The organism is Pseudomonas sp. LBUM1644, from assembly GCF_059716195.1.
The window spans coordinates 6073551-6185013 of the sequence record NZ_CP166812.1 but is presented as its reverse complement, the minus strand read 5'-3'; the positions used below and the strand labels follow the sequence as shown (position 1 = coordinate 6185013).

The following is a 111463-nucleotide window of genomic DNA, read 5'->3' as shown; positions in this document are numbered from 1 at the left end:
AGTTTTTCCAGGTGACCCTCGACGACCAGCACCTTCAGTTGTCCGCCGGACAGGTCCTGCTGTGGCAAGTAGGCTCGACTGGTCAACAAACCTTTGTCGATATAACGGTTGGTGATGACCTTGAGCAGTTCATTGAGTTGAGAGGTGCCCAGGCATTGACCTTCATAGGACTGCGTTGCTTGTTTGCGATCAGATTCGGAAAGATGATCGGCGCCGTTGATCAAAATCTGCCGGATGGGGAAACAGCGACTATCGACTGGAGCACTCGGCTTTGTTGGCTCCGCGGTTTTGCCCGGTAACTCCTTCAGCTCATCGAGCCGACGCTGCTGCTGTTCCAACAACCGATTCTGACGCTCACGAATCAAATCCTGTTCGCCCGGCGTCGGGCCAGGCGCGGCCACCGCCGACCCCAGTCCACCCAGACACCCGAGCACTGCATAAGAAAACGACCTCATCCGGAGGTGTAATATCGACATGTTGAGTCCATTCGCCACTTGTTAACTTGCTGGATTTGGCCAAATAAGCCTTTGAAGGGCTTGCGACTGTTGAGTGAGTCGACAGACCCTGGTTGGGGGAAGTATTGGGCTTTGTAAAAAGCAAAAGATGTAGGACGTGTCTTGAAAGCTGTGCGGAAACATCCGGTCTGTGCTGGTTTGGCGGCGCTTTAAATTTCGAGATCTTTATCCGTGACTCTTCAACTTATCGAGCCACACAGCGCCGCAAGGCTTAGGCGCGGCCCCGAGCCCTCCATATCGTCGGCGAGGCCGGCGGCGATGGCGCTGATGGTCAGCTGATGTTCTGAGGCGATGACCAGAAGCGTTGCGGTTTGATTTAAGGACAGACGCTGAAGAGTGGCGATTACGCTTAGTTGATTCCTGTCAATTGCCAGGAGCTTGGTTGGTCAAAGGCCACGGTCTTTTAATGTGTCGAGTAGCCATGGTCTGATTGAACTACCTGTCTACTGGCGCCCTAAGCGCGGGGGCGCTGCCATGAGCGATGTGCCGCACCGACTCAACATTGAGTGAGCTTGTGCAAAGTACCGAGGCAGACAGGTACTTCAAGCCCAAGGAGACCAAACCGGACGCGTCCTACATGTATTCCGGAAACAGGGAAGACAACCGTGTTGGTTTTTTTCCTCCCAGCTGCGTGCCGGGCACGCTGATGATAAAAACCCCGATGGGCAGTGACACATCCATCGGGGTTATTTACTGCTTGGCGAGTTAGCAGGTTCGGCTTTGTTGTTTGGTGAGAATCGCCGCCATTTCTGGCTCGTCCAGATGATCCAGCGCTCGTTCCACCAACAAATGCACCCCGTCGGCCATGCGGCTCAGCGCCAGGGCTACGGAGCGGCGCGAGCCGTCTACATCGTCGGCGAGGCCGGCAGCGATGGCGCTGATGGACAGCAAATCTTCCGAGGCGTTGGCGAGGAGGGCTTCAGTGTTGATGTTCGGGCAGACGTTGAAGAGCTGGCCGTTGCGTTTCGGAGGTTTTTTTTCGGTCGGTGGGAAGTGGTGATCGAGGGCGTGTTCGGCAGCTTCATGGAGCTTGTTGGAATCGAAGGATTCGTAGGGCGATGCCGGATCTGTTTCCGGCGGATTTGGTGTGACCTTGAACATTGGCGTATCCCGATATGTGCATTTAAGGGACTGACACCTTTTCGCTTGCATTCGAATGATGGTGGCAGCCGTGCGCAGGTGTGCAAGACCGGGCATATCGGACCCCGGCAGACCCCAAAGGGACCTCCCACGCACAGCCGCCATATAGCGATCCAAAAAGCATTTTAGGGCTTAATGATTAGCGAGGCATTTGCGCGCCGATATGTACCGGACTTGCACGTCCGTGTCACCGTTTTTTGCGGTGACGAACAGAGGTTATCTGCCTATGTGGAGGTTGCATAGTTCATGGGTGGCTCGACTTTTCGAAGGAAAAGTCCGAGAAGGTTGAGGGGATTCGGTGCGAAATCGCACTCCACTTAAACAGCCGCTTGCATTACACCGGATCAGCCGAAAATATCGGATTTCATCATGTGTTTCGTAACCATTAATGACAACGAAATACATATTTCTGGCGAGGGCAGCGAGAGGCCGCAATCAGCCTAAACAGACGTTCGAGTATGAGCTGCTCCAGGCCATAAGCAGACACTGGGTTGACTCCCTATGCTTCTGAATAGCAGCATGCGGACCTTCAATCTCACGCTAGTACGCCGATGCAGGGATGCCGATGTTTGCAGATCTTGATGAGTTGCTGGAAAGCGTGCGCGACAAGCAATCATTCGTCGCGTTTATAGAGGAGCTTGGCGCTGATTTAGCCAGCGACCGTGTATTAGCGGAGCCGAAGCCTTGGGCTGGGAAGATGCTATGAAATCACCTATCACACAACGCGCTCCGCGCCGGACGGAAGTTTCCCTTAGAGTTTCAGCACTATGACCGGACTATTGACCCGCGTGTCAGCGTGGCATGCCCGTCGCCAAGCAAAGCTCAACAACGGTGTCGCTACGGCCAATCAACCGATGGGCGAAATTGGATCGGAGGCGCCGATTCGAACGAAGTCAGAGGATCGCCTTAGGAGGGCTGACTTCGCGGACCGCATAGCCCGCGTGCTCTCGGAGCTCAGTCCGCGCGAAGGCAGAGTATTCGCAATCCGCGGCGAATGGGGCTTTGGCAAGTCTTCCCTCAAGAACCTAATTTCTGAACGACTTGAAGCTAGGAGCGACGACACGGCCTGGCTTGATTTCAATCCCTGGCAGTGGGGCGACAGCAGCGCGATCGCTCGTGCGCTCTTCGGCCAAATAGCGGATCGATTGGGGGGCGAGAATTCCAAAGCAGAGCACGCCCGTGCCGAAGCGCTGCGACGCTACGGGGCGATTTTGACGGGAGCCAGCGCACCGCTTAAAAAAGCCAGTGGTTCCAATCATGTCATTTCGTCGGCTCTAACGAACGCTTCTGTGCTCTTTGTCGCTTCAGCCATAGGCTTCAATCTTCCGACAGTTGCGAAAATCGCGGCCGCTCTCGCTGCTCTTTCCGTTGGTACGTCCCTTCTCGGCCGCATGCTGTTGCATCTCGGAAAGGACCGCACTGGCGAACCGCTCGACAAGGTACGTGAAGCGCTGGACGCTCGTCTTCGCGAACTCCATCGACCATTAATCGTCTTCGTTGACGACATTGATAGGCTCGAACCCGAGCAAATCCGGGCTCTCCTCCGGCAGGTAAAGGCCAACGCCAACTTGCCCAATATTGTCTTCGTGCTGCTGTTCCAGCCCAGCATCGTAGAACGAGCGCTTGATCCGGTCGCCGACGGCGACGGTCGCGCCTTCCTCGAAAAAATCGTGCAAGCCAACTTCGACCTGCCCGCCGTACCGGTGTCGATCGTGCATCGTATTTTTTTGGAGGAACTGTCCCAGTTGGTGGACCGCTATGCGACCGAGACGAACGGTTTCTCGCAGACGCGCTGGGGTAACGCCTTGATCGGGTGTATCCAACCCCGTCTACGCAACATGCGAGATGCGCGTCGACTGATCTCGTCCATCGCAGTTCACATGCCGTTGCATGCGTCCGGCGAAGTCTTCGAAGTGAACATTGTGGACTTCTTGGTTCTGGAAGCTTTACGAGTCTTCGAATCAGACCTACACGAGGCGCTGTTAAAAGAAAGGGCGCTGGTTCTCCAAGAGCGTCGTTTCCAGGGTGACGGCCGGCAGGATGCGGAAAGAGCGGCAGCCGAGCGGTTTCTTGAGGTCGTGCCGGAGGAGCGTCGCGCCATCGCCCGAGACACGGTCAAGGAGCTGTTCCCGCCTCTCGAGTGGGCATTCGGCGGCACCAACTATGGTGACGGTTTTCATCTCAATTGGCTGGCGGCAAAGCGGGTTTGCTCGCCGCGCTACTTCCCACGTTACTTCGAACTCCAGACGGCACTCGGCGAAATGTCGGAACGTCGCTTCGTTGAGTTCCTAGATGCGACGGCGACAGATGCCGGTCTAGCTGCCACGATCGCAGAAGTCGAGGCAGACGGCTTGCTACCCTCGCTCGTTGCGAGATTCGACGAGTCCGTTGATCGCCTTCCTGTAGAGAACGCTCCTGTGCTGCTGCCAGGGATGTTCAGCATTGCTCAGAAACTCGTGGGCCTGCGTGGCGATTCCTTCAATTCTCCGTGGATTTCCGCATGGCGAGCGACTTCCTGGTTCCTAAAACGAATCCCGGAAGAGTTACGAGGTGATCTAACGCTCGAAGCGCTCCGCCGGACCAAAGCGCTATCCGTTGCTGCGATCCTGATTCACTTGAATGATCCCGCCGATCAGAAAGAAGGTAAGGCCAATACTTTTGATCCAGTGCTCGATCTCGATACCGTCGAGGCGATGAAGGGCTTATGGTTGCAGTTGATAAGGAGTCACGCGGCGGGCGGTTCCGCTTTGATTACCGCGCCTGATCTAATGTTCCAACTTTACCGATGGAAGGATTATTCGGGTTCCTTTGACGAGCCTCGTTGCTGGATGTTGGACGCGATCAGAACCGACGATGGCTTTGCAAGCATGGCCACTCGCATGATGAGCACAGGCAAAAGCCATTCATGGGGTGATCGAGTCTCCACAGTGCACAACATGTTCAACAGAGAGACGATCGAAAACTTCATCAGTATCGACGTGGCCAAGGCTAGGTGCGACGCGATCAATCCCGCCGATTTCTCGGAGCACGAGTTGTCCCTGAGAACTTTGCATAACCATCTCGAGATCTGGCTTGGAATAAAAGAGGGCGACCTTTTTACTGATAACGGGGCCTATTGATAGTAGGCAACGTACAACACTGAAGCGCGCCTGATTTCCTAGACGCATCCGACTGGCTCCTTATGGCCGATTCTGTTGAAAAAGTCGGCCTTGATTTCTACGGTAAAAAAAATACGCGTCTGAGATTGAAATCCTTACTTTGTGCAGAGGCTTCTGGGCTCAGATTTCACATAGCAGCGTGCAAAAAAGGCGTTTTCCCCGATCAATCTTCGAGCAGTTTGGACGGACCGACTCTTTCAACAGAATCGGCCGTTCTCTGCCTGTCACAGCCACAATGCGTACGCGTCTTGTTCGATCCAAACGGTTAGGTGAGTCTATGCAATTACGCAAATTAGGATTGCTACAACGTAGCGTTAAGAAGCGCAGTGGACTGATGTTTTAGTCAATGACTTGGTAGTCATCACCGTCAAAAATATCGCCATCTTCTTCTAATACAACCCGAAGATGGCGTTCTCACTCGAAGCCGCTACACTGCGCCGGCCGTTCATTTTTCTCTTGAGGCTGCACGCATGAAATTTCGTTTTCTTCTGTGGATGCTGGGTTTGTTGATGGGTAAGGCCAGTCGGACTAATCCTGCGTTTCAGCAACAGTTGGGTGACAAGGCGTTGGTGTTCCAGCTGCAGACGCTGGACGGGAAAGTGGCGCGGCATTTCTTTGTGAAGGATCAGCGCATTACCAGCAAGTCGGGCGTGTACGCCGAGCCGGCGTTTGCGATTGCGTTTAAAGATGCGACGTATGGCTTTGCCACGATGCAGGCGAAGAACAAGCAGTTGGCGTTTATGACGGGGATTCAGGACAAGTCGATTCAGATCAAGGGCAACCCGGCGCTGGTGATCTGGTTTCAGGGCTTGACTAAGTATTTGAAGCCGCGCAAGGCTAAAGCCAAGGTTTGAGTCGAGGATTTCCTGTGGCGAGGGGATTTATCCCCGTTGGGCTGCGAAGCGGCCCTGAAGCCTGAGGCCTCGATATTGTCTGACACACCGTGTTGGCAGGGTTTGCGACTGCTGCGCAGCCGAACGGGGACAAGTTCCCTCGCCACAATGGGGTGTGGTGGTTCAGATAGACCGGGGTGGATTCTTCGCGGGCAAGCCTCGCTCCTACAGGGATCACCAAAACCCTGTAGGAGCGTGGCTTGCCCGCGAAGCTTTTAGGCCTGGCTGAATTGCGAAGCGAGTTCGCGCAGGAGGACTTCAGCCTCAAGCACTTTGCTGACGACGTCGTTGGCTTTCTCACGCGTCAGACCGACGCGCTCCAGCAAGGCGTCGGGGATGTCTTCGTCCGGGCCGGAGCCGATGCCGCGACCGCGCAGCAGGCGCACGGACAGGCACACGAGGTTCGGGTATTCGGCGTAGGCGCCGTCGTAGGTGGGGTCGTGCTGGAAGCGCAGTGCGGTCGCCAGTTCGTCCGGCATGTCCCAGTAGCGCATCAGCCATGCGCCGATCTGTTCGCGACTGATGCCCAGCAGGTGTTGCTCAATGTAGCTGTGGCACAGGTGCGGGTTGACTTCCAGGTGACGGCAGATCAGCGAGAAGTGCGGCGGGAAGACGTGGGCCAGCAGCAAGTAGCCGAAGTTGTGCAGCAGGCCGGCGAGGTAGGTCAGGCCGGCTTCCGGGCGCTGGGCGCGCGGCATGGCGCGGGTCAGGCCTTCGATGACGGCGGCGGTGTAGATGGATTGCTGCCAATACGGCGTGGTGTGTTGCGGATGGTCTTTCGGCAGGCTCAGGGTTTTGCCCAAGGCCAGACCCAGCGCAAGGTTAATGACCAGGTCAAAACCCAGCACCCGCACGATCGCATCTTCCACCGAACGAATCTTGCCCGGCGACGCGTAGTACGGCGACGCCGCCCAGCTCACAACTTGTGCGGCCAAGGCCGGATCGGTTTCGACGACACCGGTGATGTCGTCGATGGTGGCGTTGGGGTCGACGCGCAGCTTGATGATTTTCTGCGTAGTCTCGGCCAGCGGTGGAATTTCGATGGTGGCTTCCAGGCGTTGCTGGATGCGCCGCGCGGTGAACGCTTGAACGGCCTGGGTGATTTCCTCGCGGTCATCGTCGGGGCGGTCGAGGTTCGGGCGGATGCTGGTCAGGTTTTCGCCGAAGTTGGCGGCGCTGGCCTTGGTCAGCATGGTCTTGAAGGCTTCGCTGGTGATTTCCAGCAGCACGCCTGGCTCACCCGAGTTGATCAGCAACTTCGGTTCGCGCAGCAGGCTTTCTTCGTACAGGCACGGAGAGCTGGTCAGCGCCGGCAGGCCGGGCAGCAGGCTCAGGCTGTGTTTGCCGAGCATTTTTTCCAGGCGTTCGGTGGGCACGGCGGTGAGGCGGCGGCCCGTGAGTTCGGCCAGGCGATTGAGGTCCAGCAATTGGCTCTGCGGGAACAGCACCATCAGTGCGCCAACGGCGTCATCGACCAGAACGGCCTGGACTTTGCGCGTGGCATTCAGGCCGTGGTGGTCGAGCACCTCTTCGTAGGCAATGCCTAGTTTGCCCAGCAGCAGCCGAATAACCGACGGAGCGTGCGGGGTGGCGGGTGCGAGGGCAACTTCGGTCATGATCTGTATCCGTTCTAAAACAATTGCAGGAGTATAACCAGCTTGTTTAAAGGCAGGGTCCAGAAACTGCGATGGTGCTCACACTTGGCCGTATTGCTGCCCGTGGCGCAGCCAGCGGTCGAGTAATGGGCTGACATGATCCGGCCAGCGTTCCAGCAGCGCCTGGGCGGCATCGCGCACGGCGGGCAGCAAATCGGCGTCGCGCATCAGGTCGGCGACCTTGAATTGCAGCAGGCCGGTCTGGCGGGTGCCGAGCATTTCGCCGGGGCCGCGCAGTTCGAGATCTTTTTCGGCGATGACAAATCCATCGTTGGTTTCGCGCATGATGCCCAAGCGCTGGCGACCAATCTGCGACAGCGGCGGATGGTAGAGCAGCACGCAATGGCTGGCAGCACTGCCTCGACCCACACGGCCGCGCAACTGGTGCAGTTGCGCGAGGCCGAGACGCTCGGGGTTTTCGATGATCATCAAACTGGCGTTGGGCACATCGACGCCTACTTCGATCACCGTGGTCGCGACCAGCAGTTGCAGGTTGCCGGCCTTGAATTCGGCCATGACCGCGGCTTTTTCGACAGGCTTCATACGGCCGTGGATCAGCCCGACCTTCAGCTCGCCGAGGGCGGCGGTGAGGTCTTCGTAAGTCGTTTCTGCCGCTTGGCAGGTCAGCTCTTCCGACTCTTCGATCAGCGTGCACACCCAATAGGCTTGGCGCCCTTCAGCGCAGGCGCCGCGTACGCGTTCGATGACTTCGACACGCCGGGTATCGGTGATCAGCACGGTGTTCACCGGGGTTCGGCCGGGGGGGAGTTCGTCGAGGATCGAGGTGTCGAGGTCGGCATAGGCGCTCATGGCCAACGTTCGCGGGATCGGTGTGGCGGTCATGATCAGCTGATGCGGACACATTCGCCCACCAACGCCTTTCTGCCGCAACGCCAAGCGCTGCTGCACGCCGAAACGGTGCTGTTCGTCGATGATCGCCAGTGCGAGGTTCTTGAATTGCACTTCGTCCTGGAATAGCGCGTGGGTGCCGACCACCATCGGTGTGCCGGTGGCGATTTGCTCCAGTGCGGCGACGCGGTTCTTGCCCTTGAGCTTGCCCGCCAGCCACGCGACTTCAATGCCCAGCGGTTCGAGCCAGCGCTTGAAGGTGATGAAGTGCTGCTCGGCAAGAATCTCGGTAGGCGCCATCAGCGCGACCTGATAACCGGCTTCCAGCGCCTGGAGCGCGGCGAGGGCGGCGACCACGGTTTTACCCGCGCCGACATCGCCCTGAATCAGCCGCAGCATCGGCTCGTGCTGACTGAGGTCGTAGGCGATTTCGTTGCCGACCCGTTGTTGGGCGCCGGTCGGGGCAAAGCCAAGATTGGCCAGGTATTTCGCCGGCAGCTTCGTGGCTTTGGGCATCGCCGGCGCGCGCAGCGAGCGCATGCTCTCGCGCAGCCGCTGCTGGGACAGTTGATGGGTCAACAGTTCTTCAAAGGCCAAACGGTGCTGCGCCCAGTGATGACCGAGGGCGAGTTCGTCGACGTCGGCATCGGCCGGTGGGTGATGCAGGTAGCGGATCGCATCGGCCAGTGGCGCGAGTTGATAATCGCGCGCCAGTTCGGTGGGCAGCCAGTCGGGCAGGCTGGTCGGGCCGAGCATCGTCAGGGTTTGCATGCACAACTGGCGCAGGCGCTGTTGGGTCAGGCCCTCAGTGAGCGGGTAGACCGGCGTCAGGGTTTCATCCACCGGCGGCGGTTCGTCGCCGGTAATGGCGCGGTATTCCGGGTGGTAGATTTCCAGCCCCGACGCACCGGGCCGCGCTTCGCCGTAGCAGCGAATTCGCGTGCCGCGTTTGAGGCCTTCTTTCTGCGCGTTGCTGAAATGATAAAAGCGCAGGCTCAACCCGCCGGTACCGTCCTGCAGCCGAACAACAAGGCTGCGGCGTCGGCCCATGACCACGTCGGCGCCGCTGACGGTGCCTTCGATCACGGCGTCTTGCCCGGGTCGCAAATGGCCGATGGGGACCACGCGGGTGCGGTCCTGATAACGCAATGGCAGGTGAAACAGCACGTCCTGGAGATTCTCCAGGCCGACCTTGGCCAGTTTCTCGGCCATGGCCTCACCGACACCCTTGAGTGCCGTCACCGACACTTGCGACAACTCGGTCATGACAGCGACTTAAGCCGCAACCACGGGCTTCGGTGGCTTGGCCACCGAGCACAGGCGAATGGAGTCAGCGAGAATCTCGATGGCTTTCGGTCGTGGGAAGCTTGCACGCCAGGCGATGGCCACGGTGCGGAACGGTACAGGCGGCGTCAGTGGGCGCACAGCGATGACGCCGGGGGCGTAATGGTGGCTGTCCACGGCCGAGAGCGGCAGGATCGAAATGCCCAGGCCGGAGGCCACCATGTGGCGGATGGTTTCCAGGGAGCTGGATTCCACGGTGGTGTGCTTGGCGCCGTCGTTGCCTTTGGCCAGCGTTGGGCAGGCTTCCAGCACTTGATCGCGGAAGCAATGGCCTTCGCCGAGCAGCAGCAGGCTCTTGTCGTTGAGCAGGGCGGCGTCGATGGATTCTTTTTGCGTCCACGGGTGCTGGGCTGGCATCAGGACGTAGAACGGTTCGTCGTAGAGTTGCAGGGTCAGTACATCGGCTTCGTTGAACGGCAGGGCGATGATGATCGCGTCCAGTTCACCGTTGCGCAGTTTGTCGCGCAGGATGTGGGTGAAGTTTTCTTCGATGTACAACGGCATCTGCGGGGCGACCCGGTGCAGTTGCGGAATCAGGTGCGGGAACAGGTACGGGCCGACGGTGTAGATCGCGCCGACTTTCAGCGGGGCGGTCAGCTGGTTCTTGCCGGCCTGGGCCAGTTCGCGGATGCCTTGGGCCTGTTCCAGGACTTTCTGTGCCTGGGCCACAATGCCTTCGCCGACCGGGGTCAGGCGCACGGCGCTCTTGCTGCGCTCGAAAATCAGCACACCGAGTTCGTCTTCAAGCTTTTTCACGCCCACCGACAGGGTCGGCTGGCTGACGTGGCAACGCTCGGCCGCGTGGCCGAAGTGCTGCTCTTGGGCGAGGGTAACGATGTAGCGTAATTCTGTAAGAGTCATAGCAAGCGTCCATGAAGTTGCGAGCCAAGCATACCGGCTGCAATCGATAGACGCACGTTATCAGACTGAGTGTGTCGAGTGACACAGGGCAATGCGGGTTTGCCCGCATGCGGATGGGCGAAAAGCAAAAAAGATCGCAGTCTTCGGCAGCTCCTACAAGGATTGATGTTCACCCTGTGGGAGCTGCCGAAGGCTGCGATCTTTTGATCTGCTGCTGTTTACCGCCGGCGTTCCAGCGAATAAACAAACGGTGCAACGATTTCGATGGCGCCATTGGTCAGCATGTCGGCCGGTGGCTTTGGCAGCGGCTGCGCGCGGCGGATCATTTCCAGGGTGGCCCGGTCCAGATCGGCGTTGCCGGAGCGGCCCACCAGTTCGAACGACAACACGTTACCTTCGGCATCCACCACAAAGCGCAGACGATTCAAACCTTCCTTGTTCCGCGCTTGCGCACTGGCCGGGTACTTTTTGTACTTGGCCAGGTGAGCGAGCAGGGTGCCTTGCCAGCTGGCTTTGGCCGCTTGCTGCGCGGCGGTCGGGCCCTGTACTGGCTGAGCGGATTTCTCCGTCGGCGCCTGGGTCGGTTGCACGTCGCTAGGTTTCTCCTCGGACGGCTTCTCCTTCGGCGGCTCCGGTTTTTTCTCCACAGGCTTGGGCGGTTGAGGCTTGGGCTTGGGCTTGACCGGTTTTGGAACGGTGATCTCGGCCTTTGGCACTTCAGCCAGCTTTGGTATCGGCAACTCTTCCACCGGGGCGGGCGTCTGTGGCGGCGTTATCACCTTCGGCGGTGCCGGAGGTGGCGGGGCCGGAACCGGTGCCAGCTCGACCATCATCGCCTGCGGCGGCAGCTCGATGGGTGGGCGCGCGGTCCAGTTCATCGCCAGCGCAATGGCCAGCGCATGGACGGCCAGCACCACGGCCAGGCTCCCGCTGTAACGCGTCAGCTTATGGCGCGTCGTGATCATTTCTTGACTGTCTCGAGTCCGACCAGACCCACCTTCAGGTAGCCGGCGGAACGCAGGTTGTCCATCACGCTCATCAGGTCGCCGTAATCCACGCCTTTATCAGCCTGGAAGAAGATCGTCGTGTCCTTCTTGCCCTTGGTCTTGGCGTCGAGTGTGGCGCCGAGGGCTTCGGCTTTCACTTCGTCTTCGCCGAGGAACAGGCGCTGGTCAGCTTTTACGCTGAGGAATACCGGCTTCTCTGGCCGTGGCGCCGGCTTGGCGCTGGAGGCAGGCAGGTCGACCTTGATGTCCACGGTCGCCAGCGGGGCGGCCACCATGAAGATGATCAACAGGACCAGCATCACGTCGATGAACGGCGTGACGTTGATTTCGTGGTTCTCGGCCAGATCGTCGTCTGCGCCTTCTCTCAAATGCAGGCCCATGGCCGATTACCCCACTTTCACCATGTGCGGTTGCGAGCTGCGCTCAGGCTGGTGGTCGAGGTCGCGGCTGACCAGCAGCAGGACTTCTGCCGACGCGTCGGACACTTGCGCCTTGTAACCGGCAATGGAGCGGGCGAATACGTTGTAGATCACAACGGCTGGAATCGCAGCCACCAGACCCAGCGCGGTGGCCAGCAACGCTTCGGCGATGCCGGGCGCCACGACGGCGAGGTTGGTCGTCTGGGTTTTGGCAATGCCGATGAAGCTGTTCATGATGCCCCACACAGTGCCGAACAGACCCACGAACGGCGCGGTGGAACCAATGGTGGCGAGCACGCCGGTGCCGCTGCTCATGTTGCGGCCGCAGGCAGCCACCAGACGCTCGAGACGGAAGGCGACGCGTTCCTTGATACCTTCTTTCTCGCGGCTGTTGGTCGACAGGCGCATTTCTTCCAGCGCGTCATGCACCAGCAGGTTGGCGAGGGTGCCAGCCTTGGCGGCAGTCGCGCTGGCTTCTTTAAGGGTGGTGGCTTTTTTCAGGTGGACGATTTCGTTGCGCAGACGACGCTTGGCGCCCATCAACTCGAAACCCTTGGCGATCCAGATGGTCCAGGTGATGATCGATGCGATAGCCAGGCCAATCATCACGACTTTCACGATAATATCGGCGTTCTGGTACATGCCCCACGGCGACAGGTCGTGAGCCATGCCCAGGGTGTTGTCGGCTTCGAGGACTTCAGGCACGTCTTCGGCGTTGGCGTCGACAGCCTGGGCCGGGTCGGTCGCGACCGGAGAAGCCGCTGGAGCGGCGTGATCAGCTGGAGCTGGAGCTGGAGCTGGAGCTGGCGCGGCAGCGGTGGCCGGAGCGGCTGGCGCTTGTGCGTCGGCGAAGGCGGCGACCGGTGCCAGCATCAGGCTGAGCAGCAGGGCGGCCACTGCGCTCCAGGCGCGAGGTCGTTTGGTTGGCGAAGCGGGGAGTTGATTGCGTGTCATGCTGGCCGGACCTGAGAAAGAAAAACGGTAGATGCTCTTCCAGGCCTCGCAAGGCCGAGAACAAAAGTGGCGGGCATTATTGCAATTAATTCTTGTTAACAAAAGTAATAGAGTCTCTTTTTTTCCTCCATTGCTAGCCGCTCGTCCTTTGCCAGCGCTAGTCCGTGCCTTTCCGATGGGAGTTTTCTGATGTCCGCACCCTCTGTTTTGATCGCCGGTTGCGGTGATGTCGGCAGTCGCCTGGCCACGCAATTGCTGGCTGCCGGATGGGAGGTTCATGGCTTGCGCCGTGACGTTTCTCGTTTGCCGGACGGTGTTATTGGCGTAGCCGGCGACTTGTTTACTGAAGACTGCCCGGCGACCTGGCCAGTCGGAGCGGTGGATTACCTGGTGTATTGCGCGGCGGCCACCGATCACGACGAGGCCGGTTACCGCGCCGCCTATGTCCAGGGCTTGCAGCATGTGCTGGAGTGGTTGAATGACTACGGGCAAGTGCCCAATCGACTGCTGTTTGTTTCCAGTAGCAGTGTTTATGGCCAACAGGATGGCGAGTGGGTCGATGAGACTTCGCCAGCGGTGGCGGCCGGTTTTTCAGGGCGTTTGATGCTCGAAGCGGAGCAAGTTGCCCTGAACAGTGGCATCCCGGCCAGCATCGTACGCCTGACCGGTATCTACGGTCCGGGTCGCGAGCGATTGCTGACTCAGGTTCGGGGGGGTTATCGCGTCGAGGTCGATCCGCCGTTGTATGCCAACCGCATCCATGCCGACGATGCCGCAGGTTTGATGGCGTATTTGCTCGAGGCGGATCGGCGCGGCGTGGCGTTGGATGACGTCTATATAGGCGTCGATGATGCACCGGCACCCTTGGCGGAGGTGGTGGACTGGTTGCGTGAGTATCTGGGTGTGACCGAATGGGCAAACGATGCGAGTGTGCGTCGCACTGGCAGCAAGCAGTGCAGTAATGCTCGGGCGAAGGCGTTGGGTTGGGCACCGAAGTATCCGAGCTATCGCGAAGGTTATGCCGCCATTCTTGAAGGCCGCTGAAATCAAAAGATCGCAGCCTTCGGCAGCTCCTACAGGTGTTTACATAACCTTGTAGGAGCTGCCGAAGGCTGCGATCTTTTCAAGGAATCACTGCTTTTCGAGCAACCACTTGCGTTCACCCGGTGTGAACGAAGGCATTTCATCCGCCTGCGCGGTGTTCACCGCCTGGAGAATCTCCAGCTCCTTGCCCTTGCGCGCAAAGATCCAGGTGTTGCCCTGGCCATTCAGTTGCAACCACATGTTGTCGTTGCCACTGCTCATCGACGCGCAATCGCCGGCCAGGCACAGTGCATAGCGATCCGCGCCCGGCAGGCCGGAAACCTGGCCGTCGGCCTGGAATTGCACCGTGCTGCCTTCACCGGGGCCGCTGACAACTTTCCAGCTGCCACCCATGTAGGACGAATACAGCGCACGCTCGAAACTGGCCCCCATCGGAGCGCCTTCCGGCACCGGGATCAACGCGCGGTCGAAGACCTGGGCAGGTTCATTGTCATTGGCGGCCTGGCTCAGTTGCTTGCCATCACGCTTCAGCTCGCTGGCGGAGCTGCCATAAAAGTCGACCTTCCAGGCGCCGGACTCTTCGCCCAGCAACTTGCCTTCGACGTTTTCAAAACCGTTGGTGTAGCGGGCCTGACTGGCCTTGGTGTTGATGTCCCATTCCAGGTTCGGGCCATAGGCCTGGAGCGCTTCACGCAGGGGGCCGCCTTTGGATGCGGCATCGATTGCCACCTGATTGATCCAGGTGCCGCTGATGTCACGGTCGGCAGGGTTGCTGGCACATCCGCCCAAGAGTAGGGCGACCAGCGAGAGAGCTAGCGCTTGGCGCATGGTGGAATCCTTTCAGATACGAAGTCGGCGCAACCTGCAAAGGCTGCGCCGGACGCATTACTCGATGACCAGAATGGCATCCATTTCAACCTGCGAACCCTTTGGCAGGGCGGCCACGCCGATGGCGGCGCGGGCAGGGTAAGGCTGGTCAAAGTACTTGCCCATGATCTCGTTGACCTTGGCGAAGTGGCTCAGGTCGGTGAGGAAGATGTTCAGTTTGACGATGTCCTTGAACGAACCACCGGCTGCTTCGGCCACGGCTTTGAGGTTCTCGAACACCTGGACGGTCTGGGCTTCGAAGCCTTCAACCAGTTCCATGGTTTTTGGGTCCAGAGGAATTTGACCCGACATGTAGACGGTGTTGCCAGCCTTGATCGCCTGGGAGTAAGTACCGATGGCGGCCGGGGCCTTGTCGCTGGTGATAACAGTCTTGGTCATGAATGACTCCTTGTAAGGGTGGCTTAGGCGCGCATGCGGGTGATGCGAATCACCCCGGTCAAGGCACGCAGTTTCTTGATCACGCGAGCCAGGTGCACACGGTCGTGCACGCTGACCACCAGTTGGACCACGCTGATGCGACCATCGCGCTCGTCCATGCTGATTTTTTCGATATTGCCGTCGGCCGCGTTGACGCTGCTGGCCAGCAGGGCGATCAGGCCGCGCTGATGTTCCAGCTCGACGCGCAACTCGACGTTGAATTCGCCGGTGACATCCTTGGCCCACGAGAGCTGGATGCATTTTTCCGGGTTGTGGCGGATTTCGCTGATGTTGCGGCAGTTGTCCAGGTGCACGACCATGCCTTTACCCGCCGACAGGTGGCCGACAATCGGGTCCCCCGGGATCGGTGTGCAGCATTTGGCGTAGCTGAGTACCAGGCCTTCCGTGCCACGAATCGCCAACGGACCTTCTGCGCTGGGCAGTTGTTCGCCTTCACCAAGCAGGCGGCGGGCGACCACATAAGCCATGCGATTGCCCAGGCCGATGTCTTCGAGCAAGTCTTCGATCAGTTCGAGGCGGTATTCGGTAAGCATCGCTTTGACGCGCTCGGCCGCCACCTTCTCCAGCGAGCTGTCAAAACCGTTGAGGACCTTGTTCAGCAGGCGTTCGCCAAGGCTGATGGACTCGGAGCGACGTTGCAGTTTCAGCGCATGGCGAATGTGTGTACGTGCCTTGCCGGTGACCACGAAGTTGAGCCATGCCGGGTTCGGCCGTGCGCCGGGGGCGCTGACGATTTCGACCGTGGAACCGCTTTGCAGCGGTTCGGACAGCGGCGCGAGACGACGATTGATCCGGCAGGCAATGCAACTGTTGCCCACGTCGGTGTGCACCGCGTAAGCGAAATCGACCGCCGTGGAGCCTTTGGGCAGCTCCATGATCCGGCCTTTGGGCGTGAACACGTAGACCTCGTCCGGGAACAGGTCGATCTTCACGCTTTCGATGAATTCCAGCGAGTTGCCGGCCCGTTGCTGCATTTCCAGCACGCCTTTGACCCATTGGCGGGCGCGGGCATGAGTGCCTTTGGGCTGTTCGTCGCCACTGGATTTGTACAGCCAATGGGCAGCGATGCCGTTGTTGGCCATCTCTTCCATTTCGCGGGTGCGGATCTGGATCTCGATCGGAACACCGTGCATGCCGAACAACGTGGTGTGCAGCGATTGATAGCCGTTGGCCTTGGGGATCGCGATGTAATCCTTGAACCGCCCCGGCAACGGTTTGTACAAATTATGCACAGCACCCAACACGCGGTAGCAGGTATCGACCTTGTCGACGATGATCCGGAACGCGTACACGTCCATGATCTCGTTGAAGGCTCGACGCTTGCCGCGCATTTTCTTGTAGATGCCGTAAAGATGCTTCTGGCGACCGCTGACCTCGCCCTGGATTTCATCAATGGCCAGGCAGTGGCTGAGGGACTCTTCGATCTTGTTGACGATTTCCTTGCGGTTGCCCCGGGCGCGCTTGACCGCCTGGTAGATCCGCGCGGAACGCATCGGGTGCATGGCCTTGAAGCCGAGGTCTTCGAACTCTATGCGGATGGCGTGCATGCCCAGGCGATTGGCGATGGGCGCATAGATTTCCAGGGTTTCCTTGGCGATGCGTCGGCGTTTTTCGCCGGACAGCACTTCCAGCGTGCGCATGTTGTGCAGGCGGTCAGCCAGCTTGACCAGGATCACGCGAATGTCGCGCGCCATGGCCATGGCCATTTTCTGGAAGTTTTCGGCTTGTGCTTCGGCTTTGGTCTCGAAGTTCATCTGGGTCAGTTTGCTGACCCCGTCGACCAATTCGGCCACGGTTTCGCCGAACTGCGCTTGCAGCGCTTCCTTGGCAATACCGGTGTCTTCGATCACGTCATGCAGCATCGCAGCCATCAAGCTCTGATGGTCCATGTGCATGTCGGCAAGAATGTTCGCCACTGCAAGAGGATGCGTGACATACGCCTCGCCGCTGCGGCGGCGTTGGCCGTCGTGGGCTTGTTCGGCGTAGAAGTACGCTCGGCGGACCAGGTTGACCTGGTCCTTGCCGAGGTAGGTCGATAAGCGATCGGCGAGGGCGTCTATGCTCGGCATGATGACTCCTGCCGTTCGCTGTGACCCTGCGCCGTGCTACGTCGACCAGGCATAGGCTTAGACGGCCTCGTTGGACTCGTCCTCGAACGCTGCGAACAGCGGTTCGTCTTCGACGATTTCAGCATTGGCGATGAACTCGTAGCTCATCAGGCCTTCAGCGATTTCACGCAGCGCTACGACGGTAGGCTTGTCGTTTTCCCACTGAACCAGTGGCTCTTTGCCGCCGGTGGCCAGTTGACGGGCACGCTTGGTGGACAGCATGACCAGCTCAAAACGGTTTTCCACGTGGTTCAGGCAGTCTTCAACGGTTACGCGGGCCATGGTATTCCTCGGAGCGAATGCAATATGCGCGCTGCCCGGGTGGGCGAGCGGACTCAACAGTTTAAAAAATCACCAGCGATTAGGGAAGCGCTGATTTTTTGACCAAGCCCTTCAACGCGCTGCAAGTGCCAATGTAAAGCCCTTGCAGCGGTTTTGGGAAGTGCTGTTTAGCTGAGCAATTCAGCCAAAAGTTTTCCGTTACGCTGCTGCTGGCGCTTCTGATGCAACTGGTTGGCCCGGAAAATCGCCTGTAAATCGCGCAATGCGTGGGTGAAATCGTCGTTGATGATCAAGTAGTCGTAGTCGACGTAATGGCTCATCTCGCTGACGGCTTCACGCATCCGGCCGTCGATGATTTCGTCGCTGTCCTGGCCACGGTTGGTCAGGCGCTGGTGCAAGGCCTGCAGGGAGGGCGGCAGAATGAAAATCGACCGGGCCTGGGGCATCAACTTGCGCACTTGCTCGGCACCCTGCCAGTCGATTTCCAGAATCAGGTCGTGGCCTTCGTCCAGTGTCTGCTGCAGGTGGCTTTGCGAAGTGCCGTAGAGATTGCCGAACACCTCGGCGCGCTCGAGGAAATCCCCGTGCTCGATCATCTTCACGAAGTCGCTGCGTTCGACGAAGTGATAGTTCACGCCGTTGACTTCACCGGGGCGCATGGCGCGGGTGGTGTGGGAGACCGAGACGCGGATCTCCGGATCAGCGTCAGTCAGGGCCTTGACCAGGCTGCTCTTGCCCGCGCCCGAAGGGGCGGAAATGATGTACAGGGTGCCGGTGCTGTGGGTCATGTCGGGGTTGCCTTACTCAATATTCTGCACTTGTTCGCGCATCTGCTCGATCAACACCTTGAGGTTGACCGCCGCCTGGGTGCTGCGCGGATCGAAGGCTTTGGAGCCCAGTGTGTTGGCCTCGCGGTTGAGCTCCTGCATCAGGAAGTCCAGACGCCGACCGGCAGCGCCGCCGGACTTGAGCACCCGGCGAACTTCAATGATGTGGGTGCTCAGGCGATCCAGTTCTTCGGCGACGTCGCTCTTCTGAGCGAGCATGACCATTTCCTGTTCCAGGCGCTGCGGATCCATCTCGGCCTTCATGTCGGCAAAGCGGTCGAGCACTTTCTGGCGCTGGGTGGCGAGCATTTGCGGAACCAGTTCACGCAAGGTCACCACGTCTTTTTCAATGGAGGTCAGGCGATCGTTGATCAGCCGAGCCAGTTCCGCGCCTTCGCGTTCGCGGCCGGCCTTGAGTTCTTTCAGGCCTTCGTTGAACAGCGCCAGTGCCTCGGCGTTCAGGGCTTGCGGGTCGGTGGCATCGCCCACCAGAACGCCAGGCCACGCCAACACTTCCAGAGGGTTAAGCGCCGCCGGGTTCTTGATCAGGCTGGCAATCGTCTCGGCGGCAGCGACCAATTGGGCGGCGCGCTCGCGGTCTACTTGCAGTGGTTTGCCGGTGCTTTCTTCGGTGAAGCGCAGGGTGCATTCCAGCTTGCCCCGGGAAATACCCTGGCGCAGCGCTTCGCGGACCGCGCCTTCGAGGTCGCGAAAGGACTCCGGCAGGCGCAGGTGCGGTTCCAGGTAGCGGCTGTTGACCGAGCGCAATTCCCAGCTCAGGGTGCCCTGGACGCCGGCTTTCTCGACGCGGGCGAAGGCGGTCATGCTGTGCACCATGGAGGTACCTCGCAATGCGGGTCGACGCGCAACCCAAGGTTTCACGGACCCGCTATCTGTGAATTAAAGCCGACAGGCAGCAAAGGCGCAGGATTGTAGCGCAGTGGGGCGGATGCGCCCAAACACACGGTGTGACAATAGGCTGCAGGCCGTCGGTAAAGCCTGTTCCAGGCTCATGCCAGAGCCTTCAATCGTCGGGCGGATTTTTTAGAAGTGCCCAGTCTTGGCGCGCGGCTCTATAATGCTCGGCAGTTTTCCGTCCCCGTACAGGTATTCCCTATGAAACGTCCAAGTGGTCGCGCTGCCGATCAGCTCCGCTCGATCCGCATTACCCGCAACTACACCAAACACGCCGAGGGATCTGTACTGGTCGAGTTCGGTGATACCAAAGTCATCTGCACCGTCAGCGTCGAAAACGGCGTGCCGCGGTTCCTGAAAGGTCAGGGCCAAGGCTGGTTGACCGCTGAATATGGCATGTTGCCGCGCGCCACCGGCGAGCGTAACCAGCGTGAAGCGAGCCGTGGCAAACAAGGCGGTCGTACCCTGGAAATCCAGCGTCTGATCGGTCGATCCCTGCGCGCATCCCTGGATATGTCCAAGCTGGGTGATGTCACCCTGTACGTCGACTGCGACGTGATCCAGGCTGACGGCGGCACCCGCACCGCGTCCATCACCGGGGCCATGGTTGCGCTGGTCGATGCCTTGAAAGTGATCAAGAAGCGCGGCGGCCTGAAAGGCGGTGATCCGCTGAAACAAATGATCGCGGCCGTTTCGGTCGGCATGTACCAGGGCGAGCCTGTGCTCGATCTCGACTACCTGGAAGACTCGGCTGCCGAGACTGACCTGAACGTGGTGATGACCAGCACGGGCGGCTTCATTGAAGTCCAGGGCACTGCCGAAGGCGCGCCGTTCCAGCCGGAAGAGCTGAGCGCCATGCTGGAACTGGCGAAGAAAGGCATGACCGAGATCTTCGAACTGCAACAGGCTGCACTGGCCGACTGATCGGACCGCTCCACACAAGGAGGACGCCATGAGTGACGAACAAGAGTTGCTGCCCACCCCGAGCAAAGAAGTTCGGCAATGGGCGATGTTTTGTCACCTGTCCGCCTTGTTGGGGATCTGGATTCCATTCGGCACGTTGATCGGTCCACTGATTCTCTGGCAGATGAAGCGCGAGATGGACCCCTTCGTCGATGCGCAGGGCAAGGAGGCGCTGAATTTCCAGATCACCGTCGCCATTGCCTCCGCCATCTGCTTCCTGCTGATGGTGGTGATTGTCGGCTTCTTCCTGTTCGGTCTGATCGCAATCGGTGCGCTGGTGCTGACGATCATTGCTGGCGTGAAGGCCAATGAAGGGGTGCCTTATCGGTATCCATTCACCTGGCGGTTGATCAAGTAGCACTGCGTAGATCCCAATGTGGGAGCGGGCTTGCTCGCGAAAGCGGTGGGTCAGTCAACTTAAGTGTTGAATGATCAGCCGCTTTCGCGAGCAAGCCCGCTCCCACATTTAAAACTCAGCGGCAAAACGCAGTGCACCGGAACTTGAATTAATTACCCTGTCGTGTAGGACTTTTCTTTTTTTAGAATTAAAACTTTTTCCCGTTGCAAAAGATACATGCCTGACAGACTGAGCCTCTGCCCAGATTTTCACTTGTATAACTATCTCCCCTACACTTCTAGTCACAACTGCAAAGCCTCCGTGCCGTGTATGAGCTTGGCAATGAGACTTGGCGGTTGATAAAGTTGCGCCAAGTAATATTTATCAAGAAATATTTCGATATGTTCTGACCATTGACGGTCCTTGAATCTAGTACTAACCAGCGTTGAGAGATCAACCTGTTCAAGAGGCGTGTCCAGGTAAAAAGTTCGCCCCCTGAATATATATCAAAGAATAACTCCAATGATTCAACTCGATTTTTACGGAACACTTGTGGCCGCCTCTTTAGTGCTATTGCTGGGGCGTGGACTTGTCACACGTGTTGGTTTCTTGCGGGCCTACAACATTCCTGAACCCGTAGCCGGTGGCCTGGTGGTCGCCCTGATTCTCTTGGCGTTTCGGGGCCTTGATCTCGAAGTCCGCTTTGATACTTCCCTGCAGACGCCCTTGATGCTGGCGTTTTTTGCCACCATTGGCTTGAGTGCAGATTTCGCCAGCCTGAAGAAAGGCGGGCGCGTAGTGGGGGTTTTTCTACTGGCGGTCATTGGGCTTCTGGTGGTCCAGAATGCCATGGGCATCGGGCTCGCAAAGGCCTTGGGGCTTGATCCGTTGATGGGCTTGTTGACGGGCTCGATTACATTATCTGGCGGTCACGGTACTGGCGCTGCTTGGGGGGCGACGTTCAGTGAGAAGTTCGGTCTGGCTTCCGCGTCTGAGCTTGCGATGGCCTCCGCGACGTTTGGCCTGGTGCTGGGTGGTTTGATTGGTGGTCCGGTCGCTCGCCTGCTCATTAAACGCGTTCAGACGCCCGGCTGTGAGCAAGATAAGCCGCGGCTGCCAAAGGGCTTTGAGCAGCCGAACAAAGAGCGCTCGATCACGCCATTTTCGTTTATCGAGACCCTTGCTCTGATCGCCGTCAGTTTGATGGCAGGATCCCTCTTGAATGGCCTGCTCCACGGCTCTGCATTTGAGTTGCCGACGTTCGTTTGCGTCTTGTTCATGGGAGTGGTTTTACGCAACGGGCTTTCCGCACTGGGTCTGTATCAAGTGTTTGAGCGTGAAGTCTCCGTGCTGGGGAACGTCAGCCTGTCGCTGTTTCTGGCGATCGCTCTGATGTCGCTCAAACTGTGGGACCTGGCTGCACTGGCTTTGCCGATCTTCATTATCCTGGCTGCGCAAGCATTGGTAATGGCGTTGTTTGCGATTTTCGTGACGTTTAGAGTCATGGGTAGTAACTATGATGCGGCGGTCTTGGCGGCTGGACACTGCGGTTTTGGACTGGGTGCAACGCCAACTGCCATCGCTAACATGCAAGCGGTGACACAGCGCTACGGACCTTCGCAAATAGCCTTTCTAGTGGTGCCAATGGTGGGGGCGTTCTTCATCGACATCATTAATGTCATTGTGATCAAGTTGTACCTTGCTCTGCCGTTTTTTGCCGCCGTATGAAGTTCAGGCCATTGAACCTGTGTTGATATAGTGCATACGAAAAATGCCCGTATCTTGCGATACGGGCATTTTGTTTATCCGACCAGTGCAAATTAAATGGTCAGCGTCCAGTCGTAGTCCACGATCAGCGGCGCGTGCTGCGAGAACCGTGGTTGACGTGGCAAGCGTGCGCTGCGAACGAAGCGACGCAGGCCCGGTGTCAGCAACTGATAGTCGAAGCGCCAACCGAGGTTGAGCATCTCGGCCTGTTCGTTATCCGGCCACCAGCTGTACTGGTCGCCTTCACGGCTGACTTCGCGCAGGGCATCGACGTAACCCATGTTGCCGACAATCTCGTCCATCCAGGCACGTTCAGGTGCCAGGAAGCCCGGGGATTGCTGGCTGTCGCGCCAGTTCTTGATATCCAGCTTCTGTTGCGCCACGTACAGCGAGCCACAGTAAATGTACTCGCGACGTTTGCGTCGCTGTTTATCCAGATAACGGGCGAAGTCGTCCATTAGCTTGAACTTCTGATTCAAATCTTCATCGCCATTCTGCCCCGAAGGGAGCAGTAAGGTCGCGATGCTGACCTTGTCGAAATCGGCTTGCAGGTAGCGCCCGTAGCGGTCGGCCGTCTCGAAACCGAGACCGCTGATGACAGCCTTCGGTTGCAGCCGCGAATACAAAGCCACGCCACCCTGGGCGGGAACTTCGGCTTCGCAGGCATAAAGGAAGTATCCATCCAGTTGGAAGGCTGGATCGTCCAGTTCAAAGGCGGAGGCGCGGGTGTCCTGCAGGCAGATGACGTCGGCATTCTGTGCTTGCAGCCAACTGAGCAAACCTCGCTCCACTGCAGCCTGAATACCATTGACGTTCACACTGATGATCCGCATAAATGGCCCCAAAAATCGCGTGCGTGTATGATACACGGCGTCAACCTAATTAGCTAAATCCGTGGTATTTGGGGTTTTTTTCATGCAAGCGTATCAGCGCGATTTCATTCGTTTTGCCATCGATCGCGGCGTTTTGCGCTTCGGTGAGTTCACCCTGAAGTCCGGGCGCACCAGTCCTTACTTCTTCAATGCCGGCCTGTTCAACTCCGGTTCTGCCTTGGCGCAGTTGGGTCGTTTCTACGCGGCAGCCATCGTCGAGAGCGGCATTGCGTTCGACGTGCTGTTCGGTCCGGCCTACAAAGGCATCCCTTTGGCGGCGACCACTGCAGTGGCCCTGGCCGAACATCACGACCGTGACCTGCCATGGTGCTTCAACCGCAAGGAAGCCAAGGCCCACGGCGAAGGCGGCAGCCTGGTTGGCGCTCCGCTGACCGGCGACGTGCTGATCATCGATGACGTGATCACGGCGGGTACCGCCATCCGCGAAGTGATGCAGATCATCGCTTCCCAGGACGGCGCCAAGGCGGCGGGCGTGCTGATCGCCTTGAACCGTCAGGAGCGTGGCAATGGTGAGTTGTCGGCGATCCAGGAAGTTGAGCGTGACTTCGGGATTCCGGTGATCAGCATTGTGTCGCTGAACCAGGTGCTGGAATTCCTGGCTGATGATCCGCAGCTCAAGCAGCATCTGCCAGCCGTAGAAGCCTACCGCGCCCAATTCGGCGTGTAACGCAATCCCCCTGTGGGAGCTGCCGAAGGCTGCGATCTTTTGATCTTGTTTTTAGAAAGCCAAAGTCAAAAGATCGCAGCCTTCGGCAGCTCCTACAGGGGTGATAAATTCCCGCAGGGATCGCGGGCAAAAAAAGACCCCGCTCAGCCAGTTGAGCGGGGTCTTTTTGTATGCGCTATCGCTTAGTGACGCTTGCGATTACTGATCAAAGTGCCCACGCCGGTATCGGTGAAGATCTCCAGCAGAATCGCATTCGGCACCCGGCCATCGATGATCAACGAGCTGCCCACACCGCCCTGAACCGCCTCCAGCGCACAACGAATCTTCGGCAGCATGCCGCCGTAGATGGTGCCGTCGGCGATCAGTTCGTCGACCTGTTGGGTGGTCAGGCCGGTGAGAACCGTGCCCGACTTGTCCATCAGGCCGGCGATGTTGGTCAGCAGCATCAGCTTTTCAGCCTTCAGCGCTTCGGCCACTTTACCGGCCACCAGATCGGCGTTGATGTTGTAGGACTCACCGTTGGCGCCAACACCAATCGGCGCGATCACCGGAATGAAGTCGCCTTTGACCAGCAGGTTCAGCAAGTCGGTATTGATCCCGACCACTTCGCCCACTTGCCCGATGTCGATGATTTCCGGTTGGGTCATCTCCGGCGTCTGGCGGGTCACGGTGAGTTTCTTCGCGCGAATCAGCTCGGCGTCTTTACCCGTCAGGCCGATTGCGCTGCCGCCATGACGGTTGATCAGGTTGACGATGTCCTTGTTCACCTGGCCGCCAAGGACCATTTCCACCACATCCATGGTCTGCGCGTCAGTGACGCGCATGCCATCAATGAAGTGGCTCTCGATCGACAGACGCTTGAGCAGGTCGCCGATCTGCGGGCCGCCACCGTGAACCACCACCGGGTTGATGCCCACGGCTTTCATCAGCACGATGTCGCGGGCGAAGCCGGTTTTCAGCTCCTCGCTTTCCATTGCGTTGCCGCCGTATTTGATCACCAGCGTCTTGCCGACATAACGGCGAATGTAAGGCAACGCTTCGGACAGGACCTTGGCGGTGTTGGCGGCGGCTTCGCGTTCGAGGGTCATTCAGGGCTCCGGCACTTCGATAAAAGGCGCGTCAATAAATCAAAACGGTAGTTGGAGATCAGGTGCAACACGCTTCAACTGGACTTTGAAAACGTCCTTGATGCGCTGCAATTCCGCCTCGTCATCAGCCTCGAAACGCAGCACCAGCACCGGTGTGGTGTTGGACGCGCGCACCAGGCCCCAGCCTTTGGCGTAGTCGACTCGCACGCCGTCGATGGTGGTCAGGTCGGCGCCTTCGCCCCACTTCGCGTCGTGCAGTGCATCAATGATGCTGAATTTGCTCTCTTCGGTCACATGGATATTGATTTCCGGCGTAGAAATATCGTTCGGGAAGGTCGCAAACAGCTCTTCCGCGGTGGATTTTTCCTTGCTGAGAATCTCCAGCAGGCGCGCAGCGCTGTAAATGCCGTCGTCAAAACCGAACCAGCGCTCCTTGAAGAAGATATGCCCGCTCATTTCGCCGGCCAACAGGGCGCCGGTGTGCTTCATTTTCTTTTTGATCAACGAGTGACCGGTCTTCCACATTAGCGGGCGACCGCCATATTCCTTGATCAACGGCGTCAGGCGGCGGGTGCATTTGACGTCGAAGATGATTTCCGCGTCAGCGTTGCGCGCGAGCACGTCGCGGGCGAACAGCATCAGCAGGCGGTCCGGGTAGACGATGCTGCCGGTGTTGGTCACCACGCCGACACGGTCACCGTCGCCATCGAAGGCCAGGCCGATGTCGGCATTGGTTTCCTTGACCTTGGCGATCAGGTCCACGAGGTTTTCAGGCTTGCCCGGGTCCGGGTGGTGGTTCGGGAAGTTGCCGTCGACGTCGCAGAACAGCGGGATGACTTCGCAGTTCAGCGCTTCGATCAGTTGCGGGGCGATCACGCCGGCCGCGCCGTTGCCGCAGTCGACCACGACTTTGAGGCGGCGAGCCAGTTTGACGTCCTGAACGATTTCGGTGTTGTAGCGATCGAGGATCTCGACCTGGGTGATACTGCCCTTGCCGCTGCTCAGGTTGTTGGTCTTGAGACGGTCATGCAGGGCCTGGATCTGTTCGTTGGCGAGGGTGTCGCCAGCGATCACGATTTTGAAACCGTTGTAGTTCGATGGGTTGTGGCTGCCGGTGAGCATGACACCGGATTTGCCGGCCAGTACGTTGGCGGCGTAGTACAGCGCAGGCGTTGGCACCAGGCCAACGTCGCTGACGTGGCAACCGGCTTCGGCCAGGCCTTTGATCAATTGTTCGACCAGTTCCGGGCCGGACAGGCGACCGTCGCGGCCAACGGAAACATTCGGTTCGCCCTGAGCCAGACTCTGGGCGCCGATGGCGCGACCGAGCCAATAAGCGGTTTCAGCATTCAGGAATTCCGGGACGGTACCGCGAATGTCGTAGGCGCGGAAGATGCTGTCAGGGAACTTGGGTGCGACTTGGGCTGGGCTGCTCATTACTGGAAATGCTCCATCTTGAAAGTGGTTGGACCTGTGCGCGAAGAACTCGTCGGCAGGTTCAAACTGAAGGATATGACGGCGTTTTCCGCAGAGAGTTCGTGGTGCGAAAAGGCCATGCCACCAATGCCAGTCAGTACCAGGCCGGCCAATACCTTGATTTTCGGAGCTAAAACTGTCGCGAATATTGCGCGATTTCCCGTAGGAGCTGCCGCAGGCTGCGATCTTTTGATCTTGTTCTTAAAAAAACCAAAATCAAAAGATCGCAGCCTGCGGCAGCTCCTACACGGGATCAATGGCTACCGGAGTGCCCGAAACCACCGGTGCCGCGCTCGGTTTCGACGAACTCTTCGACCATTTCGAAGTGTGCCTGGACAACCGGCACCAGAACCAGTTGGGCCAGTCGCTCGCCAACCACCATGTTGAAATCGGTTTGGCCGCGGTTCCAGCAAGACACCATCAGCGGGCCCTGGTAATCGGAGTCGATCAAGCCGACCAGGTTGCCCAGCACGATGCCGTGCTTATGGCCCAGGCCGGAGCGCGGCAGAATCAGCGCGGCCAAACCTGGATCACCAATGTAGACCGACAGGCCGGTCGGGATCAGCAGGGTTTCGCCCGGCTTGATCACGGTGTCTTTTTCCAGCATGGCGCGCAGGTCGAGGCCGGCGGAGCCTGGAGTGGCGTACTGTGGCAACGGGAATTCGCTGCCGATGCGTGGGTCGAGGATCTTGGCTTGCAAAGCGTGCATGTAAATTAAACCTGGTTCAGACGGTCGGCGATAAAAGTGATCAGCTGGCGAGCAATCTTGCTCTTGCTGGTCTGGGCGAAAAGTGTGGCGTGGAGCTGGCGGTCGATCACGCTGCAGGCGTTTTCTTCGCTGTTGAAGCCAATGCTCGGGTTGGCGACGTCGTTGGCGACAATCAAATCGAGGTTCTTGTCTTTCAGCTTGCGTGCAGCGTAGTCGAGCAGGTGTTCGGTTTCGGCGGCGAAACCGACACTGAACGGACGGTCAGGGCGGGTAGCGATGCTGGCCAGGATGTCCGGGTTGCGCACCATCTGTAGCAACAAGCCGTCGCCGTTCGTAGGGTCTTTCTTGAGTTTCTGTGGGGCGACGACTTCCGGGCGGTAGTCTGCGACCGCTGCAGAAGCGATAAACAGGTCGCAGGGGATCGCGGCTTCGCAGGCGGCGAGCATGTCGCGGGCGCTGACCACGTCGATACGGGTGACGCGATCCGGGGTCGGCAGGTGCACGGGGCCGGTGATCAGGGTTACGCGAGCGCCGGCTTCCACTGCCGCTTCGGCCAGGGCAAAGCCCATTTTTCCGGAGCTGTGGTTGGTGATGTAGCGCACAGGGTCGATGTTTTCCTGGGTCGGGCCGGCGGTGATCAGCACGTGTTTGCCGGTTAGCGCCTTGCGCTGGAAGCAGTCCGCCGCGCATTGGGCGAGCTCGACGGCTTCAAGCATGCGGCCCAGGCCGACATCGCCGCAGGCTTGACTGCCGGAGGCCGGGCCGAAGGCTTTGATGTGGCGGCTTTCGAGGGTTTGCAGGTTGGCCTGGGTCGCCGGGTCGCGCCACATGGCCTGGTTCATCGCCGGTGCAACGGCGACCACCGCGTCGGTGGCCAGCACCAGCGTGGTCAGCAGGTCGTCGGCAATGCCTTGGGCCAAGCGGGCGATCAGGTCCGCAGTGGCCGGCGCGATCAGCACCAGGTCGGCCCATTTGGCCAGCTCGATGTGCCCCATCGCGGCTTCGGCCGCCGGGTCCAGCAGGTCGAGGTGGACCGGGTGCCCGGACAAGGCCTGCATGGTCAGTGGCGTAATGAACTCGCTGCCGCCACGGGTCATGACCACGCGCACTTCGGCGCCCTGGTCGATCAGTCGGCGAACCAGGTCGGCGCTCTTGTAGGCCGCGATGCCGCCGCCGACGCCCAGAACGATGCGTTTCCGATACAGCCGCTGCATAGGTCTGCCTTTCATTTCGTTGATGACTGCATGGCGATACCCCCTCCCCAGGGATGAAATCGCCCGCAAAAAAGATGGGCTACGATATCACAGCGACCGCTACGGAACAGCGGTGCCCACATTCCAGGGAGGTGCTATGAGTATTCGCGATTGGCCAGCGGCAGAGCGGCCACGGGAGAAGCTGTTGGAGCAGGGGGCGACAAGCCTTTCGGACGCTGAGCTTCTGGCTATCTTCCTTCGAACCGGGGTGTCCGGTAAAAGCGCCGTGGATCTGGCGCGACATCTCTTGAGCCAATTTGGCAGTCTGCGCAGATTGCTGGAAGCGGATTTACGGACCTTTAGTGGTGAACTCGGCCTCGGGCCGGCCAAATTTGCGCAGTTGCAGGCGGTGTTGGAGATGGCCCGTCGGCATCTGGCTGAGCGCCTGCGTCACAACTCAGTGCTGGAGAATCCTTTGGCGGTGCGTGATTACCTCAAGTCGATGCTGCGTCATGAGCCTCATGAGGTATTCGCCTGCCTCTTTCTGGATTCTAAGCATCGGGTGCTGGCGTTTGAATCGCTGTTTCGCGGCTCCATCGACTGCACCAGCGTTTATCCGCGCCAAGTAGTGAAGCGTGCTTTGGCCCACAATGCCGCAGCGGTGATCCTCTGCCACAACCATCCTTCGGGCAATTCCGATCCCAGTCAGGCCGATCGAAAACTGACCAAGCGCCTGCAGGAGGCGCTGGAGCTGATCGATGTGCGGGTGCTCGACCATTTCATCATCGGCGACGGCGATCCGCTGTCCATGGCCGAATACGGGTGGATGTAACTGTAGGAGCGAGCTTGCTCGCGATAAACCTGAGAGCGCCACGGGGTGTCAGGTTTACCGCGTTATCGTTGACGATCATCGCGAGCAAGCTCGCTCCTACAGGTTTTGTGTCGGGGCGGATTATTTGAGGTTGACCTTCGAGTAGTCCTGCCGGCCGAATGGGCTGACCGAATAACCCTCGACTTCTTTGCGCGTCAGGGCGAACGCAGTCGGATGCGCCAGCGGCAGCCACAGCGCCTGCTGCTGGATCTGCGCCTGGGCCTGTTCGTAGAGCTTGGTGCGTACGCCTTGCTCGCCGGTGGTCTTGCCGGCGCTGATCAGCTTATCCAGGTCCTGGTTGCAGTAACGGGCGAAGTTGGTGCCGGACTTGACCGCCGCGCAGGAAAACTGCGGCGTGAGGAAGTTGTCCGGATCGCCGTTGTCGCCGGCCCAGCCCATGAACAGCAGGTCATGCTCGCCGGCCTTGGCGCGGCGAATCAGTTCGCCCCATTCGATCACCCGAATCTCGGCTTGGATGCCTATTTCCGCGAGGTCGGATTGCAGCAGTTGAGCGCCGAGGCTCGGGTTCGGGTTCAGCAAACTGCCGGAAGGGCGAGTCCAGATCGTGGTCTGGAAACCGTCCTTGAGCCCGGCCTTGGCCATCAGTGCGCGAGCTTTTGCAACGTCATGCGGGTAGCCCGGCAAGCCTTTGGCGTAGCTCCAGGTGTTGGGCGGGTACGGGCCGTCGGCAGCCTCGGCGGTGTCTTCGAACACGGCTTTGATGTAGTTGGCCTTGTCGAATGCGAGGTTGATCGCCTGGCGCACTTCAGGTTTGTCCAGCGGCGGATGCTGGCTGTTGATGCCGACGAACGCGGTCATGAAGGCGTCAGTCTTTTCGACGTTCAGGGTCGGTTCTTTCAGCGCGGCCTGTACGTCCAGTGGCTTGGGCGATAGGGCAATCTGGCACTCGTTGCGGCGCAACTTCTGCAACCGTACGTTGGCATCCGGGGTGATGGCGAAGATCAACGGATCCACCGACGGCTTGCCGCGGAAGTAGTCCGGATTTGCCTTGTAGCGAATTGAGGCATCTTTCTGGAAGCGCGTGAAAACGAACGGTCCGCTGCCGATTGGCTGGCTGTTGAGCTTCTCTGGAGTGCCGGCCTTGAGCAATTTGTCGGCGTATTCGGCGGAGTAAATCGAGGCGAAGCCCATGCTGAGGGTTGCGAGGAAGGTCGAGTCCGGGTGATCAAGCGTGAAGCGTATGGTCAGCGGATCCAGTGCATCGATCTTCTTGATAAGCGCGGGCAATTGCATCGATTGGGCGTGCGGAAAGCCGCTTTGGGCAACCTTGTGCCACGGGTGTGCCGGGTCGAGCATACGGTCGAAGCTGAATTTCACGTCTTCGGCCGTCAGTTCACGCGTCGGGCTGAAGTACTCGGTGCGGTGGAATTTCACCTGCGGGTGCAATTTGAAGATGTAAGTCAGGCCGTCTGGCGTGACTTCCCAGCTGTCCGCCAGGCTGGCGACCACTTTGCCGCTGGCCGTGTCAAAGTCCACCAGGCGGTTCATCAGCACGTCGGCCGAGGCGTTGGTGGTGGTCAGCGAATTGTATTGCACCACGTCGAACCCTTCCGGGCTGGCCTCGGTGCACACGCTCAGCGCGGCGGCATGGGCCAACGGGCTCAGCAGAAGGGGGGCGAGCAACAGCGGTAGGGCAGCGAGGCGCATGGTCGGATTCCTTTACAGATCGAAGGCCCATCTGCAAGTGCAGTCTGGAAAATGCTTACCCTAGTGGGCTCTTTTGCAAATGACTATCCCCTTTTTCATTTTAAGGGGACTATGTGCGATTGTTTTCGGTGCGTGCCGATTGAGAAAAATCCTGAATTGGCGTGTTGGCCGATTCTCTGCGACGAGCGGTCTCTAGCGACGATAGCCTTTATCCAAGGCGCTCGGAGCCGGAAAAATGGGGTTTTTATCAACTCCACGCACACGGAATGTTGTTGCTCTTCAGTCTTTCTGGTATAAAGCAGCGCTCTTTTCTAGGGGCCCGGTTCCTTCACTGTAGGTGTAGCCGGTAAGACCTCTAAAGAAACGCGGCGCCTGGCGCCAAATGACTGAGAGATTAAGCGGCCAACCCATGCCGGGTTGGGCATGTGGTTTTAGAGGGCTGAGGCATGTCGAGAGTATGTCAAGTTACCGGTAAGGGTCCGGTGACTGGGAATAACATTTCCCACGCAAACAACAAAACCCGTCGTCGTTTCCTGCCGAACCTGCAGCATCATCGCTTCTGGGTTGAAGAAGAGAAACGTTTCGTGCGTCTGCGCGTATCTGCCAAAGGCATGCGTATCATCGACAAGCGTGGCATCACTGTCGTGCTGGCCGAAATCCGCAAAGCCGGCAAGATCTAAGGGAGCTAATCATGCGTGAATTGATTCGTTTGATTTCGAGCGCCGGTACTGGTCACTTCTACACTACCGACAAGAACAAGCGTACTACCCCGGACAAAATCGAGATCAAGAAATTTGATCCGGTTGTTCGCAAGCACGTGATCTACAAGGAAGGCAAAATCAAGTAATTGATTTTTTCCTCTTTACGAAAAAGGCCCGTATCGCGAGATACGGGCCTTTTTTGTTGCCTGTCAATTTTGCGTTGTCTGGACCGGCCTCTTCGCGAGCAAGCCCGCTCCCACATTGGGTTTGTGAACGACGCAAATCAAATGTGGGAGCGGGCTTGCTCGCGAAGGGGCCAGCCCGAACAACACAAATCCTCAGGCCTTCTGTTCAAACGCCACATAGATTTTGCGGCATGTCTCCAGCACTTCCCAGGTGCCCCTGAACCCGGCCGGGATCACGAAGCGATCGCCCGCGCGCACGGTTTTACTGTTGCCGTCGTTATCGCGCAGCACTGAAACGCCCTGCACGATTTCACAGTATTCGTGCTCAGTGAAATTCACGTGCCATTGGCCGACCGCACCTTCCCAAACGCCTGCATTCAACTGGCCGCAAGGGCTGTTGTAGTGGTTGTACACCGCTTGCTCGGGGTCGCCCTTGAGGACTTTTGCCGGGTCCGGCCGATAGCGATCGGGCTGGGTGGTGGCCTGGCTGAAGTCGACGATGTCCTGGATGCTCATTGTTGTTATCCCCCGTGATTGCGGCGCGAGTGGTTAGAAAGACCAAAGTCTATGTTTATTAAAATGAACATCGCAAGGCCGTTTGACGGTGTTATGTCAAATATATTGAAACTTCACCTGCCGCTGGTTTAGGGTGGCGGTTGCCTTGGGCCGAAAATGCAGGCTGGCCGGGCAGAATTCCTGGGGACGCCCGCGAAGAACGCGCGGCGCTCGTATTCAATAAGAGGAGGACACTCGAATGACCACCCTGACTCGTGCCGATTGGGAACAACGGGCTCGCGATCTGAAGATCGAAGGCCGCGCCTACATCAATGGCGAATACACCGATGCCGTCTCCAGCGAGACTTTCGAATGCATCAGCCCGGTCGATGGCCGTCTGCTGGGCAAGATTGCCAGCTGTGACGCCGCCGACGCCCAGCGCGCTGTTGAAAACGCTCGCGCCACCTTCAATTCCGGCGCCTGGTCGCGCCTGGCGCCGACCAAGCGCAAAGCCACCATGATCCGTTTCGCCGGCCTGCTCAAGCAGCACGCCGAAGAGCTGGCCCTGCTTGAAACACTGGACATGGGCAAGCCAATCAGCGATTCCCTGTACATCGACGTTCCCGGCGCGGCGCAAGCCCTGAGCTGGAGCGGCGAAGCCATCGACAAGATCTACGATGAAGTCGCAGCGACCCCGCACGATCAGCTGGGTCTGGTAACCCGCGAGCCGGTCGGCGTCGTCGGCGCCATCGTGCCGTGGAACTTCCCGTTGATGATGGCCTGCTGGAAACTCGGCCCGGCGCTGTCCACCGGCAACTCGGTGATCCTCAAGCCGTCCGAAAAATCCCCATTGACCGCCATCCGCATCGCTGCGCTGGCCGTCGAAGCCGGCATCCCGAAAGGCGTGCTGAACGTGCTGCCGGGTTACGGTCACACCGTTGGCAAGGCCTTGGCCCTGCACAACGACGTCGACACCCTGGTGTTCACCGGTTCGACCAAGATCGCCAAGCAGCTGCTGATCTACTCCGGCGAATCGAACATGAAGCGCGTCTGGCTTGAAGCCGGCGGCAAGAGCCCGAACATCGTGTTTGCCGATGCACCGAATCTGCAAGAGGCTGCCGAAGCCGCTGCTGGCGCCATCGCCTTCAATCAGGGCGAAGTCTGCACTGCCGGTTCGCGTCTGCTGGTCGAGCGTTCGATCAAAGACACCTTCCTGCCGCTGGTGATTGAAGCGCTGAAAACCTGGAAGCCGGGCAATCCGTTGGATCCGGCGACCAACGTCGGCGCGCTGGTGGATACCCAGCAGATGAACACCGTGTTGTCCTACATTGAGTCCGGTCATACCGATGGCGCCAAACTGGTGGCTGGCGGTAAGCGCATTCTTCAGGAAACCGGCGGCACCTACGTGGAGCCAACGATTTTCGACGGCGTGAGCAACGCGATGAAAATCGCTCAGGAAGAGATCTTTGGCCCAGTGCTGTCGGTCATCGCTTTTGACACCGCCGAAGAAGCCATTGCGATTGCCAACGACACGCCTTACGGCCTGGCCGCTGCGGTCTGGACCAAGGACATCTCGAAGGCTCACCTGACCGCCAGGGCGCTGCGTGCCGGTAGCGTGTGGGTCAACCAGTACGACGGCGGCGACATGACCGCACCGTTCGGTGGCTTCAAACAGTCGGGCAACGGCCGCGATAAATCGCTGCACGCGTTCGACAAGTACACCGAGCTGAAGGCGACCTGGATCAAGTTGTAAGTCGTAAAAGGGGGGCCTGATCAGGCCCCCGAAACCTACAAAGACCCCTGTGGGAGCAAGCCTTTGTGGTGAGGGGATTTATCCCCGTTCGGCTGCGCAGCAGTCGCAAAACCAGTTCGCGCGGTGTAGTTGATATTCCGTCAGTTCGGGTTTTGGGGGCGCTACGCGCCCCAACGGGGATAAATCCCCTCGCCACAAAAGCTCGCTCCCACAGTGCTTTGTGCAGTCTGAAAATAATATCCACAGGAGCGTGGAACATGCGTTGGGCGACTTATTTCGCCGTGTTGGCGTCTGTCTTGAGTGTCGGCCTGGCCTTGGGCGTCAGCATGCCGTTGGTGTCGTTTCGGCTGGAAAGCTGGGGTTACGGCTCGTTCGCCATCGGCGTGATGGCCGCGATGCCGGCCATTGGCGTACTGCTGGGCGCGAAGATCTCCAGCCACTTGGCGGCGCGTCTCGGCACGGCCAATCTGATGCGTCTGTGCCTGTGGGCCGGGGCGGTGTCCATCGGCCTGCTGGCGCTGTTGCCCAGTTATCCGATCTGGCTGCTGCTGCGGTTGATGATCGGGGTGGTGCTGACCCTTGTTTTCATCCTCGGTGAAAGCTGGATCAACCAGTTGGTGGTCGAGCAATGGCGCGGGCGACTGGTGGCGCTGTACGGCAGCACCTACGCGTTGAGTCAGCTGGGTGGGCCGTTGCTGTTGGGCGCGTTGGGCACCGAGCACGATTACGGTTTTTGGGTCGGCGTCGGTTTGCTGGTAGCGGCACCCTTGCTGTTGCTGGGCCGTAGCGGTGCACCGACCAGTGAGGCGAGCAGCGTGACCTTTGGTGACTTGCTGGGCTTCTGCCGGGGTCTGCCAGCCATTGCGTGGGCAGTGTCGCTGTTTGCGGCGTTCGAAGCGATGATCCTGACGTTGCTGCCGGTGTATTGCCTGCAGCAGGGCTTCACCACGGACATCGCTTTGGCGATGGTCAGCACAGTGGTAGTGGGCGATGCGTTGTTGCAATTGCCGATTGGCGCGTTGGCCGATCACTTGTCGCGGCGCACGTTGTTCACCGGCTGTGCGGTGGTGTTGCTGGTGTCGAGCCTGGCGATTCCGCTGTTGATCGACACGTTGCTGATCTGGCCGTTGTGGGTGTTGTTTGGCGCCAGTGCCGGGGGCTTGTTTACCTTGTCATTGATTTTGATCGGCGAACGCTATCGCGACGATGCGCTGGTGCGGGCTAATGCTCACATCGCGCAGTTGTGGGGGATTGGTTGCCTGGTCGGACCCTTGGCCGCCGGTGCCGGCAGCCAGTGGATCAGTGGGCATGCGTTACCACTGCTGATGGCGGCCGGGGCGTTTGGATTGGTGATTCTGGTGTCGCGGCAGGGGGCGTTTGGCGTGGCTCAGCCGGCGTAGTTTTGTAGCAGCTGGCGAAGCCTGCGTTCGGCTGCGCAGCAGTCGTAAATTCAAATGCCGTGGTCCTTCAGATAAACCCTGCCAGCCGGGTTTACGACTGCTGCGCAGCCGAACGCAGGCTTCGCCAGCTGCTACGGATCGCGTTCTGGCACCTGGCGCGCGCCTACAACATCCGCTCCAGGCCGACGGTGGTGCTCATCCAGGCATTGAAGCGCCGCCACCAGCTTCCCGGTTCCTTGGTGAGGGTGTGCATTTTGCCGTCGTCTTCAGTGACCCAGACGATTTGGCCCTGCTCCAGTTTCGCTTGGTAACTCACGGGCGGCGCCATGCCCTGCAGTGCCAGTTCGCGGAGGTGTCTGGCCAGTTCCGGGCTGTCCACCAGCACGCCGACTTCCGTGTTCCACAGCACCGAGCGCGGGTCGAAGTTGAACGAGCCGATAAAAGACTTCTGCTGATCGAAGATCATGGCTTTGCTGTGCAGACTGGAGTCCGAACCCTGCGAGGATTTGCTGGCAAACAGATGCGGCCCGCTACCACCGCCTTCGCCGGGCTGGCGACGCAACTCAAACAACTGCACGCCATGCTCCAGCAGCGCCTTGCGATACGGCGCGTAACCGCCATGCACCGCCGGCACGTCGGTGGCTTCCAGTGAGTTGGTCAGCAGTCTCACCGAGACGCCGGCATCGGCACGCCCGGTCAGGTACACCAATCCCGGTTGGCCAGGTACGAAGTAGGCCGAGATCATGATCAGCTCTTTACTGACGCCATTAAGCTCGGGCGCCAACTGCGTGGTCAGCAGCAACTGAGGGTCCGGTTCGCCATTAGCCAGCACCTTGCTCGGTGCATCCCACAGCGCCTGGTTCCACGCCCAGATGAGTTGCCGGCGCCAGATATCCATGCGCGGGTGTGTCGTGTAGGTCATCAACTGCTGATAGAGCGCGTGATTCTGTTTGCGGGTTTCCTCCAGAGATTCCTCGAGTCGGGTTCGGGTGTTCTCCAGGTCCTTGGCCGTCGGCTTGCTCGTGAGAAATTCGTCGATCGGCTTGCTCAGGGCGCTGTTCCAGTACTGATCGAAGCTGTGCCCCAGTTGCTCGGCGACCGGGCCGACGCTGAGCATGTCGATGTCGGTGAAATTCAGATTGGGCTCTGCATCGAAATACTCGTCGCCCAGGTTGCGCCCGCCCACAATGGCCACGCTGTTGTCCGCCAGCCAGAGTTTGTTGTGCATGCGTCGGTGCTGCTGCGACAAATTGAACAGGCGCCCCAGGGTCCGTGTAACACCGGTGCTGCGCCCTAAGTGCAGCGGATTGAACAGGCGGATCTGAATTTTCGGGTGCGCTGCAAGCGTCGCGATAATCCAGTCCAGGCCGTCGCTGGTGGTGTCGTCAAGCAGAATACGCACGCGCACGCCACGGTCGGCCGCCTTGAGCAGTTCGTCCACCAGCATCCGCGTACTGATGCCGTCATGAACGATGTAGTACTGCAGATCGAGGCTGCTTTGGGCGTTGCGGATCAGCTCGGCGCGGGCGGTGAAGGCTTCGGTGCTGTTGGGCAGCAGTCGAAAGCCGGATTGCCCTTGGTGGGGCGCGGCCTGAGCCTGGATTGATCGGCCAAACGCCGAGTCACTGGCGGGTAACGCCTGGCTTGGTTCGCGCTGAACATTGAGGTTGGCGCAACCGCCCAGGAACGAGGCAAGTAGCAGAAGAGCGAGCAGGGGCTGTCTGACTCTCACGTAGGAACGTTCCGATTGGCGGCAGTTGTCGGCATATGACGCTGGTTTCCGGAGAAAGGTCAGTCACTGATGTGATTGGTTTGCGCCAGCAACTTGATCGCTGCGGCACCGACCTTGCGCACCGCTTCTTCAATCAACGGTGTTGGCTTGGCAGCGTAGTTCATGCGCAGGCAATTGCGGTGCTTGCCCGAGGCGGAAAAGATACTGCCCACGGCAATCTGTACGCCTTGGTCGTGCAGGGCGCGATTCAGTTTCAGGGTGTCGAAGCCTTCCGGCAATTCGACCCAGAGCATAAAGCTGCCTTGCGGGCGACTGGCCCGGGTGCCGGCCGGAAAATAACGCGTCACCCAGTCGATCATCACGTCGCGATTGCGTTGATATTGCGTGCGCATACGACGCAAATGCGGTTCGAAGTGCCCGGCCTTGAGGAATTCGGCGATGGCGATTTGCGGTTGCGGCGCGGTGGAGCCGGTGCTGATGTATTTCATGTGCAGCACACGTTCCAAATAGCGACCCGGCGCAACCCAACCGATCCTCAAGCCCGGCGCCAGCGTCTTGGAAAACGAACTGCACAGCAAGACACGGCCGTCTTCATCGAAGGATTTGATCGTGCGAGGTCGCGGGTAGGTGTAGGCCAGTTCGCCATACACATCGTCCTCGACGATCGCCACGTCGAAACGCTGTGCGAGCGTCAACAACGCCCGTTTTCGCGACTCCGGCATGATGTAGCCCAGCGGGTTGTTGCAGTTGGGTGTCAACTGTATGGCTTTGATCGGCCATTGTTCCAAGGCCAGTTCCAGTGCATCGAGACTGATCCCGGTGAGCGGGTCGGTGGGGATTTCCAGGGCCTTCATGTTCAGGCCCTTGAGTGTCTGCATTGCGCCGTGAAAGCTCGGTGAATCCACCGCGACGATGTCGCCTGGTTCGCAGATGGCGCGAATGCTGGTGGACAACGCTTCGTGGCATCCGGTGGTGATCACCAGGTCGTTGGCCGTCAACTGGCAGCCGGAATCAAGCATCAATCGGGCAATCTGCTCGCGCAGTTCGAGGGTACCGTAGATATTGTCGTAATACAGGCCGGGCATGTCCTGCCGCCGGCTGATGCGCGCGAGGTTGCGCAGCAAGGGTTTCATGGTCGGCGTAGTGATGTCCGGCATGCCGCGCCCCAATTGCACCACATCCTTGCGCGGAACGGCGCGGATGAGTTCCAGCACCTGATCCCATTGCGAAATATCCACCGGGCGCTGGGCGGGCCGGCCAATCGCCGGCAACTCCGGCAGCTCCCTGCTGACGGGCACGAAATATCCCGACTTGGGTTTCGGCGTCGCCAACCCACTGTCTTCCAGCACGCGGTAGGCCTGCTGCACGGTACTCAGGCTGACCCCGTGTTCGACACTCAGCGCCCTGACTGACGGCAGCCGGTCACCGGGGCGATAGAAGCCCTGTTCTATACGCGTGCCGAGCAGTTCGGCGAGATTGACGTAAAGGGTCATGGCGCAGTCTCGTGAGGGATGGTTCGACCGACCCATACAGATTAGGCAAAAAATTGTGATTCAGAGGTCGGAATGGCGGATCTGTATGGAATTAATACCGGTGTATTGAATCTGTAATGCTTTTCGCCGTCCACGCATCATGAAAGCTCTGGCTACCCAAGTAAATAGGAGCGATCACAATGAACGGCTTGAGCGATGTGCGGCTGACGTTACACAGTCAGGAACTGACGGCAGGGCAAAACCACGGTGCACGCGAGGCGGTCATGCGCAACGCACCGTCCGGCCTGAGTCGCTGGGGCCTGTTCTGGCATCGTCTGCACACGCGCAAGGCGTTGCTGGAACTGACACCCCAGCAGCTCAAGGATGTGGGGTTGAGTCGTGAGCAGGCGCGGGAGGAGGGGCTTAAACCCTTCTGGCACCTGTAAAACACGGTCCCTGTAGGAGCTGCCGAAGGCTGCGATCTTTTGATCTTGTTTTTTTACGATTAAGATCAAAAGATCGCAGCCTTCGGCAGCTCCTACAGGGATTGGTGTTAGATCAGTTCTTTCATCCGATGCCACAACATCCCCAGCGCCAACAATGGCGAGCGCAAATGTTTACCGCCCGGAAAGGTAATGTGCGGCACCTTGGCAAACAGATCGAACCCCCCGCTGTGCTGCCCGCTGATCGCCTCAGCCAACAGTTTGCCCGCCAGATGCGTGGCATTCACGCCGTGACCCGAATAAGCCTGCGCGTAATACACGTTCGGCTGGTCCTTGAGCCGCCCAATCTGCGGCAGACGATTGGCACCAATGCCAATCATCCCGCCCCATTGGTAATCAATCTTCACGTTGGCCAGCTGCGGGAAAACCTCCAGCATTTTCGGTCGCATATAGGCCCCGATATCGTGCGGGTCGCGTCCCGAATAGTGGCAGGCGCCACCGAACAGCAAGCGTCGATCCGCCGAGAGCCGGTAGTAATCCAGTGCTACCCGTTGATCACAGACCGCCATGTTCTGCGGCAACAGTGAGTGAGCCAGCGCTTCACTCAAGGGTTCGGTGGCGATGATGTAGCTGCCGGCAGGGAGAACCTTGCCGCTGAGTTCAGGATTGAGTTCGTTGAGGTAGGCATTGCAGCCCAGTACCAACGTCTTGGCGCGGACTAAACCTTGGGCCGTATGGACTTTGACTTCAGGGCCGTAATCGATGCGGGTCACTGCTGATTGTTCGAACAGCCTTGCTCCCAGTTGCTGCGCGGCGGCGGCTTCACCCAAGGCCAGGTTCAATGGGTGCAGATGCCCTGAGCCCATGTCGATCAAACCACCGACGTAGCGATCGGAGCCCACCACCGAGTGCATTTCATTGGCTTGCAGCAGTTGGGTTTCGTAACGGTAACCGAGGCTGCGCAGTTCTTCGGCGTCTTCGGCGAAGCCCTCAAGGTCCCGTGGCTTGTTGGCGAGGTCGCAGTAACCCCAGGTCAGGTCGCAGGAGATCTTAAATCGTTCGACGCGCTGTCGGACGATTTCCACCGCTTCCAGGCCCATGAGTTTCATCTGACGCACACCGTCCGTGCCGATCACGTTGGCAAACTGATCGAGACCATGGCCGACGCCACGAATCAACTGGCCGCCATTGCGTCCGCTGGCGCCCCAACCAATCTTGTGTGCTTCGAGCAGCACCACGCTGAGGCCGCGCTCGGCGAGCTCGAGCGCCGTGTTCAACCCGGAGAAGCCTCCGCCCACCACGCACACATCGGCGACGAGTTCGCCCGTCAGCACCGGATGATCGGGCTGCGGCAGGCTGCTGGCGGCGTAGTAGGAAGCGGTGTGCTGGGCACGGGCATTCATGCGCGTAATCCTGATTCTTTGTGTTTGGACAATTTGACGGAGCATAAGCCGGACCTTCGAATGCGGGCAACACTGGTCGGTTGCTGCTGTCTGGGTGGGAGCTTTTGCGTCAGAATCGCGCTCTATTCCGCTTTTGGTCGCCGTTCCGATGAGCTGCAACAGTCAGAAAATCCGTACGCTTCGGCAGCAAATTCCCTCGTTCGAGTGCGTGCCCGGCTGCCATGACTGCTGTGGGCCGGTGACCACCTCGCCGGAAGAAATGTCGCGCCTGCCGCGCAAGACGCGCGCTGAACAGGACGCGGCGATGGATGAACTCAACTGCGTCCACCTTGGGCCAAACGGCTGCACCGTGTATGACGAGCGCCCGCTGATCTGCCGGTTGTTCGGCACCACCAAGACCTTGCCGTGCCCGAATGGACGCGGGCCGGCGGAGCTGATTCATCCGCGGGTCGAGAAGCAGATTCATGAGTACATGGCCAGTACTCGGCAGGTCCTCGTTTAAAAGATCGCAGCCTGCGGCAGCTCCTACTGTTAAACGCATTCCCATGTAGGAGCTGCCGCAGGCTGCGATCTTTTGATCTTCAATCCGGAATCGGCAAACTCAAGCTCTCCTTCACCTCTTCCATCACGATATAGCTCTTGGATTCGCGCACATGCGGCAGCTTGAGCAGGATGTCGCCCAGCAGCTTGCGGTACGACGCCATCTCCGAGATCCGCGCCTTCACCAAGTAGTCGAAATCCCCTGACACCAGGTGGCATTCCAGCACGTGGGGCAGTTTGAGCACCGCACGTCGGAACTCTTCGAAAGTATCGCCGGATTTATAGTCGAGGCTGATCTCGACGAACACCAGGAGACTACCCTTGAGGTGCTGCGGATTGAGCCGGGCGTTGTAGCCCATGATGATCCCTTCGCGCTCCAGGCGCCGGACCCGCTCGGTACAGGGCGTGGTCGAGAGCCCGACTTTTTCCCCCAGCTCAGTGAAAGAGATGCGCCCGTCTGCCTGCAAGATCCGCAGGATGTTGCGATCGATCTTGTCCAGCTCACGTTTGGTTTGAGTGTTGGTACGCATAGGGGATGCGCCTCCGTGAAAAGCGTTTTTGCCGAGAATTCTCGCCAAATATAGGCACTTATATAGTGAAATGCACTGCCTAATCTTTTTTACACTGCGCACATCTAATGCTTTGAACAACACACGTCAGCGGTAAGCCGCGATGAGGGATTTGAAAATGCGCGTTATGGTCTTGGGTAGCGGCGTCATCGGTACTACCAGTGCTTACTATCTGGCGCGTGCCGGGTTTGAAGTCGTGGTGGTGGACCGCCAGCCGGCCGCTGCCATGGAGACCAGTTTCGCCAACGCCGGGCAGGTTTCGCCAGGCTATGCCTCGCCGTGGGCCGCACCGGGCGTGCCACTGAAGGCTATCAAGTGGCTGCTGGAACGCCACGCACCGCTCGCGATCAAGGCTACTGCCGACATCGATCAATACCTGTGGATGGCGCAGATGCTGCGCAACTGCACCGCCAGTCGTTACGCGGTGAACAAGGAGCGCATGGTTCGCCTGTCCGAGTACAGCCGTGACTGCCTCGACGAATTGCGCGCTGAAACCGGCATTGCCTACGAAGGCCTCAGCCTCGGTACTACCCAACTGTTCCGCACCCAGGCTCAGCTCGATGGCGCCGCGAAAGACATCGCCGTGCTGAAAGAGTCCGGCGTTCCATACGAATTGCTCGACCGCGCCGGCATCGCTCGTGTAGAGCCGGCGTTGGCCAGTGTGACTGACATCCTCGCCGGTGCCCTGCGCCTGCCGAACGACCAGACTGGCGACTGCCAGATGTTCACCACCCGACTGGCCGAAATGGCTGTAGACCTCGGTGTGGAATTCCGTTTCGGCCAGGACATCCAGCGCCTCGACTTTGCCGGTGATCGCATCAACGGTGTCTACATCGATGGCAAGCTGGAAACCGCTGACCGCTACGTGCTGGCGCTGGGCAGCTACTCGCCGCAATTGCTCAAGCCGTTGGGCATCAAGGCACCGGTGTATCCGCTCAAGGGTTACTCGCTGACCGTGCCGATCACCAACCCGGCGATGGCGCCGACCTCGACCATTCTCGACGAGACCTACAAGGTCGCGATTACCCGTTTCGACAACCGTATCCGTGTCGGCGGCATGGCCGAGATCGCCGGTTTTGACCTGTCGCTGAACCCGCGTCGACGCGAAACCCTGGAGATGATCGTCAACGACCTTTATCCTCAGGGCGGCGATCTGGCCCAGGCGAGTTTCTGGACCGGCCTGCGGCCGACTACCCCGGATGGCACGCCAATCGTTGGCGCCACGCCATTCAGCAACCTGTTCCTGAACACCGGTCACGGCACACTAGGCTGGACCATGGCGTGCGGTTCCGGCCGTCTGCTGGCTGACCTGATGGCGAAGAAAACGCCGCAGATCAGCGCTGAAGGTCTCGATATTTCCCGTTACAGCAACAGAATCCAGGAGTCCGCAAAACATGGCAATCCAGCGCCAGCTCACCAATGAGCGCATGAGTCAGATCGTCGCTCACAACGGTACGGTGTATCTGGCAGGACAGGTCGGCGATGACATGAGCGCCGGGATTGAACAGCAGACCCGCGAAACCCTCGCCAACATCGAGCGTTTGTTGGATCTGGCGGGCACCGACAAAAGCCACCTGCTGTCGGTGACGATTTACCTGAAAGACATCGATGCGCACTTCGCAGGCATGAACTCGGTGTGGGACAAGTGGCTGCCCAAAGGCGTCGCCCCGGCCCGCGCGACGGTTGAATCGAAACTGTGCGAACCGGAAATCCTGGTTGAGCTGTCGGTTGTAGCCGCTCTGCCATAAGCCTGTCAGAAAGATCCCTCTTCCGGTGCCGTTGGCGGTTCAAGCCGTCAGCCAGCACCGGTTTTTTCCTCATGACCGCCTAGAAGTCTGCCGCCATGCGTCCAGCCCGTGCCCTGATCGACCTTCAAGCCCTGCGTCACAACTACCAGATCGCCCGTGAAATCACGGGGGCCAAGGCCCTCGCGGTGATCAAGGCCGATGCCTACGGCCATGGCGCGGTGCGTTGTGCCCAAGCGCTGGAAGCCCAAGCCGACGGGTTTGCCGTGGCCTGCATTGAAGAGGCCCTGGAGCTGCGTGCTGCGGGTATTCGTGCACCGGTGTTGTTGCTGGAAGGTTTCTTCGAAGCCGATGAGTTGTCGCTGATCGTCGAACATGATTTCTGGTGCGTAGTGCATTCGCTATGGCAACTCGAAGCCATTGAACAAGCCGTGCTGAACAAGCCGATCACGGTCTGGCTCAAGCTTGATTCAGGTATGCACCGGGTTGGTTTGCATCCGAAGGATTACCAGGCGGCCTATCAACGGCTGCTGGCCAGCGGCAAGGTTTCGAAGATTGTGCTGATGAGCCACTTTGCGCGCGCCGATGAGCTGAATGATCAGAGCAGCGCCGAGCAGGTCGCGGTCTTTGAAGCGGCACGTATAGGTTTGTCGGCCGAGGTCAGCCTGCGCAACTCGCCGGCGGTGCTCGGTTGGCCGCAGATTTCGAGTGACTGGGTTCGCCCCGGCATCATGCTCTACGGGGCCACGCCCTTCGAAGAAGCCAATGCCGTGGCCTCTCGCCTGCAACCGGTAATGACCCTGGAATCGAAAGTCATTTGCGTGCGCGAACTGCCGGCCGGCGAGCCTATCGGTTACGGCGCCAAATTCATCACGCAGAAGCCGATGCGCGTTGGTGTGGTGGCCATGGGTTACGCCGATGGCTATCCGCGTCAGGCACCAACCGGTACGCCGGTACTGGTCGCCGGACAGCGCAGCCAATTGATCGGCCGGGTGTCGATGGACATGCTGTGCATTGATTTGACCGATGTGCCGCAAGCCGGCCTCGGTTCGACCGTCGAGCTGTGGGGTAAAAACATCCTGGCCAGCGATGTAGCCGCCGCCGCTGACACGATTCCTTACCAGATCTTCTGCAACCTGCGCCGGGTGCCACGGCTCTATTCCGGGAGCTAGGTGCAGACTGCCATCACCGGAAGTCGCCTCGCCGAATAGGATTCAGGTCAAAGTGTTGTAAATACTGAACGCTGTCGCCATGATAACGCTCAATATTCCTACAACCTGAATCCCTGGAGGCGCAAGCATTGGACGTCGGTGAACGACTGCAATCGATCCGTAAGCTCAAAGGTCTTTCCCAGCGCGAGCTCGCCAAGCGTGCGGGCGTTACCAACAGCACCATTTCGATGATCGAGAAAAACAGCGTCAGCCCTTCGATCAGTTCGCTGCGCAAGGTGCTGGGTGGGATTCCGATGTCCATGGTCGAGTTCTTTTCCGAAGAGATCCTGCAGGAAAAACCGACTCAGATCGTCTACAAAGCCAACGAGCTGATCGATATTTCCGATGGTGCAGTGACCATGAAACTGGTCGGCCGGGCCCACCCGAGCCGTGCCATCGCGTTCCTCAACGAAATCTATCCGCCGGGCGCCGACACCGGTGACGAGATGCTCACCCATGAGGGTGAGGAAACCGGGATTCTGCTCGAAGGACGACTGGAACTGGTGGTCGGGTTGGAAACATTTGTGCTCGAAGCCGGCGACAGCTACTACTTTGAAAGTACCAAGCCGCATCGTTTCCGCAATCCGTTCGATGCGCCGGCGCGACTAATCAGCGCAGCTACCCCGGCGAACTTCTAAGAGAGAAGGCGCCCCGCCAGCATGGCGAAGGCACCCGGACGGTTTTTGCGCCGCAGCATAAAACCCCTTCGACTTTGGGGTTGTTTCAGTGTGGCGGGCTTACCGCTATACTTGCGCCCGCCTGCGAACCGTGGCCGTAGGCGTGACTAGCCACCATTGAGGGTGAACGCGTGAATCTAATTATGAAAATGCTGGCCGTACCAGCAACCGTATTGGCCCTATGGGCTGTCAGCGCTCAAGCTGCGACGACCGACGATATTGCTAAACGCCTTGAGCCAGTTGGCCAGGTCTGCGTACAGGGCAAAGAGTGCAAGGGGATGGAAGTCGCTGCTTCTGCGGGCGGCGGCGGTGGGGCGAAAACCCCTGATGAAGTGATTGCAAAGCATTGCAACGCTTGCCACGGTACCGGCCTGTTGGGTTCGCCAAAAATCGGCGACGCGGCTGACTGGGGCAAACGAGCCAAAGAACAAGGCGGCCTCGACGGTCTGCTGGCTAAAGCCATCACTGGTATCAATTCCATGCCGCCAAAAGGTACTTGCGCCGATTGCTCCGATCCCGAGCTCAAAGGCGCAATCGAAAAGATGTCTGGCCTGAAATAAGCCTCCATCTTCAGCAAAAAGCCGCTTACGAGCGGCTTTTTTGTACCTGCTGATCCCCCTGTAGCAGCTGCCGCAGGCTGCGATCTTTTGATCTTTTTTTTTAAAAATCAACATCAAAAGATCGCAGCCTGCGGCAGCTCCTACGGAGATTTTGGTGTTGACGAGGCTGTTCATTGCAGCAAAGACCCGGCAAGCTCGGTCCAACCCCAATTCACGGAATGTACGGGAGGATCGGATGGTGCAACTGTGTTCTATCGAGCAGGCGGTCGATGATGTCTTGGCGCGGTTGCCAGCGCATATTCACATGGGCCTGCCCCTGGGCCTGGGCAAACCCAACCACTTTGTCAACGCGCTCTACCAACGCATCGCCCAACTGCCCGAGCGGCAGCTGACAATCTACACCGCCCTGTGCCTCGGCCGACCTGCGTTGGGTGATGGTTTGCAAAAGCGCTTTCTCGAACCCTTTATCGAACGGGTTTTCGGCGACTATCCAGAGCTGGATTTCCTCGCGGGTCTGCACCAGGACAACCTGCCGGTAAACATCCATGTCCAGCAATTCTTCATGCAGCCCGGCAGCCTGCTTCACAGCACATCCGCTCAGCAGGATTACGTGAGCAGCAACTACAGCCACGCCGCAAGGGACATTAATGCCGCCGGGTTGAATCTGGTCGCGCAACTGGTGGCGAGCCACTCGGAACACCCCGACCGTTTGAGCCTGAGTTGCAACCCTGACATCACCCTCGACCTGTTTCCGATGATCGCCAAACGGCGCGCGGCCGGCGAGACGATCCTGCTTGTAGGCCACGTGCACAACGACTTGCCTTACATGCCCGGCGACGCGGAAGTCGGCATCGACACCTTCGATCTGCTGATCGACAAAAAGGACAGCACCACGCTGTTCTCCACGCCGAACATGCCGGTGGGTTTCCAGGATCACTTCATCGGCCTGCACGCCAGCACACTGGTGCGCGACGGCGGCACCTTACAGATCGGCATCGGTGCCATGGGCGACGCCCTGACCGCTGCGTTACTGGCACGCCAGGGCGATAACGGCGGTTACAAGGCCGTGTTGGCCGACGTGAATCTCAGCCAGTGGGCGCAACTGATTGACCGTGAAGGCGGGATCGAACCGTTTGCCAAGGGCCTGTACGGTTGCAGCGAAATGTTCGTCAACGGATTGCTGGTGCTGGCCGATGCCGGGATCGTGCGGCGCAAGGTCTACCCGGACGTGCCGACCCAGCAACAGGCGAATGCCGGCACCCTCGATGAGGCCGCGCAGACTGACGGCATTTCAGTGCACGGCGGATTTTTCCTCGGGCCGCGCAGTTTCTATGAGCGCCTGCGCGAGCTGCCGCAGAACAAGCGGCTCGAATTCAACATGACCCGCATCAGCTACATCAACGAGCTCTACGGCCAGGAAGAACTCAAGCGCTTGCAGCGTCTCGATGCGCGCTTCATCAACACCGTATTCACCATGACCCTGCTCGGGGCCGGCGTTGCCGATCAGCTCGAAGACGGGCGAGTGCTCAGCGGCGTCGGCGGGCAGTACAACTTCGTCGCGCAGGGGCATGCGCTGCAAGGCGCGCGTTCGGTGTTGCTGCTGCGCAGCTGGCGCGAGGCGGGCGGTGAGGTCAGTTCGAACATCGTCTGGGAATACGGCCATTGCACGATCCCGCGCCACTTGCGGGACATCGTGGTCACCGAGTACGGCATCGCCGATTTGCGCGGCAAGACCGATGCGGCGGTGATCGAGGCGTTGCTGAACATCAGCGATTCACGGTTCCAGGCGGGGTTGATCGAACAGGCGCAGAACGTGGGCAAGTTGCCGAAAAATTTCCGCATCGATCCGCGTTTTGCCGACAACATTCCGCAGCGTCTACAGAGCATTCAGGCGCGACACCCCAACCTGTTTCCGGAATATCCGCTGGGGTGTGATTTCACCGAGGTGGAGCGGGACTTGTTGCGAGCGCTGAACTGGCTGAAGAGCAAGTTCAAGCTGACGGAGATTCTGGAGTTGGGCAAGGCCGCGCTGGATGCGCCGGAGCCTTCGGCGTTTCCCGAGCATTTGGAGAGGATGGAGCTGACGAACCCCGAGGGCCTAAAAGAAGATCTGTTCCAACGGCTGCTGCTCACCGGTATGAAGGCCACCGCTCAATAACGGCCAACACAAAACCTGTAGGAGCCGAGCTTGCTCGCGATGAGGCCGTATCAGTCGCTAGATTTTTTGGCTGGTACACAGCATTTGTGAGCAAGCTCGCTGTTTATAGCAACATTTGGTGACGCGGGAAGTTTCACACAGAGCTTCCGGCCCCTTCCTACATTATTCTTTCCCGCGTGCTGATAGCTTTTCGGATTCTTGCGACTCGCTCACACCGTGACAAGCGCTTCGTAACTTTTATATCTCTCTGCTCAAGGATGAGCTAAAAAAGCAAAAGGATAAGCGCATGCTCGCACCCGAAATTACCCCTCAATTCACCCTTGTGATCCCTGCAGTTCGCAACGACTTCAAAGTGCTAGCGTTTGAAGGTACTGAAACCATCAGCGGGTTGTACTCAATCAGCGTCGATCTGGTCAGTGAGTACCGCAATATCGATTTGGATAGCCTGCTTGACCTACCTGCATTTTTGCAATTCGGCCTGAACGGCGAAGGTATTCACGGACACATGGGAAGTGTGTCCGTAAATTATTTTGGTGAACGCCTGACCCGATATCGTGTGAGCCTGGTCCCGGCGCTGCATTACTTGCAGTTCAGCCGGGATCAGCGGATTTTTCAGAGTCAGACAGTGCCGCAAATCATCACTCAGGTCCTCAAAGGGCACGGCATTCACGCTGACGCATTTTCCTTCCACGTCAAAGCAAGTCCCCCGCGCGAATACTGCACTCAATATCGGGAAAATGATTTGGAGTTTGTCCAGCGGCTCTGTGCCGAGGACGGCATTGCGTGGCATCACCAGCACTCTTCGCAAGGGCATATGCTGGTGTTCACCGACGACCAGACATATTTCCCCAAACTGGGCGAAACCCCGTATCAGCAAGACTCCGGTATGGTGGCGGAGCATCCGGTCGTCAACCATTTTTCCATGGGTTACAAAACCCGCCCCAGCGTGGTTACCCGCCGTGACTACGACCTGAAACGCCCGAATGCGTTGCTGGAAAGTCGCTCTACCACTGATTTCGCCCCCAAGCTGGAAGACTATAGCTACCCGCTGCTATTAGGGAACGAAAAGCGCGGCAAACAACTGGCCCGGCAAGCACTGGAACGGCACCGAGTCGATTATCAGTTGGTCGAGGGCAAAAGCGACCAGCCAACACTGCGCAGCGGCCACTTTTTGGGCCTGACGAAGTACCCACGCGAAGCGCACAACGATCTATGGCTGCTGCTAAGTGTGACGCACTCTGGAAAGCAGCCCCAAGTGCTCGAAGAGTCATTCACCCGCGTGCCCGAACCAGAGGACGGCTTTGTTCAGGGCTACCGCAACAGCTTCAGCGCAATTCCCTGGAATGTGTTTTATCGGCCCCCGATGCCCGCACCAAGGCCCACGCTGAATTGCCAGACCGCGTGCGTCACCGGGCCCGTCGGTGAGGAGATTTACTGCGACGAGTACGGCCGCGTCAAAGTCAAATTTCACTGGGACCGGTCTGAACGCAACAACGAAAACAGCAGTTGCTGGCTGCGGGTAGCGTCAGGCTGGGCGGGGGATAACTTCGGCACAGCCATCATTCCGCGTATCGGGATGGAGGTCCTCGTTACTTACCTCGAAGGCAATCCCGATGATCCGTTGATCACCGGCTGCCTGATCAACAAGGTCACGCCGCCGGCCTACCCACTGCCCGAAAATAAAACCAAAACTGTACTTCGAACCCACAGCTCCCCCACTACGGGTGGCTATAACGAACTGTCGATGGATGATCGCGCTGGCGATGAGTTGGTCCACCTGCGTGCTCAGCGGGATATGGAGCAAAAGGTTGGAAATGACAGCCGGATTGAGGTGGGTAACGATCAACGGGAAACCGTCAGGGGCAACAGCATTACGGTGGTGGAAGGTGAGGTACATCGAACTATTGGTGCAGATAGCAAGATTCAACTCAAGGCGAATGAATACCGGCAAGTTGCTGGGGACTCTCATACGAAAGTCGGCGAAACGTTCGTTCTCGAAGTCGGCGAAGCAACGCACATCAAGGCAGGTACAAATATTGTGCTGCGTGCGGGAGCAACTCTTACGCTGGAGGCCGGAGGTCAGAGCATCACAATCACTTCGGAAGGCATTTTCAGCAGTAGCGGAATCCAGGTACGCAGATTTCCAAATCCGGACATGCCTGCTCAGCTCGTCCTGTTAAACGATGCCAACGGCATGTTGGTTTCCAGTGCGGTTCCGCCCGCGGAAGTCCAAGACTCAGAACTGGAGGAGGAAGAAGAAGAGGTAGAAGCCGAAGAAGGAATTACGTTGCGGATTGGGGTGTTTTTTGATGGCACCGGGAATAACCGATCCAACAGTGAGATGGTTGCTGGCTGTTATGCGCGGGATGTGAATCTGATGGAGGAGGCTGAGGATATTCAGCGGTTTTGTCAGGCGCATGGGTATGACGGTTTGGGGAACACGCCGGATAGCAGTTATGGGAATGACACGAGTAATGTGGCGAAGCTGTATGACTTGTACACCGATGACAGTCAACGGCTATTGGCTGATGATGAAACTATAGGTTTCATCCCAGTTTATCTGCCTGGCATCGGTACTAGCAGTGGTGAAGGGGATTCACCTTTTTCACTAGCAACCGGCGTGGGTGCACACGGTGTATTGGCGCGGGTTGCGCAGAGTCCAGCGTTTATTCTTGAGAGGGTCGAGCAGTTCAAACTGTCTAATCCTGATCGAAAGGTTGAACGTGTCGAGTTCGATATCTTCGGTTTCAGTCGCGGTGCCGCAGCTGCGCGGCATTTTGCCAATGAAGTACTGAAAGGAGAGCAGAGTCCATTAGCAATACTCTTACCAGCCGACTCTTCACTGTTCATCGAGAGTTTTGCCTGGCGCATCAACACTGATGTCTCCGTAAACTTTATCGGCATCTTCGACACCGCTGCCGCTGTCGCAAGTATTGCCGACCGCGATTTAAGCGTCCATGACGCCATAAACCTCGGCGTAAACTTGTATCTGGCCCCCGATATCGCAAAAAAAGTCGTGCATTTGGTAGCGCGGGACGAGCGCCGCCACAACTTCTCGCTCAACAGCGCCGGCGCTGCTGATATCGAGCTGCCCGGCGTTCACTCTGACTTGGGTGGCGGGTATATACCCAACTTCATTGAACGAGTTCTGCTGAGCAAGCCGCGCTGCAGCCGCGACGTGGAACTCTACGTGCCTTCCACAGCATCGAACGCCTATCGTTGGGCTCAGCAAGAGCTGGGACGCCTTCAGGATCAACTCAATCTGTATGGGCTGACATTGTCGGTGAAAACCTGGGCGGTGGAGATGACTAGAAACGCAAAAGGCGACAGATCCAAATCGAAAAATGTTTATGCGGCAGCCCATAGCCAGCGGACCGTGCATAACGATCTGGCCTTGATTTACCTGCGAATTATGCGCGAGTTGGCAGCAAAAAATGACGTGCCTTTTCGCGTTATCAACGATAAAGATCACAAGTTAGCTTTACCCGGGGAACTCCAAACCATCGCACAAAAACTGATGACTTATGCGCTGGGCGAAACTCGCAGTGCGGGCTTGAGCGTGTTCGAGGAGGAGTTGCTCTATCAACGCTACATTCATCTATCTGCAAACTGGAATGCTGCCAAAAGCTGGAACAACAGCGACCTGAACATCGTATTTATCGATCGCCCCGCTGAAAACTATAAGCGTGTGGTACATCCCAATGTGTAAGCGCTCATTCCTGCTTAAGGCCAGCCTTGCGCTGCTATTTGTGTTGTTGGGAGGATGTGCCTCTGTCGAGAGTAGATCACTACCCTACGACGCTTGGAGCCTCGATTTTTTTGTTCCCGACTATATGGATGTCTGGATTGAAACGGCAGATGTCGTGGATATCAATGAGCATGTCTTTCGGGGGGCGGGTAGCGGCATACCGGCGATGGGGTATCCACGCGCTATGAGCAAAGGCGTACCGTCCGAGTTCAGGGGCAAACCAGCGGGATGGCGAGAAAGTCCTGGGGGAAAAGGCCGTTATGTCACCGAGGCTGACCTGCCTCGTTTGGTCTATGTACGCTGGCAGTCCATAGCAGAACCGCAGACCTACGAGGCCTACATCGAGATCCCCCAATCGGCGCGAAACACTATGCTTAAAGGTGAAAAAGCTTTTTGCGGTGCGGTAGGCAAATGGAAAACCGATTACCGAAAGTTTTTGACTATCGGCTTGGCGCCAGGAGGAATCGCCAAGGTGTGGTTGGGTGGGCCCTGTCTTAAATCGACCGAAGTCACCCGAGTCCAAGGCACTATCAATCCAGAAGGCCCATACAGGGGACAGTCAGGCGGCGCCTATTACCCCCTTTTGGAGGAGTCCAAAGCCTACATCGACAAGTTTGGCATTCCCTATGGAAGTTGGTAAGGAGTGCCAAGATTTCCGATCGCTAAACACCGCTTGACCATGCTTGTTTAAAAGCCTTGTAGGTAACGTCGTGAAAGCTACAACACCTTGCGTCGTTGCCTACGGCTACGCCAGAATCCGCCGGCTTGTGCGTCTCGGAGCCTGTCGGTAGTTTGATTCTCGTCACTGATTGTCAGTGATCGGGTTTAGCAGCCCCGTGGTTGTTAGTGAGGTGCATAGCGTCCCCTTCAGTCAGGTAAATGAAACCTGAACTTGATGGTGGCTGTGCGTGGGGCGCCCTCGGGCGCGCCGGTTTGCTAACTCCCCGGTCTGCTAACCCGCGCACAAGCGACGTGTGAATGGCTCCATTTCAGGAGTTAGCCAAATGTTCAAAGTCACACCCAACCCACCAGAAACCGATCCGGTCTCCCCCTACGAAAGCCCCGACTCAAACAAACTCAACGACGCCGCCGAGCGCGCCCTCGACCATCACTTCCCGCCCACCGAACCGAAGCCACCCAAACCCAGCGGCCAGCTCTTCAGTGTTTGCCCCGACATCAACACCGAAACCCTCCTCGCCAACGCCTCGGAAGATCTGCTGTCCATCAGCGCCATCGCTGCCGATCTCGCCGACGATGTGGACGGCTCACGCCGCTCCGTAGCCCTGGCGCTCAGTCGCATGGCCGACGGGGTGCATTTGTTGGTGGAGCGAGCGCTGGATCATCTGGATGAGCCGGAAATGGCGGCAATCTTCGCCAAGCAACAAAGTCAGACCCGCTGACGCGCAACACAGAAAAACCCCGATGGATTTCATCCCCATCGGGGTTTTTTGCCCGACGATGGTGAAAACCACGCAGACGAGAGGAAATTGCCGAAGTGTTTCCGGATTGCCCCGCGGTTCGCCGACAACATTCCGCAGCGTTTACAGGCCATCCAGGCGCGGCACCCGAACCTGTTTCCGGAATATCCGCTGGGGTGTGATTTTACCGGGGTGGAGCGCGATGTGTTGCGGGCGCTGATCTGGTTGAAGAGCAAGTTCAAGCTGACGGAGATTCTGGAGCTGGGCAAGGCTGAGCTGGACGCGCTGGAGCCTTCAGTATTTCCCGAACATTTGGAGCGGATGCAGCTGACCAGCCCCGAAGGGCTGAAAGAGGATTTGTTTCAGCACTTGCTGCTCACTGGCCTCAAAGTCACCGCGAAGTAACAGCCAACAAAGATCAAATGTGGGAGCGGGCTCGCTCGCGAAGGGGCCGTGTAAGTCACCGATAATGTCGACTTACACACCGCCTTCGCGAGCAAGCCCGCTCCCACAGGTACAACGGTGCAGCTGATTTATTCGATGAAGGTCACAACGCCGCCCGCCAGGGATTGCACCCGAGCCAACGACTCAACGCGATAACCCTGCGCATCCAGCTCCGCACGCCCACCCTGGAACGATTTCTCGATCACGATACCCAAGCCCGCCACGGTGGCGCCGGCTTGTTTGATGATCGAGATCAGCGCTTGCGACGCCTTACCGTTGGCCAGGAAGTCATCGATGATCAGCACGCGGTCGCTGCTGGTCAGGTGGCGCGGGGAAATCGCCACGGTGCTTTCGGTCTGCTTGGTGAACGAGTAAACGGTCGCCGACAGCAGGTTTTCGGTCAGGGTCAGGGACTGATGCTTGCGCGCGAAAATCACCGGCACGCCGAGGTTCAGGCCGGTCATGATCGCCGGGGCAATGCCCGAGGCTTCGATGGTGACGATCTTGGTGATCCCCGAATCCTTGAACAGCGTGGCGAACTCGTCGCCGATCAGCTTCATCAGGGCCGGGTCGATCTGGTGGTTCAGAAAGGCGTCGACTTTCAGGACCTGATCGGAAAGCACGATGCCTTCGTCGCGAATTTTCTTGTGCAGTGCTTCCATGAAGCTTTCCTCTACGGGCGCCGGGTGCGCCCAGGCTCGGTTAAAAAGTGTTCGGTTAAAAAGTAGCCGATTCTAGCGCTTTAACATCGCGCGTATATCCGCCAATGCGGTATTGCCACGAACGGCTTTGACTTCAACCGGCGTGTCGTCGGTACCTTCCCATGCCAGGTCGTCCGGCGGCAGTTCATCGAGGAAGCGGCTCGGCGCGCAGTCGATGATCTCGCCGTATTGCTTGCGCTTGGCGGCGAAGGTGAAGGCCAGGGTCTGACGTGCGCGGGTAATCCCGACGTAGGCCAGGCGGCGCTCTTCTTCGATGGTGTCGGCTTCGATGCTGGAGCGGTGCGGAAGGATTTCCTCTTCCATGCCCATGATGAACACGTAGGGAAATTCCAGGCCCTTGGAGGCGTGCAAGGTCATCATCTGCACGCCTTCGGCGCCGTCTTCCTCTTCCTGCTGCCGTTCCAGCATGTCGCGCAAGACGAGTTTGCCGATGGCGTCTTCGACGGTCATCTCGCCTTCTTCGTCTTTCTCGAGGGTGTTTTTCAACGCCTCGATCAGGAACCAGACGTTGCCCATGCGGTAGTCGGCGGCCTTGTCGCTGGAGCTGTTGGTGCGCAACCAGTTCTCGTAGTCGATGTCCATGACCATGCTGCGCAGCGCCGAGATCGGGTCTTCGCCGGCGCATTGCTCGCGGACCTTGTCCATGAAACGCTTGAAGCGCGACAGGCGATCGGTGAAGCGCGTATCCAGATGCTCGCCGAGGCCGATTTCGTCGGTGGCGGCGTACATCGAGATTTTGCGTTCGGTGGCGTAGTTGCCAAGCTTTTCCAGCGTGGTCGAGCCGATCTCCCGACGTGGGACGTTGATCACCCGCAGGAAGGCGTTGTCGTCGTCCGGGTTCACGATCAGGCGGAAGTAGGCCATCAGGTCTTTCACTTCCTGGCGTCCGAAAAAGCTGTTGCCGCCTGAAAGCCGGTAAGGAATCTGATGGTGTTGCAGCTTCAGCTCGATCAGCTTGGCCTGGTAGTTACCGCGATACAGGATCGCGAAATCGCTGTACGGCCGGTCGGTGCGCAAGTGCAGGGTCAGCAGTTCCACGGCCACGCGTTCGGCTTCGGCGTCTTCGTTGCGGCAGCGGATCACGCGGATTTCGTCGCCATGGCCCATCTCACTCCACAGCTGCTTTTCGAATTCGTGCGGGTTATTTGAGATCAGCACGTTGGCGCAGCGCAGGATGCGGCTGGTTGAGCGGTAGTTTTGCTCGAGCATGACGACTTTCAGCGAGGGGTAGTCGTCCTTCAACAGCATCAGGTTTTCCGGACGAGCGCCGCGCCAGGCGTAGATCGACTGGTCATCGTCGCCCACCACGGTGAATTGGTTGCGCTTGCCGATCAGCAATTTCACCAGCAAATACTGGCTGGCGTTGGTGTCCTGGTATTCGTCCACCAGCAGGTAGCGGACCTTGTTCTGCCATTTTTCGAGGATGTCGGCGTGTTCCTGGAACAACTTCACCGGCAACAGGATCAGGTCGTCGAAGTCCACCGCGTTGAACGCCTTGAGCGTGCGCTGGTAGTGGGTGTAGACGATGGCGGCGGTCTGTTCCTTGGGATTACGCGCGTTTTCCAGGGCTTCGGCCGGCAGGATCAGGTCATTTTTCCACGAGCCGATCATGTTCTTGATCTCGTCGACGCCGTCGTCGCCCGCGTATTCCTTCTGCATGATGTCGGTCATCAGGGCTTTGACGTCGGTCTCGTCGAAGATCGAGAAGCCCGGTTTGTAGCCCAGCCGCACGTGTTCCTTGCGGATGATGTTCAGGCCCAGGTTGTGGAAGGTGCACACCGTCAGGCCGCGGCCTTCGCCGCCCTTGAGCAGGGTGCCGACCCGTTCCTTCATCTCGCGCGCAGCCTTGTTGGTAAAGGTCATGGCGACGATGTACTGGGCGCGAATGCCGCAGTTCTGGATCAAGTGCGCGATTTTGCGCGTGATCACACTGGTCTTGCCGGAGCCTGCGCCGGCGAGCACCAAAAGAGGGCCGCCGACGTAGCTCACGGCTTCTTGCTGCCGGGGATTGAGTCGGGACATACGAAATCAGGGAGTCGTTTGCGAAATGGGCCGGCATTTTAACAGGCTCAGCGATTTGTGCTGCTCTCTCCGACTTGTGACGCAACACGCTATCTATATTTGCCGGTTTTGATACTTTCACGCAGGATGCGCGGTGAGTTTGCGTCTAATGTTCGTAATTTCAGGTACAAAAGCCTCGTTTGATAACTGATGTCATTTGGTCATTGGTTACCGGCGCGGCATAATGCCCGCCGCCTACATCATTGCAGAGTCTAGGGAGCTAGCTTGTCTACGCCTGTCGAACCCTTGCGTTTGCTGCTACTGGCCGAAGAGCCGGCGTGGGCAGCGTTGTTGCGCGAGTGTCTGGCTCCGATGGGGAGCTCGGCCGTGCTCATCAGCGCTCCGAGCTGGGAGTCGGTCAGCACTCTGTTCGAAGACAACCGCAGCGCGGTGTTGTTGACGATCCCGGCCCTTCAGCCGGCGCCCGGCCGTTGCAATTTGCCAACGGTTTTGCTGCTTGAACACGAACCGCTGGCGCCACCCGATGGGGTGAGTGACTGGCTGGTGCGCGACCTGCTCGATCCCGGCATGCTGCGCCGTTGCCTGCGCCATGTCCGCGAGCGCGGCGTGCTCGAAAACACCCTGCAACGCCTGGCCGAGCAAGACCCGCTGACCGGCATCGCCAATCGGCAGGGTTTCCAGACTTTGCTCGCGGCGCGTTTGGCGGATAACGATGGCCGTGGCCTCGCCCTCGGTCACCTGGACCTCGACAACTTCCGTCACGCCAACGATGCCCTCGGCCACCAGGCTGGGGACCGCTTGATCCTGCAAGTGGTCGCGCGGCTGAAAAGCCAGCTCGAGGCCAGCGATCAATTGGCGCGCCTGGGCAGCGACGAATTTGCCTTGCTGATCGATACCCGCCGCGCACCTCAGCGCGCCGAGTGGATGGCCGAACGCATCACCGAAGCCCTGGCCGAGCCCTATTGGGTCGACGGCGAAAGCCTGTTGATCGGTTCGAGCCTGGGCATTGCCCATGCCCGGGCCCAGGCCGGTGCCGACCCGCTGATGTGGCACGCGCACATTGCCATGCAGCAGGCCAAGAGCACGCAAGGCTGCACTTTTCACATCTTCAACGAACGCATCAATCGCAACGCCCGCAGCATCGCCGACCTCGAAAGCGAGCTGCGCCGGGCCTTGCGCCGCGATGAACTGGAATTGCACTACCAACCACGACTGAACCTTGAGGACGGGCAGATCGTCGGCCTCGAAGCCCTGGTGCGCTGGCGCCATGCCGAGCGCGGGTTGCTGCCGCCGAGTGAATTCGTGCCGCTGGCCGAGCAAAGCGGTTTGATCGTGCCGCTCGGCTACTGGGTTATTTCCCGGGCCCTGCGGGACATGCAGGCGTTGCGTGAACTGGGCCTGCCGGCGTTGCACATGGCGATCAACCTCTCGTTCCGGCAGTTCCAGGACAGCCAGTTACTCTCGACCCTGAGCCGCCTGATTACCGAGCGCGGCGTCGAGGCACAATGGCTGGAATTCGAATTGACCGAAACCGCGGTCATGCGCCGCAGCGATCTGGTTAAGCAGACCATGGATGCCCTCGGGCGTCTGGGCGTGCGCTTCTCCCTGGACGATTTCGGCACCGGATTCTCTTCGTTCGTGCACCTCAATAGCCTGCCGATTGCGTTGCTGAAGGTCGACAAGAGCTTTGTCGGCGGCATGGAAGAGCGTGAAGAAAACCGCAAGTTGGTGCACGCGATGATCAACCTGGCGCACAACCTCAATCTGGAAGTGGTCGCCGAAGGCGTGGAAACGCCAGAGCAGCTGGATCTGTTGCGCGGGTTTGGTTGTGATCAGGTGCAGGGGTATTTGATCAGCAAGCCATTGCCTTTGGTGGATCTGGTTGAATATTTGAGCTTTGGCGGCAGTCAGCAGGCAGTTGTGGAGGCCATTTAAAAGATCGCAGCCTGCGGCAGCTCCTTACACAATTTCTGTAGGAGCTGCCGCAGGCTGCGATCTTTTGATCCTAATCCGTTTGTGCGACCCGAAAACTCGCCTGTGACGGCTCCCGCCGAATCATCCGCTTCATCTTCCACTCAAACGCCAGCGTCAAACTCACCGCCGCGCACGCCAACCCCAGCGCCAACCCCCACCAGACGCCCGTTGGCCCCCAGTTCAAATGGAAGGCCATCCACCATGCGGCTGGCGCACCAATCAACCAATAACAACCCAACCCCACCAGAAACGTGGTCTTGGCATCCTTGAGCCCGCGAATGCAGCCCATGGCGATGGTTTGGGTACCGTCGAACAGCTCGAACCACGCGGCCACCGCCAGCAGGCTCACAGCCAGATTGATGACGTCACGAAACGCCGGGTCGTTTTGATCGAGGAACAAACCGATCAACTGATTCGGCAGCAGCCAGAAGACCATGGCGAAGGCGAGCATCGACGCCGCCCCGAAAGCGATCCCGACCCGTCCGGCCAGCCGCGCATCAAGCAGCTGACCGGCACCGTAGTGCTGGCCGATGCGCATGGTGATCGCGTAGGAAATCCCCGCTGGGACCATGAACGCCACCGAGACGATTTGCAGGGCAATCTGATGCGCGCCCAGTTGCGTACTGCCCATGGTGCCCATGCACAGCGCCGCGAACGCGAACAGCCCGACTTCGACCGCGTAAGTGCCGCCAATCGGCAGGCCCAGACGCCAAAGCTCTTTCAAATACCGCCGGTTGGGCCGTGACAGGCCCTGGCGCAGTGGATAGGCGTCGTAGGCCGGATGCCGGCGAATGTGCCAGGCCAGCGCAAGGGCCATGCAGTTGGCGACAATCGCCGTGACGAACCCGATGCCCACCAGGCCCATTTTCGGCAGGCCGAACATGCCGGTGATCAACGCATAGTTGAGCAGGAAGTTGGCCACTGTGCCGCCGAGGCTGATGACCATCACCGGCGTTGCGCGGCCAATGGCGCTGGTGAAACCGCGCAGGGCCATGAAGCTCAGGTAGCCGGGCAGGGCAAACGGCAGAATCAGCAGGAATTGCCCGGCTGCGTGGACGTTGGTTTCGGTCTGGCCGAACAACAGCAAGACCGGTTTGAGGTTCCACAACAGCAGCCCGGCTACCAGCGCCATCAACCACGCCAGCCACAACCCCGCTTGGGTCAGTCGTGCGGCGCCAACGATGTCGCCGGCGCCCTGACGGATTGCCACCAGCGTGCCGACCGCCGCAATCACGCCAATGCAGAAGATCGATACGAACGAGTAAGTCGCCGCGCCCAGCCCGCCACCGGCCAGCGCCTCGGGACTCAGGCGCGCCATCATCAAGGTGTCGGTGAGGACCATCAGCATGTGCGCCAACTGCGAGGCAATCAACGGCCCCGCCAGCCGCAGGATGGCCCAGAGTTCAATACGCGCTGGATGCTGCATGGTCATCACGCTCGATTATCAAAGAGAACAGGAAAGCGTCGATTCTCGGCGCTCTACGGGGTTTGCACAAAGGGATAAAAAGGATGGGTTGCATGATTAAAACTCATCCAGAGGAGTTTCTGATAAGTTGGCGCATTGCGCTGTAGGAGCCTTCCTGATGTCTCGTCGTCTTCCTCCCTTATATGCCCTTCGAGCCTTCGAAGCGGCGGCGCGTCATAGTTCGTTTACCCGCGCCGCCGAAGAGCTGTCGATCACTCAGAGTGCGGTCAGTCGGCATATTCGTACGCTCGAAGAGCATTTCGCCTGTCGGCTGTTTCATCGCAGCGGGCGCAACCTGCAACTGACCGAGTCGGCTCGGTTGATCCTGCCGGGTATACGCGAAGGCTTCACCGCGCTGGAGCGGGCTTGCAATACCTTGCGCGCCGAAGATGACATCCTGCGCATGAAGGCCCCGTCCACCCTGACCATGCGCTGGCTGCTGGCGCGCCTCAGTCGCTTTCGCCATTTGCAGCCGGGCAATGAAGTGCAGTTGACCAGCGCCTGGATGGACATCGACTCAGTGGACTTCAACCACGAACCGTTCGATTGTGCCGTGATTCTCAGTAACGGAAACTTCCCGCCTGACTGGGAGGCGACCTTGCTGTTTCCGGAAGAGCTGATTCCGGTGGGTGCACCCAATCTTCCCAAGGATCAGCCATGGGATGTCGCTCGCCTGGCCGCCACCGAATTGTTGCATCCGACACCGGATCGTCGAGACTGGCGCAGTTGGCTGGAGCGCATGGGGCTGTCGGACCAGGTGTCACTCAAGGGCGGTCAGGTGTTCGACACCCTGGAACTGGGCATGATCGCCGCCGCCCGGGGTTATGGCGTATCGATGGGTGATTTGCTGATGGTGGCAGAGGATGTGGCGCAGGGACGCCTGAGTTTGCCGTGGCCGACCGCCGTCGCCAGCGGTGAGAATTATTACCTCGTCTGGCCGAAAACACGCCCCGGAGGTGAACGTTTGCGCCGCCTTAGTGATTTCCTGCAAAGCGAAGTCCGGGCCATGGAATTACCGGATGTCGAGCACTTGGGCTGAATCGATAGAGCCGTGCAATGACGGCCTTGAGCCATACCCCGGCTAATTACTCAAGTATTCAGGTTTGCCGCCGAAAATCTGCAGGTGGAACCTTCGTGCAGGTTCGACGTTTTTCCCATTTTTGAAATTTGCTGAGCAGCCGATCGAGAAGGATCAGGTGGTTCGGCCAGGAGCTGTCATGTCTCAACCCCGTGCCCGGATTGCCTCACAGCTTGGTCTTGCGCTTGCCGTGATTTTGGCGATTGTCATCAGCGGCAGTACCGTGTTCGCCCTGCGCTCGCTGGACAGTGCCAACCTGGCCACCCGCGAAGAGCACCTGGCCAGTGAAGCCCGATTGCTGGCTGATCAGTTGAGCACCTTTCACGGCACGCTGCGTGAAAGCACCCAGCGCCTGAGCGGTCTGTTCGAGAAACGCTTCAGCGCCGGCCTGACGTTGCACCCGGACGAGCCGGTGGCGGTGGCGGGTGTGCAGACGCCTGGCCTGCACTTGGGCAGTGAAGTGCTGAACAACAATTTCAAGGAAGTGGACGAGTTCAAGCAAATGACCGCCGGCGTCGCCACGTTGTTTGTGCGCAACGGCGAAGATTTTATTCGGGTCAGCACCTCCCTGAGCAAACAGGATGGCACCCGCGCCATCGGCACATTGCTCGATCACGCACACCCGGCCTATGCACGCCTGATAGCAGGGCAGAGCTACGTCGGTCGCGCGTTACTTTTCGAACGTTCCTACATGACCCAGTACACCCCCGTACGCGACAGCGGCGGTAAGGTAATCGCCGTACTGTTCGTAGGATTCGATTACACCGACGCGCAGAACGCGCAGTTCGCCAACCTCAAGCGCTTCCGCATCGGCCAGACCGGTTCCCTGGCATTGCTCGATGAGCAGAGCAAATGGTTGGTGCCACCGGCTGGGGTACAGGCACTGGATCAAGCGATTCCGGCCATTGTCAGCCTGGCGAAAACCCCGGGCAAAGGCGATTTCTGGAGCGACAAATCCGAAGATTTCTACAGCGTGGCGGTGCCGTTCGACGGCGGCCCATGGTCGGTCGTGGCGAGCATGCCGCAAGCTGAAATCAGCGCTGTGACCTGGAGTGTCGGCATTCAGTTGGCCATTGGCAGTTTGCTGGCGATGTTGATCGCGGTGGGTTCTGCGGTCTGGCTGTTGCGCAGCAAGCTCGCGCCGCTGGGTGATCTGGTGCGTCAGGCCGAAGCCTTGGGTGCCGGTGATTTGAGCGTGCGGCTGAACGTGTCGAGTAACGACGAGATCGGTCAACTGGCCCGTGCGTTCAACCAGATGAGCCAAGCGTTGTCGACCATGGTCGAGCACATTCGCAAAGCTTCGGCAGAGGTCAACAGCCGTGCCCAGGCCTTGTCCGGCTTGTCCGGTGGTGCCTATGAGGGGATGGAGCAGCAGTCGGGCGAAATCACCAGCATGGCCGGCGCCGTGGAAGAATTCAGCGCCACGTCCCTGAACATTGCCGACAACATGGGTAACACCCAGCGCCTGGCGCAGGAAAACGCACAGCAAACCCAGATCGGTCGTACGTCTATGGACGAAGCGTCTTCGTCGCTGGAGCAAATCGCCGGTGCACTGAACAGCACCGCGACGGTAATCAATACCTTGGGCCAACGCTCTCAGGAGATCGGTGGCATCGTCGGCGTGATTACGTCGATTGCCGAGCAGACCAACCTGCTGGCGCTGAACGCCGCCATCGAAGCCGCCCGCGCCGGTGAGCAGGGTCGTGGTTTTGCCGTGGTCGCCGATGAGGTTCGCAACCTGGCTTCGCGTACGCGTCAGGCCACGGATGAAATTTCCGGGATGATTCAAAGCATCCAGCAGGAAACCGGCAATGCCATCAGCACCATGGAACAGGGCAATGTGCTGATGCAGGAAGGCTTGTCGCGCAATGCCAACGTCGCTTCGGCGCTGGCGCGGATCGATGAGCAGAGCCGTTCTGCGGGCCAGCAATTCGCTGCGATCACTACGGCGACTCAAGAGCAGAGCAGCACCGCGACCTTGCTCAGCAGCAATCTGCAAAGCATTGCCCTGGCGAACAGCGAGCAACGGGAGGTTGTTTCCAATCTGGCCATCACCGCCAAAGAGCTGGAAAAACTCGCGGCGGATTTGCGGCATGAGGTTGACCGGTTTCGTTGAGGTGCCTTTGAAATAGCCATCGCGAGCAAGCCCGCTGGTGTCTTGGGCAGGGATTAGGATGAGAGCGGGCTTGCTCGCGATGGCATCGACTGAACTCCCCGGTTTTAACCCCAAACCCACATCACTATCTATTTGCCTTTGATGTAGTGATTTTTAAGCTTGATGAATCGTTTCAGCAAGACTATAAAATCTGCACAACTCCAAGAAAGGCTCCCATCATGACCCCGCTCAAACTCGTCATAACCCTCGGCGCACTGACCGCTGCTTCCCACGCCATGGCCTGGGATTACGTGCTGCTCGACACCGACAAAGCCGCTCAGAACTGGCAAATCACCAGTCAGCAACTCGGCGTGAAAACCGACAAACCCTTCTCCGTGACCCTGCGCGCTTTGCATGGCGGTCGGCAGGAGGGCGTCAGCATTGTCGACATCGATAACGGCACCCTGAAACTCTCGGTAGTGCCAACTCGCGGGATGAACGTCCTGCAAGCGTCGGTAGGCAATGTGCGCATGGGCTGGGATTCGCCGGTCAAGGACGTGGTCAATCCGTCCTTCATCGAACTCAACGGCCGCGGTGGCCTGGGTTGGCTCGAAGGCTTCAACGAACTGGTCGCCCGCTGCGGCTACGAATGGGTTGGCCACCCCGGCATGGACAACGGCGAGCTGCTGACCTTGCACGGCCGCGCCGCCAACATCCCGGCCAGCAAAGTCACCTTGCACATTGACGAGAAACCGCCCTACGCCATCAGCCTGCGCGGCGAGCTGAAAGAACAGGCGTTCAAGAAAGTCGACTTCTCGGTGATGACGGAACTCGTCACCGAGCCTGGCAGCGTAGCGTTTGCCCTCAACGACACGCTGACCAACAACGGCGACTATCCGAAGGAGTATCAGGCGCTGTATCACAGCAACTTCAGTACTCCGTTCCTGGAGCAGGGCGCGCGGTTTGTTGCGCCGGTTAAACAGGTGTCGCCGTTCAACGACAAGGCCAAGGGTGATCTGCCGGACTGGCAAACGTATCGCGCGCCGACCAAGGATTACGACGAGACGGTTTACAACGTCGTGCCTTATGCCGATGCCAAGGGTGACACACTGACCGTGCTGCATAACAAGGCGGGCAGCCTTGGGGTATCGGTTGGTTTTAATACTCAGCAGTTGCCGGTTTTCTCGCTGTGGAAAAACACCGATACCCAAGGGCAGGGTTATGTCACCGGTCTTGAGCCAGGGACGAGTTTTTCCTACAACCGCCGGTATCAACGTCCGCTGAATCTGGTGCCGACGATTGGAGCTAAAGAACAGAAGCAGTTTCAGATCAGCTACAGCTTGCTGGCGGACAAAGGGGCTGTGGATAAGGCGCTGAATCGGGTGAAAGATATTCAGGGTGGGCAAGAAACTGAGGTGCGGCAGGCACCGTTGGTGGACCTTACCAAGGAGTAAACCGATCAATTGGCGCTCGGCCGATACTGCAGCGCTTCGGCCAGATGTTCACGGGTGATGCCATCGACTTGCTCAAGGTCCGCCAAGGTCCGCGCGACTTTGAGCAGTCGATGGGCCGCCCGTAGTGACAAGGTCAAACGCTCGCAGGCGGTTTCCAGCCAGGTTTCGTCGGTTGTGGATAACTTGCAGTGGCGACGCAGACCCGGCAGATCAAGGAATGCGTTCGCGCAGCCCTGGCGTTTTTGTTGTCGCTCTCGTGCGTTCGCCACCAGAACGGCGGCGGTGGCCGTGTCGTCACCGGGTTTCGGTGTGGGATTCAACGCCGTGGCTTCACGGGGAACGGTCAGGTGCAGGTCGATACGATCCAGCAATGGTCCCGACAGTTTGTTGCGATAGCGTTGAACCATGTCTGGCGTACAACTGCATTTGCCGATGGGTTCGCCAAGATATCCACAGGGGCAGGGATTCATCGCCGCCACCAATTGAAAACGCGCCGGGAAGCGTACGCGGTCTTTGGCGCGGGAAATCACGATACAGCCCGACTCCAATGGCTCTCTCAAAACCTCCAATACCTTTCGATCAAATTCCGGAAGTTCATCGAGGAACAGCACGCCGTGATGGGCGAGGGTGATTTCTCCGGGGCGTGGTTGTGAGCCGCCACCCACCAGAGCCGGGCCGGAGGCGGAGTGGTGGGGCTGGCGGAAAGGACGCTGTGGCCAGTGGCTCAACGGGGTGCAACTGGTGACGGATTGAATGGCCGCGACTTCCAGCGCTTCATTTTCGGCCAAGGGAGGAAGCAGTCCCGGCAAACGACTCGCCAACAGTGTTTTCCCTGTCCCTGGCGGTCCGCTGAACAACAGGTTATGAGCGCCCGCCGCAGCGATCAGTAATGCGCGCTTGGCCGAGAGTTGTCCCTGAACTTCATTCAAGTCGGGATAGGGTTTGCTGGCGTAGAGCAAACCATTGGAAACGTAGGGCGCAACCGGTGTATGCCCATTAAAGTGCGCAACCGCCTCCAGCAAATGATCCACGGCAATCACCTTCAGCCCCGACGCCAGGCACGCCTCCTCGGCATTCGCCCGCGGCACCATCAATGCACGCCCGGCGTTGCGCGCCGCCAGTGCCGCCGGTAACACGCCTCTCACGGCACGTACCGCGCCTGACAGCGCCAACTCTCCTAGACACTCCACATCATCCAGCGTGAGCGTCGGGACCTGCACGCTGGCTGAGAGAATCCCCAATGCAATCGCCAAATCAAACCGCCCGCCGTCCTTCGGCAAATCCGCGGGAGCGAGATTCAACGTGATCCGCCGCGCTGGAAATTGCAGCCCTGAATTGATGATCGCGCTGCGTACCCGGTCTTTGCTTTCCTTTACTGCCGCTTCGGGTAAACCGACCATGGTCAGTGAGGGCAAGCCGTTGGCCAAGTGGACTTCGACAGTGACGGCGGGCGCATCCACGCCGATTTGGGCACGGCTGTGGACGATGGAGAGGGACATGGTCGTTCCTTGAGTAGGCGAGAGCCGCTTCCTGCGGTTTTTGAAGGGTAGTTGTGGAGTGGCGCTTGAGCTTGGTAATTCAGGCGCAAAACTTTCGCAGAATGTTGCTGGCCGAAGCCGTAACGCGTTCTGTAGCAGCTGCCGAAGGCTGCGTTCGGCTGCGCAGCAGTCGTGAATCCGAATTGCTCGGTTCACCTGACGTACTGCGTGGTTTGATTTTACGACTGCTGCGCAGCCGAACGCAGCCTTCGGCAGCTACTACAAAGGTTGCGCCGGGGCTGGCATTGGTTGTTTGGGGTTACGAGAGCTGGTTTTTGTAAGACCGGTCCGAAATGGATGAAGGGCGTCGGTGAAGTTCCCCACTCGGCAGCATTTGCGGAACATCCTGCAACCGAATCCACGGCTGGTTGTTCCAGTGCAGCAAGCTCAGTGACATCTCCGGCCAGTTCAGAAGGCTCAGGATCGGGCGTTCGGTTGAGGTGGGTTGCTGGGCGTCTCTCAAGGCTGGGACTACTTCGTGAGTCAGCCATTCGCGCAGGCCGCGGTATTCGGGGCAGTAGTGATAGACCAATAATGCGTAGACGCCGGATTCGCTGATCAGCAGGGTGTTTTCGATGCTGCCGTGGATGAGCATTCGTGTGGATTGGCGCTGGTCTGGATCGAGCTTGCGGACGGCGCATTCATCGAGATAGAGGCGAAGCAATCGGCCTAGGTCGCGGGCGCTGAACCAGGGTTGATTTTCCAGGAGGAGGGCGTGGAGGTGGAGGTTGTGGCGGGTGAAGATGTGAGGTATCAGATAATTTTCGTCCATTGAGCAGTTCTCGGATTCGAATGAAGAAAACTGCCTCTGATCGTCGCCAAACGAAAAGGGTGGCAGCTATGCGCGGGTTGGCGAACCGGTGCATCCGGAAAAACCGGCAGACCCGAAAGTCTCCCACGCATAGCCGCCATAATTCGAGATGGGAAAAATCCCTGGTTCGAACGTGGTCGCGGTGCGTCGGATGCGGTCCAGGTCGCCAAACCCAGTGCTGAACATTCAGCATTGGGTGAGCTTAGGAACCAGAGCATTGCGGCGCAATGGGACGGCGGTGGTTTTCTTGTAGGACGTTGCCGGGATTATTGCGGGGTTGAAGATCAAAAGATCGCAGCCTTCGGCAGCTCCTACAGGGTTGGTCTGTCCAGTGCGGGATGGTTGGTAGACCGAGGCGACTCCATTCGCGGGCAAGCCCGCTCCCACAGGGAATCGCATTTCATTGAGGAATTGTTGCGTTATTCGGTTGGCGGATTCAGTTTCGCTTCCAGCTCCGCCACTTTTGCCTCAAGGCTTTCCAACCGAGCGCGGGTGCGTGCGAGCACAACCATCTGACTATCAAACTCTTCCCGGCTCACCAGATCCAGCTTGCTGAACCCACTTTGCAGCAACGCCTTGAACTGGCTTTCGATTTCGCTTTTCGGCAGTGGAGTGTCGCCGCTGAAGAGGCGGGAGGCGGTGCCGCTCAGGGCGTCGAGGAAGTCTTTGGGCGCGAGCATGGGAAATGTCCTGGAAACAATGGCGGGCAGTGTATCACGCAGTGTCTATAGTCAATCTCGCCTGCCGCAGGCGCACGCTTTTCGCGCATGGGGACGGACGGCATCGCACCGTTGTTGTGCGTAACGCGTCGGGTGTTGCGGTGATGTGCTTGGCATCTACGGCCAAGGGCTTGATAACAGGGAGTTTTGTGGAGATGGCAAGCTTTCTGCTATGTACCTAGTGACCCATGCACTGATGCAGTCGCTGTGACGAATGCAGTGCGCCAAGCGAAACGGGGAAGTGTTTCGTACGGAGCGGTTAGCTGGCGTCGGACGGGCAGGTAAGGCCGACGATGCGTTACAAAGCCAGGCACTGCGCTTAGACTTGAGTCGGGTTTGTTTTCCTGGGGCAAGTCCACCAATTCGGGAGAGAGTTTTCATGAAGCTAGTCACTGCCATCATCAAGCCGTTCAAACTGGACGACGTGCGCGAGTCGCTGTCCGAGATCGGCGTGCAGGGCATTACCGTAACTGAAGTCAAAGGCTTCGGTCGGCAGAAGGGTCACACCGAGCTGTATCGCGGCGCGGAATACGTGGTCGATTTCCTGCCAAAGGTGAAGATCGATGTCGCCATTGACGACAAGGATCTTGACCGGGTTATCGAGGCGATAACCAAGGCAGCCAATACCGGCAAGATCGGTGACGGCAAGATCTTCGTGGTCAATCTGGAACAGGCGATTCGCATCCGTACCGGCGAAACCGATACCGACGCAATCTAAGCCGCCACAAACCCAACGCCCCAGGAGAAAACAATATGACTCTGCGTAAATTCGCAGGGCTAGGAGCCCTGTTGTCCCTCGTAATGCCCAGCCTGGCTATGGCGGCAGACGAAGTGGCGGCCCCAGTCCTCAATTCCGGCGACACCGCCTGGATGATGACCTCGACAGCCCTTGTGCTGTTCATGACCATTCCCGGCCTCGCGCTGTTCTACGGCGGCATGGTTCGGTCGAAAAACATTCTTTCCGTGATGATGCAGTGCTTCGCCATTACCGGTCTGATCAGCGTCCTGTGGGTCATTTATGGCTACAGCATCGCGTTTGACACCACCGGGATGGAACAGGGCGTCGTCAACTTCAACTCGTTCTTTGGCAGCATGGGCAAGGCGTTTCTCGCCGGCATCACGCCAGCCAGCCTGACCGGGCCAGCGGCATTGTTCCCTGAGGCGGTGTTCGTCACCTTCCAGATGACTTTCGCCATCATTACCCCTGCGCTGATCGTCGGTGCCTTCGCTGAGCGGATGAAGTTCTCCGCCATGCTGATCTTCATGGGCGTGTGGTTCACCCTGGTTTACGCACCGATTGCGCACATGGTGTGGTCCGGTAACGGCGGCCTGCTGTGGGACTGGGGCGTGCTCGACTTCGCCGGCGGCACCGTGGTGCACATCAACGCCGGTGTGGCGGGTCTGATTGCCTGCCTGGTATTGGGCAAGCGCAAAGGCTTCCCGACCACCCCGATGGCACCGCACAACCTCGGTTACACCCTGATGGGCGCCGCGATGTTGTGGGTAGGCTGGTTCGGCTTCAACGCCGGTTCCGCCGCGGCGGCCAACGGCACAGCCGGTATGGCGATGCTGGTCACCCAGATCGCAACCGCCGCCGCTGCACTGGGCTGGATGTTTGCCGAGTGGATCACTCACGGCAAACCAAGCGCACTGGGTATCGCTTCGGGTGTTGTGGCCGGTCTGGTTGCAATCACTCCAGCCGCTGGCACTGTCGGCCCGATGGGCGCCCTGGTGATCGGCCTGGCTGCTGGCGTGGTGTGCTTCTTCTGCGCCACCACCCTGAAACGCAAACTCGGCTATGACGATTCCCTGGACGCCTTCGGTGTGCACGGCATCGGCGGTATTCTCGGCGCGATCCTGACCGGTGTGTTCGCTGCACCGTCCCTGGGTGGCTTCGGCACCGTCACCGACATCGCCGCACAAGTCTGGATTCAGTGCAAAGGCGTGGGCTTCACGGTGATCTACACCGCGATCGTCACCTTCATCATTCTCAAGGTCCTGGACGCTGTCATGGGCCTGCGTATCACGGAAGAAGAAGAGGCAGTCGGCATCGACCTGGCACTCCACAACGAACGCGGCTACAACTTGTAAGCAGGCGCATAAAAAACTTGCCCGGCTTGCCGGGCATTTTTTTGTCCGCGATTTATCATTGAAGGTGCAGCTGAAAGGTTTTTTCTTACAGCTTTAGGGGCGTTTACGGCGGACGTATTTCTGCGGTCAATGGCTTACGCGCTTGCAGGAATATTAGGGCCTTTGTTTTTTCCCTGAGCGCGCTAGAATGCGCCCCGAACGTGCGGAGAACTGTATGTGGCAACAGACTCTGATTACCCTGCGGGCAAGGCCCCGGGGCTTTCATCTGGTAACGGACGAGTTACTCGCCGGCTTGCCTGAACTCAAGGCGTGTCGGGTCGGTCTGTTGCATTTGTGGCTACAGCATACCTCGGCGTCGTTGACCATCAACGAGAACGCCGATCCGGCGGTACGTCGCGACTTCGAACGATTTTTCAATCGTCTGATCCCACAAGGAACAGACGGCTATGAGCATAACGACGAAGGCCTGGACGACCTCCCGGCGCACTTCAAGGCCAGCGTGCTTGGCTGTCAGCTCAGTTTGCCGATTTCGGCAGGCCGATTGGCGTTAGGGACCTGGCAAGGCGTTTATCTGGGCGAGCACCGTGATCATGGCGGTGCCCGTAAAGTCCTCGCCACCGTGCACGGTGAAGAGGCATAAGCCGTTGGTCACCAATGGCCGTTGAATTTTTTCCGGCAGCCGTCGACAGACGGTGAAGCTGGGCTATAACTAATCTGCTTTTCGCAAGTCATGAGGTAGAACATGAGCGACGATGATCTGGAAAACGACGACCTCGAAGTAGGCGACGACGAAACCGAAGAAGGTCTGGAAGCAGCGGCGGAAGACGTCGCTGAAGACGATGGCGGTGAAACGCCCGTTCCGACCGCCAAAGGCAAGGCCAAGGCTGCGGTGTCGGTCGATGAGCTGCCGAGCGTCGAAGCGAAAAACAAGGAGCGTGATGCTCTGGCGCGGGCCATGGAAGAATTCCTGGCCAAGGGCGGCAAGGTGCAGGAAGTGGAGGCCAACGTGGTCGCCGATCCTCCCAAGAAGCCAGACAACAAGTACGGTAGCCGGCCTATCTGAGCCTGCCGCTTGCTTGCTGAAGAAGCCCGCCGTCGCTGCGGGCTTTTTCATGGGCGATGCCAAAATCACAAGATCGCAGCCTTCGGCAGCTCCTACAGGTGTACACAATCCAATGTAGGAGCTGCCGAAGGCTGCGATCTTTTCGGGCACAACTCAAATTTTGGCCGTATTCCACCGCGCCAACAACGCCGGCAGCTCGGTCAGGCTGCGAATTTCGGCATCCGGCGCCCTCTGCGCCTCCCACAATTTACCCTGCGGGTTAAACCAGATCGCTCGCAACCCTGCCTGCTGCGCGCCGGCAATGTCATCGCCAGGGTGGTCGCCGATATGCACCGCTGTCTGCGCCGTCGCGCCACCTCGATGCAATGCTTCGTGAAACAGCCGCGCATCCGGCTTGGCAATGCCAATGTCTTCAGCGCACAAGGCGAACCTGAAGTAATCCGCCAGGCCTAACCGGCGCACATCGGCGTTGCCGTTAGTCACAACACCCAGGGCGTAGTGCTTGGCCAGAATCTCCAGCGTCGGCTCGACTTCGGGGAACACCTCGATCTGGTGCCGCGCATGCAGAAACACTTCAAAACTCTGATCGGCCAGATCTGACGCCTGTTCGTGCGTGTAACCGGCCTCTTCCAGCGCATGGAACAGTACCCGTCGGCGCAGGGCGCTGATCCGGTGCTTGAGCCCGGGCTCGACGCTCAGGATTCGCTCGCGAATCGCCCACAAATGCTCCACCGGCACCGCGCCCAGGTTCGGCGCATGCTCGGTCAGCCATTCACGCAGTACGGCTTCGGCGCTGACGATCACCGGGGCGGTGTCCCACAGGGTGTCGTCGAGGTCGAAGGTGATCAATTGGAGAGTCATGAATCATCGCCTTTAATGCGTTTGGCCCGTGGATGGGCGCTGTCGTAAACCGTCGCCAGGTGCTGGAAATCCAGGTGGGTGTAAATCTGGGTGGTCTTGATGTCCGAGTGGCCGAGCAGTTCCTGTACGGCGCGCAGATCCTGCGAGGACTCCAGCAAATGGCTGGCAAAGGAGTGACGCAGCATGTGTGGATGCAGGTTCTGCCCCAGCTCGCGCTCGCCGGCGGCCTTGACCCGCATCTGAATCGTCCGGGGCCCGAGGCGCCGGCCTTGCTGGCTGACAAACACTGCATCGTCTGTCGGGTTGGTCATGGCCCGCAGCGGCAGCCATAGTTCCAATGCTTCGCGAGCTTTTTTGCCCACCGGCAACAGTCGGGTCTTGCTGCCTTTGCCGAGCACCTGGACCATGCCGTCGGCCAGGTCCAGCTGATCAAGATTGAGCCCTGTCAGCTCCGAAAGACGCAATCCAGAGGAGTAGAACAGCTCCAGAATCGCCTGATCCCGGCGAGCCAGAAAATCATCCTCCACCGCGCCCTCAAGCAGTTGCAGCGCGCGGTCGGTGTCGAGGGTTTTCGGCAGGCGACGTTCGCCCTTCGGCGGCGCCAGACCGTTGGCCGGGTCGTGGTCGCAGAGGCCTTCGCGGTTCAGGTAGTGATAAAGCCCGCGCACTGCCGACAGAAGCCGCGCCAGGCTGCGGGACGATTGGCCTTGTGAATGCAGGCGGGCGATCAGGCTGCGCAAGCGCTGGATATCCAGCGCAGCCCAGCTGCTGATGTTCTGTTTGACGCACCAACCCAGCACTTTGTCGAGGTCGTGCCGGTAGGCGTACAGCGTGTGGGGCGACACCTGCCGCTCACTGCGCAAGTGTTCGCAGTAAGCGTCCAGTTGCCGTTCCATGCTCAGCGCACCGAGCGTAGGGAGTTGTTGACCCGTGGCAGCACGCGGCCCATGACTTCGGCAATGTAGCTGAGGAACAGGGTGCCCACCGAACTCTTGTAGTGCTGCGGATCACGGCTGGCGATAGCCAGGACGCCGTGGATGCCTTGATGGCTGATGGCGACGACGGCGGTGGAGCCGATCTGCTTGCGTTGCTCCTCACCGAACAGAAAGTCCAGCTCATGCTCACGCAGGCTGCCGCTGACGCTTTTGTCTTCGGTGAGCAAGCCGCCGATCGCGGTTTGTGCCTCGGCGTGAGTCGCCCAACGGCCTACCGGCATCGGGTTGTCACCCAGCAGGATCAGGCTGACGAAAGGCACCTGAAAGTCCTGGCGCAGGCTGTCTTCGACGCTGATCACCACGTCGTCCAGGCTGGTGGCGTCCATCAGCGCGAGAATCAGTCGACGGGTCTTGTCGAAGAGGCGGTCGTTGTCACGGGCCACGTCCATCAAGTGCGAGAGGCGATGACGCAACTCGATATTGCGGTCGCGCAGGATGGTCATCTGGCGCTCGACCAGCGAAATGGTGTCGCCACGCTGGTGCGGAATACGCAGGGCCGCGAGCAGTTCTTCGTGCTCGACGAAGAAATCCGGATGAGCCTCCAGGTACGCGGCAATCGCCGCCGCCTCAAGGCTTTCGGAAGGGGATTCGTCGGGCTGTAGGGCGGGAACCTGGGGCTTGTCGGTCATGGGTTTGACTCACTCAAAGACGCACTTGTCCTTCGTATACGCGGACTGCCGGGCCGGTCATCAAGACCGGTTGGCCAGGGCCTGCCCATTCAATGGACAGACGCCCGCCGGGCAGGTCGATCAATAGCGGCGAATCCATCCACCCCTGGCTGATCGCGGCCACTGCGGCAGCGCACGCGCCGGTTCCGCAGGCCTGGGTTTCCCCGGCCCCGCGCTCCCAGACGCGCAGCTGTGCGCGGTTGCGGTCGATGACCTGGAGAAAACCGACATTGACCCGCGCCGGGAAGCGCGGGTGGTGTTCGATTTTCGGCCCCAGTTCATGCACCGGCGCGTTGTTGATGTCGTTCACGCGTAGCACGGCATGGGGGTTGCCCATGGACACGGCGGCGAGGTCGACAAGGGTGCCGTCGACGTCGACCGAATAGCTCGTGGCCTGTTCCGGTGCCTGGAACGGAATGTCGGCTGGCACCAGGCGCGGTGCGCCCATATTGACGCCGATCTGGCCGTCGCTGCGGATATCCAGCTCAATGATGCCGCTTTTGGTCTCGACACGAATCTGCCGTTTTGCGGTCAGGCGCTTATCGAGCACAAAGCGCGCGAAGCAGCGCGCGCCGTTGCCACACTGTTCCACTTCGGAGCCGTCGGAGTTGAAAATCCGATAACGGAAATCCACGTCCGGATTGCTCGGCGCTTCGACGATCAGCAGTTGGTCGAAACCGATGCCGGTATGCCGATCGCCCCATTGCTTGGCGTGCTTGGGCAGGATGTGCGCGTGCTGGCTGACCAGGTCGAGGACCATGAAGTCATTACCCAGGCCGTGCATCTTGGTAAAACGCAGCAGCATGGTTTTACTCCGGCAGCAGGCTTTCGCCAGCAAACAACTCGGCTACCGTCTCACGGCGACGCACTTCAATTGCCTGATCACCGTCCACCAACACTTCGGCGGCACGGCCGCGGGTGTTGTAGTTGGAACTCATGACAAACCCATAGGCACCCGCCGAATGCACGGCCAGCAGGTCGCCTTCTTCCAGGGCCAGCTCACGATCCTTGGCCAGGAAGTCGCCGGTCTCGCAGATCGGCCCGACGATGTCGTAGGCGCGAGCAGCGGTAGCGCGTGGGCGCACGGCGGTAACGTCCATCCAGGCTTGATACAGCGCCGGGCGGATCAGGTCGTTCATGGCCGCGTCGACGATGGCGAAGTCTTTGTGTTCGGTGTGCTTGAGGTACTCGACCTGAGTCAGCAGCACGCCGGCGTTGGCCACGATGAAGCGGCCCGGCTCGAACACCAGCGCCAGGTCGCGCCCGTCGAGACGCTCGCGCACGGCTTTGATGTAGTCGGCAGCCAATGGCGGCTCTTCATCGCGATAACGCACACCCAAACCACCACCGAGATCGATGTGGCGCAGGTAAATCCCGCAATCGCCGAGGCGGTCGACCAGGCCCAGCAGGCGGTCGAGGGCATCGATGAATGGGGGCAGGGTGGTCAGTTGCGAACCGATGTGGCAATCGACACCGACCACTTCCAGGTTCGGCAGCTGTGCAGCGCGGATGTACACGTCTTCGGCGTCGGCAATGGCGATGCCGAACTTGTTCTCTTTGAGACCGGTGGAAATGTAGGGGTGCGTGCCGGCATCGACGTCCGGGTTCACACGCAATGAGATTGGCGCGCGAACACCCAGCTCGGCGGCGACCACTTGCAGGCGTTCCAGCTCGTCGGTGGATTCGACGTTAAAGCAATGAACGCCGACTTCCAAGGCGCGACGCATGTCGTCACGGGTCTTGCCGACGCCGGAGAACACGATCTTGTCGGCGCTGCCGCCAGCGGCCAGCACACGTTCCAGCTCACCACGGGAGACGATGTCAAAACCGGCGCCAAGACGTGCCAGGACATTCAGTACACCCAGGTTGGAGTTGGCCTTGACCGCAAAGCAGACCAGGTGCGGCATCCCGGCCAGCGCATCGGCGTAAGCCAGGTATTGGGCTTCGATGTGGGCGCGCGAGTAGACGTAAGTCGGCGTGCCAAAGCGTTCAGCGATGGCGGACAGGGCAACACCTTCCGCGAACAGCTCGCCGTCACGGTAGTTAAAAGCGTCCATGGCGTTCCCTTATTGGTAGACGTCGTGCTTGTGTGCTTTCGACGGAGACTGCTGCGACGATTTGGCTTGCTCGGCAGGATCCTGGCTATCATCCGGCAGGTACAGCGGGCCTTTTTGACCACAGGCCGACACAAGGCAGGCAACCGCAACGAGCGCGGCAAGGGAAGAGATCAGGCGCTTCATGGCGAAATCCTTGAAAATGCGTTAATTGCGCCGGAGTATACCGGCCACCCGGCAGCTTGCCTATGTAACGCGGCTCCCGTCCGGCGGGCCTTGGCCGCTATGCTGAGAAGTCGAGGGCTTGAATACTGCAACCCTTGTGGGAGCGAGCCTGCTCGCGAAAGCGGTGTGTCAGTCAACATTGATGTTGAATATGATGGCCTGTTCGCGAGCGGGCTCGCTCCCACAGTTGATCGTTATCCTTTGCAATCACCGGGGCTCGCCCGTATCTTGCGGCGCTTGAGCGTGAGTAGACACTTTTTGAGGTTCCCGCAATGAGTTTGACCGAAGCCCGTTTCCACGATCTGGTCGATGCCACCCAGCAGACACTGGAGGATGTGTTCGACGAGAGTGACCTGGATATCGATCTCGAGAGCTCGGCCGGTGTGCTCACCGTCAAGTTCGAAAATGGCAGCCAGTTGATCTTCAGCCGCCAGGAACCACTGCGTCAGCTATGGCTGGCGGCGGTGTCCGGCGGGTTCCACTTCGATTACGACGAAGAGAGCGAGCGCTGGATGTGCGACAAGAGCGAAGAACAATTGGGCGAAATGCTTGAGCGCATCGTCGATCAGCAGGCTGGCGTAAAACTCGATTTCGAAGGCCTGTAAGATCGTGACCGAGCCTGCACCCGTTCGTCCGCCCAAGCCGCTCTACAGCAACGTCAGCCCGGCCGTGCCGTCGCCGTGCAGCGGCGTCTGTCGGCTGGATGAGCAAAAGGTCTGCCTGGGGTGTTTTCGCCATGTCGAAGACATCCGCGAATGGCGCTCTGCCGACGACGATCGCCGGCGGGTCATCTGTGCTCAGGCAGCCCAGCGCAAAATCTCCCTGTAGGAGCTGCCGAAGGCTGCGATCTTTTGATCTTTTCTTCGGCCTTTTCAAAACCGTCAAAATCCAGATCAAAAGATCGCAGCCTTCGGCAGCTCCTACAGGGGGCGTAACGCCGTCCGCCGTGCCTGACTTGTATATTTATTGAGCTGTGATAGTGTCCAGAAACGCCTCAACCCATCGAGGCTCGTGAAAACCCCGCCTTTTTCTGGCGGGGTTTTGCTTTTTCTGTGCAGAAGAAAGGAGTCTGCCTTCATCATGACTGTACCTTCCATCACCCTTACTCGTCTGGACGTCCAACGTCTGGAACGCCTGATCGACAGCCTGGATGACACGCTGCCGGGCGTTATTGCGCTGCAAACCGAACTGGATCGCGCCGATACCCTGGTCGGCCACGAAGACGTGCCCGCCGATGTCGTGACCATGAATTCGCGTGTTCATTGCCGTGAAGAAATCAGCGGCAAGGACTATCACCTGACATTGGTTTACCCCAAGGATGCCAACGCCGACGAAGGCAGGATTTCGATTCTGGCGCCGGTGGGCAGCGCGCTGTTGGGCCTGAAGGTCGGTCAGCACATTGACTGGCCAGCGCCGGGTGGTAAAACCCTGAAACTGACCCTGCTGGAAGTCGAATCGCAACCGGCCAATGGCGGCGCTTTCCCGGAATAAAATGCCTCAGGCCTGCTCGAGCGCCTCGTTCAATGCGCGCTCCAGGTCAGCTTTGTAGCGCAGGTACAGATTGCTTGAGCCCTGACTGTCGCCAGACAGGCCGGACAGGTCCAGATCGGTGATGTAGCAGCGGTAGCGTTCGGTCTCGCGCCGCTGCTCGACGATCTCCCGGGCGACCACACTGAACAGTTGGTCGCCATGCTCCAGCTCCGAAAACTCCCGCTGATTGCAATACAACGTGACCTGCACCTGGCCAGGCGCGGCTTTGCCGACGATCGCCTGCACGTCGTAAAACGGTTTGTCGATCGGGTTTTGCGGCGCGGGTCGGGCTTCGACCCGACGCGCCCGACCAGGGCCTGAAGGCAGCAGCTGGTAATACAGCGTGTCCAGGCTAAGCGGCTGGGCGGCATCCATTGGCAGCAAGGCTCCGCGCCGGAACTGGATCGATTGCAGGAAACGTTGCAACGGCACCAACAGGCTCTGTTCATCGTGATAGGGCAGGCGCTGCTGCCACAAGGCGTTGAACTCATCAAGTACGTACAGATCGGCCCGGTCTTCGTTGATCCGGTAGAACACCTGGATGCAGTCGGGCTGGCCCATCGGCAGGAGCAGCGCGAGGTCGTGGTCCTCCAGGGCCATGGGGTCCAGGTGCAGCGGGCTGTAGCTCGCCAGTTCCTCGCCCAGGTAATCGAGCAGCGCCGGCAGCGTGGCGAGGGCAACGTGATTGACCTGGCCCGGTACCAGTTCGAGCACGTGGTAATGCTGCTGGACCTGAATCAGATAGCGATGATTGAGTTTGCTCAGCAGCAGGTTCTGCGCGGTGTCGAGAATTTCTTCGACCCGGCGGGCGATGAACTGCGCACGGTTGTGGCAGAAGCAACGCACGCGCAACGTGGGTTGTTGCGGGCCGTTCGGCAGGTTGTTGAGGTAATCGCGCACGCAGTCGAGCAGGGCATGAGGACCGTCGAAGCGATTGACCAACACCTCATTCCAGCTATTGAGCGTGACCTGGTCCAGAGTCAGCACCAGATTTTCCCTGACGCCGGCATAACTCAACGAGTCAGTGCGCTCGGTGGTCATCAGAATATTCAAATCGCGGTGGTGCTTGAGCGGATCGACGCCCACGTTTACCAGAATCAGCACCTCGCTCGGCACGCTGGCGCGCAATAGCGGCTCTTCGGCGACGGTGGGCAGGGGCAGGGCGATGCTTTGCTGCAAGCTGCCAAGCAGGTTGAACAGCTCGAACTCGCTCAGGTCACTGGTGCCAGGATGCAAAGCCAGTCGAGTGCTACTGTCGATCACGCCGTTGCGGTGGCACCAGGTCAGGAGTTCCAGCAATTGCCGGCTGCGCTTGATTGGGGCGAAATGCTCCCACTCATGGGCCGTCAGGCTGCCGTTGTACAACCCCCATTGGGTTTGCCCGGATTCTTTCTTGTTGGGCGCCTGGACCAGCGTCAATGTGTCTTCGGCCAGGTCGGGAGCGATGCCCGGATTGATGAACTCGATCTTGTCGGCCTTGCGCTCGAAGGCTGCGTACAGCCGTCGACCCAGCACGTTCAGATCACGCTTGTTGATCACGCTGACGGTTTGTTCGCTGCGGGCAAACTGGGTCAGGAAGCGGTAGCTGTAGTTCAGTTCGTTGACCAAGGCGCGGCGCTCGGCGCTGACCTGACGGATTTTCCACTGGCTGCGGCTGTCGAGCAGGGCTAGCTGCCGCTGATCCCACTGCCATTCATGGGTCAGGCGCTCCAGCAGCGAACGTTGCCAGCTCTGGGTGCGACTGCTGCTGCCGGTCAGCTTGCGATTGACCTTCAAATACAGCGCGCGGCGCACCAGTTCAAGCCGCTCCGGTTCGCCACGCGCAATGAGGTACTCCTCGATGCGTCGATAGACCACGACGTACGGGTCCAGCTCATCGAGGTCGACCTGATTGGCGAACACGGCTTGTTTGAATCGCAAACTCAGGCAGTGGACCCTCGGATGTTCGCTGGCGTAGACCTCGGTCAGCAGCAGCTTGAGCACCGATTTGTAGGGCGACTCAATACCCTTGAACAACTGCCAGAGCCCGGCACCGACAAATTCTCCCGGCGGGATATAGGCCAGGTGCCCAAGGTCCAGGGTTTCATTGGCGCGAATGAAGCGCTTGGAAATCAGCGTGTGGGTATAGCGGTCGTAGCTTGCTTCTTCGTAGACCGGCACCAGCCACCAGATCGGCGTGCGGCCGGCCAGCCAGATAGCGGTGCGATAAAACTCGTCCAGCAGCAGATAGTGCTGGGTAGTGCCGCAGTCTTCCGAGCTCAATTGCGTATCGCGTTCGCCGCGCACGAAACGCGTCGGGTCGATCAGGAAGAAGTGTGCCTCGGCGCCCTGGCTGGCCGCCCAGGTTTCAAGCAGCAGGCATTTTTTACGCAACTCGGCGAGTTCGTTTTCGCTCAGGTCCGGGCCGTGGCAGACCCACACGTCCATGTCGCTTTGATCCGCCTGGGCCAACGTGCCGAGGCTGCCCATCAGGAACAGGCCGTGAATCGGTCGCGGCGGATTGCTGCCGTGACGTGGCTTGTAGGAAAACGAGCGAGTCAGGCGCTGTGCGTCAGCGAGGGTGTCGGCGTCCGGCTCGTAGTTTGACAGCCCGGCCGGTGTGCTACCCGAGACGTAACCCGGCAGCAGTGGATGATTGACATGGAAAAACAGCGGCAGCAAGTTCAAGACCCCTTGCTGACGAGGCGATAGCCCTTCCATGGCGCGCGCCATGCGTCCTTCGTTGAGCGTCAGAAAGCGCGCACGCAGCTGGCTAAGTACCTTGCGGTCGATTCCCTCGTCCAGATCGGGGCGGATTTCGTGGGTGCGGGTCATGTCAGCTCAAACCGGCTCGCAGGGCTCGGACGTGGAGGGTCTCAGGATGAGGGGCAGTTTAGCGCCTCGGCCCCGGGACAATTAAGCTGATTTTGTTTTTCTGGCGTCAGATTTCTATCGTGGGGCGACACGACGGATAAAAGAGTGTGCCCGCGGAAATCCCATAGCAGAGGTTTCCGTGGGCGCTGCGGTCTTGCTCAGGCTGTTTCCTGGACGCTCAGTATGGTCAGAACGGTTTGCACATTTTGCGCGGCGTCACGACCCAGGCTGGTCAGATAACCGCCATCGGGCTGGTCGATCAGGTCTTTTTCGTACAGGCGTTTGGCAGCGGCAATGGCTTTGGGAGCAGCGGTCTGATGAATTTTCAAACCTTCCTGGGAACTGTCCAGGTTGAAGAGCGCGAGGATTTCCAGTTCGGCAACCAACTCAGGGGTAAGCGACATAAGGACTCCAGACTTTCTAGGAATTGGACGACAGCGCCCCTAAGGTGAGCCCACTTGTGCGGCATGTCCAGTGCCCGCATCAGGGTTTTTTCGCCTCGGGATGCATTCCCCGACAGCGGGGTGCGTTCCAGTGTAGTCAGGGTCTGGAAAACGGTTGCCTGAAATAAAAAGATCGCAGCCTTCGGCAGCTCCTACAGGGGAAATGCGATCCCTTGTAGGAGCTGCCGCAGGCTGCGATCTTTTGATCTTATTTCTTTTCCGGCGGCAGCTCTGGCAATGCGCGCAATGCCGTCTCATACCATTCAGTATTGAACGCACGATCTTCTTCGAGGATCGCGTCGATTTCGACCGCCAGGACGTGGGCCATCAGATTCAGGATTTCTTCCCGCTCGTAACCCACCAGCGTCAGCTTGTTGAACGTCGCCTTGGCAGCCGGCGGGTTGTCGCTTTCGATCTGGTTTTCGATGGCTTCGATCAGGGTGTTTTCGGTGAATTCTTCTTCGTCGCTATCGATGTCGGTTGGCTCGCTCATGGCAGGCTCCTGAAGTTAAGGCGGCCAGTTTACCTGCATTCAGCGCTGTGATGCTGCTGGCAAGAATCGCTCGAGCGTTCTATAAACAGGCACTGCCAACCCCGCACGGCCTGGAGGCTTTGTGATGCTCAAGCTTTATGGATTTTCCGTCAGTAACTACTACAACATGGTGAAACTGGCGTTGCTCGAGAAAGGCGTGCCTTTCGAAGAAGTGCCGTTTTACGCAGGCACCAGCCCGGAAGCACTGGCCATCAGCCCGCGCGGCAAGGTGCCGGTCTTGCGCGCCGAGCAAGGCTTCATCAACGAGACGGCGGTGATTCTCGAGTACATCGAACAAAGCCAGAAAGGCACGCCACTGTTGCCGAGCGATCCTTTTGAGCGTGCCCAGGTACTGGCGCTGGCCAAGGAAATTGAGCTGTACATCGAACTGCCAGGACGCGCCTGTTATGGCGAAGCGTTTTTCGGCATGCCGGTGCCGGACGCGATCAAGGACAAGACGAAGGCCGAGCTGCTGGCGGGTTTTGCCGCGCTGGGCAGGCACGGCAAGTTCGCCCCTTATGTGGCGGGGGACAGCCTGAGCATTGCGGATCTGTATTTCTTGTACAGCGTGCCCTTGGCCTGTGCGGTGGGACAGAAGCTGTTTGGTCTGGATTTGCTGGCTGAGATGCCGGGGGCCAAAGCACTGTTGGAGCGACTGGAGCAGAACCCGAACGTGCAGCGGATTGCCGCAGACAAGGAAGCCGCGATGCCGGCGTTTATGGCGATGGTCGCATCCAAGAAGTAGTTTTTTTGTCGCGTCTACAAGTCCGCATTCGCGAGCAAGCCCGCTCCCACATTGAAATTTTTGGTGTCACAAAATTTGTGTTCACCGCCGATCAGATGTGGGAGCGGGCTTGCTCGCGAAGCTTTTAGCGGTTTAGCGGCTGCCGAGGAGTGCCTGGCCGCGAGCCACAGCCTTCTTGACCTGCGCCGGCGCGGTGCCGCCGATATGGTCACGGGCATTCACCGAGCCTTCCAGGGTCAGCACGGCAAACACGTCCTGGTCGATCTGGTCGCTGAACTTGCGCAGTTCTTCCAGGCTCATTTCCGCCAGGTCCTTGCCGCTTTCCACACCGTACTTCACGGCATGGCCGACGATCTCGTGGCAGTCACGGAACGGCAGGCCACGACGCACCAGGTAGTCAGCGAGGTCAGTGGCGGTGGAGAAACCACGCAGCGCTGCTTCGCGCATTATCGCGTGCTTGGGTTTGATCGCCGGGATCATGTCGGCAAAGGCGCGCAGCGAATCACGCAGCGTGTCGGCAGCGTCGAACAGCGGTTCCTTGTCTTCCTGGTTGTCCTTGTTGTAGGCCAATGGCTGGCCTTTCATCAAAGTCAGCAGGCCCATCAAGGCGCCGAACACGCGGCCGGTCTTGCCGCGCACCAGTTCCGGGACGTCCGGGTTTTTCTTTTGCGGCATGATCGAGCTGCCGGTGCAGAAACGGTCTGGCAGATCGATAAACTGGAACTGCGCGCTGGTCCATAGCACCAGCTCTTCGGAGAAGCGCGACAAGTGCATCATCGCGATGCTCGCGGCCGAGCAGAACTCGATGGCGAAGTCACGATCGGACACGTTGTCCAGCGAGTTGCCGCCCACGGCGTCGAAGCCCAGCAGTTGCGCGGTGTATTCGCGGTCGATCGGGTAAGTGGTGCCCGCCAGCGCGGCGCTGCCCAGCGGCATGCGATTGGTGCGCTTGCGGCAGTCGACCAGACGTTCGTAGTCGCGGCTGAGCATTTCGAACCAGGCCAGCATGTGGTGCCCGAAGGTCACCGGCTGCGCGGTTTGCAGGTGGGTGAAGCCCGGCATGATGCTGCCGGCTTCGCGCTCGGCCTGCTCCAGCAAGCCTTGTTGCAGGCGGGTGATTTCGCTCAGGATCAGGTCGATCTCGTCACGCAGCCACAAGCGAATGTCGGTGGCGACCTGGTCGTTACGGCTGCGGCCGGTGTGCAGCTTTTTACCGGTCACGCCGATACGGTCGGTCAGGCGCGCCTCGATGTTCATGTGCACGTCTTCGAGGTCGATGCGCCAGTCGAACTGGCCGGCTTCGATTTCACCCTGGATGGTCTTCAGGCCATCGGTGATGCTGTCGCGCTCGGCATCGGTCAGCACGCCGACCTTGGCCAGCATGGTGGCGTGGGCGATCGAACCCATGATGTCGTGGCGATACAGGCGCTGGTCGAAAGTGACGGAGGCGGTGAAGCGGGCGACGAAGGCGTCGACGGGTTCACTGAAGCGGCCGCCCCAGGACTGATTGGTCTTGTCAGTGCTCATGAATTCGCTCGTATCGGCTGAAGAAAAATGGCGTTGAAAGCTGCGGCGGATAATAACAGGGTTGCCAATCCTGTCGCTGACACTGGTCGACACGTTTTTTTCTGATCGAACGGCCCATACTCCACGCAACGCGAGGGCCAATTGCGCAACGATATTTTTCAATTGAGCAATATCGTCCCGGCAACCGTCTACAGTTGGACAGTAGGATCAGCGCACTTCTCGATGCTGCAGCTGACTAACTATAAGAAGAGGGGGTGTTCGTATTGTGTATCAGCAAACCCTGTGGCGATGCCTCGCCAGCGTGGGCCTGGAGCGCCAATAGCCAGGCAAATGAAAATTTAGCCGTCGGACGGGCGGCACTTTTTGGCCTTCGCGCTAGTCTTAGCGTGGATCGCGGTGACGGACGTCACTTCACCTGTCTACGCTATCCTTGTGCGAGACTCACGCAGGAATCCAGCGCAATATGAATGTCCTGATCGTTGATGACGAACCCCTGGCCCGCGAGCGCCTGAGCCGAATGGTCGGCGAACTCGAGGGATACAGTGTCCTGGAGCCTAGCGCCACGAACGGCGAAGAGGCGTTGGCACTGATCGACAGCCACAAACCGGATATCGTGCTGCTTGATATCCGCATGCCAGGCCTCGATGGCCTGCAAGTAGCTGCCCGGTTGTGCGAACGCGAAACCCCGCCTGCCGTTGTGTTTTGCACAGGGCCCGATGAATTTGCCGTGGAAGCCTTACAGGCCAGCGCCGTAGGCTATCTGGTGAAACCTGTGCGTACTGAACATCTGCATGATGCGTTAAAGAAAGCCGAGCGGCCCAATCGCGTGCAGCTCGCCGCCCTGACCCGACCCGCCGCCGAAAGTGGCAGCGGCCCTCGCAGTCACATCAGCGCCCGCACCCGTAAAGGCATCGAGCTGATCCCGCTGGATCAGGTGGTGTACTTCATCGCGGACCACAAGTACGTGACCTTGCGCCACGAAAGCGGCGAAGTGCTGCTGGATGAACCGCTCAAGGCTCTCGAAGACGAGTTCGGTGACCGTTTCGTGCGAATCCACCGCAACGCACTGGTTGCCCGTGAACGTATCGAGCGGCTGCAGCGCACGCCACTGGGGCATTTTCAACTGTTCCTCAAAGGCCTGAACGGGGACGCCTTGATCGTCAGCCGGCGTCATGTGGCCGGGGTGCGAAAGATGATGCAACAGCTTTAACTCGCCGTTCACAGGTCAAGGTCACGACCGATTACCGGACATCCGAGGCCAGGGAGGCCACGCAGTTTCTGATACAAGTCAAAGTGGATTTGGCTGAGCTGTTATTATCCGCCGTATCTATTCAGTACGGATTGATCCATGTCCTCTCGCGAAATCCGCATCGCCACCCGCAAAAGTGCTCTCGCCCTGTGGCAGGCCGAATACGTCAAAGCCCGTCTGGAAGCGTCCCATCCGGGTCTGCTCGTGACGTTGGTGCCCATGGTCAGTCGTGGCGACAAGCTGCTGGACTCGCCACTGTCGAAAATCGGCGGCAAGGGCTTGTTCGTCAAAGAACTGGAAACCGCGCTGCTGGAAAACGAAGCCGACATCGCCGTGCATTCGATGAAAGACGTGCCCATGGATTTCCCCGAAGGCCTCGGTCTGTTCTGCATCTGCGAGCGCGAAGACCCGCGCGATGCGTTTGTCTCCAACACCTACGCCAGCCTGGAGGAACTGCCGCAGGGCAGCATCGTGGGCACGTCCAGCTTGCGCCGTCAGGCCCAGTTGCTGACCCGTCGCCCGGACCTGGAAATCCGCTTCCTGCGGGGCAACGTCAATACTCGCCTGGCCAAGCTCGATGCCGGCGAATACGACGCCATCATCCTCGCCGCCGCTGGCCTGATTCGTCTGGGCTTTGAAGAGCGCATCACCTCGGCCATCAGCGTCGACGACAGTCTGCCAGCCGGCGGCCAAGGCGCAGTCGGTATCGAATGCCGCCGCGTCGACAGCGAAATTCATGCGTTGCTGGCACCGTTGCACCACTTGGACACCGCCACCCGCGTCACGGCCGAACGTTCCCTCAACAAGCATCTGAATGGCGGCTGCCAAGTGCCAATCGCCTGCTACGCAGTGCTTGAAGGCGAGCAGATATGGTTGCGTGGCCTGGTAGGCGATCCGAGTGGCGGCCTGCTGCTCAATGCCGAGGCTCGTGCGCCACGCAGCGATGCCGAAGCCTTGGGTGTGCGAGTGGCCGAGGATCTTCTGGGCCAGGGCGCCAACGACATTCTGAAAGCAATCTATGGCGAGGCGGGTCACGAGTGATGGGCTGGCGCTTGCTGCTGACGCGTCCCGCGGATGAGTCGGCGGCGTTGAGCGATGTGCTGGCCGAAGCGGGGATTTTCAGCAGCAGCTTGCCGCTTTTGGAGATAGAGCCAATCCCTGTCTCTGACACAATGCGCGAGCTGATCCAGGCTCTGGATGCGTACTGCGCGGTGATCGTGGTCAGCAAGCCGGCCGCCAGAATCGGCGTCGATCTGGTCCGTCAGTATTGGCCGCAGCCACCGGCCCTGAAATGGTTCAGCGTGGGTGCGGCGACCGCACAGATCCTCGAGGATCACCGGTTGGATGTGAGCTTCCCGGCGGATGGCGATGACAGCGAAGCCTTGCTTGAACTTCCTCTACTGCGCGAGGCTATCGCACGGCCCGCCCCCCGCGTGCTGATCATGCGTGGGGAGGGCGGGCGCGAGTTACTCGCTGAGCGTTTGCGCGAGCTAGGTGCTAGTGTCGAGTATCTGGAGTTGTACCGCCGCGGCCTGCCTCAGTACCCGCCGGCAACACTGCCTGAGCGGATTGAAGCGGAACGCTTGAATGGGCTGGTGGTCAGCAGTGGACAGGGTTTTGAGCACCTGCATCAATTGGCCGGCGATGCGTGGCCGCAATTGGCGCGGTTGCCGTTGTTTGTTCCAAGCCGCAGGGTCGCCGAGCTGGCACGTGCCGCTGGGGCTCAAACAGTTGTGGATTGTCGCGGTGCGAGTGCCGCGGCTTTGCTGACGGCGTTACGGGAGCATCCCGAGCCCGTTCTCTAATGCAAAGGATGGATACGTGAGCGAAACAGCCTTGCCTAAAAATGACGTCCCGCCAGTGCTTGATGCGTCGATTGAAGCACCGATTGAAACTGCGTCACCTGCTGCAGTGCAGCGCCGAGGCAACGGGCTGGCAATTGTCGCGCTGCTGCTGGGTGCTGCCGGCGTTGCAGTGGGCGGTTGGGGTGTCTGGCAGGTGCGCCACCTGCAAGCCACTAACCAACAGCAACTGACTCAAGTGCAGGCATTGAACGATCAAGCGCAGAGTCTGAAACTCAATGAGCAGCGCCTGAGTGCCAGGCTTGAACAGCTGCCTCCCGCCGACGAGCTGGAAGCGCGCAGCCGTCTGGTGACGCAGCTGCAAGGCGATCAGCAACGCTTGAATCAACGTCTGGAAACCGTCCTCGGCGCCAGCCGCAAGGACTGGCGTCTGGCCGAGGCCGAACACTTGTTGCGCCTGGCCAGTCTGCGTCTTTCGGCGCTGCAGGACATCAGCAGCGCTCAGGCCCTGGTGCAAGGCGCCGATGAAATTCTCCGCGAACAGAATGATCCGGGCTCTTTTGCCGCTCGCGAGCAAGTAGCCAAGACGCTGGTGGCATTGCGTAGCACCGAACAGCCGGATCGCACCGGGCTGTTCCTGCGGCTGGGGGCACTGCGTGATCAGGTCATCAGCCTCACCGAGCTGGCGCCCGAGTACAAAGACCGTGGGGAATCGCTGCTGGGACTGACAGCCGATGGCGACGGCGCCAGCCGCTGGGCGCAGTGGTGGGATCAGGTCTCGCGCTACATTCGCATCGACTTCAATGCCGACAAGAATGTGCGGCCATTGCTGGCCGGGCAGAGTCTGAGCCAGGTGCGCCTGGCCCTGAGCCTGGCATTGGAGCAGGCACAATGGGCCGCGCTCAACGGCCAGGCCGCCGTCTACACCCAGGCGCTGGCTGAAGCGCGGGACGTGCTCCGAGGCAATTTCAACCCGGACAACCCGAAGAGCAAAGTGATGCTTGAGCAGGTTGGCGAATTGAGCAAGCAACCGGTCACTGTGGTCACGCCTGATCTGACCGGCACATTGAGCGCGGTCCAGGGTTATCTGGAACGACGTAATGTCAACGCCGAGGACTCGATCAAGCCTATGGCGAAACCTGCAGCGGACACCGCGCAGGAGGCCACGCCATGAAACGCCTCTATGTGATCGTGTTCTTGCTGATTGCTGCTGCCGCCGCGTTGGGCTTGGCGATTGCCGAGCATTCTGGCTACGTGCTGATCGCCTACAAGAGCTTCCGTTTCGAATCGAGCCTGTGGGCAAGTCTGGCGCTGGTCGCGGTGTTATGGCTGGTGTTCTGGGGCATCAAGGCGTTGGTCGAATTGGTGACGACCTCTAGCGGCGTGGTCAATCCCTGGTCAAGGCGCAATCGCAGCCGCCGGGTACAAGTGGCGATCGAACATGGCCAGCTGGACCTGGCTGAAGGTCGCTGGGCCAGCGCACAACGACATCTGCACCGAGCCGCCGAAGCCGAGCGCCAGCCGTTGCTTTACTACCTTGGTGCCGCCCGCGCCGCAAACGAACAAGGCCATTACGAGGAAAGCGACAACTTGCTGGAACGTGCCCTCGAACGCCAGCCCCAAGCCGAGTTGGCGATTGCCCTGAGCCACGCCCAATTGCAGACAGATCGCGGCGATACCGAAGGCGCCCTGGCGACATTGCAGGCCATGCACGAACGTCACCCTCATAACGTTCAGACCTTGCGCCAGTTGCAGCGCTTGCATCAACAGCGCGGCGACTGGTCGGCCGTGATTCGCTTGCTGCCGGAGCTGCGCAAGGACAAGGTGCTGCCACCGGCCGAGCTGGCCGAACTGGAGCGCCGGGCCTGGGGTGAAAACCTGTCCTTCGCGGCGCATCAGGAAGAAGACGGAACAATCGGTCTGCAGTCGCTCAACCGTGCTTGGCAACAGTTGTCTTCTGCACAGCGCCAGGAGCCGCAACTGGTGCTCGCTTATGCCGAGCAATTGCGACAGCTGGGTGCGCAGGTCGAAGCCGAAGAGGTCTTGCGCGCAGCACTCAAGCGCAACTACGACAGCCACTTGGCGCGTCTGTACGGGTTGGTTCGCGGCAGCGATCCGGCGCGTCAGCTGCAAACCGCCGAAGGTTGGCTAAAGACCCATCCGGCCGATCCGAGCTTGCTGCTGACGCTGGGTCGTCTGTGTTTGCAGAGCAGTCTTTGGGGCAAGGCCAGGGATTACCTGGAAAGTAGCCTGCGCGTGCAGCGCAATCCGGAAGCCTGCGCGGAACTGGCGCGGCTGCTGGCTCAGTTGGGCGACACCGAACGCAGCAATCAGTTGTTTCAGGAAGGCCTTGGCCTCCTGGATGAGCGTCTGTTGGCGGCACCGTTACCGGTTCCAGCTCACGCCTGATGTTTCGCCCCTGTAGGAGCTGTCGCAGGCTGCGATCTTTTGACTGTGTTTTAAAAACCAGATCAAAAGATCGCAGCCTGCGGCAGCTCCTACAGGGTTTGAATGCACTAATTCCTACGCCCGTAATCCGTCCTAGGCATAGTCCTACGTGGGACTACACCTGATCCTCTCGTTTCTGTCGGGATTTCCCTACACTTCTGTTGAAGTGTCCGTGCCGGCCCGCCTTGTAAGGCTGGCACGCTTTCCTCTACCGTAACTGCCTGTCTCAACTGTTACGGAAAAGCCATGTCGTTGGCCTGCTCACGTTCCTTGTTTTTCATGACCTTCATTGCAGGTGCCCTGGCCTTGGGCGTTTCCTATTACCTGGAATATGCCCTGGGCCTCAAGCCGTGTGGCATCTGTTTGTTGCAGCGGGTGTGCCTGGCAATGCTCATCGGTGTCTACCTGACGGCTTCAGTGCACGGACCAGGACGTTTGGGCACGTCCCTGTATTGGTTGCTCGGCCTGTCCTGCAGTCTGGCCGGTACGGTCACGGCGGGCCGTCAGGTGTTGTTGCAGGGTGATCCCGACTGGACAGGGACTTCGTGGACACTGTTCGATTTGAGTATCCCGGAGTGGAGTTTGCTGTTCTTCGTCGCGATGACCCTCCAGGGCGTTTACCAGTCGCTGCGCCCCGTCTGGATCGTTTGTCAGCGACCACTCAGCGGCGAGTCGTCGCACCGGGCACTGGTGGGTGATTAAACACTTGTATGAACTTTATCGCGTGCGTACCTTGAAGCCATTGTCGCGCGGGCATAATCTGGCCCGCACGTGTCATTGGAATTATGTTGCTCGAATGACGCTCTGCCTGGCCGCTTCTTGATCTTCAAGTGGCGACAGGTGTAGAGCAGCATGACCCACAAGGGAAGAGAGATCACCATGCTCGAAAGTTGTCAGAATGCTCAGGAACGTTGGGGTGGAGTGCATCTGCTGATCGATCGCTGGTTGCAGGAGCGTCACGAACTGGTTCGGGCCTATGATGCTCTTGGCGCCAAGCCTGAGGCTCTGGGCGAAGACCGAAAACCGTTGCAGGAATTCTGCGGAGTGCTGGTCGATTACGTGTCTGCCGGGCATTTCGAGATCTACGAACAGCTGACCGGCGAAGCCAAGGCGTTTGGCGACACTCGCGGGTTGGAACTGGCCGAGACGATCTACCCGCGCATCGACGTCATCACCGAGAAGCTGCTCGCGTTCAACGACCTGTGTGATGCGGGTCAATGCGTGGCAGAGAAATTCAAGGAGCTGGGTGGCTTGTTGCACGAACGCTTCGAACTGGAAGACTGCCTGATCGAAGTGCTGCACACCGCTCACAAGGAAGAGGATTCGGTTCAAGCCTGAACCCCTTCCAGCAAAAAGATAAACGGTGCGCTATGCGCGCCGTTTTTCGTTTGTGCGTTTAGCTCGTGGCGCCGCGCAATTCGACTTCGAACACCAGCGGCGTGAACGGCGCGATCAAGTCGCCGGCACCGTCAGCGCCATAGGCTTGAGCCGATGGGATCACCAGGCGCCATTTCGCACCGACGGGCATATTTTGCAGCGCACTGCGCCAGCCAGTGATCACGCTGTCGAGACTGAACCACTGCGGCTGGCTGTTCTGATCGAACACGGTACCGTCCGGAAGGCGACCTACATACAACACCTGGACCTTGCCGTTCGGGCCGGCTTTGGGGCCGGAGCCCGGTGTCAGCTCCGTCAGCAAAATCCCGTCCGCCAACTCACGAACGCCAGGCTTGGCTTTTTCCTCGGTGAGGAAACGTCGCTGTTTTTCGAGTGCGACTTCGCTTTGAGGAACGGCAGGTTGCTCGGCGATCTGTGCTTCGTGCTCCGCCAGAATCTGTTCGATCTGCTCGTCCTTCAGCGCCAAGGGTTTGCCTTGGTAAGCTTGCTGCAAGCCTTCGACCAGCGCCTGCAATTGCAAGTCGGGAACCTCTTGGCGTAGACGTTCACCGAGGCTCGCGCCGAGGCTGTAGGCAAGATCGTGAGCGTCATTTTCCTTGGTTTTTTCGGCAGCGTGAGCCACGGAAAAAAACACGCACAGCGATAAAAAAAGGTAGCGCGACATGGGCACTCTCCGACCTGAGATGCGGGGGATTATGCCAGTGTGAATGTGCTCAACGGTGAACTGGTTTTGCGCAAGCGCAGAAGAATTTCAATCCGTTGCAACGCAGCGCTTTGGATAGTGTCAACATGCCCTAGCGGCGGTAGCAGCAGAGGTCTAGTATGAGCCGCACCCACGTCAGCCAGGAGGTAAACCATGTCGGCCATCAAGAAGCCTGTAAATACCCCGTTGCACTTACTCCAACAACTCTCGGGCAGCCTGCTCGAGCATCTGGAAAACGCTTGTTCCCAAGCCATGGCTGATGCTGAAAAACTGCTCGCCAAACTGGAAAAGCAGCGCGGAAAAGCGCAGGAAAAACTGCACAAATCCCGTACCAAATTGCAGGACGCCGCGGCGGCCGGCAAAGCCAAGGCGCAAACCAAAGCCAAGGATGCAGTGAAGGAGCTTGAGGAGCTGCTCGATGCTCTCAAGGATCGTCAATCCGAAACGCGCAGCTACATTCTGCAACTCAAGCGCGATGCTCAAGAAAGCCTGAAACTGGCCCAGGGCGTCGGTCGTGTACAAGAGGCTGTCGGCAAGGCGTTGTCCCTGCGTTCAGCCAAGCCTGCTGCGGCCCCCGCAAAGAAAGCTGCTGCCAAACCGGCTACTGCAAAAGCACCGGCAAAGCCTGCTGCCAAAGCTCCGGTGAAAGCCGCCGCTAAGCCAACAGCAAAACCAGCGGCGAGAAAACCAGTCGCTGCCAGCGCTGCGAAACCGGCTGCTAAAACGACAGCTGCCAAGCCTGCCGCCGCCAAGCCAGCCACTGCAAAAACGGCTGCTGCAAAACCAGCCGTGGCGAAAACTGCCGCTGCCAAACCTGCTGCGAAAACGGCCGCTAAACCTGCAGCCAAACCAGCTGCGAAAACCGCTGCGGCGAAACCTGCTGCCAAGCCGGCTGCCAAACCTGTCGCGGCTAAAGCTGCTGCAAAACCGGCGGCAAAAACTGCAGCCAAACCCGCTGCAAAACCAGCGGTAAAAGCTGCTGCAAAACCAGCTGCTAAACCGGCAGCAAAACCAGCCGCAAAACCTGCCGCTGCTGCCAAGCCGGCCACCGCGAGCGCAGCCAAACCTGCCGCAGCCAAACCTGCTGCCAAGCCAGTCGCGGCCAAGCCTGCTGCCAAACCAGCGGTGAAAAAGCCTGTTGCCGCCAAGCCTGCCACCGCGCCAGTTGCCAAGCCAGCCAACCCGGCTCCGGTGGCAACGTCTGCTTTAGCAGCAGCCACCTCGACAGCCACGCCAGCGCCAACGCCGGCCGCCGCGTCGATCGCAGCAACCACCCCAACCAGCGCTTCCTAAGTGCCGGTTGCCGCGACGCGCAGCTGATGCAGCGCGTCGCGGTGCAGGTGGGCGGCATCCGCCGCCACACCTTCCAGCCAGGCCGATAGATCGGTCACCTCACACTGCGGCCAACTCTGCGCCGATTGCTCTAGCCGCAACAACAGATGTCGTTCGGCTTCCAACTCCAATGTCTTCACTTGTTCACGCAATCTATTGAGTTCGGCATCCTCTGCCGCGACGGCTTTCCATTGCGTGCGCAAGGCTCGCAGCGGTCGAACGACGTCGGCATCCCAAGGCTCGGCGACGTTGCGAAGTTGCTGCAATCGTTGCTCGTTGCAGGCAACTCCACGCTGTTCCAGCCATAACCCACACAACAGCAGGCACACATTTATGCCCGTCGACTGCAATTGCAGGCACGCATGTTCAACGCCGGGACGGGCGTAAGTGGTCAGGGAAAAGCTCCACAGGTCAGAGGACATAGTGCTACTCGCGCCAGTTGCGAGCGAAGCTGGTAGACTCCGCCGCCATTATGATTCGACTTCAGAACCTGACTTTACAGCGTGGCCCGCAACGTCTGCTAGAAGACGCCGAGCTGACCCTGCACGCCGGCCACAAAGCCGGCCTCATCGGTGCCAACGGCGCCGGCAAATCGAGCCTGTTCGCCTTGCTTCTGGGCGACCTTCACCCGGATTCGGGTGATTGCTTGTTGCCGGCAGACTGGCGCATCGCCCATATGCGCCAGGAGATCGACACCCTCGATCGCGTGGCGGTCGACTACGTGCTCGATGGCGACCTGCGCCTGCGCGAGGTGCAGCGAGACCTCGCCGCAGCGGAAGCAGCCCATGACGGTGCCGCGCAAGCCCGCCTGCACTCGGAACTCGACAGCGCCGACGGTTACACGGCTGACGCCCGGGCCCGCAAATTGTTGGCCGGCCTTGGGTTCACCAATGATCAGATGGATCGGCAGGTAGGAGATTTCTCCGGTGGCTGGCGGATGCGTCTGAACCTGGCGCAGGCGTTGATGTGCCCCTCGGACCTGTTGCTGCTCGACGAGCCGACCAACCACTTGGACCTCGACGCCATCATCTGGCTCGAAGAATGGCTGAAAAGCTACCCCGGCACCTTGATGCTGATTTCCCACGACCGGGACTTCCTCGATGCCGTGGTCGATCATGTGGCTCACGTCGATCAGCGCAAGATCACCCTCTATCGCGGCGGCTACAGCGCCTTCGAACGCGCCCGGGCCGAACGTCTGGCCCAGCAACAGCAAGCGTACGAGAAGCAGCAGGCGCAACGTGCGCACATGGAAAGCTACATCGCCCGGTTCAAGGCCCAGGCCACCAAGGCCCGCCAGGCCCAGAGCCGGATCAAGGCGCTGGAGCGGATGGAAGAGCTGTCCGCCGCCCACGTCGATTCTCCGTTCGACTTCGTGTTTCGCGAGTCGCACAAAATCTCCAGTCCGTTGATTGATATTTCCGACGCTCGCCTGGGTTACGGCGAGCGAGCCGTGCTGGAGAAGGTCAAGCTGCAACTGACCCCCGGCGCACGGATCGGTCTGCTCGGCCCTAACGGTGCGGGTAAATCGACCCTGATCAAAAACCTCGCGGGTGAGCTCGAGCCTTTGTCCGGCCGGCTGACCCGTGGCGAGAACACCGTCGTCGGCTACTTCGCCCAACATCAGCTGGATTCTCTCGACTCCAAGGCGAGCCCGTTGCTGCATATGCAGCGTCTGGCGCCCACCGAGCGCGAGCAGACCCTGCGCGACTTCCTCGGCGGTTTCGACTTCCGTGGTGCCCGGATCGACGAACCCGTGCTGAATTTCTCGGGTGGCGAGAAGGCCCGCCTGGCGTTGGCATTGATCGCCTGGGGCCGGCCGAACCTGTTGCTGCTCGACGAACCCACCAACCACCTGGACCTGGAGATGCGCCTGGCACTGACCATGGCCCTGCAGGAATTCAGTGGCGCGGTATTGGTGGTCTCTCACGATCGTCATTTGCTTAAAAGCACCACCGACAACTTTTACCTGGTGGCGGACGGCAAGGTCGAGGAGTTCGACGGCGACCTCGAGGATTACACCCGCTGGTTGGTGGATTATCGCCAACGCAATGCCCCGGTCAGCAACACCCCGGTCAACCCGGACAAGACCGACAAGAAAGCCCAACGCCAGGCTGCTGCAGCGTTACGTCAGCAACTGGCACCGCACAAGCGCGAGGCCGACAAGCTCGAAGCCGAGTTGGGCAAGCTGCACGAGAAGCTGGCGAAGATCGATGCCAGCCTTGGCGACAGCGATATTTACGAACCGGCGCGCAAGAACGATCTGCGTGACCTGCTGGCCGAACAGGCCAAGCTGAAGGTGCGTGAAGCCGAACTGGAAGAAGCCTGGATGGAAGCCCTGGAACTGCTCGAAAGCATGCAGGCGGAGCTGGAGTCGCTGTCCTGATGGAGGCGTTCAAGCTGCCATTGCCTGCGGTGTGGATCGAGCCGATCTGGCTGGTCGTGCAAATTCTGCTGATTTTGTTGGCCGGTTATTTCACCCAGCGCTTTGTCGCTAAATGCCTGACCCGTCTGGGCGAGCGCTACCCGTTTCCGCCGCAGCTGCTGATGCCGCTGCGTGGCGGCTTGCGCTGGCTGATCATGGGCAGTGCGCTGATTTTCGTGCTGGAACGCCTCGGGGTCTCGGCGACGGTGCTCTGGACTGCGTTGTCGGGCTTCGTCGCGGTAGCAGCGGTGGCGTTTTTCGCCATGTGGAGCGTGCTTTCCAATCTGCTCTGCGCGATCCTGATTTTCACCGTCGGTCCGTTCCGCCTCGGTGACGTGGTCGAGTTGGTGGACACCACCGACAAGCCCGGCGTCAAGGGTCGGGTGGTGGCGATCAACTTGCTCTACACCACGCTGATCGAAGCGGAAGAACTCGGCACTGGCAGCGCCATGGTGCAAGTGCCCAACAGCCTGTTCTTCCAGCGTTCGGTTCGCCGTTGGCGCGGTAGTGATGTGTTCCCTTCGAGCGGGTTTGAAAAGTAGGCCTGGTTGCGACTCAAGCGTTCAAGCAAAAGATCGCAGCCTTCGGCAGCGCCTACAGGGGATCGCATTCCAACGTAGGAGCTGCCGAAGGCTGCGATCTTTTGCTTTTAGCATTGAAAAAAATCGGTAGTCATCCGCCCAAAGCCGCATTAGCTTAGGCATTTGTTACGGGTCTGAGTCGAGGTGTGCGATGGAGCTTCAAACATGGCTGGCGTTTTTTGCCGCCTGCTGGGTGATCAGTCTGTCTCCCGGTGCCGGCGCCATTGCGTCGATGTCCAGCGGTCTGCAATACGGTTTCTGGCGCGGTTACTGGAACGCCCTGGGTCTGCAGGTCGGCCTGGCAGTGCAAATTGCGATCGTCGGCGCCGGCGTCGGCGCAATCCTCACTGCGTCGGCCTCTGCTTTCTATGCGATCAAATGGTTCGGCGTGGCGTATCTGGTTTACCTCGCGGTCAAGCAATGGCGCGCGTTGCCCAGCGACATGAGCGATAACGCAGCGGTGCGTCCGATCGGTAAACCGCTGGTCCTGGTGTTCCGTGGTTTCCTGGTGAACATCAGTAACCCCAAGGCATTGGTGTTCATGCTGGCCGTGTTGCCGCAGTTCATCGATCCCCATGCGCCGCTGCTGGCGCAGTACCTGATCATCGGCGTGACCATGGTCTGCGTCGATCTGATCGTCATGGCCGGTTACACCGGGCTGGCCTCCAAGGTATTGCGTCTGTTGCGCACACCCAAACAGCAAAAACGCATGAACCGTACCTTTGCCGGGTTGTTCATTGGTGCGGCGGCATTTATGGCAACGCTGCGCAAAGCCACGGTGTAATACCTTCAGGCACAAAAAAGGCGACCCTTGGGGTCGCCTTTTTTTTCTGTGGCGAGACCTGTAGCAGCTGGCGAAGCCTGCGTTCGGCTGCGAAGCAGTCGTAAAACCTGAGAACGGGGTCTTCCGGTAACACCGCGTCGCCTGATTTGACGACTGCTACGCAGCCGAACGCAGGCTTCGCCAGCTGCTACAGGTCGCGTTACGGCGTAACTGATTGGCATCAACCTCTAGCGCAGAATGACCGGCGCTGTATCTCGTGGCAGGTTGTTGCGCAACGGAGCTTGCCCTGGCGGCGCCTCACCGCTGCCACCCAGTTGTTGGCTCAGCTGCGCGGCCACGTCTTCACCCAGTGCCTTGGACACGTCACGTACGACTCGCGGGCGGTTGAGCGACACCTTGATATCCCGACCATTCACCAGTTTGGTGTCCTGACCTTCACCCATCGCGGTGAAGGCCGAGGTGATTTCGAAGGTCCGAGTGTTGATCAGGCTGAAGTCCGCCACCAGCGTCAGTCCCAGCACCGCCGAGTGACTGTCGGTATTGGCGAGTTCGGTGACGTCGCGGGTGAAGTCGATATCCGACACGGTGCCGAACAGCACGTAATCGGCGCCCTTGAAGTTGCCGGCCTTGATCCGCTTGATCACGTCGTAGACATCGCCCTTTGACGAAGCTGTGTACGGCGTGCCTTGCACCAGTTGGAACATCCCGGAACGCAGCATCTCGCCCTTGATGTCTCCGGTGAATTTTCGCAATTCGCCCTGCTCGATGTAGCTGCTGGTCGCTTCGATTTCGTTGTAGCTCGAAGAACCACTGGCGCTGTAGCGGTTTGCCTGGAAGTTGCTCTGCGCCGAAACGATGTGGATGTACTGCTCCACTCGCTCCTGGTACGCCAGGTCCGTCACCGCGACTTTAGGGGCCGCTTGCACGCTGAACGCACAAGCCAGGGCCATCAGGCCAATCCATGCGCGCATTGCTTAACGCTCCGTGGTCTTGCGGATCTCTTTTTCGTCCATCCACTCGGCCAGGCCGCTTTCAACATCGATCAATTGCAGGCTGAATTTGTAGAAGACGTCCTTGTAGTCGCTGCTGCGCTTGACGATCGAGCTGATCGAACCTTCAAGACGGTATTTGGCGGCGATCATGTTGCCGGTCTTGGCCACGGTGGCTTTCTTGTACAGGCCGCTCTGGTTTTGCAGCTTGAGCTGGTCGACCTGGCTCTGCATCGCGGTATTGTCGCTGGCGAAGCGGGCGGTGCCGGTCTTCATCAGCTGAGTCTTGATGCTGGTGGTGATCTCACGGGTGTCGATGTATTCGCTGGTCTTGTTCTTCACGTCGTAGACCTGAACCACCGGACGACCCTGCAAAATGCCGGACTGGGCCAGCGAGCGCGTCATGGTTTCAGCAATCATCTGCAAGTCGGTGGAACCGAACTCGTTGGTCACGGTTTCTACAGCCTTGGTGTCGCCGTAACTGATGTTTTTGCTGCCCAGGGTCGGCGAAGTGTTGGCGCAACCGCTGGCCAGAAGGGCAAGAACGGCGATGAACGAAAAGCGTGCAAACATGGGAGTGCTCTCTAGAACTGAACGAATAGGGGGGTTAAGGCGTTTTGATTTCGAGACGGAAATCCACGGCTTTGGCAGTGGGCGCAATCGCCTGGATGAAGCTGGTCTGTTCGCCGTACATCATTTGGCTTTTCCAGGTTTCTTCTTCGGCAATCGGGAAGCCTTCAGGGCCGAGCCAGGCAAAGCGGTAGTAGAAGGTCTTGTTGTTGAAGCTGGTATTGCTCAGCTGCACATTGACCGTCATGAAGCCATTTTCCCGGGCCACGCGCATGGCGCCGACCACGATGTTCTTGAGCTTGCCCATGGCCACGACTTTGCTGGCGGCGCTGCCTGGCTCCGGTGGTGGCGGGGTGGCGCAACCGGCCAGCAAGGCGAGGGCGACGACAGCGATGAGTTTGAAGCGCATCTAAAGACTCCGTTCTTAAGGTTGTTTGAGGCTGGCAACAGCGGTCGGGTTGGCGCTTGGCATCACATGAGCGGCCAGGCCACTGGCGAAGACCTGATTGCCCACGGCGCGCAGGCTGATGACTTGATAGCGTTGCTCAACGGTGACCTTGACCACCGAACCGCCGACCGCATTCGGCAACGTGACCTGGTGTTCGCCTTTCTTCAGGCGCAGGCGCACCACCTGAGTGGTGTCCGGCAGGGTGCGCCAGGTGCGGGTATCGGCACCCTCGAGCACGGCTGAAGTGATGCCGACGGCCAGGCCCGCGAGCGGGTTGGTTTCGTTGATTTTCTTCTGCGCTACACCGCGGCTGACGGCGCGAACGGTGGTGCGCAGAATGATCCCCGGCATGTCGTCACGCAGCGCGCGGCGGGACATGGCGGTGGTGCTGTTGAGTTGGGTCAGGGAGAGCTGCTGACCGTCGACACCAATCTGGGCGAGCGTGGCGGTGGAACTGTCAGGCTTGATGATCGGGAACGAAAGCGGAGTGATCACCACATTGCCGCTGATGGGCAGAGGCAGGGGCACGCGGATCGAATCCCGGGCTGGCGCCAGGCCGCTTTGCACGACGATCAGAATGTCGCTGTCCTCGGCCTTGCCACTTGGCTTGTCGAGATTCTTCAGCGCCTGCTCCAGCAGTGGAGTGTTAGGGCGCAGTTCGACGGCTTTGCGATAACCCGGCGCTGCCAGGTCTTTTTCGCCCAGGGCTTCGTAGACGAAGCCGGCCAGGTAGTGACTGAACGCACTCTGGTAACTGTTTTTCAGGCTGACCACTTCGGGTGCGTCAAGGCTGGCGACCGGGTAACCCTGCAGGTCCTTGTACTCGGTCTTGATGCCTTCTTTCTCGGCTTCCTCTTCGCTCTTGAGGTATTCCTTGTCACGCAGGTCGGCGATCACCGCTTCACGTTCGTGAGTTTTCTTGATCGCGGTGCGTGCGCCATCGAAGTCGTTCACGGCCAGCAGGTTCAGGGCCATCTGCGTGGTCAGCATGACTTTTTCGTAGTCATAGCCTTCGTAACGACGGACCTTGTCATTCACCAGGAAGCTGCCGAACTGGGCGAGGTACTTGCCGGTGTCCAGCTTGACCGCATCTTCCCACTGGCCGACCACCACATCGGCGCTGCCCCAGGCATTCTGGCTGCCGGACAGATCGCCCTTGGCGCGCAGCAGTTCACCTTTTTCGAAGTAATAGAGCAGGTCTTTGTCTGTGCCCGTGTTGTTCTTTTCAAGCAGTGTCAGCGCGGCGTCGACGTTGCCGGTGGCCAGTTGCTGGTTGGTCTGGGCGAGCTCGGAGTCGTAATTGCGAAAGGCTGAACAGCCGGACAGCAAGGTGACGGCGCTGAGCGCAATCACGGTAAAGGCGCGGGATGCCATAGGGGTACTTCTTCCCTGAAAGTAAGCAGCCGCAAATGCTGGTCGGGCTGTTGGAACCTATCGGCGACGGCTGGCGTCCTGCCAATTCCTCATAAGAAGAGGAGCTTCAATGCCCGATCGCAATAACGAGGGCGCGGCATTATAAGCAGGGATGCTGGCTATGTAATGGCTTTTTAATTCCATGTTTTTGCCATGTGCCATTATCCGTCAGGCACGCAAACCACCGGTATAGGCCGCAGAGCGCCGCATCCTCTCGCACAACAAAGCTTGAGTGAAAGTCATTGGGAGGGAACAATGTGTTACTTCGTATTTTCAATTGAGATTCATTGATGACTGCCCCGTCCCGTTTCCTGGCCTGGCTGGTGTTTCCGTTGTTTGCCCTGTGCAGTGTCAATCTGCTGGCCGACACCGTGGAAGGCGCGCCGCAAGCGTTGCATATGCTCGATTACATTGGGGCGGACTACCCTGAGTCAGTGCAAGCGGGCAAGGTCATCGATGAGTCCGACTACCGTGCGCAACTGGCGTCCATAAAAACGTTGCTAGGTGTGATCGCCGCGATGCCGGCCAAGCCGGAGAAAGCGGCGCTGGAACAGGGCGTCAGCACCCTGCGCAATGCAATCGCTACGCGCCAGGAAGGTGCGGACGTCGCTCGCCAGGCCCGGCAACTTGGGGCCAAGCTGGCCGTCGCTTATGAAATCAGCCAAGCGCCGATCATTACGCCGGATCCAACCCGTGGTGCGCCGCTGTACGCTCAACATTGTTCGGTCTGCCACGGTGACGCGGGGGCTGGTGACGGCCCGGCCGGTGTCGGCCTGACGCCGCCTCCGTCCAATCTGCGCGATAGCGCGCGCATGGATCGCCTGAGCCTCTATGCGATCTACAGCACCTTGGGCCTCGGTGTCGAAGGCAGCGACATGCCGGCCTTCGCCGATCAGCTGGATGACCGTCAACGTTGGGACCTGGCCACCTACATCGCCAGCTTCAGCGCCGATCCGACGGCAGCTCAAAGCGAGAAGACCTACAACATCGCCGACCTGGCCCGCCAGACGCCGGCCGAAGTGCAGGCCGCCGAAGGCCCACAGGCCGCAGCGACCTATCGTGCGCAACGCGCCCAGCCGCCGCAGGTCAAGCGTGGCCCGGCGCAGCTCCTCGACTACACCGCGGCAACCCTGGACAAGAGCATCGCAGCCTACCGCGCGGGGGACCATGATCAAGCCTATGACTTGTCGGTAGCGGCGTACCTGGAAGGTTTCGAACTGGTCGAAAGCTCCCTGGACAACGTCGACGCCAACGTGCGCAAAGACACCGAAAAATCGCTGATGGCGTACCGGCAGTCATTGCAGGACGGTTTGCCGGTGGCCCAGGCCCAGCAACGCCTGGACACGGCCAAGGCTAAATTGAAGGAATCCGCCGGCCTGTTGGGCAGCGATGGCTTGAGCTGGTCCTTGAGCTACATTTCCGGCCTGCTGATTCTGCTGCGCGAAGGACTGGAAGCGATTCTGGTCCTGGCGGCGATCCTCGCATTCCTGCGCAACACCGGCCAGCAATCGGCGGTGCGCAGCGTCAACGTCGGTTGGGGCCTGGCGCTAGTGGCCGGGCTGGGAACCTGGGCGCTGGCGGCTTATGTGATCGATGTCAGCGGTTCGCAACGTGAGTTGCTGGAAGGTGCGACGGCGTTGTTTGCCGCGGTCATGGTGCTCTGGCTCGGCGTTTGGATGCACGACCGTCGCCACGCAGCGGCCTGGCAGGATTACATCAAGACCAGCCTGGTGGGTGGCGGTGGACGCTTCGGTTTTGCGACGCTGGCGTTTTTCTCGGTGTATCGCGAATTGTTTGAAGTGATTCTGTTTTACGAAACCCTGTGGTTACAGGCAGGTCCTGCGGGGCATAACGCGGTGCTGGCTGGCGGTGCAACGGCGTTGGTGCTGCTGGTCGGCCTGGCGTGGGTGATTCTGCGTGGTTCGGCGAAACTGCCGCTGTCGTTGTTCTTCAGCATCAACGCCGGCCTGCTGTGCGCGTTGTCGGTGGTGTTTGCCGGGCATGGCGTGAAGGCGTTGCAGGAAGCCGGCATTTTTGGCACCCGGCCGGTGCCGTTCTTTGACTTCGACTGGCTGGGGATTCACGCTGATGCGTATTCATTGAGTGCTCAGGTTGTGGCGATCCTTGCGATCATCGTGCTGTATGGCCGTAGTTGGATGGCTGAGAAGCGGCGGGTGCAGGTTTCCTGACCTGAGTGATCCTTAAAAGATCGCAGCCTGCGGCAGCTCCTACATTTGGAACGCATTCCCTTGTAGGAGCTGCCGCAGACTGCGATCTTTTGCTTTCAAGAGGTAAAAAAACAATGCGTGTCTGGATCGATGCCGACGCCTGCCCACGGGCGGCCAAAGACCTGGTGGTGAAATTCGCCCTGAAGCGCCAGTTTGAAGTGGTGCTGGTGGCGGGGCAGCCGCAGATCAAGCCGGGGCTTTCGTTGGTGAAGCTGATCGTGGTACCGAGTGGCCCGGATGCGGCCGACGATTACCTGGTGGAACACGCCGTTCCCGGTGAACTGGTGATTTGCAGCGACGTTCCACTGGCCGACCGCTTGGTGAAGAAGGGCGTCGCGGCGCTGGACCCGCGCGGCAAGGAGTTCGATGCACAGAACATGGGTGACAGGCTGGCGGTGCGCAACCTGTTCACCGACCTGCGCGAACAAGGCCAGATGAGCGGCGGCCCCGCGCCGTTTGGCGAGCGCGAGAAGCAAGCGTTTGCCAATGCGCTTGACCGGATCCTTACCCGACTGTCCCGCAAAGCCTGAACCCTGTAGGAGCGAGCTTGCTCGCGATAAACCTGAGAACGACGCGGGGTGTCAGGCTCGCCGTGTCATCGTTGACGACCATCGCGAGCGAGCTCGCTCCTACAGGGGACGTGTCAGGCGTCGTTTTCGTGGGTCAGTTCGAGCACTCGGTCGACCATTTTGTTGATACCGGAAGCGGCTTCACTGATGCTCTGCGCCAGCATATAAGCCGGCGTGCTCACCAGTTTGCGAGCCTTGTCTTCAACGATTTCGCTCACGGCGCAATCGGTGTGGGTGGCGCCCATCTTGTTCATGGTGGCGGCGGTCTCGGCATCGTTGCCGATGGTGCAGTTGACGCCCGGTCCATAAATCTTCGCCGCCAGCGCCGGCGAAATGCACATCAACCCGACCGGTTTGCCCGCTTCGGCAAACGCTTCCGCCAACGCCAGGACGTCCGGTTGTACGGTGCAGCCGGCACCTTCGACGGCGAAGTTGGAGAGGTTCTTGGCCGACCCGAACCCGCCAGGAACAATCAGCGCATCGAAGTCTTCGGCGTTCGCTTCGCGGATGTCCTGAATGTTGCCCCGGGCGATCCGCGCCGATTCCACCAGCACGTTGCGCGACTCGGGCATCTGTTCCCCGGTCAGGTGATTGATCACATGCAACTGCGCGACATTGGGGGCGAAACACTGCACCTGGGCACCCCGTTGGTCCAGGCGCAGCAAGGTGATCACGCTTTCATGGATCTCTGCGCCGTCGTACACGCCACAGCCGGAAAGGATCACTGCAATTTTTTTGCTCATGGGTTTTTCTCCAGGTTCATGGCGTTAAATGTCCACTAATTTGTCACTCGTTGCCATAGGGTTAATTCGCGGCTACACCTAGCATCTGTCCTCAAGATTCCGATCAGGGCGCGTCATGGACTTCATTCTGTATGCGGTGCCGTTTTTCTTTGTGTTGATCGCCGTCGAACTGCTGGCCGACCGCTGGCGCGGGGTCAGTAACTATCGGGTGGCAGACGCGATCAACAGCCTCAGCACCGGTGTGCTGTCGACCACCACTGGCCTGTTGACCAAAGGCGTCGGGTTGCTGACCTATGCGTTCGCGTTCAAGCATCTGGCGCTGTTCGAGCTCCCGGCCGACAGCGTTTGGGTCTGGGTGTTCGCCTTCGTGCTCTACGACTTCTGCTACTACTGGCTGCATCGCATGGGCCATGAGCGAAATATCCTCTGGGCTGCGCATTCGGTGCATCACCAGAGCGAGGAATACAACCTCTCCACGGCCCTGCGCCAGACCAGTACCGGTTTCCTGCTGAGCTGGATTTTCTACCTGCCCATGGCCGTGCTCGGCGTGCCGCTGCTGGTGTTCGTGAGCGTCGCCGCGCTCAACTTGCTGTACCAATTCTGGGTGCATACCAAACACATTCCCAAGCTCGGCTGGTTCGAGTGGTTCTTCGTCACGCCGTCCAATCATCGGGCCCACCATGCACAAAACCCTCTCTACATGGATCGCAACTACGGCGGGGTGTTCATTATTTGGGACCGTCTGTTTGGCTCGTTCCAGGAAGAAGATGATAACGAACCGGTGATTTTTGGCGTGACCACGCCGCTGGCGAGCTGGAACCCGCTGTGGGCCAACCTGCAGTTTTATGCACAACTGTGGGATGACGCGAGGCGTGCCGAGAGCAAGTGGGACAAGCTGCGGATCTGGTTCATGCGCACCGGATGGCGGCCGTCGGATGTCGCCGCCAAGTATCCGATGGGTAAACAGGATTTGAGCCAGTTCCGCAAATTCGAAGTGCCGCTGGACGGGCGTCAGCAGCTGTATGTGGCGTTGCAATTCTGCGTCTATATCGCGTTGGGCAGCTATTTGATGAATCTGGAGCAGCATCTGCCGACCGCCGCGTTGATCCTCGGCTGGGGGGCAGTGGCGCTAGGGTTGTTTACGCTCGGCGTGGCTCTGGAGAATCGCCCGTGGGCGTTGAAGCTGGAGCTGGTGCGGCTGGCGTCGAACGTGCCGCTGGTATGGCTGGCGCCGGTGGTTGGCTTGTGGCCGGCCAGCGCAGTGGGTTGGGTCGGTCTGCTCAGTTACAGCCTGCTCAGCGGCATCGGTCTCTACTGTTGCAGAAACCGCGTCACTCGACTGGCGTCTTAGTCTCGTTGGCTTTTTCGGCCTTCAAGGCCTGCTCGTCGGCGTAGATTTTCTTCGCCAGGCGGGCATTCTTGAAGCGCCGACGCAGCCACAGGACAACGCCCAGCACCAGCAGGGCGCCGAGCACCCACAGCTCGTACTTCTTGACACTACCGAGCAAGCCTTCAAGCACCGCGCCGAAGTGATAGGCCGCAGCGGCCAGCGCGGAGGCCCAGATGGCGGCGCCAATCCCGTTAAGCAGCAGGTAACGTCCCGGCGGATAGCCTGACAGGCCGATGGCCACCGGCATCACCGTGCGCAAACCGTAGACAAAACGGAAGCTCAACACCCAGATATCCGGGTGCTTGCGGATATGTTCCAGCGCCCGATCACCCATCATTTGCCAGCGTGGTTTGCGCGCCAGCAACTTGCGGCCGTGCTTGCGCCCCAGGAAGTACCACAGCTGATCGCCGGCATAACTGCCGAAAAAAGCCACGACCACCACCAGGTTGATGTCCATGTATCCACGGAACGCAAGGAAGCCCGCGAGCACCAGAATGGTTTCGCCTTCGAAGAACGTGCCGAGAAAAAGGGCAAAGTAGCCGAAGTCATGCAGAAATTGTTGGAGCATTGTCTGGGTGCTGGCGAAATGAACGCGCAGCCTAACCCTTCGTGCACATTCATGAAAGTGTCCAAATGTGTCTCGACGTGAACATTTCCTACAAGGACAATGGAATGCGGCTACCTGTCGCAGGGGTGCACATAACTGTAATACGACCGTCATAATGGTCGCTTATAACTGTCACGCTCGCCTGCCAGCGCGGGCTCAGGAGTCTGCCGTGAGCTTTACCCCCGCCAACCGTTTGTTTCCAGCTACCCGCCTGCGCCGCAACCGTCGTGATGATTTCTCGCGTCGTCTGGTCCGTGAAAACGTTCTGACGGTCGATGACCTGATCCTGCCGGTGTTTGTGCTCGACGGTGAAAACCGCCGCGAAGCGGTGGCTTCGATGCCGGGCGTCGAACGCCTGACCATCGACCTGTTGCTGGAAGAAGCCGCCAAGTGGGTCGAGCTGGGGATTCCGGCGTTGGCGCTGTTCCCGGTGACCCCGCCAGAACTCAAGTCCCTGGATGCTGCCGAAGCCTGGAACCCTGACGGTATTGCCCAGCGCGCCACCCGTGCCCTGCGTGCGCAATTCCCTGAACTGGGTGTGATCACCGACGTCGCCCTGGACCCGTTCACCACCCACGGCCAGGACGGCATCCTCGACGAAGAAGGCTACGTGCAGAACGACATCACCGTCGACGCACTGGTCAAGCAAGCCCTGTCCCACGCCGAAGCCGGCGCCCAGGTGGTGGCCCCGTCAGACATGATGGACGGTCGCATCCAGGCGATCCGCGAAGCCCTTGAACTGGCCGATCACGTCAACGTGCGGATCATGGCCTATTCGGCGAAGTACGCCAGCGCCTATTACGGCCCGTTCCGCGATGCGGTCGGTTCGGCGCTGAACCTGGGTAAGGCCAACAAGGCCTCCTATCAGATGGACCCGGCCAACAGCAACGAAGCCCTGCATGAAGTGGCGGCGGACTTGTCAGAAGGCGCGGATATGGTCATGGTCAAGCCAGGCATGCCGTATCTGGACATTCTTTACCGGGTCAAAGAAGAATTCAAAGTGCCGACGTTTGTTTATCAAGTTAGCGGCGAATATGCCATGCACATGGCGGCGATCCAGAATGGCTGGTTGAGCGAAGGGGTTATCCTCGAATCCCTGACCGCTTTTAAACGTGCAGGCGCCGATGGCATCCTGACTTATTTTGCCGTCCGTGCCGCCCAATTGTTACGAGAGCAAAAATAGCCCTCCCAGGAACATTCCATGAATACCGAAGGACTCACTGAAGTTGCCGTAAAAGACGCTCAACCCGTGGTAGAGCAAATCGACGAAACCCCGCCGGATGTGGAACCAGCTCCCGCCGCGGTGGTGGCCGAGCCCGCCGCTGCGGCACCGGCGATTGCCATTCCCGGGCTGGATGACAGCAGCCTGTACATCCATCGCGAGCTCTCGCAACTGCAGTTCAATATCCGCGTGCTGGAGCAGGCGCTGGATGAGTCCTACCCGTTGCTGGAGCGGCTGAAGTTTTTGCTGATCTTCTCCAGCAACCTGGACGAGTTCTTCGAAATTCGTGTGGCCGGCCTGAAGAAGCAGATCACCTTCGCCCGTGAACAAGCCGGTGCCGACGGCCTGCAACCGCACCAGGCCCTGGCGCGTATCAGCGAGTTAGTGCACGGTCACGTCGACCGCCAGTACGCGATTCTCAACGACATTCTGTTGCCGGAGCTTGAGAAACATCAGGTCCGCTTCATCCGTCGGCGTCACTGGAACACCAAGATCAAAACCTGGGTCCGCCGCTATTTCCGCGACGAGATCGCGCCGATCATTACCCCGATTGGCCTCGACCCGACGCACCCGTTTCCGTTGCTGGTCAACAAGAGCCTGAACTTCATCGTCGAGCTCGAAGGGATCGACGCCTTCGGTCGCGACTCCGGCCTGGCGATCATCCCGGCGCCGCGTCTGCTGCCGCGTGTCATCAAGCTGCCGGAAGAAGTGGGCGGCCCTGGCGACAACTATGTGTTCCTGTCGTCGATGATCCACGCGCACGCCGATGACCTGTTCCAGGGCATGAAGGTCAAGGGCTGCTACCAGTTCCGCCTGACCCGAAACGCTGACCTTGCAGTCGATACCGAAGATGTAGAAGACCTGGCCCGCGCCCTGCGTGGCGAGTTGTTCTCCCGTCGCTACGGTGACGCGGTGCGCCTGGAAGTCGCCGACACTTGCCCGAAACACCTGTCCGACTACTTGCTCAAGCAGTTCAACCTGCACGAGACCGAGCTGTATCAGGTCAACGGTCCGGTCAACCTGACCCGCCTGTTCAGCATCACGGGCCTGGACAGTCAGCGAGCGCTGCAATACACGCCGTTCACGCCGCAGATCCCGAAACTGCTGCAGAACAGCGAGAACATTTTCAGCGTGATCAGCAAGCAGGACATTCTGCTGCTGCACCCGTTCGAGTCGTTCACCCCGGTGGTCGACCTGCTGCGCCAGGCCGCGAAGGACCCGCATGTGTTGGCGGTCCGGCAGACGCTGTACCGCTCTGGCGCCAACTCGGAAATCGTTGATGCGCTGGTCGACGCCGCGCGTAACGGCAAGGAAGTCACCGCGGTGATTGAATTGCGTGCGCGGTTCGACGAAGAGTCCAACCTGCAACTGGCCAGCCGTCTGCAAGCGGCCGGTGCAGTGGTGATCTACGGCGTGGTCGGCTTCAAGACCCACGCCAAGATGATGCTGATCCTGCGCCGCGAGGCCGGCGAGATCGTGCGTTATGCGCACTTGGGTACCGGCAACTACCACGCCGCCAACGCCCGTCTGTACACCGACTACAGCTTGCTCACGTCAGACGATGCCTTATGCGAGGACGTTGGCAAACTGTTCAGCCAGTTGATCGGCATGGGCAAGACCCTGCGCATGAAGAAGCTGCTGCACGCGCCGTTCACGCTGAAAAAGGGCATGCTCGACATGATTGCCCGCGAAACCCAGTTCGCCCTCGACGGCAAACCGGCGCACATCATCGCCAAGTTCAACTCGCTGACCGATCCGAAGATCATCCGCGCGCTGTACAAGGCCAGCCAATCCGGGGTGCGCATCGATCTGGTGGTGCGCGGCATGTGCTGCCTGCGTCCGGGCATCGCCGGGGTTTCGCACAACATCCACGTGCGTTCGATCATTGGCCGCTTCCTGGAGCACACCCGGGTCTTCTACTTCCTCAATGGCGGGGAAGAGCAAATGTTCCTCTCCAGCGCCGACTGGATGGAGCGCAACCTCGACAAGCGCGTCGAGACTTGCTTCCCCGTGGAAGGCAAGAAGCTGATCATGCGGGTCAAGAAAGAGCTGGAGCTGTATCTCACCGACAACACCCACAGCTGGAGCCTGCAGTCGGACGGTCGTTACATCCGCAACACGCCGACCGGCAACCAGAACCCGCGCAGTGCCCAGGCAACGCTGCTGGAGCGGTTGGGCAGTCCGATTCTGGCAGTGCGTTAACCCGCACAGGGCATAAAAAATGGCGATCCCTGCGGATCGCCATTTTTGTTTTTACCGGACCAAAATCATCCCATTGTTTCTACCGGATCAAAACTTCCCCTGTTTCTACCGGTGCAAATCATTCCCTGTAGGAGCTGCCGAAGGCTGCGATCTTTTGATCTTGCTTTTAAACGATCAAGATCAAAAGATCGCAGCCTGCGGCAGCTCCTACAGGGTATTGCGCAATTAGCGAACGTTCATACAGGGTATTGCGTCATTAGCGGACGTTCAGGGTGAAGCCAACCCGGGTCAGCCATTCCGCTTCGAGGGCGAAGTCGGCCTGGGTCAGCTGGTTTTCGTCCAGCCAGTTTTCCGGGAACAACACATCGAGGCTGTCGCCGTTGGCACGCAGCTCAACCTGTGGCATTTGCTGGGTACCGCGGATGTGGTGGAACAGGATCGCAAAGCGCAGCAACACGCACAGTCGAATCAGCTTGATGCCTTCATCGCCGAAGTCGGCAAACTTGTCCCGAGGAATATTACGGCGGTGGCCACGCACCAGCAGCGCGAGCATCAGCTGGTCTTCGCGGGAGAAACCGGCGAGGTCCGAGTGCTCGATCAGGTAGGCGCCATGCTTGTGGTAGTGATAGTGCGCGATGTCCAGGCCCACTTCATGCACCTTCGCCGCCCAGCCGAGCAATTCGCGCCAGACGCCGTCATCCAGGTCCCAATCCTCGGCCACCTGGTCGAAGGCGTGCAGCGCTTTGCGCTCGACCCGCGCCGCCTGTTCCAGATCAACGTGATAACGCTCCATCAGCGAGCTGAGGGTGCGTTCACGGACGTCTTCGTGGTGATGACGGCCCAACAGGTCGTAGAGCACGCCTTCGCGCAGGGCGCCTTCACAGTGATCCATGCGTTTCAGTTCTAGCGCATCGAAGATGGCTTCGAGAATCGCCAGCCCCGCGGGGAAAATTGCTCGACGATCGGGCTTGATGCCTTCGAAGTCGATCTTCTCGGCGTCACCGAGCTTGATCAGTTTGCGTTTGAGCCAGGCCAGGCCTTCGGCGTTCACTTCACCGGTGCCGTGACCGCCCGCCTTCAGCGCCAGGCCAATGGCGCGAATGGTGCCCGAGGAGCCGATGGCTTCATCCCAGGTCAGGCGATGCAGGGCGTGTTCGATGCTCATGATCTCCAGCCGCGCCGCGGTGTACGCCTGGGCGTAACGGGCCGGGGTGATCTTGCCGTCCTTGAAGTAGCGCTGGGTGAAGCTGACACAGCCCATTTGCAAGCTTTCGCGCAGCAGCGGTTCGAAGCGCTGGCCAATGATGAATTCGGTACTGCCGCCACCGATGTCGGCGACCAGGCGCTTGCCCGGGGTGTCGGCGAGGGTGTGGGAAACGCCGAGGTAAATAAGGCGTGCTTCTTCACGGCCGGAGATGACTTCCACCGGGTGGCCGAGGATTTCTTCGGCGCGGCGGATGAATTCGCCGCGGTTGCGGGCTTCACGCAGGGCGTTGGTGCCGACGATCCGCACGGCGCCGGGCGGCATACCGTTGATCAGTTGGGCAAAACGCTTCAGGCAATCGAGCCCGCGCTGCATGGATTCTTCGCTGAGCTGGCGCTCATCGTCGATGCCGGCGGCCAGCTGAACCTTTTCCCCGAGTCGTTCGAGAATGCGGATTTCGCCGTTCTGGGCCTTGGCCACGACCATGTGAAAGCTGTTGGAGCCCAGGTCGATTGCGGCGATCAGGGACAGATTCTTGGCTTGGGATTGCGGCATGGTCAGGGGGTCTCGGTCGATAACCTCGACATCGTGCCACGATCAAAGGCTGGCGCCAACGCGTACGGCGCAAAGCCTTGACCCTGCGCAACCCTGTGGCGAGGGGGCTTGCCCCCGTTGGGCTGCGTAGCAGCCCCAAAATCATTCACTGCAAGGGTGTCAGTTAAAACTCGGTGGCTGTTTTACGACCGCTTCGCGGCCGAACGGGGGCAAGCCCCCTCGCCACACGGGATTAACCGGCGGCTTCGACGGTCCCAATGAAATTCGCCAACTCCGCCGTCTGCGGATTGGCAAACAACACCTTCGGGTCCCCCACCTCATGCACCTTGCCCTGATGCATGAACACCAACTTATCCCCCACCTCCCGGGCAAAGCGCATTTCGTGGGTCACCATGATCAACGTCATGCCTTCTTTGGCCAGTTGCCGGACCACGCTCAACACTTCGTTGACCAATTCCGGGTCCAGCGCCGAGGTGATCTCGTCGCACAGCAAGACCTTGGGCGACATGGCCAAGGCCCGGGCGATCGCCACGCGCTGTTGCTGCCCGCCAGACAGTCGATCCGGGAAGGCATCAAACTTCTCCCCCAGCCCGACCCGTTCCAGCATCGCGCGCGCCAGCTCTTTAGCGTTGGCCTTGGACACTTTTTGCACCACTTGCGGCGCGAGCATCACGTTTTCGCCCACGGTCAGGTGCGGGAACAGGTTGAACTGTTGAAACACCATCCCGACTTTTTGCCGCAGGCTGCGCAAATCAGCGCGGGCGGCGTCGAGGTAGTCGCCGTCGACTTCAATCACGCCGTCGTTGATCGATTCCAGGCCATTCAACGTGCGCAGCAACGTGGATTTTCCCGAGCCGCTACGGCCGATGATGGCCACCACCTGGCCTTCCTCGACAGTCAAGTCGATGCCTTTGAGCACATGGTGATCGCCGTAATATTTATGCAGGGCGGAAATTCTAAGCAGAGGCATGCAGTCTCCTTTCCAGGTAGCGCGCACTGAGGGACAAGGGGTAGCAGAGCAGGAAGTAGCCGAGGGCGACGAGGCCATAGACCATGAACGGTTCAAACGTGGCATTGGCGAGCATGCCGCCGGTCTTGGTCAGCTCGGTGAAGCCGATGATCGACGTGACCGCCGTGCCTTTGACCACCTGCACCGAGAAACCCACGGTCGGCGCCACGGCAATGCGCAGGGCTTGCGGCAGGATCACATAGCGCAGCTGCTCAAGCGGATTGAGCGCCAGGCTCGACGAGGCTTCCCACTGGCCGTTGGGGATCGAGTCGACGCAGCCGCGCCAGATCTCCGCCAGATACGCGCTGGTGAACAGCGTCAGGGCAATCGCCGCCGACATCCACGGCGAAATCTCCACCCCGGCCAGCGCCACGCCAAAAAACACCAGGAACAGCTGCATCAACAACGGCGTGCCCTGGAACAGCTCGATGTAGGTGCGCGCAACGTTGCGCGGCAGGGCTTTCTTGGAAATGCGCATGACCATGATCAGCAAGCCGATCAAGCCGCCGCCGACAAACGCCACCAGCGACAGCGCCAGCGTCCATTG

General features: G+C 59.4%; 104 protein-coding genes and 4 pseudogenes (2 of these 108 only partly in view). 55 read left to right on the top strand and 53 right to left on the bottom strand.

The features are described from left to right. Both ACA052_RS28480 and ACA052_RS28475 read right to left on the bottom strand, forming a co-directional pair. On the bottom strand, nucleotides 1-476 hold the beginning of the coding sequence (locus ACA052_RS28480) for a ShlB/FhaC/HecB family hemolysin secretion/activation protein (RefSeq protein ID WP_497647768.1). It extends 1243 nt beyond the left edge of the window; the window shows 476 of its 1719 coding nt (coding positions 1-476); its start codon is at nucleotides 474-476; the stop codon falls past the left edge of the window. A gap of 744 nt (nucleotides 477-1220) precedes the next feature. After that, nucleotides 1221-1616 carry a DUF6124 family protein gene (locus ACA052_RS28475; RefSeq protein WP_497647767.1) on the bottom strand — a complete coding sequence of 132 codons (396 nt, stop codon included), beginning with the start codon at nucleotides 1614-1616 and terminating at the stop codon, nucleotides 1221-1223. Between the two features lie 604 nt (nucleotides 1617-2220). Between ACA052_RS28475 and ACA052_RS28470 the strand changes: the two genes are divergently transcribed. The 3 genes from ACA052_RS28470 to ACA052_RS28460 all read left to right on the top strand — a co-directional run bounded on the left by ACA052_RS28470 (nucleotide 2221) and on the right by ACA052_RS28460 (nucleotide 5667). Beyond that, nucleotides 2221-2361, top strand: a complete 141-nt coding sequence (locus ACA052_RS28470; protein ID WP_497647766.1) for a hypothetical protein — start codon at nucleotides 2221-2223, stop codon at nucleotides 2359-2361. Between the two features lie 61 nt (nucleotides 2362-2422). Then, the gene (locus tag ACA052_RS28465; RefSeq protein ID WP_497647765.1) at nucleotides 2423-4774 is read left to right on the top strand and encodes a KAP family P-loop NTPase fold protein; all 2352 of its coding nucleotides are present in this window, start codon (nucleotides 2423-2425) and stop codon (nucleotides 4772-4774) included. A gap of 509 nt (nucleotides 4775-5283) precedes the next feature. Next, nucleotides 5284-5667, top strand: coding sequence for a helicase (locus ACA052_RS28460; protein ID WP_497647764.1), 384 nt, complete (start codon nucleotides 5284-5286; stop codon nucleotides 5665-5667). A 254-nt stretch (nucleotides 5668-5921) separates the two neighbouring features. Here ACA052_RS28460 and ACA052_RS28455 read toward each other — a convergent pair whose 3' ends face one another. The 6 genes from ACA052_RS28455 to exbB form a co-directional block, all read right to left on the bottom strand. Next, nucleotides 5922-7322 (bottom strand): aminoacyl-tRNA deacylase and HDOD domain-containing protein, encoded by a 1401-nt coding sequence (locus ACA052_RS28455; RefSeq protein ID WP_497647763.1) that lies wholly within the window; start codon nucleotides 7320-7322, stop codon nucleotides 5922-5924. Between the two features lie 78 nt (nucleotides 7323-7400). Further along, nucleotides 7401-9476 carry an ATP-dependent DNA helicase RecG gene (gene recG / locus ACA052_RS28450; RefSeq protein ID WP_497647762.1) on the bottom strand — a complete coding sequence of 692 codons (2076 nt, stop codon included), beginning with the start codon at nucleotides 9474-9476 and terminating at the stop codon, nucleotides 7401-7403. 9 nt (nucleotides 9477-9485) lie between these two features. Next, complete coding sequence (locus ACA052_RS28445) at nucleotides 9486-10415, bottom strand: hydrogen peroxide-inducible genes activator (protein WP_497647761.1); 930 nt, start codon at nucleotides 10413-10415, stop codon at nucleotides 9486-9488. 218 nt (nucleotides 10416-10633) lie between these two features. Next, nucleotides 10634-11380, bottom strand: coding sequence for an energy transducer TonB family protein (locus ACA052_RS28440; protein WP_497647760.1), 747 nt, complete (start codon nucleotides 11378-11380; stop codon nucleotides 10634-10636). After that, entirely contained in the window at nucleotides 11377-11802 is a 426-nt protein-coding gene (exbD, locus tag ACA052_RS28435) for a TonB system transport protein ExbD (protein WP_497647759.1), read from the bottom strand. Before exbD ends, ACA052_RS28440 begins: the two co-directional genes overlap by 4 nt. A gap of 6 nt (nucleotides 11803-11808) precedes the next feature. Further along, nucleotides 11809-12795: a tonB-system energizer ExbB gene (exbB, locus tag ACA052_RS28430; RefSeq protein WP_497647758.1), complete on the bottom strand. Its 987-nt coding sequence runs from the start codon at nucleotides 12793-12795 to the stop codon at nucleotides 11809-11811. 189 nt (nucleotides 12796-12984) lie between these two features. Between exbB and ACA052_RS28425 the strand changes: the two genes are divergently transcribed. Beyond that, a complete protein-coding gene (locus ACA052_RS28425; protein ID WP_497647757.1) occupies nucleotides 12985-13839 on the top strand; it encodes an SDR family oxidoreductase in 855 nt (284 codons plus the stop codon). Nucleotides 13840-13926: 87 nt separating this feature from the next. Here the strand turns inward: ACA052_RS28425 and ACA052_RS28420 are convergent, their stop codons facing one another. From ACA052_RS28420 to ACA052_RS28395, 6 genes are all read right to left on the bottom strand, one after another. After that, nucleotides 13927-14667, bottom strand: a complete 741-nt coding sequence (locus ACA052_RS28420; RefSeq protein WP_497647756.1) for a hypothetical protein — start codon at nucleotides 14665-14667, stop codon at nucleotides 13927-13929. A 57-nt stretch (nucleotides 14668-14724) separates the two neighbouring features. Then, entirely contained in the window at nucleotides 14725-15105 is a 381-nt protein-coding gene (locus ACA052_RS28415) for a RidA family protein (RefSeq protein ID WP_003229509.1), read from the bottom strand. A gap of 23 nt (nucleotides 15106-15128) precedes the next feature. Next, nucleotides 15129-17234, bottom strand: a complete 2106-nt coding sequence (spoT, locus tag ACA052_RS28410; RefSeq protein WP_322219657.1) for a bifunctional GTP diphosphokinase/guanosine-3',5'-bis pyrophosphate 3'-pyrophosphohydrolase — start codon at nucleotides 17232-17234, stop codon at nucleotides 15129-15131. A 57-nt stretch (nucleotides 17235-17291) separates the two neighbouring features. Continuing rightward, nucleotides 17292-17555 (bottom strand): DNA-directed RNA polymerase subunit omega, encoded by a 264-nt coding sequence (gene rpoZ, locus ACA052_RS28405; RefSeq protein ID WP_007894670.1) that lies wholly within the window; start codon nucleotides 17553-17555, stop codon nucleotides 17292-17294. A gap of 167 nt (nucleotides 17556-17722) precedes the next feature. Then, a complete protein-coding gene (gene gmk / locus ACA052_RS28400) occupies nucleotides 17723-18343 on the bottom strand; it encodes a guanylate kinase (RefSeq protein ID WP_497647755.1) in 621 nt (206 codons plus the stop codon). A 12-nt stretch (nucleotides 18344-18355) separates the two neighbouring features. Next, a complete protein-coding gene (locus tag ACA052_RS28395; RefSeq protein WP_497647754.1) occupies nucleotides 18356-19219 on the bottom strand; it encodes a YicC/YloC family endoribonuclease in 864 nt (287 codons plus the stop codon). A gap of 279 nt (nucleotides 19220-19498) precedes the next feature. Between ACA052_RS28395 and rph the strand changes: the two genes are divergently transcribed. The 3 genes from rph to gltS all read left to right on the top strand — a co-directional run bounded on the left by rph (nucleotide 19499) and on the right by gltS (nucleotide 22325). After that, complete coding sequence (gene rph, locus ACA052_RS28390; protein WP_497647753.1) at nucleotides 19499-20221, top strand: ribonuclease PH; 723 nt, start codon at nucleotides 19499-19501, stop codon at nucleotides 20219-20221. Nucleotides 20222-20249: 28 nt separating this feature from the next. Further along, nucleotides 20250-20618 carry a DUF4870 domain-containing protein gene (locus tag ACA052_RS28385; protein ID WP_497647752.1) on the top strand — a complete coding sequence of 123 codons (369 nt, stop codon included), beginning with the start codon at nucleotides 20250-20252 and terminating at the stop codon, nucleotides 20616-20618. A gap of 501 nt (nucleotides 20619-21119) precedes the next feature. Further along, nucleotides 21120-22325: a sodium/glutamate symporter gene (gene gltS, locus ACA052_RS28380; RefSeq protein WP_497647751.1), complete on the top strand. Its 1206-nt coding sequence runs from the start codon at nucleotides 21120-21122 to the stop codon at nucleotides 22323-22325. Between the two features lie 92 nt (nucleotides 22326-22417). On the opposite strand, the gene crc is transcribed toward gltS, so the two are convergent. After that, nucleotides 22418-23197, bottom strand: coding sequence for a catabolite repression control protein Crc (gene crc / locus ACA052_RS28375; protein WP_007934608.1), 780 nt, complete (start codon nucleotides 23195-23197; stop codon nucleotides 22418-22420). A gap of 82 nt (nucleotides 23198-23279) precedes the next feature. Here crc and pyrE point away from each other — a divergent pair, with 82 nt between their 5' ends. Continuing rightward, on the top strand, nucleotides 23280-23924 hold the full coding sequence (gene pyrE, locus ACA052_RS28370) for an orotate phosphoribosyltransferase (RefSeq protein WP_008030591.1): 645 nt from the start codon (nucleotides 23280-23282) through the stop codon (nucleotides 23922-23924). Nucleotides 23925-24106: 182 nt separating this feature from the next. Here the strand turns inward: pyrE and argB are convergent, their stop codons facing one another. From argB to coaBC, 4 genes and pseudogenes are all read right to left on the bottom strand, one after another. Continuing rightward, nucleotides 24107-25012: an acetylglutamate kinase gene (argB, locus tag ACA052_RS28365; protein WP_010465204.1), complete on the bottom strand. Its 906-nt coding sequence runs from the start codon at nucleotides 25010-25012 to the stop codon at nucleotides 24107-24109. 39 nt (nucleotides 25013-25051) lie between these two features. Further along, a pseudogene (locus ACA052_RS28360) lies at nucleotides 25052-26455 on the bottom strand (phosphomannomutase/phosphoglucomutase); the annotation flags it as partial. A 286-nt stretch (nucleotides 26456-26741) separates the two neighbouring features. Then, entirely contained in the window at nucleotides 26742-27197 is a 456-nt protein-coding gene (dut, locus tag ACA052_RS28355) for a dUTP diphosphatase (protein ID WP_497647750.1), read from the bottom strand. 5 nt (nucleotides 27198-27202) lie between these two features. Beyond that, entirely contained in the window at nucleotides 27203-28411 is a 1209-nt protein-coding gene (gene coaBC / locus ACA052_RS28350; protein WP_497650412.1) for a bifunctional phosphopantothenoylcysteine decarboxylase/phosphopantothenate--cysteine ligase CoaBC, read from the bottom strand. Between the two features lie 136 nt (nucleotides 28412-28547). On the opposite strand from coaBC, the gene radC reads away from it, so the two are divergent. Continuing rightward, nucleotides 28548-29222, top strand: coding sequence for a RadC family protein (gene radC / locus ACA052_RS28345; RefSeq protein WP_497650411.1), 675 nt, complete (start codon nucleotides 28548-28550; stop codon nucleotides 29220-29222). Here the strand turns inward: radC and ACA052_RS28340 are convergent. Beyond that, nucleotides 29221-29346, bottom strand: a pseudogene (locus ACA052_RS28340) (outer membrane lipoprotein carrier protein LolA); the annotation flags it as partial. The gene radC and the pseudogene ACA052_RS28340 overlap by 2 nt on opposite strands. Then, nucleotides 29343-30929 carry an ABC transporter substrate-binding protein gene (locus ACA052_RS28335; protein ID WP_497647749.1) on the bottom strand — a complete coding sequence of 529 codons (1587 nt, stop codon included), beginning with the start codon at nucleotides 30927-30929 and terminating at the stop codon, nucleotides 29343-29345. The pseudogene ACA052_RS28340 and the gene ACA052_RS28335, both read right to left, overlap by 4 nt. Before the next feature lie 446 nt (nucleotides 30930-31375). On the opposite strand from ACA052_RS28335, the gene rpmB reads away from it, so the two are divergent. Both rpmB and rpmG read left to right on the top strand, forming a co-directional pair. Beyond that, on the top strand, nucleotides 31376-31609 hold the full coding sequence (gene rpmB, locus ACA052_RS28330) for a 50S ribosomal protein L28 (RefSeq protein ID WP_007894701.1): 234 nt from the start codon (nucleotides 31376-31378) through the stop codon (nucleotides 31607-31609). 11 nt (nucleotides 31610-31620) lie between these two features. Then, complete coding sequence (gene rpmG / locus ACA052_RS28325) at nucleotides 31621-31776, top strand: 50S ribosomal protein L33 (protein ID WP_007894709.1); 156 nt, start codon at nucleotides 31621-31623, stop codon at nucleotides 31774-31776. A 192-nt stretch (nucleotides 31777-31968) separates the two neighbouring features. Here rpmG and ACA052_RS28320 read toward each other — a convergent pair whose 3' ends face one another. Next, the gene (locus ACA052_RS28320) at nucleotides 31969-32331 is read right to left on the bottom strand and encodes a cupin domain-containing protein (protein ID WP_219094636.1); all 363 of its coding nucleotides are present in this window, start codon (nucleotides 32329-32331) and stop codon (nucleotides 31969-31971) included. Nucleotides 32332-32569: 238 nt separating this feature from the next. Between ACA052_RS28320 and ACA052_RS28315 the strand changes: the two genes are divergently transcribed. Both ACA052_RS28315 and ACA052_RS28310 read left to right on the top strand, forming a co-directional pair. Continuing rightward, nucleotides 32570-34063 (top strand): aldehyde dehydrogenase, encoded by a 1494-nt coding sequence (locus ACA052_RS28315; RefSeq protein WP_497647748.1) that lies wholly within the window; start codon nucleotides 32570-32572, stop codon nucleotides 34061-34063. A gap of 257 nt (nucleotides 34064-34320) precedes the next feature. Continuing rightward, on the top strand, nucleotides 34321-35463 hold the full coding sequence (locus ACA052_RS28310; protein ID WP_497647747.1) for an MFS transporter: 1143 nt from the start codon (nucleotides 34321-34323) through the stop codon (nucleotides 35461-35463). 163 nt (nucleotides 35464-35626) lie between these two features. On the opposite strand, the gene ACA052_RS28305 is transcribed toward ACA052_RS28310, so the two are convergent. Then, the gene (locus ACA052_RS28305) at nucleotides 35627-37195 is read right to left on the bottom strand and encodes a phospholipase D family protein (RefSeq protein WP_497647746.1); all 1569 of its coding nucleotides are present in this window, start codon (nucleotides 37193-37195) and stop codon (nucleotides 35627-35629) included. 59 nt (nucleotides 37196-37254) lie between these two features. Beyond that, a complete protein-coding gene (locus ACA052_RS28300; protein ID WP_497647745.1) occupies nucleotides 37255-38688 on the bottom strand; it encodes an aminotransferase-like domain-containing protein in 1434 nt (477 codons plus the stop codon). 179 nt (nucleotides 38689-38867) lie between these two features. On the opposite strand from ACA052_RS28300, the gene ACA052_RS28295 reads away from it, so the two are divergent. Next, on the top strand, nucleotides 38868-39113 hold the full coding sequence (locus ACA052_RS28295) for a DUF1127 domain-containing protein (RefSeq protein ID WP_497647744.1): 246 nt from the start codon (nucleotides 38868-38870) through the stop codon (nucleotides 39111-39113). A 107-nt stretch (nucleotides 39114-39220) separates the two neighbouring features. On the opposite strand, the gene ACA052_RS28290 is transcribed toward ACA052_RS28295, so the two are convergent. Next, a complete protein-coding gene (locus ACA052_RS28290) occupies nucleotides 39221-40513 on the bottom strand; it encodes an NAD(P)/FAD-dependent oxidoreductase (protein WP_497647743.1) in 1293 nt (430 codons plus the stop codon). Nucleotides 40514-40661: 148 nt separating this feature from the next. Between ACA052_RS28290 and ACA052_RS28285 the strand changes: the two genes are divergently transcribed. Continuing rightward, complete coding sequence (locus ACA052_RS28285) at nucleotides 40662-41015, top strand: YkgJ family cysteine cluster protein (RefSeq protein WP_497647742.1); 354 nt, start codon at nucleotides 40662-40664, stop codon at nucleotides 41013-41015. 79 nt (nucleotides 41016-41094) lie between these two features. Here the strand turns inward: ACA052_RS28285 and ACA052_RS28280 are convergent, their stop codons facing one another. Next, nucleotides 41095-41583, bottom strand: coding sequence for an Lrp/AsnC ligand binding domain-containing protein (locus tag ACA052_RS28280; RefSeq protein WP_003177284.1), 489 nt, complete (start codon nucleotides 41581-41583; stop codon nucleotides 41095-41097). Between the two features lie 157 nt (nucleotides 41584-41740). Here ACA052_RS28280 and dadA point away from each other — a divergent pair, with 157 nt between their 5' ends. The 10 genes and pseudogenes from dadA to ACA052_RS28230 all read left to right on the top strand — a co-directional run. Beyond that, nucleotides 41741-43045 (top strand): D-amino acid dehydrogenase, encoded by a 1305-nt coding sequence (gene dadA / locus ACA052_RS28275; RefSeq protein ID WP_497647741.1) that lies wholly within the window; start codon nucleotides 41741-41743, stop codon nucleotides 43043-43045. After that, on the top strand, nucleotides 43017-43370 hold the full coding sequence (locus ACA052_RS28270; protein WP_497647740.1) for a RidA family protein: 354 nt from the start codon (nucleotides 43017-43019) through the stop codon (nucleotides 43368-43370). Before dadA ends, ACA052_RS28270 begins: the two co-directional genes overlap by 29 nt. A 95-nt stretch (nucleotides 43371-43465) precedes the next feature. Then, the gene (alr, locus tag ACA052_RS28265; RefSeq protein WP_497647739.1) at nucleotides 43466-44539 is read left to right on the top strand and encodes an alanine racemase; all 1074 of its coding nucleotides are present in this window, start codon (nucleotides 43466-43468) and stop codon (nucleotides 44537-44539) included. 128 nt (nucleotides 44540-44667) lie between these two features. Beyond that, on the top strand, nucleotides 44668-45216 hold the full coding sequence (locus tag ACA052_RS28260; RefSeq protein ID WP_008150195.1) for a cupin domain-containing protein: 549 nt from the start codon (nucleotides 44668-44670) through the stop codon (nucleotides 45214-45216). 182 nt (nucleotides 45217-45398) lie between these two features. Further along, on the top strand, nucleotides 45399-45815 hold the full coding sequence (locus tag ACA052_RS28255; RefSeq protein WP_497647738.1) for a c-type cytochrome: 417 nt from the start codon (nucleotides 45399-45401) through the stop codon (nucleotides 45813-45815). A 235-nt stretch (nucleotides 45816-46050) separates the two neighbouring features. Next, the gene (locus tag ACA052_RS28250) at nucleotides 46051-47973 is read left to right on the top strand and encodes an acetyl-CoA hydrolase/transferase C-terminal domain-containing protein (RefSeq protein ID WP_497647737.1); all 1923 of its coding nucleotides are present in this window, start codon (nucleotides 46051-46053) and stop codon (nucleotides 47971-47973) included. A gap of 286 nt (nucleotides 47974-48259) precedes the next feature. Beyond that, nucleotides 48260-51682: a type VI secretion system tip protein TssI/VgrG gene (tssI, locus tag ACA052_RS28245; RefSeq protein ID WP_497647736.1), complete on the top strand. Its 3423-nt coding sequence runs from the start codon at nucleotides 48260-48262 to the stop codon at nucleotides 51680-51682. Further along, nucleotides 51675-52361, top strand: coding sequence for a DUF2931 family protein (locus ACA052_RS28240; protein WP_497647735.1), 687 nt, complete (start codon nucleotides 51675-51677; stop codon nucleotides 52359-52361). The genes tssI and ACA052_RS28240 overlap by 8 nt, the downstream gene beginning before the upstream one ends. A gap of 364 nt (nucleotides 52362-52725) precedes the next feature. Next, nucleotides 52726-53121 (top strand): DUF6124 family protein, encoded by a 396-nt coding sequence (locus ACA052_RS28235; protein WP_497647734.1) that lies wholly within the window; start codon nucleotides 52726-52728, stop codon nucleotides 53119-53121. Between the two features lie 84 nt (nucleotides 53122-53205). Further along, a pseudogene (locus tag ACA052_RS28230) lies at nucleotides 53206-53544 on the top strand (acetyl-CoA hydrolase); the annotation flags it as partial. A 128-nt stretch (nucleotides 53545-53672) separates the two neighbouring features. Here ACA052_RS28230 and ACA052_RS28225 read toward each other — a convergent pair. After that, the gene (locus ACA052_RS28225; RefSeq protein ID WP_497647733.1) at nucleotides 53673-54245 is read right to left on the bottom strand and encodes a xanthine phosphoribosyltransferase; all 573 of its coding nucleotides are present in this window, start codon (nucleotides 54243-54245) and stop codon (nucleotides 53673-53675) included. A 72-nt stretch (nucleotides 54246-54317) separates the two neighbouring features. Next, on the bottom strand, nucleotides 54318-56327 hold the full coding sequence (rep, locus tag ACA052_RS28220; RefSeq protein ID WP_157710650.1) for a DNA helicase Rep: 2010 nt from the start codon (nucleotides 56325-56327) through the stop codon (nucleotides 54318-54320). Nucleotides 56328-56591: 264 nt separating this feature from the next. Between rep and ACA052_RS28215 the strand changes: the two genes are divergently transcribed. After that, nucleotides 56592-58262 (top strand): putative bifunctional diguanylate cyclase/phosphodiesterase, encoded by a 1671-nt coding sequence (locus tag ACA052_RS28215; RefSeq protein WP_497647732.1) that lies wholly within the window; start codon nucleotides 56592-56594, stop codon nucleotides 58260-58262. Nucleotides 58263-58332: 70 nt separating this feature from the next. On the opposite strand, the gene ACA052_RS28210 is transcribed toward ACA052_RS28215, so the two are convergent. Next, nucleotides 58333-59727 (bottom strand): NorM family multidrug efflux MATE transporter, encoded by a 1395-nt coding sequence (locus ACA052_RS28210; protein WP_497647731.1) that lies wholly within the window; start codon nucleotides 59725-59727, stop codon nucleotides 58333-58335. 157 nt (nucleotides 59728-59884) lie between these two features. Between ACA052_RS28210 and ACA052_RS28205 the strand changes: the two genes are divergently transcribed. From ACA052_RS28205 to ACA052_RS28195, 3 genes are all read left to right on the top strand, one after another. Next, on the top strand, nucleotides 59885-60805 hold the full coding sequence (locus ACA052_RS28205; RefSeq protein WP_497647730.1) for a LysR substrate-binding domain-containing protein: 921 nt from the start codon (nucleotides 59885-59887) through the stop codon (nucleotides 60803-60805). A gap of 178 nt (nucleotides 60806-60983) precedes the next feature. Next, nucleotides 60984-62960, top strand: a complete 1977-nt coding sequence (locus ACA052_RS28200) for a methyl-accepting chemotaxis protein (protein WP_497647729.1) — start codon at nucleotides 60984-60986, stop codon at nucleotides 62958-62960. 218 nt (nucleotides 62961-63178) lie between these two features. Further along, nucleotides 63179-64393 carry an aldose 1-epimerase family protein gene (locus ACA052_RS28195; RefSeq protein ID WP_497647728.1) on the top strand — a complete coding sequence of 405 codons (1215 nt, stop codon included), beginning with the start codon at nucleotides 63179-63181 and terminating at the stop codon, nucleotides 64391-64393. A 5-nt stretch (nucleotides 64394-64398) separates the two neighbouring features. Here ACA052_RS28195 and ACA052_RS28190 read toward each other — a convergent pair whose 3' ends face one another. Further along, nucleotides 64399-65892 (bottom strand): YifB family Mg chelatase-like AAA ATPase, encoded by a 1494-nt coding sequence (locus ACA052_RS28190; protein ID WP_497647727.1) that lies wholly within the window; start codon nucleotides 65890-65892, stop codon nucleotides 64399-64401. A gap of 65 nt (nucleotides 65893-65957) precedes the next feature. On the opposite strand from ACA052_RS28190, the gene ACA052_RS28185 reads away from it, so the two are divergent. Further along, a complete protein-coding gene (locus ACA052_RS28185) occupies nucleotides 65958-66212 on the top strand; it encodes a hypothetical protein (protein ID WP_497647726.1) in 255 nt (84 codons plus the stop codon). Here ACA052_RS28185 and ACA052_RS28180 read toward each other — a convergent pair. Together ACA052_RS28180 and ACA052_RS28175 are read right to left on the bottom strand one after the other, a co-directional pair. Beyond that, nucleotides 66191-66703 (bottom strand): BRO-N domain-containing protein, encoded by a 513-nt coding sequence (locus ACA052_RS28180; RefSeq protein ID WP_497647725.1) that lies wholly within the window; start codon nucleotides 66701-66703, stop codon nucleotides 66191-66193. The genes ACA052_RS28185 and ACA052_RS28180 overlap by 22 nt on opposite strands. Before the next feature lie 458 nt (nucleotides 66704-67161). Next, nucleotides 67162-67422, bottom strand: coding sequence for an accessory factor UbiK family protein (locus ACA052_RS28175; RefSeq protein ID WP_008007559.1), 261 nt, complete (start codon nucleotides 67420-67422; stop codon nucleotides 67162-67164). A 418-nt stretch (nucleotides 67423-67840) separates the two neighbouring features. On the opposite strand from ACA052_RS28175, the gene glnK reads away from it, so the two are divergent. The 4 genes from glnK to sutA all read left to right on the top strand — a co-directional run bounded on the left by glnK (nucleotide 67841) and on the right by sutA (nucleotide 70615). After that, complete coding sequence (gene glnK / locus ACA052_RS28170) at nucleotides 67841-68179, top strand: P-II family nitrogen regulator (protein ID WP_002555808.1); 339 nt, start codon at nucleotides 67841-67843, stop codon at nucleotides 68177-68179. Nucleotides 68180-68214: 35 nt separating this feature from the next. Further along, entirely contained in the window at nucleotides 68215-69552 is a 1338-nt protein-coding gene (locus ACA052_RS28165) for an ammonium transporter (RefSeq protein ID WP_497647724.1), read from the top strand. 214 nt (nucleotides 69553-69766) lie between these two features. Continuing rightward, nucleotides 69767-70192 carry a secondary thiamine-phosphate synthase enzyme YjbQ gene (locus ACA052_RS28160; protein ID WP_008015517.1) on the top strand — a complete coding sequence of 142 codons (426 nt, stop codon included), beginning with the start codon at nucleotides 69767-69769 and terminating at the stop codon, nucleotides 70190-70192. A 102-nt stretch (nucleotides 70193-70294) separates the two neighbouring features. Then, complete coding sequence (sutA, locus tag ACA052_RS28155) at nucleotides 70295-70615, top strand: dormancy-specific transcriptional regulator SutA (protein ID WP_497647723.1); 321 nt, start codon at nucleotides 70295-70297, stop codon at nucleotides 70613-70615. A gap of 153 nt (nucleotides 70616-70768) precedes the next feature. Here sutA and ACA052_RS28150 read toward each other — a convergent pair whose 3' ends face one another. The 6 genes from ACA052_RS28150 to lptM are packed head-to-tail and all read right to left on the bottom strand — an operon-like array spanning nucleotide 70769 to nucleotide 75379. Further along, nucleotides 70769-71476 (bottom strand): HAD family hydrolase, encoded by a 708-nt coding sequence (locus ACA052_RS28150; protein ID WP_497647722.1) that lies wholly within the window; start codon nucleotides 71474-71476, stop codon nucleotides 70769-70771. Next, nucleotides 71473-72372, bottom strand: a complete 900-nt coding sequence (gene xerC / locus ACA052_RS28145) for a tyrosine recombinase XerC (RefSeq protein WP_497647721.1) — start codon at nucleotides 72370-72372, stop codon at nucleotides 71473-71475. Before xerC ends, ACA052_RS28150 begins: the two co-directional genes overlap by 4 nt. A gap of 2 nt (nucleotides 72373-72374) precedes the next feature. Further along, a complete protein-coding gene (locus ACA052_RS28140; protein ID WP_497647720.1) occupies nucleotides 72375-73100 on the bottom strand; it encodes a DUF484 family protein in 726 nt (241 codons plus the stop codon). A gap of 13 nt (nucleotides 73101-73113) precedes the next feature. Beyond that, nucleotides 73114-73944, bottom strand: a complete 831-nt coding sequence (gene dapF, locus ACA052_RS28135; protein WP_497647719.1) for a diaminopimelate epimerase — start codon at nucleotides 73942-73944, stop codon at nucleotides 73114-73116. Nucleotides 73945-73948: 4 nt separating this feature from the next. Continuing rightward, nucleotides 73949-75196, bottom strand: coding sequence for a diaminopimelate decarboxylase (gene lysA / locus ACA052_RS28130; RefSeq protein WP_497647718.1), 1248 nt, complete (start codon nucleotides 75194-75196; stop codon nucleotides 73949-73951). 9 nt (nucleotides 75197-75205) lie between these two features. Continuing rightward, nucleotides 75206-75379, bottom strand: coding sequence for an LPS translocon maturation chaperone LptM (lptM, locus tag ACA052_RS28125; protein ID WP_007941283.1), 174 nt, complete (start codon nucleotides 75377-75379; stop codon nucleotides 75206-75208). A 311-nt stretch (nucleotides 75380-75690) separates the two neighbouring features. Between lptM and cyaY the strand changes: the two genes are divergently transcribed. The 3 genes from cyaY to rnk all read left to right on the top strand — a co-directional run bounded on the left by cyaY (nucleotide 75691) and on the right by rnk (nucleotide 76909). Continuing rightward, nucleotides 75691-76023 (top strand): iron donor protein CyaY, encoded by a 333-nt coding sequence (gene cyaY, locus ACA052_RS28120; protein ID WP_497647717.1) that lies wholly within the window; start codon nucleotides 75691-75693, stop codon nucleotides 76021-76023. Between the two features lie 4 nt (nucleotides 76024-76027). Next, the gene (locus tag ACA052_RS28115) at nucleotides 76028-76246 is read left to right on the top strand and encodes a DUF1289 domain-containing protein (protein WP_497647716.1); all 219 of its coding nucleotides are present in this window, start codon (nucleotides 76028-76030) and stop codon (nucleotides 76244-76246) included. Nucleotides 76247-76498: 252 nt separating this feature from the next. Next, entirely contained in the window at nucleotides 76499-76909 is a 411-nt protein-coding gene (gene rnk, locus ACA052_RS28110) for a nucleoside diphosphate kinase regulator (protein ID WP_497647715.1), read from the top strand. A gap of 6 nt (nucleotides 76910-76915) precedes the next feature. Here rnk and ACA052_RS28105 read toward each other — a convergent pair whose 3' ends face one another. From ACA052_RS28105 to ACA052_RS28095, 3 genes are all read right to left on the bottom strand, one after another. Further along, entirely contained in the window at nucleotides 76916-79762 is a 2847-nt protein-coding gene (locus tag ACA052_RS28105; protein ID WP_497647714.1) for a class I adenylate cyclase, read from the bottom strand. A 197-nt stretch (nucleotides 79763-79959) separates the two neighbouring features. Then, nucleotides 79960-80205: a TIGR02647 family protein gene (locus ACA052_RS28100; protein ID WP_497647713.1), complete on the bottom strand. Its 246-nt coding sequence runs from the start codon at nucleotides 80203-80205 to the stop codon at nucleotides 79960-79962. A 247-nt stretch (nucleotides 80206-80452) separates the two neighbouring features. After that, the gene (locus ACA052_RS28095) at nucleotides 80453-80737 is read right to left on the bottom strand and encodes a hypothetical protein (RefSeq protein ID WP_123403861.1); all 285 of its coding nucleotides are present in this window, start codon (nucleotides 80735-80737) and stop codon (nucleotides 80453-80455) included. Nucleotides 80738-80861: 124 nt separating this feature from the next. On the opposite strand from ACA052_RS28095, the gene ACA052_RS28090 reads away from it, so the two are divergent. Next, the gene (locus ACA052_RS28090; RefSeq protein WP_497647712.1) at nucleotides 80862-81521 is read left to right on the top strand and encodes a glutathione S-transferase family protein; all 660 of its coding nucleotides are present in this window, start codon (nucleotides 80862-80864) and stop codon (nucleotides 81519-81521) included. A gap of 132 nt (nucleotides 81522-81653) precedes the next feature. On the opposite strand, the gene argH is transcribed toward ACA052_RS28090, so the two are convergent. Beyond that, nucleotides 81654-83048, bottom strand: coding sequence for an argininosuccinate lyase (argH, locus tag ACA052_RS28085; RefSeq protein WP_497647711.1), 1395 nt, complete (start codon nucleotides 83046-83048; stop codon nucleotides 81654-81656). A gap of 353 nt (nucleotides 83049-83401) precedes the next feature. Between argH and ACA052_RS28080 the strand changes: the two are divergent. The 8 genes and pseudogenes from ACA052_RS28080 to rsd form a co-directional block, all read left to right on the top strand. Beyond that, nucleotides 83402-83515 (top strand): annotated as a pseudogene (locus ACA052_RS28080) (sensor histidine kinase); the annotation flags it as partial. Continuing rightward, nucleotides 83512-84258 carry a LytR/AlgR family response regulator transcription factor gene (locus ACA052_RS28075; protein WP_157711865.1) on the top strand — a complete coding sequence of 249 codons (747 nt, stop codon included), beginning with the start codon at nucleotides 83512-83514 and terminating at the stop codon, nucleotides 84256-84258. The pseudogene ACA052_RS28080 and the gene ACA052_RS28075, both read left to right, overlap by 4 nt. Nucleotides 84259-84396: 138 nt before the next feature. Beyond that, nucleotides 84397-85338, top strand: coding sequence for a hydroxymethylbilane synthase (hemC, locus tag ACA052_RS28070; protein ID WP_497647710.1), 942 nt, complete (start codon nucleotides 84397-84399; stop codon nucleotides 85336-85338). Next, entirely contained in the window at nucleotides 85335-86102 is a 768-nt protein-coding gene (locus tag ACA052_RS28065; protein ID WP_497647709.1) for a uroporphyrinogen-III synthase, read from the top strand. Before hemC ends, ACA052_RS28065 begins: the two co-directional genes overlap by 4 nt. A 16-nt stretch (nucleotides 86103-86118) precedes the next feature. Beyond that, nucleotides 86119-87273, top strand: coding sequence for a uroporphyrinogen-III C-methyltransferase (locus tag ACA052_RS28060; protein ID WP_497647708.1), 1155 nt, complete (start codon nucleotides 86119-86121; stop codon nucleotides 87271-87273). After that, nucleotides 87270-88508 (top strand): heme biosynthesis protein HemY, encoded by a 1239-nt coding sequence (locus ACA052_RS28055; protein WP_497647707.1) that lies wholly within the window; start codon nucleotides 87270-87272, stop codon nucleotides 88506-88508. Before ACA052_RS28060 ends, ACA052_RS28055 begins: the two co-directional genes overlap by 4 nt. Before the next feature lie 285 nt (nucleotides 88509-88793). Beyond that, nucleotides 88794-89249 carry a disulfide bond formation protein B gene (locus tag ACA052_RS28050; protein ID WP_497647706.1) on the top strand — a complete coding sequence of 152 codons (456 nt, stop codon included), beginning with the start codon at nucleotides 88794-88796 and terminating at the stop codon, nucleotides 89247-89249. Nucleotides 89250-89426: 177 nt separating this feature from the next. Next, entirely contained in the window at nucleotides 89427-89885 is a 459-nt protein-coding gene (gene rsd / locus ACA052_RS28045) for a sigma D regulator (RefSeq protein WP_201116492.1), read from the top strand. Between the two features lie 58 nt (nucleotides 89886-89943). On the opposite strand, the gene ACA052_RS28040 is transcribed toward rsd, so the two are convergent. Next, nucleotides 89944-90609 carry an FKBP-type peptidyl-prolyl cis-trans isomerase gene (locus ACA052_RS28040; protein WP_497647705.1) on the bottom strand — a complete coding sequence of 222 codons (666 nt, stop codon included), beginning with the start codon at nucleotides 90607-90609 and terminating at the stop codon, nucleotides 89944-89946. Between the two features lie 192 nt (nucleotides 90610-90801). On the opposite strand from ACA052_RS28040, the gene ACA052_RS28035 reads away from it, so the two are divergent. After that, on the top strand, nucleotides 90802-91941 hold the full coding sequence (locus tag ACA052_RS28035; RefSeq protein WP_497647704.1) for an AlgP family protein: 1140 nt from the start codon (nucleotides 90802-90804) through the stop codon (nucleotides 91939-91941). Here the strand turns inward: ACA052_RS28035 and ACA052_RS28030 are convergent. Beyond that, on the bottom strand, nucleotides 91938-92402 hold the full coding sequence (locus ACA052_RS28030; protein WP_497647703.1) for a TIGR02444 family protein: 465 nt from the start codon (nucleotides 92400-92402) through the stop codon (nucleotides 91938-91940). The two genes, ACA052_RS28035 and ACA052_RS28030, sit on opposite strands and share 4 nt — an antisense overlap. A gap of 50 nt (nucleotides 92403-92452) precedes the next feature. Between ACA052_RS28030 and ACA052_RS28025 the strand changes: the two genes are divergently transcribed. From ACA052_RS28025 to ACA052_RS28015, 3 genes are all read left to right on the top strand, one after another. After that, the gene (locus ACA052_RS28025; protein ID WP_497647702.1) at nucleotides 92453-94363 is read left to right on the top strand and encodes an ATP-binding cassette domain-containing protein; all 1911 of its coding nucleotides are present in this window, start codon (nucleotides 92453-92455) and stop codon (nucleotides 94361-94363) included. Further along, a complete protein-coding gene (locus tag ACA052_RS28020) occupies nucleotides 94363-94944 on the top strand; it encodes a mechanosensitive ion channel domain-containing protein (RefSeq protein ID WP_497647701.1) in 582 nt (193 codons plus the stop codon). Before ACA052_RS28025 ends, ACA052_RS28020 begins: the two co-directional genes overlap by 1 nt. A 190-nt stretch (nucleotides 94945-95134) precedes the next feature. Next, nucleotides 95135-95767: a LysE family transporter gene (locus ACA052_RS28015; protein ID WP_497647700.1), complete on the top strand. Its 633-nt coding sequence runs from the start codon at nucleotides 95135-95137 to the stop codon at nucleotides 95765-95767. Between the two features lie 227 nt (nucleotides 95768-95994). Here the strand turns inward: ACA052_RS28015 and ACA052_RS28010 are convergent, their stop codons facing one another. From ACA052_RS28010 to ACA052_RS27995, 4 genes are read right to left on the bottom strand one after another with little or no spacing between them, the layout of a single operon-like run. Then, the gene (locus ACA052_RS28010; RefSeq protein ID WP_497647699.1) at nucleotides 95995-96738 is read right to left on the bottom strand and encodes a penicillin-binding protein activator LpoB; all 744 of its coding nucleotides are present in this window, start codon (nucleotides 96736-96738) and stop codon (nucleotides 95995-95997) included. Between the two features lie 3 nt (nucleotides 96739-96741). Then, nucleotides 96742-97329 (bottom strand): penicillin-binding protein activator LpoB, encoded by a 588-nt coding sequence (lpoB, locus tag ACA052_RS28005; RefSeq protein ID WP_497647698.1) that lies wholly within the window; start codon nucleotides 97327-97329, stop codon nucleotides 96742-96744. Between the two features lie 34 nt (nucleotides 97330-97363). Then, nucleotides 97364-97735, bottom strand: coding sequence for a YcfL family putative periplasmic lipoprotein (locus ACA052_RS28000; RefSeq protein ID WP_017341417.1), 372 nt, complete (start codon nucleotides 97733-97735; stop codon nucleotides 97364-97366). Nucleotides 97736-97750: 15 nt separating this feature from the next. Further along, nucleotides 97751-99148 carry a COG3014 family protein gene (locus ACA052_RS27995; protein WP_497647697.1) on the bottom strand — a complete coding sequence of 466 codons (1398 nt, stop codon included), beginning with the start codon at nucleotides 99146-99148 and terminating at the stop codon, nucleotides 97751-97753. A gap of 329 nt (nucleotides 99149-99477) precedes the next feature. Between ACA052_RS27995 and ACA052_RS27990 the strand changes: the two genes are divergently transcribed. Both ACA052_RS27990 and ACA052_RS27985 read left to right on the top strand, forming a co-directional pair. Continuing rightward, nucleotides 99478-101376: an FTR1 family protein gene (locus tag ACA052_RS27990; protein WP_497647696.1), complete on the top strand. Its 1899-nt coding sequence runs from the start codon at nucleotides 99478-99480 to the stop codon at nucleotides 101374-101376. Between the two features lie 113 nt (nucleotides 101377-101489). Beyond that, nucleotides 101490-101945, top strand: a complete 456-nt coding sequence (locus ACA052_RS27985) for a YaiI/YqxD family protein (RefSeq protein ID WP_497647695.1) — start codon at nucleotides 101490-101492, stop codon at nucleotides 101943-101945. A 113-nt stretch (nucleotides 101946-102058) separates the two neighbouring features. On the opposite strand, the gene elbB is transcribed toward ACA052_RS27985, so the two are convergent. After that, complete coding sequence (gene elbB, locus ACA052_RS27980; RefSeq protein ID WP_497647694.1) at nucleotides 102059-102727, bottom strand: isoprenoid biosynthesis glyoxalase ElbB; 669 nt, start codon at nucleotides 102725-102727, stop codon at nucleotides 102059-102061. 115 nt (nucleotides 102728-102842) lie between these two features. On the opposite strand from elbB, the gene ACA052_RS27975 reads away from it, so the two are divergent. Next, complete coding sequence (locus ACA052_RS27975; RefSeq protein ID WP_497647693.1) at nucleotides 102843-104078, top strand: sterol desaturase family protein; 1236 nt, start codon at nucleotides 102843-102845, stop codon at nucleotides 104076-104078. On the opposite strand, the gene ACA052_RS27970 is transcribed toward ACA052_RS27975, so the two are convergent. After that, the gene (locus ACA052_RS27970) at nucleotides 104059-104685 is read right to left on the bottom strand and encodes a DedA family protein (protein WP_497647692.1); all 627 of its coding nucleotides are present in this window, start codon (nucleotides 104683-104685) and stop codon (nucleotides 104059-104061) included. The two genes, ACA052_RS27975 and ACA052_RS27970, sit on opposite strands and share 20 nt — an antisense overlap. A 208-nt stretch (nucleotides 104686-104893) precedes the next feature. Between ACA052_RS27970 and hemB the strand changes: the two genes are divergently transcribed. Continuing rightward, the gene (hemB, locus tag ACA052_RS27965) at nucleotides 104894-105907 is read left to right on the top strand and encodes a porphobilinogen synthase (protein WP_222588946.1); all 1014 of its coding nucleotides are present in this window, start codon (nucleotides 104894-104896) and stop codon (nucleotides 105905-105907) included. An 18-nt stretch (nucleotides 105908-105925) separates the two neighbouring features. Beyond that, the gene (gene ppk1, locus ACA052_RS27960) at nucleotides 105926-108148 is read left to right on the top strand and encodes a polyphosphate kinase 1 (RefSeq protein WP_497647691.1); all 2223 of its coding nucleotides are present in this window, start codon (nucleotides 105926-105928) and stop codon (nucleotides 108146-108148) included. 256 nt (nucleotides 108149-108404) lie between these two features. Here the strand turns inward: ppk1 and ppx are convergent, their stop codons facing one another. The 3 genes from ppx to ACA052_RS27945 form a co-directional block, all read right to left on the bottom strand. Further along, nucleotides 108405-109907, bottom strand: coding sequence for an exopolyphosphatase (ppx, locus tag ACA052_RS27955; RefSeq protein ID WP_497647690.1), 1503 nt, complete (start codon nucleotides 109905-109907; stop codon nucleotides 108405-108407). Between the two features lie 232 nt (nucleotides 109908-110139). Then, a complete protein-coding gene (locus ACA052_RS27950) occupies nucleotides 110140-110877 on the bottom strand; it encodes an amino acid ABC transporter ATP-binding protein (RefSeq protein WP_497647689.1) in 738 nt (245 codons plus the stop codon). Then, nucleotides 110864-111463, bottom strand: partial view of an amino acid ABC transporter permease gene (locus tag ACA052_RS27945; RefSeq protein WP_497647688.1) — the 3' portion only. 51 nt of this gene lie beyond the right edge of the window; 600 of the gene's 651 nt are visible here — the last part of the coding sequence; the start codon falls outside the window, past its right edge; its stop codon occupies nucleotides 110864-110866. Before ACA052_RS27945 ends, ACA052_RS27950 begins: the two co-directional genes overlap by 14 nt.

What these genes read in the sequence shown, in the direction of transcription:
- ACA052_RS28475 (WP_497647767.1), bottom strand. Translation starts at nt 1,616, where the DNA reads ATGTTCAAGGTCACACCAAATCCGCCGGAAACAGATCCGGCATCGCCC.
- ACA052_RS28470 (WP_497647766.1), top strand. Translation starts at nt 2,221, where the DNA reads ATGTTTGCAGATCTTGATGAGTTGCTGGAAAGCGTGCGCGACAAGCAA.
- ACA052_RS28465 (WP_497647765.1), top strand. Translation starts at nt 2,423, where the DNA reads ATGACCGGACTATTGACCCGCGTGTCAGCGTGGCATGCCCGTCGCCAA.
- ACA052_RS28460 (WP_497647764.1), top strand. Translation starts at nt 5,284, where the DNA reads ATGAAATTTCGTTTTCTTCTGTGGATGCTGGGTTTGTTGATGGGTAAG.
- ACA052_RS28455 (WP_497647763.1), bottom strand. Translation starts at nt 7,322, where the DNA reads ATGACCGAAGTTGCCCTCGCACCCGCCACCCCGCACGCTCCGTCGGTT.
- recG (WP_497647762.1), bottom strand. Translation starts at nt 9,476, where the DNA reads ATGACCGAGTTGTCGCAAGTGTCGGTGACGGCACTCAAGGGTGTCGGT.
- ACA052_RS28445 (WP_497647761.1), bottom strand. Translation starts at nt 10,415, where the DNA reads ATGACTCTTACAGAATTACGCTACATCGTTACCCTCGCCCAAGAGCAG.
- ACA052_RS28440 (WP_497647760.1), bottom strand. Translation starts at nt 11,380, where the DNA reads ATGATCACGACGCGCCATAAGCTGACGCGTTACAGCGGGAGCCTGGCC.
- exbD (WP_497647759.1), bottom strand. Translation starts at nt 11,802, where the DNA reads ATGGGCCTGCATTTGAGAGAAGGCGCAGACGACGATCTGGCCGAGAAC.
- exbB (WP_497647758.1), bottom strand. Translation starts at nt 12,795, where the DNA reads ATGACACGCAATCAACTCCCCGCTTCGCCAACCAAACGACCTCGCGCC.
- ACA052_RS28425 (WP_497647757.1), top strand. Translation starts at nt 12,985, where the DNA reads ATGTCCGCACCCTCTGTTTTGATCGCCGGTTGCGGTGATGTCGGCAGT.
- ACA052_RS28420 (WP_497647756.1), bottom strand. Translation starts at nt 14,667, where the DNA reads ATGCGCCAAGCGCTAGCTCTCTCGCTGGTCGCCCTACTCTTGGGCGGA.
- ACA052_RS28415 (WP_003229509.1), bottom strand. Translation starts at nt 15,105, where the DNA reads ATGACCAAGACTGTTATCACCAGCGACAAGGCCCCGGCCGCCATCGGT.
- spoT (WP_322219657.1), bottom strand. Translation starts at nt 17,234, where the DNA reads ATGCCGAGCATAGACGCCCTCGCCGATCGCTTATCGACCTACCTCGGC.
- rpoZ (WP_007894670.1), bottom strand. Translation starts at nt 17,555, where the DNA reads ATGGCCCGCGTAACCGTTGAAGACTGCCTGAACCACGTGGAAAACCGT.
- gmk (WP_497647755.1), bottom strand. Translation starts at nt 18,343, where the DNA reads ATGACCCACAGCACCGGCACCCTGTACATCATTTCCGCCCCTTCGGGC.
- ACA052_RS28395 (WP_497647754.1), bottom strand. Translation starts at nt 19,219, where the DNA reads ATGGTGCACAGCATGACCGCCTTCGCCCGCGTCGAGAAAGCCGGCGTC.
- rph (WP_497647753.1), top strand. Translation starts at nt 19,499, where the DNA reads ATGAAACGTCCAAGTGGTCGCGCTGCCGATCAGCTCCGCTCGATCCGC.
- ACA052_RS28385 (WP_497647752.1), top strand. Translation starts at nt 20,250, where the DNA reads ATGAGTGACGAACAAGAGTTGCTGCCCACCCCGAGCAAAGAAGTTCGG.
- gltS (WP_497647751.1), top strand. Translation starts at nt 21,120, where the DNA reads ATGATTCAACTCGATTTTTACGGAACACTTGTGGCCGCCTCTTTAGTG.
- crc (WP_007934608.1), bottom strand. Translation starts at nt 23,197, where the DNA reads ATGCGGATCATCAGTGTGAACGTCAATGGTATTCAGGCTGCAGTGGAG.
- pyrE (WP_008030591.1), top strand. Translation starts at nt 23,280, where the DNA reads ATGCAAGCGTATCAGCGCGATTTCATTCGTTTTGCCATCGATCGCGGC.
- argB (WP_010465204.1), bottom strand. Translation starts at nt 25,012, where the DNA reads ATGACCCTCGAACGCGAAGCCGCCGCCAACACCGCCAAGGTCCTGTCC.
- dut (WP_497647750.1), bottom strand. Translation starts at nt 27,197, where the DNA reads ATGCACGCTTTGCAAGCCAAGATCCTCGACCCACGCATCGGCAGCGAA.
- coaBC (WP_497650412.1), bottom strand. Translation starts at nt 28,411, where the DNA reads ATGCAGCGGCTGTATCGGAAACGCATCGTTCTGGGCGTCGGCGGCGGC.
- radC (WP_497650411.1), top strand. Translation starts at nt 28,548, where the DNA reads ATGAGTATTCGCGATTGGCCAGCGGCAGAGCGGCCACGGGAGAAGCTG.
- ACA052_RS28335 (WP_497647749.1), bottom strand. Translation starts at nt 30,929, where the DNA reads ATGCGCCTCGCTGCCCTACCGCTGTTGCTCGCCCCCCTTCTGCTGAGC.
- rpmB (WP_007894701.1), top strand. Translation starts at nt 31,376, where the DNA reads ATGTCGAGAGTATGTCAAGTTACCGGTAAGGGTCCGGTGACTGGGAAT.
- rpmG (WP_007894709.1), top strand. Translation starts at nt 31,621, where the DNA reads ATGCGTGAATTGATTCGTTTGATTTCGAGCGCCGGTACTGGTCACTTC.
- ACA052_RS28320 (WP_219094636.1), bottom strand. Translation starts at nt 32,331, where the DNA reads ATGAGCATCCAGGACATCGTCGACTTCAGCCAGGCCACCACCCAGCCC.
- ACA052_RS28315 (WP_497647748.1), top strand. Translation starts at nt 32,570, where the DNA reads ATGACCACCCTGACTCGTGCCGATTGGGAACAACGGGCTCGCGATCTG.
- ACA052_RS28310 (WP_497647747.1), top strand. Translation starts at nt 34,321, where the DNA reads ATGCGTTGGGCGACTTATTTCGCCGTGTTGGCGTCTGTCTTGAGTGTC.
- ACA052_RS28300 (WP_497647745.1), bottom strand. Translation starts at nt 38,688, where the DNA reads ATGACCCTTTACGTCAATCTCGCCGAACTGCTCGGCACGCGTATAGAA.
- ACA052_RS28295 (WP_497647744.1), top strand. Translation starts at nt 38,868, where the DNA reads ATGAACGGCTTGAGCGATGTGCGGCTGACGTTACACAGTCAGGAACTG.
- ACA052_RS28290 (WP_497647743.1), bottom strand. Translation starts at nt 40,513, where the DNA reads ATGAATGCCCGTGCCCAGCACACCGCTTCCTACTACGCCGCCAGCAGC.
- ACA052_RS28285 (WP_497647742.1), top strand. Translation starts at nt 40,662, where the DNA reads ATGAGCTGCAACAGTCAGAAAATCCGTACGCTTCGGCAGCAAATTCCC.
- ACA052_RS28280 (WP_003177284.1), bottom strand. Translation starts at nt 41,583, where the DNA reads ATGCGTACCAACACTCAAACCAAACGTGAGCTGGACAAGATCGATCGC.
- dadA (WP_497647741.1), top strand. Translation starts at nt 41,741, where the DNA reads ATGCGCGTTATGGTCTTGGGTAGCGGCGTCATCGGTACTACCAGTGCT.
- ACA052_RS28270 (WP_497647740.1), top strand. Translation starts at nt 43,017, where the DNA reads ATGGCAATCCAGCGCCAGCTCACCAATGAGCGCATGAGTCAGATCGTC.
- alr (WP_497647739.1), top strand. Translation starts at nt 43,466, where the DNA reads ATGCGTCCAGCCCGTGCCCTGATCGACCTTCAAGCCCTGCGTCACAAC.
- ACA052_RS28255 (WP_497647738.1), top strand. Translation starts at nt 45,399, where the DNA reads ATGAAAATGCTGGCCGTACCAGCAACCGTATTGGCCCTATGGGCTGTC.
- ACA052_RS28250 (WP_497647737.1), top strand. Translation starts at nt 46,051, where the DNA reads ATGGTGCAACTGTGTTCTATCGAGCAGGCGGTCGATGATGTCTTGGCG.
- tssI (WP_497647736.1), top strand. Translation starts at nt 48,260, where the DNA reads ATGCTCGCACCCGAAATTACCCCTCAATTCACCCTTGTGATCCCTGCA.
- ACA052_RS28240 (WP_497647735.1), top strand. Translation starts at nt 51,675, where the DNA reads ATGTGTAAGCGCTCATTCCTGCTTAAGGCCAGCCTTGCGCTGCTATTT.
- ACA052_RS28235 (WP_497647734.1), top strand. Translation starts at nt 52,726, where the DNA reads ATGTTCAAAGTCACACCCAACCCACCAGAAACCGATCCGGTCTCCCCC.
- ACA052_RS28225 (WP_497647733.1), bottom strand. Translation starts at nt 54,245, where the DNA reads ATGGAAGCACTGCACAAGAAAATTCGCGACGAAGGCATCGTGCTTTCC.
- rep (WP_157710650.1), bottom strand. Translation starts at nt 56,327, where the DNA reads ATGTCCCGACTCAATCCCCGGCAGCAAGAAGCCGTGAGCTACGTCGGC.
- ACA052_RS28210 (WP_497647731.1), bottom strand. Translation starts at nt 59,727, where the DNA reads ATGCAGCATCCAGCGCGTATTGAACTCTGGGCCATCCTGCGGCTGGCG.
- ACA052_RS28205 (WP_497647730.1), top strand. Translation starts at nt 59,885, where the DNA reads ATGTCTCGTCGTCTTCCTCCCTTATATGCCCTTCGAGCCTTCGAAGCG.
- ACA052_RS28200 (WP_497647729.1), top strand. Translation starts at nt 60,984, where the DNA reads ATGTCTCAACCCCGTGCCCGGATTGCCTCACAGCTTGGTCTTGCGCTT.
- ACA052_RS28195 (WP_497647728.1), top strand. Translation starts at nt 63,179, where the DNA reads ATGACCCCGCTCAAACTCGTCATAACCCTCGGCGCACTGACCGCTGCT.
- ACA052_RS28190 (WP_497647727.1), bottom strand. Translation starts at nt 65,892, where the DNA reads ATGTCCCTCTCCATCGTCCACAGCCGTGCCCAAATCGGCGTGGATGCG.
- ACA052_RS28180 (WP_497647725.1), bottom strand. Translation starts at nt 66,703, where the DNA reads ATGGACGAAAATTATCTGATACCTCACATCTTCACCCGCCACAACCTC.
- ACA052_RS28175 (WP_008007559.1), bottom strand. Translation starts at nt 67,422, where the DNA reads ATGCTCGCGCCCAAAGACTTCCTCGACGCCCTGAGCGGCACCGCCTCC.
- glnK (WP_002555808.1), top strand. Translation starts at nt 67,841, where the DNA reads ATGAAGCTAGTCACTGCCATCATCAAGCCGTTCAAACTGGACGACGTG.
- ACA052_RS28165 (WP_497647724.1), top strand. Translation starts at nt 68,215, where the DNA reads ATGACTCTGCGTAAATTCGCAGGGCTAGGAGCCCTGTTGTCCCTCGTA.
- ACA052_RS28160 (WP_008015517.1), top strand. Translation starts at nt 69,767, where the DNA reads ATGTGGCAACAGACTCTGATTACCCTGCGGGCAAGGCCCCGGGGCTTT.
- sutA (WP_497647723.1), top strand. Translation starts at nt 70,295, where the DNA reads ATGAGCGACGATGATCTGGAAAACGACGACCTCGAAGTAGGCGACGAC.
- ACA052_RS28150 (WP_497647722.1), bottom strand. Translation starts at nt 71,476, where the DNA reads ATGACTCTCCAATTGATCACCTTCGACCTCGACGACACCCTGTGGGAC.
- xerC (WP_497647721.1), bottom strand. Translation starts at nt 72,372, where the DNA reads ATGGAACGGCAACTGGACGCTTACTGCGAACACTTGCGCAGTGAGCGG.
- ACA052_RS28140 (WP_497647720.1), bottom strand. Translation starts at nt 73,100, where the DNA reads ATGACCGACAAGCCCCAGGTTCCCGCCCTACAGCCCGACGAATCCCCT.
- dapF (WP_497647719.1), bottom strand. Translation starts at nt 73,944, where the DNA reads ATGCTGCTGCGTTTTACCAAGATGCACGGCCTGGGTAATGACTTCATG.
- lysA (WP_497647718.1), bottom strand. Translation starts at nt 75,196, where the DNA reads ATGGACGCTTTTAACTACCGTGACGGCGAGCTGTTCGCGGAAGGTGTT.
- lptM (WP_007941283.1), bottom strand. Translation starts at nt 75,379, where the DNA reads ATGAAGCGCCTGATCTCTTCCCTTGCCGCGCTCGTTGCGGTTGCCTGC.
- cyaY (WP_497647717.1), top strand. Translation starts at nt 75,691, where the DNA reads ATGAGTTTGACCGAAGCCCGTTTCCACGATCTGGTCGATGCCACCCAG.
- rnk (WP_497647715.1), top strand. Translation starts at nt 76,499, where the DNA reads ATGACTGTACCTTCCATCACCCTTACTCGTCTGGACGTCCAACGTCTG.
- ACA052_RS28105 (WP_497647714.1), bottom strand. Translation starts at nt 79,762, where the DNA reads ATGACCCGCACCCACGAAATCCGCCCCGATCTGGACGAGGGAATCGAC.
- ACA052_RS28100 (WP_497647713.1), bottom strand. Translation starts at nt 80,205, where the DNA reads ATGTCGCTTACCCCTGAGTTGGTTGCCGAACTGGAAATCCTCGCGCTC.
- ACA052_RS28095 (WP_123403861.1), bottom strand. Translation starts at nt 80,737, where the DNA reads ATGAGCGAGCCAACCGACATCGATAGCGACGAAGAAGAATTCACCGAA.
- ACA052_RS28090 (WP_497647712.1), top strand. Translation starts at nt 80,862, where the DNA reads ATGCTCAAGCTTTATGGATTTTCCGTCAGTAACTACTACAACATGGTG.
- argH (WP_497647711.1), bottom strand. Translation starts at nt 83,048, where the DNA reads ATGAGCACTGACAAGACCAATCAGTCCTGGGGCGGCCGCTTCAGTGAA.
- ACA052_RS28075 (WP_157711865.1), top strand. Translation starts at nt 83,512, where the DNA reads ATGAATGTCCTGATCGTTGATGACGAACCCCTGGCCCGCGAGCGCCTG.
- hemC (WP_497647710.1), top strand. Translation starts at nt 84,397, where the DNA reads ATGTCCTCTCGCGAAATCCGCATCGCCACCCGCAAAAGTGCTCTCGCC.
- ACA052_RS28055 (WP_497647707.1), top strand. Translation starts at nt 87,270, where the DNA reads ATGAAACGCCTCTATGTGATCGTGTTCTTGCTGATTGCTGCTGCCGCC.
- ACA052_RS28050 (WP_497647706.1), top strand. Translation starts at nt 88,794, where the DNA reads ATGTCGTTGGCCTGCTCACGTTCCTTGTTTTTCATGACCTTCATTGCA.
- rsd (WP_201116492.1), top strand. Translation starts at nt 89,427, where the DNA reads ATGCTCGAAAGTTGTCAGAATGCTCAGGAACGTTGGGGTGGAGTGCAT.
- ACA052_RS28040 (WP_497647705.1), bottom strand. Translation starts at nt 90,609, where the DNA reads ATGTCGCGCTACCTTTTTTTATCGCTGTGCGTGTTTTTTTCCGTGGCT.
- ACA052_RS28035 (WP_497647704.1), top strand. Translation starts at nt 90,802, where the DNA reads ATGTCGGCCATCAAGAAGCCTGTAAATACCCCGTTGCACTTACTCCAA.
- ACA052_RS28030 (WP_497647703.1), bottom strand. Translation starts at nt 92,402, where the DNA reads ATGTCCTCTGACCTGTGGAGCTTTTCCCTGACCACTTACGCCCGTCCC.
- ACA052_RS28025 (WP_497647702.1), top strand. Translation starts at nt 92,453, where the DNA reads ATGATTCGACTTCAGAACCTGACTTTACAGCGTGGCCCGCAACGTCTG.
- ACA052_RS28020 (WP_497647701.1), top strand. Translation starts at nt 94,363, where the DNA reads ATGGAGGCGTTCAAGCTGCCATTGCCTGCGGTGTGGATCGAGCCGATC.
- ACA052_RS28015 (WP_497647700.1), top strand. Translation starts at nt 95,135, where the DNA reads ATGGAGCTTCAAACATGGCTGGCGTTTTTTGCCGCCTGCTGGGTGATC.
- ACA052_RS28010 (WP_497647699.1), bottom strand. Translation starts at nt 96,738, where the DNA reads ATGCGCGCATGGATTGGCCTGATGGCCCTGGCTTGTGCGTTCAGCGTG.
- lpoB (WP_497647698.1), bottom strand. Translation starts at nt 97,329, where the DNA reads ATGTTTGCACGCTTTTCGTTCATCGCCGTTCTTGCCCTTCTGGCCAGC.
- ACA052_RS28000 (WP_017341417.1), bottom strand. Translation starts at nt 97,735, where the DNA reads ATGCGCTTCAAACTCATCGCTGTCGTCGCCCTCGCCTTGCTGGCCGGT.
- ACA052_RS27995 (WP_497647697.1), bottom strand. Translation starts at nt 99,148, where the DNA reads ATGGCATCCCGCGCCTTTACCGTGATTGCGCTCAGCGCCGTCACCTTG.
- ACA052_RS27990 (WP_497647696.1), top strand. Translation starts at nt 99,478, where the DNA reads ATGACTGCCCCGTCCCGTTTCCTGGCCTGGCTGGTGTTTCCGTTGTTT.
- ACA052_RS27985 (WP_497647695.1), top strand. Translation starts at nt 101,490, where the DNA reads ATGCGTGTCTGGATCGATGCCGACGCCTGCCCACGGGCGGCCAAAGAC.
- elbB (WP_497647694.1), bottom strand. Translation starts at nt 102,727, where the DNA reads ATGAGCAAAAAAATTGCAGTGATCCTTTCCGGCTGTGGCGTGTACGAC.
- ACA052_RS27975 (WP_497647693.1), top strand. Translation starts at nt 102,843, where the DNA reads ATGGACTTCATTCTGTATGCGGTGCCGTTTTTCTTTGTGTTGATCGCC.
- ACA052_RS27970 (WP_497647692.1), bottom strand. Translation starts at nt 104,685, where the DNA reads ATGCTCCAACAATTTCTGCATGACTTCGGCTACTTTGCCCTTTTTCTC.
- ppk1 (WP_497647691.1), top strand. Translation starts at nt 105,926, where the DNA reads ATGAATACCGAAGGACTCACTGAAGTTGCCGTAAAAGACGCTCAACCC.
- ppx (WP_497647690.1), bottom strand. Translation starts at nt 109,907, where the DNA reads ATGCCGCAATCCCAAGCCAAGAATCTGTCCCTGATCGCCGCAATCGAC.
- ACA052_RS27950 (WP_497647689.1), bottom strand. Translation starts at nt 110,877, where the DNA reads ATGCCTCTGCTTAGAATTTCCGCCCTGCATAAATATTACGGCGATCAC.